Below are 115,343 nucleotides of genomic sequence, written 5' to 3'. Positions count from 1 at the left end.
AACGTAGGTGTCCAGCACGTCGGAGACGTCGCGGACGATGTCGTTCTGCAGCAGCAGAATGTCCTCGAAGCCCGCGCTCAGCAGATCGCCGATCGCGAGGATGAGGAAGATCGAGACGACCGGGAGAATGCACGGAAGCGTGATCGAGAAGATCTTCCGGAGACGGCCCGCGCCGTCGATATCGGCGGCTTCGTAGAGATCGGGATTCACGCCCGAGATCGCGGCGAGATAGACGATCGACCCGAAGCCGATCCCTTTCCACAAGCCGGTCGCGATCAGAATCCCCCAGAAGTAGTTCGGGATCGTCAGCCAGTTGACGGGCTCGTCGATCAGGTGAAGCTTCTCCAGGGCGATGTTCAGGCTGCCATAGTCGGAGGAGAGCATGGTGAGCACGAATCCGGACACGATGACCCACGACAGGAAGTGGGGCAGGTAGCTGATCGTCTGAACGATCCGCTTGAAGATCGGGATCCGGACTTCGTTCAGCATGAGCGCCAGCAGAATCGGGGCGGGGAATCCGATCACGAGTTTCAGGAAGCTGATGGCGAGCGTGTTGCGCATGACCGTCCTGAATTCCTCCGCGTGGAGGAATTCTTTAAAGTTGTCCAGCCCGACCCAAGGGCTCGCGTTCAAGCCTTGGAAGATGTCGTAGTCCTTGAACGCGATTACAATTCCGTACATCGGGACGTAGCAAAAAATGAAGATGAAGATGAGAGCCGGAACGACCATTAATTGCAGGTCCCACTGACGGAGCAGCAGTCTCTTCACGGCGGCGGGGCCTCCTTGAGCGGCGCATCCCGCGCGGCTGAGCGGCCGGCGCAGGAAACGCTGCTTGCGATGATGGGTGTTACCAGTTCTTGCGGTTGTCTATTTTCTTGAGATCGTTGTCCGTCCACTTGCCGTAGAGGAAGAAGGCGAGGTTCTGGACCTCCGGCTGCTGGGACCGGATGCCGGCATAGATCTGGTGGTACTCCGCATTGGTCCACCAGACGTCGAGTCCCGGGATGATCTCTTTGTCGCCGATCTTGGCTCTCGCCTGCGAGAGGATGCCCGTGCCGTCGTACACCCAGGACGGCGTGAAGCCCCAGTCCGCGAAGTAGGCCATCGGGGAGACGAAGTCCACGTAATTTTTGAATTTGGCTGCGTCCTGGCCGACCTCGGTGAATTCGGGCGGCAGAATGTACACGCCCGTGAACAGGTCGGGCACGATGCCGTCGATGTCGGCCGCCACGTCTCTGACGTAGTTGCCGATCTGGGTCGTTCGCCAGTCGTTCCACTGCCGTCTCTTGGCATTGTCGGTCGTGAAGTCGATCGTGGAGGGATCATAGCCGTAGAGGGCGCTGTATTTTTGCCTTGTATACGTGCCCATGTCCATGTTGTAGTCGTCGAAGCGAAGCCAGTCCAGAACCACGCCGTCGACGTCGTAGTTGGTCACGATCTCCCGGATGATCGAGCGCTCGTACGCCTGAACGTCGGGATGGATCGGATTCACGAAGTATTCGTTGCCGTTCGCGCCCGTGAACGGCGCGATCTGTCCGTCTTTAAGCGCCATCATTTTCCACGATGCATCGTGGTCGAACGCGGCCTTGTCGTGAAATTGGGGAATCCAGGCCCGGACCTGAATGCCTCTCGCGTGCGCTTCGGCGATGACGTCCTCCAATGCGTCGAACTGCTCGTAGCCCGGCGCGGTCGGGGCGATCTCGCTGTCGTAGAACACATAGCCGGAAGGGACCGCATCGTCCTCGTCTTCCTTCACGTTCAGGTTGATCACGGAGACATGCCGGTTAGCCGCGCTGTTCATGAACTTCACGACATCCGCATGGTTGTGGAAATTCTCGACGGTCCGCACGATCACTTCCGTCACGAACGCGCCGCTGGCTGCCTGAGCCGATTGCTTCGCCGGAATATTGATGCCGCTGGCCAACAAGACGGCTGCCAAGGCCAAGCCGAGCTTGGCGGAACTTTTGAACATGGCTGGACTCCCTCTCCCCAATTTATTACGACCGGTCGTTGAATTTAATTGTAGGGGGAAGCCGGGGATAAAAACACAATACGGATCAACGAAAATTGCAAGAAATCAATGGAGTGATAGGGTGATGTGTTAAAATGAGAGCGCACGCAAGGTTGAACACGGGAGGCATAACGCATGAAAATCCATCGCATCGACCACATCGGCATCAACGTCAACGATCTTGCCGCGGCGAAAGCTTTTTTCATCGAATTCGGGCTCGAGGTGCATGGGGAATGGGAAGCGGAAGGCGCTTGGCTGGATGAGATCGTCGGGCTTGAAAACGTGAAGACATCCTGTGTCGCATTGCGCTCTCCGGACGGTCAGACGTGGTTAGAGCTGGTCCAGTATATCCATCCTTCGGATAAAAACGGCGTCCAGCAAACGCATTCGAATACATTGGGCATTCGTCATATTTGCTTTGCCGTCGACGATATTGATGCGCTGGTCGATAAGATGAAAAAGAAAGGCATGGAAACCTTTAGTGAAATAAAGAATTATAAAGATATCTATAAGATGTGTTATGTCCGCGGGCCGGAGGGAATTATTCTGGAGCTGGCGGAGCGGATTAACTAATATTGATGCCTGCATCCCTTTATGTTAATATCTCCCTAATAATCACAATAACGCAGAAGAAGGGTAAGTAGGCATACAGGGATGGACTTGCAGAGAGCCGGTGGTTGCTGCGAACCGGTGTCCAGCGTATGTTCGAATGGCCTTCAGAGTTGCTTCCCAGAACCATTGCATATTGAATGAAGTAGGGGAATGCCGGGTGTCCCGCCGTTACCAAGGGGGCGGTATCGAGATCTGACTGTATTGATCTCCGCACCGTACAGAGCCGATCGGATCGTTCGCGCAACACGCGCAACTGTACATTCATTTAAGGTGGTACCACGATAACTTCGTCCTTATTGGATGAAGTTTTTTTGATTTTTAAAGGGGGTGATGGCCATGGAAGATGGTTGGTGGCGACGCTGGATTATCCGAGGGTTTCGAATTGCATTATCCAGATTAAGGAGCGTGTTATTCAATGAAAGAACGGGTACTGACAGGAGATCGTGTTACCGGCAAGCTTCACCTTGGCCATTATGCCGGCAGTCTCAAAAATCGTGTGACTTTACAGGAACCATATGAAACCTTCATTCTTCTGGCGGATGTTCAAGCTTTAACGACCCACTTCGACAAACCGGATCTGATCAGAAGCCATCTGCGCGAGGTGGCTCTTGATTACCTAGCGGTCGGCATTGATCCGAATCGCGCAACGATCTTCGTCCAGTCCATGATTCCGGAGATTGCGGAGCTGACCGTATTGTTCTCTATGTTCGTCACGGTTAATGTGCTGCGGCACAATCCGACGATCAAGTCAGAGTCCAAGAACAGCGGGCTGGACGATATGCATTACGGCTTTCTAGGCTACCCGGTCAGCCAGACGGCCGATATCGCCTTTTGCAAAGCCACGATCGTGCCGGTGGGAGACGACCAGCTGCCTCACCTGGAACTGTCGCGCAAAATCGTGCTCCGGTTCAACGAATTGTATAAACCTGTGCTTGCGGAGCCGAGGGCGCTGATCAGCGAGATGCCAAGACTGGCGGGGACCGACGGTAAAGGGAAGATGAGCAAAAGTCTCGGCAACGCCATTGCACTGGATTCCACGGTCGACGAGATTGCGTTCAAAATCAAACGGGCGACAACGGATCCCGCCCGCATCCATAAAAACGATCCGGGGCACCCGGACGTCTGTCCGATCTACGCCTACCATCAAGCCTTCCATCCCGACGAAGCGCCGGAAATTCGCGAGGGTTGCGAAAAAGGAACGATGGGTTGTTCCGCATGCAAGGGACGGATCGCGGCGGCAATAGAACAGCTTATTGAGCCTACGCGGGAGCGCAGGGCTTATTATGCGGCCAGGCCGGATGTCGTCGACGACATTCTGATTGCCGGAACCCGGCGTGCTCGTGGAATTGCTCGAGAGACGATGAGAGAGGTGCGGGGGGCCATGGGTCTCGACTATTTTGATTGAAAAGGAACAGCCGGCACAAGCAATTCTGCAGTCTCTTTTTATTGGCGTTCAACAGTGGCTGCAAGCGAGAATAGCAACGTTACAGGAGCGACGAAGGCGTTGGAGCGTGCTGTAAGCGAGAAAAGCGCGGTTGCAGGAAAGTGCCGCCGCAGCAAGCGAGAAAAGCAACGCTACAGGAGCCACGATTGCGTTGGGGCGTGCTGTAAGCGAGAAAAGCGCGGTTGCAGGAGAATGCCGCTGTGGTGCTCCGAAACGAAAAAACGTCAGGGAGCTCCTTTCTCCCTGACGTTTTTAACTTTAAGCCAATATCCGATCGATCCGCTCCAGCTCTTCCTGCGTGAACGACGGCTGAGCGAGCGCGCCTACGGCATCCTCGATCTGCCCGACCTTGCTCGCGCCGATCAGCGCGGAAGTGACCCGGCCGCCGCGAAGCACCCAGGCCAGCGCCATCTGCGACAGCTTCTGCCCGCGGCTCTCCGCCAGCTCGTTGAGCTGCCGGACCTTCGCGATGAGCGCCTCGTCGATGCCCTCGGTGCGCAGGAATACGCTTGGCCCCGCCGCGCGCGAGTCGGGGGCGATGCCGTTCAGGTACCGGTCGGTGAGGATGCCCTGGTTCAGCGGCGAAAATACGATCGAGCCGATGCCCTCCTCGTCGAGCACGTCCTGCAGCCCGTCCTCGATCCACCTGGACATCATGGAATAGTTCGGCTGGTGGATGAGGCAAGGCGTCCCCAACCGCTTCAGAATGCGCGAAGCTTCGCGCGTCTGCTCGGGGCGATAATTGGATAAGCCCACGTACAACGCCTTGCCCTGGCGGACGACGAGGTCGAGCGCCGCCATCGTCTCTTCCAGCGGGGTGTCCGGATCGGGCCGGTGATGGTAGTAAATGTCGACGTAGTCGAGGCCCATCCGCTTCAAGCTCTGGTCCAGGCTCGCGACGAGGCTTTTCTTGGAGCCCCATTCGCCGTACGGACCGGGCCACATATAATAGCCGGCCTTCGTAGAGATGATCAGCTCGTCCCGGTAAGGACGCAGGTCGTCCTTCAGCATGCGGCCGAACGACTCCTCCGCCGATCCGGCAGGCGGGCCGTAATTGTTCGCCAGGTCGAAGTGCGTGATGCCGAGGTCGAACGCCCGCCTTACGAGCGCCCGGCCATTCTCGTAAGTATTAATGCCGCCGAAGTTATGCCACAGACCGAGCGAGATGGCCGGAAGCTTCAAGCCGCTCCTGCCGCTTCGGTTGTATGTCATCGCGTCGTATCGATCCTGCCTTGCCGAATAGGTCATTTTGAACGCTCCTTCTCATGAGATTAGGCTCATTATAATTCGCTTCGGGGAATGAGACTATGTCCGCATGGAAGGCAAATATGGCATAATGTCTGATTGTGGCGAGCTAGCGATATTGTTTGGGCGGTACGCCCTTCAGCTTTTTGAACATTTTGGAGAATAGCAGCGCATCCCGGTATCCGACCGAACGCGCAACTTCCCCGACCGTATACTGTCCCTTTCTGAGCAGCTCGCCGGCCCGTTCCATCCGATAATGAAGCAGATATTGCTGCGGGGGAAGACCGGTGGCTTCCTTGAAAATGACCGACAAATACTTGCGGTCCAATCCGAGCGTCGCCGCCAGCTGCTCGACCGTGATCGGCTCGCTGAAGTGGCAGTGGAGGAAGTCCAGGCTGCGGTGAACGTAAGCATCCTGCTTGCGGGCAGGCAGGACGGCGCCGCCCCCCTCGTCCGCGGACGAGGGCATTTGCTCGACCATCGACGTGAGCACGTCGATCAGCAGCGACGTCAGCCGCAGATCGCGGTTGACCGGCCGGCCTTCGGCTTCCCGCAGCAGCTCGTACAAATTCGGCATCAACCGCATATCCATCGGGAATACGGGCGCTTCCGGCGTAAGCCGCGTTCGCGCAAGCACGTCCGCCACCCGATCGCCGCGAAATCCGATCCACGAGTAGGTCCACGGATCGGCCGCGTCCGCCTGGTAAAAGATAACCTTGTCCGGATAGGCGAGAAAGGCTTGTCCCGCCGACAGCTTGTACGTATGGCCGCCGGCCTGTACGATGCCGGTTCCCCGATGCACGAAGTGGATCTTGTAATGATCCCGCACGCCGGGTCCGAAGGCATGGCCGGCGACGCAATCCTCTTTGCCGAAGTGGGATACGTAAAAATCCGGATTGTCCCGGAACGGGCGGTCGGGATTGTCGTGAAGTGCTTTCATCGGCGAACGGTTCCCATTCTTAATACGGATTCGTATTCAACATGCTCGCCGTCTTGATGTACATGCGCTGAGGCAGCTTCAGCTGGGCCACGATGAACTCGGCCATGTCTTCCGGCTGCATGTATTGCTCTTCCTTGCCCTCGGCGATCAGGGACGAGCTCTTGGCCAGGTCGGTCGCGATCGTGCTCGGCGTCAGCGCGGTCACGCGGATATTGTTGCGGCGGACTTCCTGCGCGAGCGATTCGGTCAGCCCGATGACGCCGAACTTCGAAGCGCTGTAGGCGCTGGAGCCGGGCGCTCCGTTCAGTCCGTTCGTCGACGAGATGTTGATGATGTCTCCGGCGTTTTTGGCGATGAGCTGCGGGAGGACGGTACGCGTCACGTAAAAGGTTCCGAGCAGATTTACGTCGATGATTTTTTTCCAATGCTCGGGATCCATCTCGACCAGTTTCTCGAACGTGCCGATGCCCGCGTTATTGATCAAAATGTCGGCGGTGCCGATCTCTCCAACGATCTTGCCGATCGCCTGCTCGACCTGCGCAAGGGAAGACACGTCCGCCGCAGCATAAGCGACCTTGACGCCGAGCGCCTGGATGTCGCGAGCGACTTCCAGCAGATCGTTCTCCGTACGGGAGACCAGGCCGACATGAACGCCTTCCCGAGCGAGCTCGAGCGCCACCGCCTTGCCGATCCCCTTGCCGGCCCCGGTCACGATCGCTACTTTTCCTTTGATGTTCTGCGCCACGATAGACACTCCTTCATTTGCGAATGGATACATGCTACTGCAATTATATCGAATCCGTCCGATCATCCCAAATCCGCATGCATGCCGAGGACCAAGTCGGGAGAAAGGTCGCTCGCTGCATAAAATCGGGGCCTTATTGGAAAACCTTACAAATGCCCGAACTAACTGCACGGAGGTGGCAGCCATCGCTGCGGAACATTTGTCCAAGTCATTGTCCGCGAGTCTCGACCGGCTGCGGGACGTCTACAGGCAGTGCGGCGACCTGGAGATCAAGGACTGGCGATACGGACCGAACCTGAAGCATCGCGCAGCCTCCGTATACTTCAAGACGATATCCGACAGCAGCACGAATCATATGAAAAGCGTCCTTCAGGACCTCTCGAACCATATGATCGGTCCCGGTTTGGACGTCACGCCCGACATGCTCCGCTTGTTTTTCGGCGCGCACGGCGTGTCCGCCGAAAGCGCGAGCATGGAACGAGAATGGTCGGCCGTCGACCGGCTCCTGCTGCAAGGCTATATGGTCCTGCTGATCGACGGCTGGGACCGGGCGCTTTGCTTCGAGCCGAAGAAAATGGAGACTCGCCAGGTGGGGGAGCCGGAGACCGAACCGGTCGTCCAGGGGCCGCGCGAAGGCACGGTAGAAGATCTGAATAAAAATATCGGCATGATTCGCAAGCGGCTGCAGACGCCGGCGCTGAAGTTTCAATTTTTCAGAGCCGGCGGACATTCCAATACGAGGATTGCCTACGGTTATCTGGACGACGTCGTCGATCCTGCGGTGCTGACCGAATTCGAGCGCCGGCTTCAGCGTTGCAAGGGAAAGGGGGACATCATCGATACCTCCTATATCGAAGAGGTGATCGAAGATCGTCCGCTGTCCCCGTTCCCGCAGTTCCGCTACACCGAGCGGACGGATACGGCCGCGGCTGCTATGATCAACGGCAAGATCGTGCTTCTGGTCGAAGGTTCGGGCTCGATCCTGATTTGCCCGGGCTTGTTGTTCGATCTGCTTCAGTCGAGCGAGGACTATTACCAGCGCGTGCTCGTATCGAATTTTATCCGCTGGCTTCGCCTCGTCGCCCTGATGATCGCGATCTCGCTGCCCAGTCTGTATATCGCGATCTCGACGTTCCACACCGAGCTGATCCCGACCGTCCTGCTGCTCGCCATCGTGGACTCGCGGGAGGGCATTCCGTTCGGCGCTTTTGTAGAAGCCGTCATCATGGTGTTTTTCTTCGAGCTGTTGAAGGAGGCGGGCATTCGTCTGCCGAGAAACGTAGGCTCCGCCGTCAGCATCGTAGGCGCGCTGGTCATCGGCGAAGCCGCCATCAATGCGGGGATCGCTTCGCCGATCATGGTCGTCATCGTCTCGCTGACGGGGATCGCCTCGTTCTCGCTGCCGCAGTACAACTTATCCATCGCCCTGCGGCTGATCCAGTTCCCGCTGATGGCGCTCTCCTCGCTGCTCGGCGGCTTCGGCATCCTGCTCGGCTATCTGTTTATTTGGCTTCATCTGGTCACCCTTACTTCGCTCGGCGTGCCTTATTTGACGCCGATCGCGCCATGGAAGGCGGACCAATTCCGCGATACGCTGATCCGGACCAAGCTGCCCGCGCTGATCCGGCGGCCGAGACCGCGCCGCTCTACCTAAACGATAGCTGCAGAGGTGTTGCCATGATGTCCCGATATGCGATCATAGGCCGACTTGTACTCGTGGCGGCGCTGCTCTCTGCGCTGCTGGCGGGCTGCGGAGACCGGGCAGAGATTCCGCAGAAGGGCTTTGTCATGGGGCTCGCCCTGGACGAAGCGCCCGAGGGTCGAATCGGGCTGACCGTTCAAATTTTCAAGCCCTCCCAGAGCATCACCGGTCGCAGCAAGCCGGCCAAATCCTACATCAACATTCATACCGACGACGAATCGGTGATCGAGGCCGTGCGGGACATTACGATCCACCTGGGGCGAAAAGCGCAGTGGAGCCATATGCGGATCATTCTGGTCAGCGAGCAGCTGGCGCGCAAGCATTCGCTCATGAGCTTGCTCGATTTTCTGTACCGGGATCACGAGCCCCGGCTGACCACCCATATGTTCGTCACCAAGGGAGAAGCGGCGCATTACATGGACATCGCGCCCTACATCGAGAATTCGGTCAGTCAGCAATATTTCTTAAGCGAGCAATCCTCGCACGAAATGACGGGCAAGTCGGTCGCCGCCAACCTGCTTCAGCTCGCGCTGCAATCCCGCAGTCCGTCGGCGGTCGCGATGATCCCGTACCTGTACGAGCAAAAGACCCGAGGCGAAACCTTTCCCGCCGCAGCAGGCGCCGCCCTGCTCGTCGACGGCCGGGCGAAGGAGATCATCCCCTCCAAACTGCTCGAAGGCGTCCAGTTGTTAGGCAACGGCTACAAAAACGGCATTGTCGAAGTTCCTTGCTCCGCCGACCCGAACGCCGAGCGCGCGCTGTATGAGGATTCGGTGGAGATGCTGTCGACCAAGACGGCGATGCGGGTGCAACCTGCGGGAGACCATCTCCATCTGACTTTCCGGCTCCAAGCGACGACGGCGCTCTCCGAGTTGGTCTGCGGGCAGTCGCTCAACCAGAAGGGGGAACTGGAGCTCAGGCGGCGGATCGAGAAGAAGCTGGAGCAGATGATGAGCGAGAGCATGGAATGGCTGCTTCAAAAGCAGATCGACGCGATCGGGGTGGGGAATCGCCTGTTCGAGCGTCAAACGAAGCTTTGGCGGCAGTGGAAGCCGGATTGGCCGCAGCAGTTCGCGCGCTCCACGTACGAAGTGCACGCCGACGTCACCATTCTCACATCGGGCACCAACGTAGGCAAGCCGATCGACAAAAGACAGGGTGATTCGTAAATGCTGGCCTTGCTTTTTCTCGCGCTGATCGCCTTTTTGGCGTACGACTGGACCGCGGGCCGGCTGGGCGGCGCCAAGCTGCGGATCAAGATCGTCTACGCGGTGCTGTTGTTGGCTGCCGGCTACCACCTGCTCATCGTCACGAGGACGATCACCGCGGCGTCCTATTACGATCTCTCCATGCGTATCTTCGGCGGGATCGCGGAGCGCATCGTTGCCTATCTGGATCCGAAGGGAGGGACCTGATCCATGAAAAATACGATAACGCCCACGCAGATTGCCGTGCTGCTATTCGTTTTCTTAACAGGTTCGGCCATCATCAACATTCCGGCGCCGCTCATCGCGGTGAGCGACAATGAGGCCTGGATCTGCCTGCTGGCGGCCGCCGCGATCGGGATGCTGCTCCTGGTTCCGCTCGTCAGTCTCGCCCGCAGATTTCCCGATATGGACTTCATCGAGTACGGCGCCCAATTGACGTCCCGGCCTGTCGCCGTCGTGCTCGGCGTTTTACTCCTGACGCTGCATCTACACATAGTAGCCGGCATCATCATGGACATTTCCTTGTTTCTCAAGAGTTCAATGATGCGCAATACATCCTATGCCTATTTTACGATCCTGACCTCGCTCGCCGTGGCGCTTACGGCCCGGGTCGGCATCGGCCGGTTCGCGGGGATGTTCGGCTTGCTGATGCTCTCGGTCATGCTGTTCGTCGTCTTCAATATCTCGCTGGCCTCGCCGGGTTTCCATCTGCCCTATTTGCTCCCGATCCTCGACCAGGGCGTCAAGCCGATCTGGCACGGCATTTATTATATTTATGGCTTTCCTTATGGGGAGTTGGCGGTATTTTGCATGATATTGCCGTATGTCCGAACCAGAGCCAAAGACCGCACCGGGTCGAAAATGGCGTTGGCCGTCGCGCTGAACGCAGCATCGCTGCTCGCCGTCACGCTGGCAACGGTGCTCACCTTCGGTCCGATCGCGGGAGAGCGCAAATATTCGATGTTCGAGGTGGCCCGGACGGTCTATATTACCGAAATTTTCGAACGGCTGGAGGCGCTGATGGGCTATTCCATGATCGTCGCTTCCTTCATGAAGGCGACCATCGCGCTCTTCTCGGCGCATCTGACGCTGAACAGCCTGCTCAGGCTGCCCCGGGACAACCGACAATTGATTTTTCCGCTCGCTTTTTTGACGATGCTGATCTCGTTAATCGTCGGTATTCGCGGTGAAGCGTATTGGAGTTTTATCGTCTCCAGCATTCATCCGCTATGGGTCTTCGCCTGCGGTACGGTGCCGCTGCTAGTCGTGTACGCGGCTTCGCTGGTGCGCAGGCGGGCGGCTTGAAGATCATCCGTTAGGCGTTTATCGGTATCGAGATGGAGAACGTACATCCGCGGTCCTCGTTCATCTCGACCTCGATCGTTCCCCCGTGCATGAGCATGATTTCCTTGGCGATCGCGAGCCCGAGGCCGCTGCCCGGGATCCGGCTGTTGCGGGAGGCGTCGACGCGATAGAACGAGTCGAAGATAAACGGCAGCGATTCCTGCGGAATGCCGATGCCTTCGTCCATGAAGCGCAGCACGGCCTTCTCCCCGTCGGATTCGGAGCTTACCGCGATCAGCGTCGCTTCCGCCGAATACTTGATCGCGTTGCTCATCATGTTGTCGACGACGCTGCCCAGCAGATGCTCGTCCGCCCGGATCGTCGCCTCGGCGGCATTTAAGCGAAGCTGAAGCCGACGCCCCTCGAGCGAGAGGGGATCCGCCCATTTTCTCAGCAGCTGGCCGAACAGCGCGTCGACCTGTACGAGGACTAGATTCGGCTGGACCTGCTTCGTCTCCAGCAAGCTAAGGTCATTGAGGTTTTTGACGAGGCTGGAGATCGTCTCGATCCGCTCGTCGATTTTGAACAGATAGCGTTCGGCCTGCGCTTCGTTCGTCCTCCGGCTTAAGATCGCCTCGATATAGCCCTTGGCGACCGCGGCCGGAGTCTTCAGATCGTGGGAGATATGGGAGATCCATCTGCGCCGCCAGCTCTCCAGGCGCGTCAGCTCGTCGATCCGCAGCTCCAGCTCTTCGTTCGCGATCTTGAGTTCCGCCGTCCGGTCCTGCACCGTCGCCTCAAGCTCCTCGGTCAGCTTCACCTGCTGGTTCAACAGCTCGCGGATTCGGCCGGACATCCGGTTGAACGTGCGCAGCAGCTGGTGGAACTCTTGCGTTCCGTTATCCTTGATCGTGACCGAGAAATCTCCGTTGCCCAGGTCGATAAAGGCGCCGCTAAGCGAACCTATGGGCCTGGCGATTCTCTTCCACAGAAACAGGGCCAGCAGCGTGCAGATGACGGCGGCCAGCAGCGTGATCAGCACGTTCTGCTTCAATAGCTTCCCGTTCGTCCGGTCCGCCAATTCGGCCGACGAGCTCGCGAATTCCCGAAGCAGCTTCTCCTTGGGGATGATATACGCGAGCGTCCAGCCTGTCGAGGGGACCGTCTTCGTGAACAGCATCTGGGTCTCGCCGCCATCCGAATATTCGGCGTAGCGCGTCGATTCGTTCCATTGAACGAGGCCGGTCGCCCGCATTCGTTCGTACTCGGCCTCGCCTTGTCGCTGGGCGGCGATCAGATGTCGCTCCGAATCCAAGAGAACGGCGAATGCTTCCTTATCGTTGAATTGCGCATCCAAAATGTTCTGGACGAAATCTTGGACCGACACGTCGGCGGCGACGACCCCCCGGAGCCGCCCCTCCTTATCGTAGACAGGCGCGGTAGCCGTGAACATGTAAATATTGTTGGAGGTGGCGTCCCGATAAGGCTGCGTCCAAGCGACCCGCCGTTCCCCCGGCCGGATCGAGAGCGCGTCTTGGTAGTAAGGCAAGTCGGAGAGATCCGCCCATCCGGCAGCATAACCGTCGTTCAATACGGCATCGGTCGCGGAATAATAGTTGTACCCGTTCTTCGGATGGATATAGTACATCGCCAGAAGGTTAGAATTGCGTTCCGATTCGGACCGGAATAAAGGATTGAGCAGCGTGGACAGCGTTAGTTCCCGACGGATCGTCTCGTCTATCGAGAGCGTGGACAGATTCTGATAACCGCGCCCTTCGACGGGGGCGGTAGGCGTGTACCAATAGCCGTTCCTATGCTTCAGCAGGTGCGCCTCTTCCGGGCGGTATCGCTCGGGATGCGAGAAGATCGTCTCCGCCATGGATTGCAGCGAGAGCACGGACACTTCGACCTTGCGGATGTCCGAATCGATGGCATTGACCTGCTCGGCCAGATAGGACTCGTAAAGGTCGATGTATTGTTTCTCGGTCAACCGCATCTGGGATTGAGAGAAGGCCGCAAACTGGGAATGCGTCGCTTGTTCGTTGAGCAGGCCGAGAGAAACGAGCGGGAGGAGGGATCCGATCAGAAAAAGCAGCAGAATCTGCGCGACGAGCGTCCGGGGGAATCTTTTAAACCGCTTCAGCTTCATCGCAAAACTTGTAGCCGGCGCCGCGCAGGGTGACGATATGCTTCGGGTGGGCGGGGTCCTTCTCTATTTTTTTGCGCAGGGTGCCGATATGAACGTGCAGCGTCTTGGAGTCGGTCTCCGCCTTGTGTCCCCATACGTTGCGGAGCAGCTGCTCGCTGGTAAGCACCTGGCGCGGATGGTTCATGAAGCACACGAGCAGCCGGAACTCCTTGACGGACAGCTCGACCGGCCGGCCGTCCACGAAGACGTCGTGCGACTTCAGATCGACCTTCAGAGAACGGGAGACCACCATATGAGGAGGCTCGGCCTTATGCGCGTCTTCCCCCTGATACATTCTCGAGCGGCGAAGATGGGCTTTGATCCGGGCGAGCACCTCGTTCGGACTGAACGGCTTGCCGATATAATCGTCGCCGCCGACGCTAAGTCCGATGATGCGGTCCAATTCGTTGTCCTTGCAGCTTAAGAACAGGATCGGCGCTTTGGTGAACATGCGCAATTGCTTGCACAGTTCATAACCGTCCGTGTCCGGAAGAAGCACATCCAGCACGATTAATTGGGGTGACAGCTCCTTGGCCAGCGCGACCGTCTCGGCGCCGCTGAAGGCTTGCTTCATTCGGTACCCTTCCGTTTGGAGGAACAGCCCGAGGATCTCGCCAATGTCCGCTTCATCGTCCGCCAGCAATATCGTTTCTCCCGGCATCTCTTCCACTCCCCGTCCCGATATTCGAATTAAACCTAACTATAAATTCAGATATAGCGATTGGCAATGAGTTTGTGTTAAAAAAAGTAACGCGAAAAAGAGCAATCTAAGCGGGGGAACGCTCTTTTTACTTTGATTTTACGTTGATTTGAGCTCCGGCTTAGGTTGATCCGGTTTATCAGTTTACTTGAGGGGGTTAAGATGAAGCCTATGTTGCCGGATCGAGGATAATGAGTGATGTTATCTGACATTGGCGAACGAACATAGGAGGGGAGTACGTTTATGAAAAGAAAAAATATGCTCGTAATCGGGACTGCCGTCGTCGCGCTTCTAGCGACGGGGCTCATCCCGGGCGGCGTTTGGCAGAAGGCCGAAGCCGTAGTCGTCGCTCCGACGGCGCCCTACGATCCGCTGAATCCGCTTAACGCCCACGAGATTCGGCTGGCGACCAGCATTATCAAGAAAAGTTCCTATTACAAGCCGGACATGAACTTCGACGAGATCGCGCTGGAAGAGCCGGACAAAAACCTCGTATGGAATTGGACGCTGTCCAGCGAGGCCTACAAGAGCAAGAAGGCCAACAAACTGCCTCGCATGGCGTCCTTCGTCATCTCGGAGAAGCGCCAGATCTTCGAGGGCGTCATCGATCTCGACAAGGGAACGATCGTATCCTGGAAGGAAAACAAGGACGGCGGCTTCTACTTCATTAACAACGCGCAATCGAATAAAGCTCTCGGGATCGTACTCAAGGACCCCGAATATCTGGCCGCGTTGAAGAAACGCGGCATCACGGATACGTCGAAGCTTACCGTCTACGGGCTGCCTGTCGAATACAACGACAAGGACGCGAACGCGACGCCGAGACGGCTCTACAAATACGAGACCTTGCTGAACGTAGGCGACGGCAACGACTTGGCGCACTTGGTGAACAACCTGCTCGTGACGGTCGACATCGACGAGGAGAAGGTGATCGCCGTAGAAGACGACGGCATCGTCCCGGTGCCTACGGCGGATCAGGGCTACAACAAATCGGGCAAGACGACGTTCAAAGAAGAAGCCCATCCGATCGTTATTACGCAGCCTAAAGGCGCCGGCTATACGATCAAGGGGCAGGAAGTCACGTGGGGAGATTGGAAGTTCCACGTCCGCATGGACTCCCGCCGGGGCACGCTCGTCTCCGCGGCGAGCTTCAACGACAACGGCACGCCCCGCAAGGTGCTCTACAGCGGCGGCCTCGGCGGCATGACGGTGCCTTACGGCGACGCTTCGCTCAGCTGGTACTTCAAGACCTACATGGACGCGGGAGAATACGGGCTGGGCAAGCTCGCGCGCAAAATGGTCGTCGGCGCGGACGTACCGTCCAACACGACGCTGATCGACGCGACGCTCAACGACGACGCAGGCGCGCCGTACACGCTGCCGAAGGTGATCGGCGTATTCGAGCGTTATGCGGATTCCGACTGGACGCACGCCGAGTATGACGGCACGGCCGGCGCTCGCGCCCGCACCGAACTGGTCGTTCGTTACATCACCGTCATCGGCAATTATGACTATACCTTCGATTATATTTTCCAACAGAACGGCAATATCAAGATCGATGTCGGCGCTTCCGGGGTCGAGGCGGCGAAGTCGGCCTTCACGGCCAAGGTGGACAGCTCGGTAGACGAATACGTCGACGAGAGCAACGACGAGATTCGCAACGGCACGCTGGTCGCGCCGAATACGGTAGCCGTCTATCACCAGCACATCTACAACTTCCGCCTGGACATGGACGTGGACGGACAGACGAACACGGCAATGGAGCTGCAGCCGGTAACGGTCGCGGCCAAGAACGACAAATACCGCAAAAGCGAGATGGTCCTGGAACAGAAGACGTACCATACGGAGCTCGAAGCCGCGCAGAAGTTCGATCCCGACAAGGTCGTGCTGCTCGCCAACTCGGCCTCGAAAAACAAGACGGGCTACGTCTCCGGCTATCAGATCATCGCCAACGCCGGCGGCACGCATCCGTTCGCGGAAGAGCCGCTGTTCACGGCGGACGACGAGCTGATGCAGCGAGCGGGCTATATGAAGAAGCACATCTGGGTGACGCCGTACAAGAAGGACGAGATTTATCCGGAAGGCAAGTACGTCACCAACAACGCCAAGGACACCGGACTCGGCGCTTGGACGCAGCAGGATCGCGATATCTACGAGAAGGACGACGTCGTATGGGTAACGACCGGCACGACGCACATCCCTCGTTCCGAAGAATGGCCGATGATGTCGACGGAATGGGTATCCATGCTGCTCAAGCCGTTCAACTTCCTGGATTCGACGCCGACGTTGGCTCTGCCGAAGCCGAAGAGTTCCGATTATTGACGCAGAATACGTGAGTCGAGACGAAGCCGATCCTCTCTCTTGGGAGCCGATCGGCTTCGTCTCGATAAGAAGGGGGAGTCGGAAGATGAAGATCGGAAAGTCAACGTTGGCGCTCTGCGCGCTGCTGGGGATCGCGCTCTTTTTCCTGCTCACGGCCTTCATGCAAAGCGGACGAGACGCGGATCTGATCGCGACGGATAGCGCCGGCATGGCCGGTATGGCCGATATGGCCGACATGGACGCGATGATGAACATGATGCCGCAAGTCGATGCCGATATGGAGGATCCGCTGATCGATCCGATGAGCTTGTCCACGGGGCACTCGCATGCGGGCGCCGCTGCGGAGAGCCCCCTGGAGAAGGGAATTCAGGCGGTCTGGTCCTGGCCGGAAGGGGAGCCTGAGGCGGGACGTCCCGCAAAGCTGCTCATCAAGATCAGCGGCGCCGACGGGCTGCCGGTCGAGAAGTTCGACGTCAACATGGAGAAGCTGCTGCATCTGGTCGCGATCTCGACGGACTTGCGGGATTTCCAGCACATCCATCCCGAATATCAGGGAGGAGGCGTATTCGCGCTGCCCGTTACCTTCGAGGAGGGAGGAAACTATCGACTGTTCGCCGATTTCATCCCGAGCGGCTTGAACGAATTGACGCGGAGCGCCAAAGTGTCGGTATCGGGCGGTTCGGAGAGACGGTCGGACCCGGACGGCTCCCGCGGTTCCGACTCTCCCGCAGGCCCGGCGCTGCTGGCGCAATTCGCCGGAGGGATGCAGGTAGAGCTGCACTTCGGGCATCTGATGGCGAACATGCAGACAGGACTAAGCGTCACGTTCCGCGATGCGGATACGGGCAAGCCGGTATCCGATCTGCAGCCTTACCTCGGCAGCATCGGCCATATCATAGCGGTGGACGACAAGCTGCAGGACTACCTCCACGTTCATCCGGTCAACGCGGCCTCGACGGGCCCTCAAGCGCTATTCGGCATCGCCTTCCCGCACAGCGGAACTTATAAGCTGTGGGGCCAATTCCAAAGGGACGGCCAATTGCTGACGATCCCGTTCGTGGTGAAGGTGCCGTAAGAGGTCCGGGGTTCGCAAAGGAATTTCGCGGCTTTTGTCGAACCCGTATCCTATGATGAAAAAGAGAAAAATTCTAGCCGTCGTCGGGCTGTTCCTGATCGTACTGACGGGGATTCGCCTGGCGTGGATCGGCATACAGACGAATTATGCAAGAGCGGAGGCCGAGAACGGCCTACTGGACTTAAGCGACTGGGATCCGGACGCCAAACCTTTGTTTTCGCTTTCCGGGCAATGGACGTTCTACCCGTCGCAGTTGATAACGTCAGGTTCGGACGGCGTCGATCTCCTGTTGAAGGTGCCGGGCAACTGGAAGGAAGCGCTCCGGCCTTCAAGCGGCGATGCCGTCGGATACGGGACCTATCGGCTGCGCATCTTGCTTCCGCCCGGCCGCCTGCAGGGGCGGGAGCTGACCGTCCGCGTTCCGGGGATCTCCTCGTCGTCGGCGCTCTACGTCAACGGGCGCTTCATGGGCAGCTCCGGGCATCCGGCGGACCGCGCGTCCGCTTATACCGCGGGAACCAGGCCTTATTCGATCACGTTTGCCGCCGATCGCGATGTGCTGGATCTCGTGCTCCAGGCGGCCAATTACGACGATCGCGTCAGGGGCGGCTTGATGGAGTCCGTCCGATTCGGCACGGCCCAAGCGATGAGCGAGGCGCAGCGAGCGACCGAAATCGCGCAAGGCGCATTGATTCTCTTGACGGGCATGCACGCGTTGTACGCCATCGCGCTCTACTTCATCGGGGTCCGTCAACGACCGCTGCTTCTCTTCTCCCTGCTGAACATCTGCGGCGCGCTCTCCATCCTGTGCAACGAGGACCGGCTGCTGTCGGTCTGGTTCGGGGTCGGCTTCGAGGCCGCCTACAAGGTCTTCTACTTGTCCTACCTGGGCGCAGCCGCGCTTCTGCTACAATACTTGCGAAGCCTGCTGCCCGAATTCCGGATCCTTCGGCATGCGCGCTGGCACTTGGCGGCCTGCGTCCTCTTTGGCCTGTTCGTCCTGGCGTTCCCGGCCCGGGCCTTCACCGCCGCGTACGCCGACGGTCTCCACACGGCGCTGCTTCTGGTTTCGTTCATTACCGCTCCGATCGTCATCTGTCTCGCGGTCCGCAGGGGCGCGCCGGACGCCATCTATTTGCTGCTTAGCGCGGTCGCGATCGCCTGGAATCTCATGTGGGGTATTTTCGGCTATACGTTTTCGCTGGATAGCAGCTATTACCCGTTCGATTTGCTCGCCTTTTTCGTTATGCTCGCGCTCTATTGGTTCAAGAGGTATTTCCGCAATGCCGCCGAGACCGTCCGATTGGCCGAGCGTCTCCAGTCGGCCGACAAGCGCAAGGACGAATTTCTCGTCCACACCTCGCACGAGCTTCGCAATCCGCTTCACGGCATGCTGAACATGGCGCAAGCCGTGCTCGACAGCGGCGAGCGGGCCGGCGAGGCCGCCAATCGGGAACGCCTCGCGCTGCTCGTCGCGATGGGCAAGCGCATGTCCTTCCTGCTGCACGACCTCATCGATCTGAACCGGCTGCGGGAGGATCGCCTGTCGGTGAAGCCCGCGCCTCTACGGTTGCAGACGGAAGCGGCGGGCGTGCTGGACATGGTCCGGTTCATGGCGGACGGCAAGCCGATTCGGCTCGAGAACCGGGTGCCGGATTTGCTGCCCGCGGTGCTGGCGGACGAGAACCGGCTGGTGCAGATCCTGTTCAACTTGCTGCACAACGCGGTCAAGTTCACGAACGAGGGCCGCGTCTGGATCGATGCCGACGTCGAAGGGGATCGGGTCGTCGTTCGCGTCGGGGATACCGGCATCGGGATGGATGCGGACACGGCGAAGCGCATCTTTCAGCCTTACGAGCAAGGCGAGCAACAACCGGATACGAACGCGGCAGGGTTCGGATTGGGGCTTGCGATCAGCAAGCGCCTGGCGGAGCTGCACGGCGGGCGCTTGACGGTCGCCTCCACGCCAGGCGTCGGCTCTGTCTTCCGGTTTACGCTGCCCGCGGCAGAGGCGGTCTCTTCGGACGAGGCCTACTCCGATCCCGCAGCTTTGAGTCCCGTCCTGCTTGATCCCGTCTCCTCGGCCGCGGCGTACACGGGATCGGCGCATGACGAAGTCGCCGCGGCCGGGCAGGCTCCGGAGGCGCCTGCGTCCGCGATCGCCGGGACGGCGGCGGCCCCTCTGTCGGAAGCGCCCGCGCGCGGCGATCGTTCCCGCATCCTTGCCGTCGACGACGATCCGGTTAATCTGCGCGTGCTGGAGCACGTGCTCTCCGCCGATCTTTACGAGATCACGACGACGACGAGCGGCGCTCGGGCGCTGTCCCTTCTGAATTCGGGCCCATGGGATCTCCTGATCGCGGACGTGATGATGCCGGACATCTCCGGCTACGAGGTCGCCCGTACCGCCCGGACGTTCTTCTCCCCCTCCGAGCTGCCGATCCTGCTGCTCACGGCCCGCTACCGGGCGGAAGATATCGAAGCGGGCTTCGCGGCGCAGGCCAACGACTATATCGTGAAGCCCGTCGATGCGCAAGAGCTGCGGATGCGGGTGAAGGCCTTGACGGACGTGGCCTGGGCCGCGCGAGAGCAGATGCGTCTCGAGGCGGCATGGCTGCAGGCGCAGATTCAGCCCCATTTCCTGTTCAATACGCTCAACTCCATCGCCGCGCTGGCGGATGTCGATAACGCCCGCATGCGCGACCTGCTGTCGGCGTTCGGCGACTATCTGCGGGCCAGCTTCGACTCCGCCAATTCGGATCGGCTCGTGCCGCTCGGCAAAGAGTTGGACCTGGTGCGAGCCTATCTTTACATCGAGAAGGAACGGTTCGGCGACCGGATTCGCGTCATCTGGGAAGCGGAGGACCACCTTCATCTGCCCGTCCCGCCGCTGTCCATCCAGCCTTTGGTGGAGAACGCCGTTCGGCACGGCGTGCTCAGGCGCCCCGAGGGCGGTACCGTGCGGATTCGAATCCAGGAGACGGGAGACGGGGTCGAGATATCGGTCGAAGACGACGGCGTAGGCATGGCTGCCGACAAGCTGCCGCAGGCGATGCTGCCGGGCGGACCGTCCGGCCGTCCCTCGGGCATCGGGTTGGCCAATACCGATCGCCGGTTGAAGCAAATCTACGGCAAAGGGCTGTCCGTTCGCAGCCGAGCCGAAGGAGGAACGATCGTATCCTTCGTCGTTTTAAAGCCGGCTGACAAGCGCCGGCTCGCAGCGGAGTAGACGGCGACGTTTTGAATCGTGGAGCCAGCCGGCGCCTTGAGGGTGGATCGCTATTCCGCTGCGCGCCGCCGATCCTGTCCGAATAAGACGATGGCAGATCGCTATTTCGCCGCACATTGCACGAAAAAAGATTGTCGCTGCTCCGTCTATACCATCAACCCCGGGCGAGAAACTCCCTTTCATAAATCGAACGCATTCTTTCCAGCACGCTCTCGGCTTGATCTTGATGCTTTAATTCCGTTATGCGGCCCTTTTCCAGATATACGCCTGTCCCCATTCGATGCTCCCCAAGCGCACCTTCGTACAAACGCTCGGCGCCTTGGGATGGCGGAGAGAAGAACAGCTTCATCAGGGCTTTAACGACGATGGGCAAGCCGGATTCTTTCCCCTTTCGGAGCGTATTGTTGCCGCCGGGATCGACGCTGCGAATCCGGATGCCTTCCTTCAGCAGCTGCGGCGCGGCCGTCTGCGTCCACAGCGAGAGCGCCAGCTTGGAGGCGGCGTACGGGCCGAGCAGCTTGCGGAAGGTTTTGGGGCGCTCCAGAATATCGATGCTAAGCGTCTTCGTGTACTTGAAAGCCGCGGACGAGGTGTTGATCACCGTTTTGAGGCGGCCGTTCTTCAGGCTCTCCATGAGCTCCATCAGGATGATATAGGGTGCAACCGTCATCAGTTCGTAATGCTTCTCGCGTCCCTGCGCCGAATAGCTAAGCTCGGGAAAAGACCCGCCGGCGTTATTGAACAAAATATCGATTCGCCGCTCTTTGGCTTTGATCTCCTCCAGAACCTGTCGCAGCCCGGCAAAGTCGGCGAGGTCCGCCGTTTGATAAATCCGGAGCCAGCCGTGCCGGACGGCCTCCCGGATGTCGGGATCGTCGGCGGGAAAGCCGGAGCGGATGACAGCTGCTACCTGCCACCGTTCCGCCAGCAATTTCTTCGTTAACGCCAGTCCGATCCCTGCATTAGCGCCCGTTACCAGAGCGATATTTTCCCGTTCGTTCGTGTTCATGCCTCATACGCCTCCTTCGAATGCCGGGGCCGTCGTTCACCCCTGTAGCGCACATTCTAAAAGTTGGAGTCGGCTCCAAGTCAAGGGCACGGCAAACAAGTCCCGACCCTTCGTTCGATTCGCTTGACTTGGAGCCAGCTCCAAGATGTACAATGCAAACACAAGCAATCTCCGGGAGGGAACAAGATGAAGATCGCGCCCGCTTATACGATCAAGCAGACCGCGGACCAGACCGGCGTCACCGAAGATACGATTCGTTATTACGAGAAAATCGCGCTGCTGCCCCGGGCGGAGCGGAAGGACAACGGGCATCGCGTCTACAGAGAAGAGGACATCCGTACGATCCGGCTGCTATCCTGCCTGAAAAAGACGGGGATGCCGCTGGAGGAGATGCGGCCGTTCCTGGCGGTATCCGCCGACGCCGATCCTGCGGATTACCCCGAGTTGGTGGCGCAACTGCGGCATCATCGGGAAAATATCGTCAGCCAGATCGCGTCGCTGCAGCAGGTCGTCGATTTTATCGATTTAAAGCTGGACGAAGGGCGATACCGCGGGGAATGCCCGAGCGAGGAGAAAGAGGGGACGAAAAAGAAGCCCATCTCGCCTATGGAGATGAGCCATTTTTCCGTAGCGGGCAGGACGGGCAAGCCGTAACGCAAGCAGGAAAGGCGGATACCGAATGGACGATACAGACTACAAAGCCTTCTACGACCGCGTCGGCCAAGCGAACGGCTGGGACTTCAGCAGGCTGAAGGTGCTGGTAGAGGACGAGCAAGCCGACATCTATGAGGAAGTCAAACGGATGTGCCGGAAATCCGATCTGCTGCTAGACATCGGAACCGGGGGCGGCGAGGCCATTTTAGCCATACGCGACGCGGCGCTGCTGCTGGTGGGAATCGACCGCTCGCAGGGGATGATTCAGACGGCGAGGGCGAATCTGGCGAATGCCGGCGCCACGAACGTGCGCTTTGTTCATATGGAGGCCGAGCAGCTCGATTTTCCCGAGCAGTTCTTCGACATCGTGACATGCAGACATGCCGGATTCAGTGCGCGCGAGGTAGCCAAAGTGCTATCACGCGACGGCTTGTTCATCACTCAGCAGGTTGCGGAGGGAGACAAGCTCAATCTGAAGCAAGCCTTCGGCCGAGGCCAGCGTTATGGGGAACCGGACGGGACATTGCTGCGGAAATACAGGCTGGAGCTGGAGGAAGCGGGCTTCAGGGACATCCGGACGAAAGAATATGACACGGTAGAGTACTATCGGACGCCAGAGGACCTGATTTTTCTTCTCAAGCATACGCCGATCATTCCGGGCTTCGGGCAAGAGAAGGGCGACTTCGAGGTTTTACGAGCATTTATGGAAGAGAATCGGACCGAAAAAGGAATCCGCACGAACGCGAAGCGATTTATGATAAGCGCGCGGAACGCTTGAGCGTCATCGAAAATTAAGCGAGGAACGTGAACGGACATGGTTAAGGCAGTCGATTTGCCCTCCTAAAATTCAAATTTATTTTAGGAGGGCGAAAACAAATGATATTTCAACCGATCGATTTGGAAAAATGGAGCAGAAAGCCTTACTTCGAACATTATCTCCACCGGGTCAGCTGCACGTACAGCATAACCGCGAACATCGACATTACCCTTCTGAAGGAAGAACTAAAGCGCAAGGACGCCAAGCTCTATCCGGCGCTGATCCACATGATCGCGACGGCGGTGAATCGCGACCCTGCGTTCCGGACTTGCTTCGATTCCGAAGGCAGGCTGGGCGTATGGGAGCGGATGTCCCCGAGCTTCACGATTTTTCATCGGGACGACAACACCTTCTCGAGCATTTGGGCGCCGTACAGCGAGGAATTCGCGACGTTTTACGGCCGCTGCCGGCAAGAAATGGAGAAATATAAAGACGCCAAGCCGTTATTCCCGTGTCCGGACGAGCCGCCGAACACCTTTCCGATCTCCAGCATCCCTTGGGTGAATTTTACGGGATTCAATCTGAATATTTACGCCGAGGGGACCTTTTTGCTTCCTATTTTCACGATGGGAAAATACGAAAAGCAGGGCGGCAAGCTGCTGTTGCCGTTGTCCGTTCAGCTTCACCATGCCGTTTGCGACGGGTACCATGCAGGCATGCTGTTGGGCGAACTTCAGCAGCTGGCATCGGACTGCAAGAGCTGGCTGGCAGGTCTATGACGCGACATCTTCCTTGTCCCTTGCGGAGCCGTCTGCTAACATAGGAAAAATACAAGGGAGGTGTTGACATGATCGATATACACTGCCACATCTTGCATGGCGTGGATGACGGCGCGAAGGATCTGGACGAGTCCGTGGCGATGGCGCGGATCGCCTATGAGGATGGCATAAGGGATATCGTCGTGACGCCTCACTTCAACGGCCTGTATCTCACCGTGTCCGACGTCGTGCACCGCAAGCTGGAAGAGCTCGAGCGCGAGCTGGACAGGCAGGGAATCGACATCCGGCTGCATCCGGGCAACGAGGTCCAACTGGTGAGCGCGGCGTTCTTCGACGAGCACACCAGGAATCGCTCCTACTCCCGGCTCGGCCGGACTGGCACGCATCTGCTTTTCGAGCAGCGTTGGAGCGGCTACGACCCGGCGACGCTGGAGATCGTGCAGCGGTTGCTGGACGCGGGCGTGACGCCGGTAATGGCGCATCCGGAGCGGCATCCGTTCTTCAGGGACGATCCGGAGCTGCTGCCGCAGCTGATCGAGCTCGGCTTGTGGACGCAGGTGTCGGCGGACAGCCTGGTCGGCAACTTCGGACCGGAGGCGCAGCGGTACGGGCGCGCGCTCATCGCGTCCGGACATGCGCACACGCTCGCGACCGACGCCCACAACGTGAACCGGAAGCCGAATCTCGGCGCGGGCATGGCCATCTTCGAGGAAGTGGCCGGCGCGCAGGCGAGGGCCGAGCTGGAGGCGCGCATGCGCAGCATCCTGGCCGGCTGACGCGCAGCTTGGCATGCATCGCCGGGGCATACCGCCCCGGCGATTTTTATTGCGCCCGCAGCAAGGTCTCCAGCTCCTCGCGCAGCGACTGCGAGATCGGGCTCATCGGCAGCCGAAGCGCATCGGACGCGATGATGCCCTCGCGTGCCAGCAGCCACTTCACCGGCGCGGGGTTAGGTTCCCTGAACAGCCGCTCGATCCAGGGCAACACAGTCGCGAACGCTTGGACGGCGCCCTCCGCATCTCCCCGCTCGAACCTGCGATACACGTCGACGAAGACCTCCGTCCGAATATTCGCCGAGGCGAGAATTCCGCCCCGGGCGCCTTTGCTCAGCATGTCAAAAAAACATCGATCCTCGCCGCACAGCATCGGCTTCGAGCTCGTTCGCGTCAGTGCCTCGAGCAGCGAGGTGTCTCCAGTACTGTCTTTCATACCAATAACACCGTCCAGATCCATGATGCGACGGGCCGTGTCTACGCTGAGCCTCGTACCGGTTCGGGAAGGAATCTCATACACGATGACGGGCACGCCAACCTGCGATACATGGCGGAAGTGCGCTAATATGCCCTCTTGCGAAGGCCGGCTGTAGTAGGGCACGACGACGAGGACCGCATCCGCGCCAAGCAGGCCCGCGGCCTCCGTCCGCCTGACCGAGGAAGCCGTGTTGTTGGTGCCTGTGCCGACCACGACCGGCATCCGCTTCCCCTTTTCCCGAACCGCCTCTTGCGTCAGACGCACGAGCGAAGCGACTTCATCCCATTCAACCGTTGGAGACTCGCCGGTCGTGCCGCCGACGACCAATCCCTGAATGTCTTGGCCGAGCAACCGATCCACATAGCGCCGGTAGGATGCCGGATCTACCTCTTCGTCCGCGGAAAACGGCGTGACTGTCGGTACGAATATGCCGTTTAGCTGCTTTTTGCTCATCATCGCGTCTATTCATCTCCTCATGCCGACGTTATTCTTTCAACGTAACACGGAACGTGCCGCTGTCGTTATCCCGCATCTTCGATCGAACCATCAAAGTTATCGATAGAACGTCGAGCTCATCGTCATTGCTTCCGGCTCGCGGTTAATTGGTCTTTTTCGGGCGCGAAGGCTGGCAATATATTGAAAATAGCGATGCGGAAATCGTTTCCGCACCGCTCTTTTTGCATGTCCGTACTACTTTCCGCTATCCCCGGCTACTCCTCCCGCGGCATTTGCATTTTTGTCGAAATTGATATAATAAGCCCCAAGACAAAAAGCGACAACATTCAAAAGTCGAAATTGATATAATTAGCCCCAAAGAAAACGCTACCACGTCCAAGATAGGAGAACTATGAGCGCTATAGCCGGGTTGCTAAACGAGCATGAGCCGGTTTCCGTTGAATCGGCCGGCCTGATGATGAAGGCGTTGGAGAAGTATCCGGCCCATCACGTGCGTACCTGGCATGACCGGCAGGTCTTCATGGGCTGCCATGCGCAGTGGTTCACGCCCGAATCGGTGCATGACCGGCAGCCCTGCCGCGAAGAAGGACAAGCGCTCGTCATCGCCGCGGACGCGATCATCGACAACCGGGAGGAGCTCTTCGGCCGGCTGCAGATCGAGCATGCCCGCCGGCAGCGGATGACGGACAGCGACTTGATCCTGGCGGCGTACCGCAAGTGGGGAGAGGATGCGCCCAACTACCTGATCGGCGACTTCGCCTTCGTCCTGTGGGACGAGGAGAAACGCCGCTTGTTCGGGGCCAGGGATCTGGCAGGCAGCCGAACGCTGTATTACGTCCATCGGCGGGAGCAATTCGCGTTCTGCACGGTGATGAACCCGCTGCTCGCGCTGCCCGGCGTCGGCAACGAGCTGGACGAGTCCTGGCTGGCCGAGTTTCTGGCGATCCCGATCATCCTGGACACGATCGACGTTCGCTCCACGGTGTACCGCCAGATCGGCCAGATTCCGCCTGCGCACGCTTTTACCTTCGAACAGGGCAGCTTGAAGGTCCGACGCTACGGCTCCTTGGCGGCAGAGGTGCCGAAGCTGAAGCTGAGGACGAGCGGCGAATACGAGGAAGCGTTCCGCGAGGTGTTCAAGGAAGCCGTCGTCTCGAAGCTTCGGACGTGCCGGAACGTCGGCGCGAGCCTAAGCGGAGGGCTGGACTCGGGTGCCGTCGTCAGCTTCGCGGCAGCGCCGCTGCGCGAGCAAGGCAAGACGCTGCATACATACAGCTATGTCCCGCGCCCGGACTTCAAGGACTGGACCCCGCGGAGCATGGCGGCCGACGAGACCCCGTACATCCGGGACATCGTGAACCACGTAGGCTCCGTATCGCATACCTATATGGACTTCGCGAACCGGAACTCCTTCGAAGAAATCGACGATCTGCTCGATTTGGTGGAGGCGCCTTACAAATTTTTTGAAAATTCTTACTGGTTCAAGGGCATTCTCGCGCAAGCGAGCGAGCAGGACGTCGGCGTCCTGCTGCATGGCGGCAACGGCAACTACTCCATCTCTTGGGGGCCGGCGATGGACTACTATGCCCTGCTCCTGCGTCGGCTGCGTTGGGTGCGGCTGTACCGCGAGCTGGCGCAGTACGGCAAAAACGTCAGCGTCGGCCGGTCGCTACTCCTTCCCTACATCGGCAAAATGGCGTTCGCCAAGCCGACGCCGAAGCCGCTGGCGGGTATCCCGCTGCTGATTCATCCGGAGCTGGCGGCGCGCACCGGCGTATTCGACAAGCTGAAGGGCCACGACGTCGGATTGACGGACGCCTGGATGGACGAATTCGAAGCCCGGACGTATCAGTTCGACAACCTGTCGATCCTGAACCATCAAGGGACGTCGTCGACCAAACTGTCGCTGCGGTACGCCGTCCGGGAGAGAGATCCGACCTGCGATCCGCGGGTCGTCCGGTTCTGCCTGTCCGTGCCGGTCGAACAGTACGTGCAGGACGGCATGGACCGCGCGCTCGTCCGGCGGGCGTCCGCAGGCTATCTCCCCGACTCCGTCCGGTTGAATCAGCGCGTCCGGGGCGTGCAGGGCGCGGACTGGATTCATCGCGTGCTCCCTATGTGGGATGAGATGTCGGGGGAGCTGCGCCGGCTGTGCGACGATCCTCGGGCCTCGCGTCTGCTGAACGTAGAGCAGGTCCGCAGCTCGCTGGCCGAGGTGGGCCATCCGCCCCGTCCCGATCGCGCCTTTGACCGGCACGCCAGATTGCTGATGCAGAGCCTCATCGTATATCGGTTTCTCCGGCAAAGTGCCTGATGATCCCGCTTGAAAGGAGGTGAGACCAGATGAAGCAAGAATGGAACCAGCCAACGCTTGAGGTGCTCGACGTCAACCAAACGTTCGGGGGACCGAACGGCCTGTACCCGGACCGCAACGGCAAAGGCGCGAACAACGGCCATCCTCATGCCCCGGAGGCTTCTTAATTAGATCGAAACGTTCAAGGGCCCTCGTACATCCAGTATGTATAGGGCCCTTGTTCGACGCATGCGAGAGGGAGAGGTAGGTGCATTTTCTATGAAGAATACGATCACGCCGACCATGTATCAGGCATTCGGCCTTCATATATCCAGCGAGATTAGCTTGCCGGAGCTCGTGACGACCGCGCGGATCGGCGGGGCGGACGTCGAGATCAGGCTCGGGGATTTGTCGAAAGACTGGCGAGCAGCCGACGTAGAAGACGACTTTTATGCGTTCGAAGACGACCGGTTTTTGTTTTACGTGCCCGAGGTGGCCGTCTACGCCATTCGCGGCGGGAGGCAGATTGTCGTGTCGCCCCTGGCAGGCGCCGAGGACAAGCGCATTCGCCTTTACTTGCTCGGCACGTGCATGGGCGCGATCCTGATGCAGCGCCGGACGCTTCCGCTTCATGGCAGCGCCGTCGTCGTCGACGGGCGCGCTTATGCATTTATCGGAGAGTCCGGCGCTGGGAAGTCGACGCTGGCGGCCGCGTTCCGAAGCCGCGGCTATCGGCTGCTGACCGACGACGTGATCGCGGTGGCATCCGGCGGCGCGGACGGCGGCACCCCGGTCGTCATGCCCGCCTATCCGCAGCAGAAGCTGTGGCAGGAGAGCATCGAGCAGCTGGGCCTGCAGTCCGATCGTTATCGCCATCTGTATCTGTCCAAGTATGCCATACCCGTTACGTCCGGATTTTCCGTCGATGCCGTGCCGCTGGCGGGCGTGTTCGAGCTGTCGCGGACGGACGAGGACGAGGTGGCGCTCACGCGCTGCCAGGCTCTCGAACGGCTGGCGCTCCTTCGGATACATACGTACCGGCCTTTTTTGATTTCGCGTTTAGCGGGGGATCAATGGCATTTTTCGACAGTGACCGGGATGGCGAGCCGGATCGACCTGTACCGCTTGCAGCGGCCTGCCGGCGGATTTTCTGCGCAAGAAATGGCCGACGCGGTGCTGCGTACCGTACTTGAAGGAGAGAAGGTTATGCAGGGGTGAAGGGCGAAGGGAAGCTGGACGTCGCACCCGTGTTCTTCTATCTCAAGAAGCTCCGCGCGTTTGCGGGGCCAAAGCTGTATGCGAATCTGGCAGGGACGATCGTCGTCAGCATGCTGGAGGGCATCGGCATTTTCCTGTTGGCCCCGATGCTCGGGCTGATCGGGCTGATGGACGCGTCCTCGGGCGGCATCCCGCTGCTATCCGCCGCGGCGGAGCCGCTGCAACGCGTGCCAGGCGATCTGAGGCTGCCCGTCGTGCTCGCCATTTTCCTGACTCTACTACTCGGCCAGGGACTGTTGCAGCGTCTGCTGTCCAACCTGAGCGCCGAACTCGAGCAGGGCTTTATCCGTCATCTTAGGCTTGAACTTTATCAAGGCTTGCTGCAATCGAACTGGGCTTTTTTCCTGAAAAGGAGAAGGTCGGACTTTATCCATCATGCAACGATCGAGCTGCCCCGGGTGAGCTTCGGCGTGTTCATGTGCCTGCGGCTCGCCACGACTTTGCTGTTCACGCTGATCCAGATCGGCTTTGCCTTGTGGCTGTCCGCGCCGCTCACCCTGGCCGTCTTGCTGTGCGGGCTGGCGCTCGCCGCGTACTCCCGGTCCCAGGTGAGGAAGTCGAGGGAGATCGGGAAGGACACGACCGAGCTGATGCAGCGCTACGTGGGGGGGATGACCGACCACTTCAACGGCATCAAGGACATCAAGGGCAACCGGATGGAGCAGCAGCATTTGTCCTGGTTCCGCGCCCTGTGCGACCGGCTTGAGGGCAACCTCGTTCAATTCACCAGACTGCAGTCCGCCTCCCAATTCCATTACAAAGCCGCGGCGAGCGTTCTCATCGCCGTTTTCGTTTATTTCGCCTTCGCGGTGCTCCATGTCCAAGCCGAGACGCTCGTTTTTATCGTTCTCGTTTTTTCGCGGCTGTGGCCTAAGTTTTCGGCGCTGCAGTCCAACCTGGAGCAGATCGGCCAGACGGTTCCGGCCTTCAGGCATTTGCGGGAGCTGCAGCAGGCGTCCGAGGCCGCTCGGGAGCCTGAGCCGCTCCGGCTTGCGGAAGGCGGCGCCGTCCAAGTTGCGCAGGGCTTCGAGCTTCGGGACGTGTACTACCGATATGACCGCGAGCAGGAGACTTATGCGCTTCAAGCCGTGAATCTGCGGATCCCGGCGCATCGGATGACGGCCGTCGTCGGCCGGTCGGGCGCGGGGAAGAGCACCCTGATCGATCTGCTGATCGGACTCGTGCAGCCCGAGCGCGGGCAAGTGCTCGTGGACGGCAAGCCGCTCGGCGCGGGCGAAGCTTATGAATTGAGACGGTCCGTCAGCTACGTCTCGCAGGATCCCTTCCTGTTTCACGAGAGCGTGAGGGACAATCTGGCGATCGCCGCCCCGGACGCCAGCGAGGAGCGGATGTGGGAAGCGCTGCGCTTCGCGGCGGCTGACGCGTTCGTCCAACGGCTCCCTCAGGGTCTCGATACCGTATTGGGGGACCGGGGGGTTCGCCTCTCCGGCGGCGAACGGCAGCGGATCGTCCTGGCGCGGGCGATTCTGCGCAATCCGTCCGTCCTCGTGCTGGACGAAGCGACGAGCGCCCTGGACAGCGAGCGCGAAGCCGGCATTCAGGAGGCGCTGGAGCGGCTGCGGGGCAGGATGACCCTGATCGTCATCGCCCATCGCTTGTCCACGATCCGCGGCGCGGATCAGATCGTCGTGTTGGACAACGGGACCATCGTTCAGAACGGAGGATACACGCAGCTCTCGGAGGAGCAAGACGGCTTGTTCGGGAAGCTGCTGTCCTATCAGGCCAAGGCGAGCGGGTAGCGGGGATGGAAGGGTTGCGATCTGAAGAAAACGAATAGATATGTGCAAAAGTGCAGCTAATCCTGGCCGTGGGCGCAATATGGACCCCGTCTCGGGAAAATAGCTGCGCTTTTGGCATTTATATCTGCTAGGGAGCGTGCGGCGGGTGAAAATAGCTGCATTTAAGCTCTTATTTTTGCCATCGGTGCGCAACGAAGCGGTCGGGTCCCTCCTGCGCCGTAGCATTTTCAGAAAACATTCAGTTAGTTTTAATGTGCGGCTTAACTTCAATGTCCATAGTTAAAGGATGTGATCGTCAAAAAGGAGAGGCCGGCAAATGAAAGCTCCCGCAAAAGCCAAGGTGGATCTTCCTCTGCTGTTTATCGTCTTGTTGTCCGCGTTCTTGAACGGCTACGACATCTGGACGGAGAAATATGCCAATACGTACTATACGACCGCCGTCGCGGCCATGATGGAAAACTTTCATAACTTCTTCTATGCTTCGCTCGACTCCGCGGGCTCGGTCACCGTGGACAAACCGCCCGTCGTATTCTGGATCCAGACGCTCAGCGCCAAATTATTCGGACTCCACGGCTGGAGCGTCATCCTGCCTCAGGCGCTGGCCGGTATCGGCTCGGTGCTCCTCGCGTACAAACTCGTCAAGCCGACCTTCGGCGCTGCGGCGGCGCGGGTCGCCGCGCTCGTCATGGCCTGCACGCCGATCGCGGTGGCCGTCAGCCGCACGAACAACATCGACAGCATGCTTGTATTCGCGCTGCTTCTCGCTGCAGCTCTGCTTTTCCGGGGCGTGCGAAATAGAAGCGCATGGAGCGTGATGGGCGCGTTCGCGATCGTCGGCGTCGGCTTTAATATGAAGATGCTGCAGGCGTACATGGTGCTTCCGGCCTTTTACTTGTTCTATTGGATCGCGTCCGGTCTTTCCTGGAAAAAGAGAGCGGGCATACTCGCAGGCGCTACGGCGCTCATGCTGGCAGTCTCGGTATCGTGGGCGGTCGTCGTGGATTCGGTCCCCGCGGACAAGCGGCCCTATATCGGCAGCAGCGGCACGAATTCGGTGCTCAATCTGGCGTTCGGCTACAACGGCGTGTCCCGGCTGACGGGCGACCGCGGCCAGAGCGGGGGAGGCGCGCCGAACTTTAGGAACGGCGGCGGCTTTCCGGCGGACGGTCAGGGCGAAAGGTTCGGTCAGGCCCAAGGGGCGGGCCAGGACCAGGCGCCCGCCCAAGGTCAAGGGGACGGACAAAGTCAGTCGCCCGGCCAGAACGTGACGCCAGGTCAGGACCAGGCGCCCGGCCAGCAAGACGGCGGCGTCCGGGGAGCCCCGCAGGGCGGCGGCGCAGGCGGGTTTGGCGGCGGATTCCGGCAGGATGGCGGCGGATTTGGCGGCAACGGCGGTCCGAATGGCGGCCGCAGCGGCGGCATGTTCGGGACGGGCCAAGCCGGACCGCTGCGCTTGTTCCAAGCGTCTCTGTCAGACCAGGCTAGCTGGTTCATTCCGTTCGCGGTCATCGGCGCGATCGGCCTGCTCGGGAGCATTCGCAGGCGGAAGTGGACCGACAAGCACAAGGAGACGATTTTCTGGCTTGCCTGGCTGCTTCCCGCAGCGGCCTTCTTCAGCGTCGCGGGCTTCTTCCACCAATACTATCTGATCATGCTCGCGCCTCCGATCGCCGCGTTGGCGGGAGCTGGATTCGTCGAGATGTGGCGGGCATACGGGGATCGGGCGGGATGGATGTCTTGGCTGCTCCCCGCGGCGATTTTGGCCACGACGGTATTCGCCTGGTACATCGTTCATCCGTACGACGCGACGATCGGCGGCGGGTGGGCTGCGGGCATCGGACTCGCCGGCGTGATCGTGACTGCGCTGTTGATCGTCTGGAGAACGAGGGAAAACCTGCGTCCGGCCCGCATATGGGCGATCGCAGGATTGCTGACGCTGCTGGTCGGCCCCGTTTATTGGGCGCTGACGCCGATCACGTACGGCGTGAGCAGCATGACGCCCATCGTCGGCCCAAGCTCGTCCCGCGAGGCAGGCGGACCGCAGGGGATCGGCTTCTCGGGGCGCGGGCAAGGCGGCGGCGAATCGACCGGCAGCGTGGACGAGAGGCTGTACGCCTATTTGAAGGCGCACAATACGGGCCAGAAATATTTGCTCGCGGTATCCGACTACGGTACGGCGGCACCGTACATGGTCGACAAAGGCGAGTCGGTCGTCATTTTGAACGGGTTCAACGGTTCGGATCAGGTCTATACGGCCGAAAAGCTGCAAGCGTTGGCGGCCAAAGGCGAAGTGAAGTACTTCCTGATCGGCGGTGGAGGCATGGGCGGGGGCGGCCGCGGAGGCAACGCCGAGGTCACGCAATGGATTCAGGAGCACGGCAAGGCGATTACCGCTTCCGAATGGCAGTCATCGTCGAGCGGCGGCGCCATGCAGTCCGATGCCGGCGACGGCCGGGCGATCGGCGGGTTCGGCGGCTTCGGAGGCGGCGCGACGTTGTATGTCGTTGACGGCGTAAGCGCCTGACGATCCGGCGTTATGCGGCCCGCGGGCCTTTTCGGCCCGGATCGGCTACAATAAAGCTACCATCCTCCAGCAAAGGAATGAAGCCCATGTCCGCAAGCGAACAAGCCGGCAGCAAGCCGGCCGAGATTACGAAGGACGGTTCGTTCAAACGTCAGACGAACCGCTTCGTCGCGCCGTTCGGCGATCGGGGGGGCGAGCTGCCCGTCGAAGCGGGAAGGTATCGCCTGCTCTGGTCGGCAGCCTGCCCGTGGGCGCACCGGTCCGTCATCGTCCGCCGCGTGCTCGGGCTCGAGGAGGCGATCAGCCTGGGGACCGTGAGCCCGATGCGTCCGAGGCTGCCGCGCGTCGATTGGGAATTTTCGCTCGACCCCGACGGCGTCGATCCCGTGCTCGGCATTCGGTATATCAGCGAGATCTACCTGAAGACCGACCCGGACTATACGGGCAGGCCCACCGTGCCCGTCGTCGTGGACGTGCGCAAGCGCGAGGTTTCGAACAACGACTACTTTAAGCTGACCAACTATTTCGAGACGGTCTGGGCGCCTTTTCACAAGCCGAACGCGCCGGATTTGTATCCCGAGGCTTTGCGCGAGCAGATCGACGCTTTGAACGAGGTCATTTTCCACGAAATCAATAATGGCGTCTACAAATGCGGCTTTGCCCACTCCCAGGAAGCCTACGACGCGGCCTACGACACGTTGTTCGCGCGTTTGGACGAGCTGGAGCAGCGTCTGTCGCGCAGCCGTTTCCTGAACGGAGACTTCATTACGGACTCCGACGTGCGGCTCTATACGACGCTCGCCCGGTTCGACGCGGCGTACTATACGGCGTTCCGGACCAACCGCAATCTGCTTCGCGAGTTCGAGCATTTATGGGGCTACGCCCGCGACCTGTACCAGACCCCGGGGTTCGGGGACACGACCGATTTTGACGCGATCAAGCGCCACTATCATCTGTCGATCACCATCGCGACGGACAAACAAGAAGTGAACATTCTGCCGAAAGGACCGGATCTCGCGGTCTGGGAGACCCCGCACGGTCGGCAGCGGCTGAGCGGCAAGGAAGAGAAGTTCCTCATAAGCGCCTGAATAAGGAGGAGTCGAAAAGATGCATATACGCGATGCCGCGCCGGAGGAGCGAAGCTTCATTCGGGAGCAGCGGTTGGATGCCTATCGAGAACACGCGAAGTCGATCCCGGACGGCCATTGGCAGGCGTTGGCGCGGGCGATCGGCTCGGAAGCGGACGCGCAGCCGGGCGCGGAGCTGATCGTTGCCGAAGCGGACGGTCAAATCGCAGGCAGCGTCGTTCTGTTTCCCGCGAATACGGATGCCTATGACGGCCATGTCGACAAGCAGGACTATCCGGAGATCCGCATGCTGGCGGTATCTCCGGCGCACCGCGGCAAGGGCGCGGCGTCGGCGCTGATCGCCGAATGCATTCGCCGCGCCCGCGCGTCCGGCAGCCGGGCCGTCGGCCTGCATACCGGCGAGTTCATGAAGGATGCGCGCCAGCTGTACGAGAAGCTGGGATTCGAGCGGCTCCCGCAATACGATTTTCAGCCGGCGGACGACGGCATTACGGTCATGGCGTTCCGGCTGAACCTTTAGCGAGGCGGGAAAATGCCCGTAAGGTTAATGACGTAGCTGACGCCCGCCGGCGCGTAATCCTGCAGGTCCGGCAGCGCGAAGGTCGTTCTCCCGTCTCCGCCGTACTGGGTGCCGATTAGCGCAAACAGCGGGGTATTCTGCGCGATCGACAGAAGCGCGCCGTCGCATACGTGGGTGCCGGCGGGGGCGAAGTTGCCCGCGAACAGCCATACTTCTCCGATGTAGCCGGCCGAGCTCCCGCCTTCGCCTGCAGATCCGTCGGCGATGAACGGATCGCCGAACTTCGGGCCGGCCGTGCCGGGGATTCCGGGCGGGCCCTGCGGCCCTTGCGGACCCTGCGGTCCGGTTGCGCCTGTCGCGCCTGTCGCGCCGGCAGGTCCCGTGTCGCCTTGCGGCCCTTGCGGTCCGGTCGCTCCGACGTCCCCGGTATCGCCTTTCACGCCCTGCGGTCCCTGCGGCCCGGCCGCGCCGGTTGCGCCCGTGGCGCCTGTCGCGCCGGCTGGCCCCGTGTCGCCCTTCGCGCCTTGAGGCCCCTGCGGCCCAGTCGCGCCGGCGGCACCCGTGTCGCCTTTCGCCCCTTGAGGCCCTTGCGGTCCAGTTGCACCCGTATCGCCTTTCGCCCCTTGAGGCCCCTGCGGTCCAGTAGCGCCGGTAGCACCAGTGGCGCCGGTATCTCCCTTCGCCCCTTTCAGGCCCGCCGGTCCGGCAGCGCCGCTATCGCCTCTATCCCCTTTAGGGCCGACCACATTCCAGGAGATCGCCTTTTCCGTCTTTTTGCACAACGTATTCTTCGCGACGATTCGAATTTGCCCGTCGTTTTTGGCGCAGGCGTTGATCGTGCTCGTCGCTTTGTTCGAAGTCGCGGCCGCGGCCGCGTAGACGCTCGCGCCCGATAGCAGCAGGACCAGAATGCCTGCCATGATCAAGAGAGCCTTTTTGCTCAAATACACCGCTATACCCCCCCATCAATCCGTGCGTGTCATTTCATTAGAATCTATGGACGGCTTCAAATATCTATGCTTTCGATCCTCTTTGGAAATAAAAGAAGCATCCGCGTCACAGATCCGATTCCTCGATCGTCATGTTGGCATCAGACCGGAGAGGATGGATCAAGCATGTCGGAAATAGGCGATCAGAAGGAATGGGACGTCGTCATTATCGGAGGGGGCATCGCCGGATTGACGGCTTCGATCTACTTGGCGCGGGCGGGCCGGAGCGTATTGGTGCTCGACAAAGGCGCGGGGCCCGGAGGCCGGGCGGCGTCGAACGAGATCGCGGAATCGCGCGTGAATATGGGGCCGCACGCGCTGTATAAAAGCGCTCTTCCGATCTTGCGGGAGGTCGGCGTCGAGCCGGCGGGCGGCACGCCCAAGACGTCGGGCGCGTTCGTGTTCAAGCAAGCGGGCGGGGAGTACAAGGCGCTCCCGCTCGGACAGCTCTTGCTCGGCACTTTCCTGAAGTGGCACGAGAAGACCCAGCTTCTTCGTTTTTACGCGAAGCTCCGCAAGATCGACGCTGCCGCCCTGCAGAAGGTCAGCTTGCAGGCTTACTTGGAATCCGAGCTCGGCAGCCCGCGCGTACGCAGCCTCGTGCTCGCGCTCGTACGCGTGGCGACGTACTGCAATGCCCCTCATCTGCTGAGCGCCGGCGCCGTCGTCGAGCAGCTAAGCCAGGCCCAGGTCATGTACGTGGACGGCGGCTGGCAGTCCATCGTGAACCGGCTGACGGAGCAAGCGCGGCAGGCAGGCGTGTCGCTCCTCACGCGCTCGCCCGTCCGGGAGATCGGCGGCAGCGCCCCGCGCATGACGGTCGCGCTCAAGGACGGGACGCGCCTGTCGGCCCGCCAAGTGATCTCGACAGCCGGGCCGACCGAGACGCTGGGCCTGCTCAACCCCGCGTTGACGCCTGCCGAGGCCGCCCAGTACGAGCGGCTGACCCCGGTTCGGGCCGCTTGCCTGGATCTCGTCGTGTCCGGCATGCCGCAGCCCAAAACCCGGTTCGTGCTGGGCGCCGACGAGCCTTGGTATTACTCCAACCATTCGGCCGCGTCCGCGCTATCCGACCATCCCGCGCGCGAAGTCGTGCACGTCATGAAGTATTTGCCGGTATCGAAGGAGACGGATCCCGTGCAGGACGAACGGGAGCTGGAGGGATTCCTCGACCTCATCCAGCCGGGCTGGCGCGGGCATGTCGTGCAACGCCGCTTTCTGCCGCGAATGCTCGTCTCGCATGCCGTCGTAGAAGCCGAGAGCGGCGGTCTCTCCGGCAGACCGGGGCCAGCCGTCGAAGGAAGGCCGGGACTGTACGTCGCCGGGGATTGGGTCGGACCGTCGGGCATGCTGCTGAACGCATCTTTGGCAAGCGCGAGGGAGGCGGCCCGATGTATAATTGCCGGTAAGGACACAGTTAAGGAAGGGATGCATGGTGGAGCTTGATGCCGCGTACCGGACGTACAGACCGCTGCTTCTGTCCCTCGCGTATCGCATGCTGGGTTCGGTCGCGCAGGCCGAGGATCTCGTCCAGGATGCCTTCGTCACGGTTCAGCAGCAGGATACGGATCAAGGAGGAGGACCGATCCTCAATTTAAAGGCGTATTTGTGCAAAATCGTCACGAATCGCTGTCTCGACACCCTGAAGTCGGCACGCCGGAAAAGGGAAGTCTACGTCGGACCGTGGCTGCCCGAGCCGCTCGTGGAAGACTATGCAGGCGGCCAAGGCTCCGCCGCTGGGCACGACCCGCTCCAGACGATCGTGCTGCAGGATACGATATCCTACGCCTTCCTCGTTCTGCTCGACCGGCTCACCCCGATCGAACGCGCGGTATTCATTCTTCGCGAAGCCTTCGAGTACGACTACCGGGACATCGCGGACTTCGTCGACAAGACGGAGATCGGATGCCGCAAAATTTACAGCCGGCTCAAGCGGAAAATCCAGGAAGAACCGATCTCCGAGCCTGTACCGAGCGATAAGGGCGAGCAGCTCGTGCTCCGTTTTCTCCATGCGACGGCTTCCGGCGATATGAAGGGGCTCCTCGCGATGCTCTCCGACGACATCGTGCTGTACAGCGACGGCGGCGGCAAAGTCATGGCCGCGGTCAGACCGATTACGTCGAGCCAGCGCGTCCTGGCGTTCCTTCAAGGACTCGTATCGAAGGGCCACGGCGAAGGACAGGTGCGGCTCGTCAAGATCAACGGGCAGCTGGGCTTCTGCCTGACCAGTCCGCTCGAGCCGTTCCCTACGCTCGTCAGCCTGGCATTCAAGGGCGACCGCGTCCAGGAGATGTACCTCTTGCGCAACCCGGATAAGCTGCGGCATCTGAACTTGGGATAACAGGTGGCGAGCCGCGTCCAACATTCAGCAAACGATCAGCCGAGGCTCATCTTCTATTAAGTCATCCCGATTATGATCGGGATAACTTCTCAAGAGATGGGACGAGGATGATATGAAAAAGCAATTTTTTAAACTTGCGCTGGATTTGCTCATGGCGGTCACCTTCGTGCTGCTGTTCAACGATAGAGTGCTCGGAGGCTTGTCCTTTCACGAGATGGCCGGTCTCGGCATCGGGGTTGCGTTTATCGTCCACGTTCTGCTGAATGCGGCCTGGGTCAAGCGCGTCACGATGAAGATGCTCGACCGCAAGTTGCCTTGGAAAACGCGGTTCGAGTACGGGCTGAACCTGCTGCTGCTCGTCTCGATGGCTTTCATCGTCTTCAGCGGGATCATCATCTCCCGCATCGTCTTCCCTCAAGTCACGATCGGCAACGAGATGTGGTTCAAGGCGACGCATGTCAGCGTGTCGTTCCTGGTCCTCGCGATCGTCGGCGTACACGTCGGGCTCCATTGGAATTGGGTCATGAACATGGTCAAAAAGATGGCCGGCCGCAATTCGTCGTCCCGCGCGTTCAGTGGCGCGCTGAAGCTGGCGATGGTCGCCGTCCTGGCGTTCGGTATATACGAGATGACGCAGACGAGCTACGTCCAACGCCTGTCCAGCGTCGGCTCGGCGTTCGGCAGCGGCTCCGCGCAGGGCGGTCCGGGCGGGATGGACAAGGGATTCGGCATGGAAGGAAGAGGCGACCGGGGATTTCGGCCGGATGCGGGCGATACGGCGAACAACGGCGTCCAGGACAATAGCAGCATGAATGGGAAAGGCAGCGCCAGCGACAATAGCAGCATCAATGACAGCAGCAGCATCGACGGCAATGGCAGCGTCAATGGCAATAGCAGCGTCAATGGCAATAGCAGCGTCAATGGCAGTAGCAGTGTCAATGGCAGTAGCAGTGTCAATGGCAGTAGCAGCGCCGGAACCGGCAGCGCAAGCGACACGACAGCGACAACGACGCCGCAAGCCTTCCGCGGCGGCCGTCCTGGGGAAGGCGGCCGCGGCGAGAGCGCGAACCCGCTGAACGTACTGGCCACCTACCTGGGCATGATGGGCGTGTTCGTCATCCTCGCCTACTACCTCAACAAGCTGATCACTCGCAAAAAGCCGGCGCGGCCGCGAACGAAGCCGAGCCCGACCGCCGAATCCTGAGCCATAGACGCAAAGAGGGGCTGTCCCAAGTCTGATCGACGACTTGGGCAGCCCCTTTACGTTTGTCGGTGCCCGCAATCGGCTACCTATCGCGCAAAAGTACGCGATAGGCAGCCCAATAAAGCGAATCGGTCGTTCTATCGCGCAAATCTGCACGATGCATCTTTGCATTTGAATGTTTTAGCCCGCAAGAGCGCCGTATCCTGTATTTTTGCGGGATAGCTTGCCGGAACGTCCGGTCCGCGGTTGTATCCTGCACTTTTGCACGATACGGTCGAGCCCCTTCCTGAAACGGATAGGGGCGTGGGTGCTAGAATAGCGCAATTTTGCGCTATTTTTAGGTGTCTCGTGAGCGGCGGTGTAGCGGGCGGAGGGCGTGGGTGCGAGAATAGCGCAATTTTGCGCTATTCTTAGGTGTCTCGTGAGCGGCGGTGTAGCGGCGAGGGGGATGAGTGCGAGAATAGCGCAATTTTGCGCTATTCTTAGGTGTCTCGTGAGCGGCGGTGAAGCGGCGAGGAGCGAGGGTGCGAGAATAGCGCAATTTTGCGCTATTTGAGTATCGGGCGAGCGGCGGTGTAGCGGCTGGGAGGGACCGCCCCTCCTTCTTAGGCAGGCCTAACCGCCGGATAGTGCGGAGACTTGGAGAATCCTTTGGCAATCAGCCATACCGCAAGGATCATCTCGTTCGCCGCCACCGGCAGCGACAGCAGCGCGCCCCAGACGGACAATTGCTCGAAGACGCCGAACATCTCGAACAGGGCGGCCGAGAAGACGAGGACGGCGCCGGTCATGCCCAGGATCGGGATGAACCTCGGAACGAGCCCGGATTTGTAAAAGATATAGCTGTACAGCATCGTATTGATGCCCAGCATGAAGTTGGGACCGAGCAGAAATGTCCAGTCGTGAATCGCCTTCAACAAGACGCCGGAAGCCTGGTAAGCGGCTGCGTCCGGCGCGGACGCGGCAGCGAAGTCCCGGCTTAGGGTCAGCAGCGACAGGACGCCGACGATGCCGATGACGATGACGACGGCTTCCATGAATCGGAAGAACACATGGCCGAGCGCCAACGTCTGATTGTATTTGCGCAAATACGGAAACATCGTGATCGACGTGCCGACGGCGGACACGACGAGGATCAGCTCCATCACCGCCCCCAGAACCACCTGATCGCCGTGCGCGGCGCCTTGAACGAGATAATCGGGGCCGTTCAGGATCGGATCGTACAGCAGAAGACCGACGATCGAAGAGACGGCCGCGAGGATAAACAGGATGCCGGCTATCTTAGAGGCAAGCGTGCTCGAATACTTACTCTGCTGCGTCTTCTCCATAGAAGAACACCTCTTCCAAAGGTAGTTTAAAAGCGCGCGCGATTCGGAATGCCAGTTCCAGCGAAGGGGAGTAGTTGCCCTTTTCCAATGCCACGATCGTCTGTCTGGTCACGCCTGTCAATTCAGCCAACTGCTGCTGCGTCATTTCGTCGCGGTTGAACCGCAGCTTCCGGATGTGATTGCCGATCAGGTTCTTGCCCATCGCTATACGCCTCTCCGGTAGTGATACAGCCGGGTCGCGGAGCCGGTCACGTCCGAGAGGAAGCCGGCGGCGATCAGGATGACGAACATCGACTGCGCAGGCTGGCCGGCGACCAGCGCGCCCATGGACGCCAAGAAGCCGAGGACGAACACCAGGAACGAGTTGCGAAATGCCTTCAAGTCGATCAGCTTGTCGAGCTCGTCGGCGAACGACGGCTCCTTCTCTCCGGTCGTCATCCGGTGGACGATGTTGAAGACGATGCCGATGACGATGTGCGCGAATATCGAGACCAGCATCAAAATGAGGACGAAGGAGCCCCAGTAGCGAAAGATTTCGTCGGCCTCGGTGCCATCGCCGGGATGACGCGGGTACATGACCGACGAGTACGCCGCGAAAATGAGGACTGCGCTGATTAGCGATACGATGCTCTTCTTTTCTTGATAGGTCATGCGGCTGCTCTCCCTTTACCATTCGTTTAAAGTCAAGTTTGATATTCATAATGTAATCTATTTCAATCATTATGTAAAGTGTATTTTACATCATGCATTTACTTGCCCGGGCCGTTGCGCCTTAAGACGCTTTTTTCGTTCGCTTACCTTCTCGTGGATAAAACCGATTCATTAGCGAAGGCAATGCGCCGATATGCTAATAATAAGGTTTATCTGAAAGGGGCCGCGACATTATGCAGCGACTGAAGTTTATGTACCGTTTTTTTCTTGTGCAGCCGCTCTGGTTTCGTATTTTAGCTCCCGCAGCGCTGCTCGTATCGATCCTGTTTAGCAGCTCGCTATTCGGAGAGGACGAAGGTTACGACGGAGGAGCCAAACTGGCGGCAGCGATTTTTTTCGGCTTATGGGGTTTGCAGTTTCGACGCAACCGCCGGCTCGCGATCATCTTCTTCGCGCTAACCGCGTTAAGTTTATATTTGGCGGTAAATGCCTTCCTTCAAGAAGGATAAGGCGAAGACTAAGCGAACTATATTATGTCGAGATTTTAGGAAAAATAGGGAATCTTGTCGCAATCCATATAAGGGAGCATGGGCCCGCATGTTTAGATTTAGGAGCCGCCTCGTATTCAAGCTGTCGGTCATGATTCTGACGATCCTCGTCGTCCTGTCTTCTGCGTTGATCTATTTGCAGGTTCGCAATACGAAGCAGGCCAGCGAGGAGGCGATCGGCAGCATCGGCATGCATATCGCGGAGGCCTACGCGGGGCAGTTCGACATGGCTTCCTACGACAGCTTTACCAAGGACGCGCAGGAAAACGATCTCTATTGGCGTCTGCGCGAAGTGCTGAACCGCTATCGGCTGGAGATCGGCGCGCTTTACGTGTATACGGTGAAGATCGACGACCTCGGTCAGCCGATCATTCTGATCGACGGCCAGCCGAAGAACGAAGAGACGGCGTCTCCGATCGGCGAGGTCACCGACATGCCGAAAGCGGCGATCGCGGACGTATTGGCGGGCAAGACGGCCAAGACCGGCATTATTCACAACCCCGAATACGGCGACTATCTCTCCTCGTTCGCGCCGCTTCGCGATTCGGGCGGGACGGTGATCGGCGCGCTCGGTATCGATACGGACGTCGCCGTGTCGAATACGATTTATAGGGACGTTCTGGAGAAAAGCATGACGGCGTTCGTACTTATGGGCGCGCTTACGCTCCTCGTCTTTTTGCTGATCGCGTGGTTCATGGCCCGCGCGCTTCGGCCGCTCGGCACGATCGTCCGCGGGGCGGAGGCGATGGCCGGCGGCGATCTCGCGGAGGCGCAGCGTCAGCTGGGCGCAAGGCGCGTACGGTCCAAGGACGAGATCGGGCAAGCGTACGCCGCCATGAAGCGGATGACCGAACGGCTTGGCGTCACGCTCGGCAGCGTCGTGCAAGACGTGACGGCGACGACGGCGGATCTCGTGCGCTCGACCGACCAATTCGGCGCCGAAGCGCAGCGGATGGTCGCGCTAAACGTGGATATGGAGCAATCGATCGGACAGCTGGCCGACGGAGCGGCGCATCAACGCACGGGTGCGGAAGATAGCGCGAAGTCGATGGAAGAGATCTCGCTGGCCATCCAGCGGGTCGCCGAAGCGTCGTCAAGCGTGGCCGCGGCTTCCGCGGATGCGCTGGCTGCGGCGGAGCACGGCAGAAGCTCGATCCGCGTGCTCAAGGAGCAGGTCGGATCGATGTCCGCCGTCGCCGAACAGACGACGACCTCGGTGCAGGTGCTGAATGCCTACATGCAAGAGATCAAGCCGGTGCTCCAATCGATCGCGAGCAATGCCGATCAGACCAAGATTCTCGCGCTGAACGCGTCGATCGAGGCGGTGCGGGCCGGAGAGCACGGCGCGGGATTCGGCGTCGTCGCCGGCGAGATTCGCAAGCTCGCGGAGGCGGCGGCCGTATCCGCGACGCAGGTCACTTCGCTCCTGGAGCAGATCCGCGGCGAGTCGGCGCAGATCGGGGAGCGAATGGCGGAGGAAGCGCAGGAGATGGCGAAGGGCGCGGAGCTGTCGGGCGAGGTGGCGTCGCTGTTAGACGATACGGTAGACCGGTTCGTCTTCGTGAACGGCCATATCCAGGAGATCTCGGCGGCTGCGGAGCAGGTGCTTGCCGGCTCCGAGGAAGTCGCGGCTTCGGTCGAGCAGATGTCGCAAATCTCGGCGGTCAGCGCGGACAGCGCGATCTCCATCCAGCGGATGTCGGCCGGCCAGCTTGAAGCCGCGAGGCGGATCGCCGATACGACGGCGCAGCTCAAGAAGAGAGGCGCCGTGCTGGAAGAGGCGGTCGCCAAGTTCAAGCTCTAGCGCTAGTTTTAGCTTTGCCGCAATCCCGGCTCAAAGCTCGTTCCGCGCCTTGATCGTCCTGGCGTATTCGGACGGCGTCATGCCGACGGATTGCTTGAAGTGACGCGAAAAGTAGTGGACGCTGCTGTATCCAAGCAAGTTCGAGATTTCGGTCAAATTATAGATTTCCTCGCGGATATAGGCTTTGGCCCGCTCGATCTTCAGGCGGTTGAGGTAGGCGATGATGCCGGTGCCGACCGTCCGCTTGAACAAAATGTTAAGCTGCGTGCGGCTCATGTTGAACTGCGCGGACAGGCCGTCCAGCGTGATTTTGGCGGACAGGTTTTGCTCGAGATAAGCGATGATCCGCTTGCCCAGGTGCGCGCTCTGATTTTCGGCGGTGGTGGACATGAGCTGTTCGGCTTGCTGCCCGGTAGGCCGCTTATTGCGGATGATGAGGATCAGCAGCTGCTCCAGATAAAGTTTAAATAGCTGTTCCGCAGCGAATGCGGCCTCGGGCCGGGGGACGATCGGGTACTGGTTCAGGCCGAAGGCGTCCAGACCCTCCTTCATCAACCGCGCGAGCGCCGCATGCTCGGCTTGTCCGATGCGGAACAGCTTATTTTCGTCAAAAAAAGCCATGGCCTCGTCGTCGCAGCGAAAGGTAACGATAAACAGGTTGGGCGCCTTGCTGCCGGCGCTCTCGAGTTGATGGAATTCGTTCGGACTATGCACGAGAATGTTGCCTTGATTCAGCCGATAATAACCCGACCCCGTATTCGCGTTCACCTCGCCCTTGTCGACGTAGACGATCTCCCAGAAATCGTGGCTCTCCGCGACGTACTGCTCCCGATTGGACTGCTCGAAGTAGAAGCACGTGTAGATGTCGTTCACGACGAGCTGCTCGCGCAGCCTATGCTTGATAAAATCCATCTGCCGTCCCCTCCGAATTAAAGTATAAACTTTCCGTTCGATTATGCAAAAGGAAGTATAAATTTGCCGACAAATTTTCTAAATCAAGCCACAGGGAAAGGAGCTATGATGAGGCTAGTAAACTTACATGGCCAATGGCGGGCGTCGGCAGCGTCTTGGGGATAGGGGAGGGAATTTGTCTTGGAAATCGGCGTTATTCATACCATCGATACGAGCGCGCAGGACAATATGTTCAAGGTCGTCAGCGATTACGGATTCGGCGTGTGCCAGTTGAATTCGTGGAACATGGATTATTGCACGCCGGAAGTGGCCGAGCGGGTCGTCAGGGAAGCGCGCGAGGCGAATGTGCGCGTCTGCGCGGTATGGGCGGGCGTGCCGGGACCGGCGGAGTGGAACTTCACGCAGGGCCCGCTCACGCTTGGCCTCGTGCCTGAAGCCTACCGCGAGGAGCGGGTGAAGGCGCTGAAAAGCTGGGCGGACTTCGCGTCATGGATCGGCGCTCCCGCGATCATCACCCATGTCGGATTTATCCCGGAAAATATGACGGATCCTGCCTACCCGGCGGTCGTCGAAGCCGTCCGCGAGGTCGCCGCCTACTGCGAGAGCAAGGGGATCGGCTTCTGGTTCGAGACCGGACAGGAGACGCCGGTCGTGCTGCTGCGCACGATCCAGCGGGTCGGCACGTCCAATCTCGGCATCAACCTCGACCCGGCCAACCTTATCCTGTACGGCAAAGGCAATCCGATCGACGCGCTGGACACGATCGGCGCTTACGTGCGCAACGTCCACGTGAAGGACGGGCTCTACCCGACGGACGGCGACAACCTCGGCGAAGAAGTCCGCGCGGGCACGGGAAAGGTGAACTTCCCCGCGTTCGTGAAGAAGCTGAAGGAAATCGGGTTCACGGGCGAGTATATTATCGAGCGCGAGATCTCCGGTGAGGAGCAGCGGCAAGACATCCTGCGCACGACGGGCGATCTGAAGCAGTGGCTGCAGGAAGCTTGAGCGGGGACATGCGGGGCCAGTCACGGCGCAGCTGAGTGCCATGTGTTGACGGATCAACACTTGGCCGTGCACGGAGCGGCAGGGAACGATGTATTGACGTAGATCAACACCTTGACTCGTGCACGGTGCAATGGGGCTTGAGGTGTTGATCCAGGTCAACACATGGCCCCGTGAATGGTGCGGCGGGGATTGATGTATGGACATAGATAAACAATTGGCGCACGGATCGGTATGGCTGGGAAGGGTGGGGTTGTCTAACAGGTGTTAAAAGCCTGAAGATAGCCCCTTCTTTGTCCCGGTGACTGCACGGCTGAACGGCATCTATTCAAGGGTGTCCAAACGACTATCGTAGAGCAGTAGATGAGCGACCCCCGGCGCCAAAATGCCCAAACGACTGTCGTAGAGCAGTAGATGAGCGATCCCCGGCGCCGAAATGCCTAAACGACTGCCGTAGAGCAGTAGATGAGCGATCCCCGGCGCCGAAATGCCTAAACGACTGCCGTAGAGCAGTAGATGAGCGATCCCCGGCCCTGCCCAACCGGGGCGCTCTCATTGCGCCGATGCTCCGCGCACTGGCACAGCAAACACAAACAAGCCGCCCCCGAGTCATATTACTGACTCGGGGACGGCTTTTTGGCGTTGTTGGCTTACTTCTTCAGCATATGGAACACTTGCTCGACGTCCTTGTCGCCGCGGCCGGACAGGTTGACGATGAGGATGTGGTCCCGCGTCAGCGTCGGCGCGAGCTTCTTGGCGTGGGCGACCGCGTGCGCGCTCTCCAGCGCAGGCACGATGCCTTCCGTGCGCGACAGCTCCTGGAACGCCGCCAGCACTTCGTCGTTGGTGACCGTCACGTACTCCGCCCGGCCGGTCACCTTCAGATGGCTATGTTCCGGCCCGATGCCCGGATAGTCGAGCCCGGCGGCGATCGAGTAGGTTTTGCGCGGCTCTCCCGCTTCGTCCAGCAGCACCAGGCATTTGAAGCCGTGAATGATGCCCGGCACGCCTTCGGTCAGCGTCGGCGCCTGGTCGGGCTCGACGCCGATCAGGCGCACGTCCGGCTCTTCTATGTAGTGCGCGAACGCGCCGATCGCGTTGCTGCCGCCGCCCGCGCAGGCGATGACGGCGTCCGGCAGCCGGCCTTCCTTCTCCAGAATCTGCCGCTTGGACTCTTCGCTGATGATCGCCTGGAAGTGCTTGACCATCGTCGGGAACGGATGCGGACCGACGGCCGAGCCCAGCAGGTAGAACGTATTCTTATAGTTCTGCACCAGATCGCCCAGCGCCTCGTCGACCGCGTCCTTCAACCGGCCCTGCCCCTTGTCGACCGGGACGACCTTCGCGCCGAGCAGCTCCATGCGGAACACGTTCAGCGCCTGACGCCGCGTATCCTCGGCGCCCATGTAAATGACGCAGTCCATATTGAACATGGCGCAGGCCGTCGCCGTCGCGACGCCGTGCTGTCCGGCGCCCGTCTCCGCGATGATGCGCTTCGCGCCCATCCGCTTGGCGAGCAGGATCTGGCCGATGGCATTATTGATTTTGTGCGCGCCCGTATGGTTCAGGTCCTCGCGCTTGAGATAGACCTTGGCGCCGCCCCAGGCATCGGTCAGACGCTCCGCATAGGTCAGCGGACTCTCGCGTCCGACATACTCGCGCAGGTAATACTGCAGCTCCTCGTTGAATGCCGGATCGTCCCGGAACTTGTAAAATTGCTCGCTGAGATAGCTCAGCACCTCCTGCAATTCCGGCGGCACGAAGCTGCCTCCGAACTCCCCGAAGTATCCTTCCTGCAGCGTCTCTTGGCTCATGCAAGCGCCTCCAAAGGTAAGATTGCGATTTCTCGCTTTTCGTCTTCCAGCGTATCACATTACCATCGCAGGCAGAAGTCTCGATATGGATATTTTTAGCAGCTTCGAGTTTGCGAGCGCTGGATGGCCGCGGGTTTTCCAAAGCGGTTTTGCGATATAATCTGGACGTATGGGATTTTTCACTACTCGGGTTCGATCAGGAGGCGCGTATGTCCAAGACCATCGTCGAAAAGCTAAACCTGAATAAATACGAAAAAGCTGCCATTCTGCGCGAGCCGGAAGGCGAGTCGCTATTCGAGGGGCTCGCGGCTTACGACACCGAGCTCGCCGAAGGCGCGGGCTACGACCTCATCTTTGCGTTCGCGCTCGATATGGGGGAACTGCAGGCAGTCGTTCGCAAGGTAATCGAAGGCGGCCATTTGAACAAGAACGGGTATCTGTACGCGGCGTACCCCAAAAAAGGGAATAAGGCGTATCCGACCTTTATTCACCGGGACGAGCTGTTCGCCGGACTGGACGCGGGGGAAGACGGCTATATCGGGAAAAGCGACTTCAAGTTCGCCCGCATGGCGGGGCTGAACGAGGTGTTTACCGTCGTCGGATTCAAGGAGGAGGCGCGCAAGGCGCAGGTATCGGCGTCGGCCAAGCCCAGCCAACGCACGAACGACTATGTCGATCGCGTCGCGGACGTCGAGCGCGATCTTCGGGACCGTCCGGCCGCGCTGGACTTTTATCGGTCGCTAACGCCGGGATACCGCAAGGACTGGGCCCGCTTCGTATACGGCGTCGTTCAGGAGAATACGCGGGAGAGGCGCCGCGAGGAAATGATCGCGATGCTGGAGGCCGGCTACAAGAGCGTGGACAGCTATAGGCGGCGGTGAACCGTCCGTCTTCTCGCGCCGGACCACGGCGTCGGGATCAGCTTCGGCGTTCCGTCTCCCCGTACGTGACGCGATTGCGCCCGCCGCTCTTGGAGGCGTAGAGCGCCTGGTCGGCCCGATTCACCAAGGTCTCGTCGGTATCGCCGGGGGAGGCCGTCGCCGCGCCGACGCTGATCGTGATGCGGAGCCCCTCCCAGGAGGCGGCCTCTACGCCGGCCCGATATCGCTCGGCGGCTTCGATGACGCTCGGGCGATCCGCGCCCGGCATGAGCACGACGAATTCCTCCCCGCCGTACCGGGCCGCGATGTCGGCCGAACCCGATGCCGGGCGGAGGAGCGCGGCGAGGCTCGAGAGCACCAGATCGCCGACCGGATGTCCGTAGGTATCGTTGATCTTTTTGAAGTGGTCGATATCCAGGATCAGCATCGAAAAAGGCTGCCCGTTATTCGCGTATGACTTCAGCAGCTCAGCCAGGCTGTCCTTAAAGAACCGGCGGTTGCGCAGGCCGGTGAGCGGGTCCGTCGATGCGAGAGCTTCCAGCTGCGCGTTCAGACGGAGCAACTCCTGCTGCTTGGCTTCGTATTCGGCATGCAAAAGCTCCAGTCGCACGTTCGCTTCCTGCGTGGCCTGATAGAGCGCTTCAAGCTGCGTTTTCGTCCGCAAAATGTCTTTTTCGTGCTCGATGCGCTTGTTCATCTCCAAGGCGACGCAGTCGATGAAGAGCTCGCCTCCGCGCTCCTGACGGATGCCGTTCATCAGCACGGGGAGGTCCCGGCCGTCCTTCGTCCGCAAGGCGAGATACATCTCTTTGACTTGACCGTATAGCTGTATGTAAGGATAAAAATAGGTATGGAAAAAAAGCTTGTTGGCGAGCGACAGAATCGACTCGATGTGCCGATCCGCCAACTCCCCGCTTTCATATCCGAGCATATGGAGCAGCGTCCGATTGGCCGACCGAAGCAGCAAGCCTTCGGCGGAAATCGAAAAGTAGCCGCAAGGGGCGTGATCAAGTTGCGCGTCCAGTTCCATAAACTGCCTTTCCCCGGGGCCTAAGCGTCGGCCAAGTATTGTCGGATGAGGGTTGTCGTTTCTTCCGGATGACTGAGGTGAGGGTAGTGTCCTTTGGCATTCATGATCCGGAAACTGCTGTTCTTGAGGTGCTCATGCAAATAATTCCCGACCTCGATCGGCGCGATGCTGTCCTCGGCGCATTGCAGGATCAAAGCGGGGACGGGCGTGCGTTCGAGCTCGCCTCGGCAGTCGGACAGGAACGTGACCTCCGCGAATTGCCGGGCGATATGCGGGTCCTTGGAGCAGAAGCTGCGCTCGAGCTCTTCGGTCAGCTCGCCGCGATCGGGGTTCTGCATCGCGATCGGCGCCATGTAGCTGGCCCAGCCGATGAAGTTCATCTCCATCATGTTAAGCAGATCCTGAATCTCGCCCGCGTCGAAGCCGCCGAAGTAGTCGGGCGAATCGTTCACGTATCGCGGAGAGGCGCCGATCATCACGATCCGCTTGAACCGGCTCCCGTCGCGGATCGACGCGAGCAGGCCGATCATGCTGCTGACGGAGTGGCCGACGAATATCGCGTCCTCCAGCTGGAGCGCGTCCAGAATCTCGTTCACGTCCTGGGCGTACCCGCGCAAGTCGTTGTATTTGCCCGCATCGTAGTATTGAATCTGCGAACGGCCGGAGCCGACATGATCGAACAGGACGACGCGGTAATCCGCCTCGAAGCCGGGCACGATATAGCGCCACATATCCTGGTCGCAGCCGAAGCCGTGCGCGAACACGATCGGCTGTTCGCCATGGCCGAGCACCTTCACGTTGTTCCTTGCGAGAATATCGATCGTCATCGGCAAACCCTCTCCACGCGATACTAAAATAGACAAATTTCGATTAAATTCGATAGGCTTGATTTTTTTTTTATTATAGCTGATCGAAGACGCGAGCGCGACAATCGTTTACTTATTTAGCGGCGTCCGATGCAAATAGGGCCGGAAGGGCTACCTCTTCGGCAACCCTGCCAGCCTGGGGCATGCGCGGCGTTCGGCGCCGGCGCTAGAACAGCTTTTTGAACGAGCCGAGCAAGTCTCCCGCCTTGTCCGAGGTCAGTTTGGCCTGGACGCCCGCGATCATCGCGTTCACCTGATCGTTCGGCAGGTTGACGCCGATGACTGTCTCGATCGCCGCAGCGGGATCGCGCTTGAACTTCTCCGAAAAGTCCTTGTCGTTCTTGATTCTGGAGACGATGTCCCCGACTTTGTGCTTGATATCCATGCCGTATCCGCCTCCTCGCGCATGTTCGGTTCTGTCGCTCTTCTTTATCTAAACGAAATACCGGCAGACGAAGCATTCGAAACAAATTCGTAGTCAAATTTTCCTATTTTAGTGGCGATATTTTCGACAAAATCCGATACTATGAATATAGAAATCTCGATTCGGATCGCAGTGGCGATAAGGAGTTGCCTTCATGAAATTCAAGCTCGCCCTGAAGCTGGCCGCCGCGCTGTCCCTGGTCTTCGCGCTCGCCGTGCTGTCGGCCTGCGACGGACAGCCGGGCAAGGGGGGCGGAGGCACGGCGCCGGCTTCGCCGGCCGCCGAAGTCTTTCAGGAACCGGACGCCGAGAAGACGGTGAACGTCGGCGTGACTTACGCGCCGAGCGACATCAATCCGCTCTCGCCCGCCGGTCTCGTATCCGCCTATGTCGCGGGACTGCTCTTTCCGCCATTGGTGGAGATCGACGCCGACCTGCGGTACAAGCCGATGCTCGCCGATTCGATCGAGACGGCGGACAACCGGACGTTCAAGGTCAATCTGAACGAAGCGGCGAAATGGACCGACGGGACGTCCGTCACGGCAGACGACGTTATTTTCACGCTAAAGCTGATGGCGAACGCGATGGTCGCCTCCAACTACGCGTACATGTTCGCGATTCTCGAAGGACTCGGCCCGTCGGGCTTCCTGCCGGACGGGGAGTCGGATATCTCGGGCGTGCGCAAGATCGACGATCATACGGTAGAGATGAAGACGAAGACGCCGACGACGCTTACGGTATTCGAGGATACGATCGGCCGCAATCTGCGGACGCTCCCGCGCAGCGCGCTCGAGGGCGTCGCGCCGGAGGACGTGAACGAGTGCGGCTTCATGCGCGAGCCGAGCGTGACGTCGGGGCCGTTCAAGCTCGAGCGGTACGAGCCCGAGCGATTCGCGGGACTGGTCGCGAATAAAGATTATTTCAGAGGAGCGCCCAAGCTGGAGCGGCTCAACTTCAAGGTGCTGCCGGGGGCCGCGCTCGCGGACGCCCTGGAGAGCGGCGAGATCGACATGAATATCCCGTCCGCCGGCGTCATTCCGGCCGAAGACTACGAACGCATCGAAGGAATGCCGGGCGTCACGACGGTGGGCGGTCAGCCGCTGACGACCGTATTCATGTACGTGAACGAAAAATCCGTTCCGGACGCCAGGCAACGAAAGGCGATCTCGTACGCGATCGACCGCGGGAAGCTTGTGTCCAAGCTGCTGGGCGGAGCCGGCGAAGTCGTGGACGGTTATTTCAGCAGCGTGAGTCCTTATCGCAACGAAGCCGTGAAGCCTGCGGCTTACGATCGGGCGCGGGCGAAGCGCCTGCTCAAGGAAGCGGGCTGGGACGGACGGAAGTCGTTGACGCTGTCCGTGCCGTCGGGCGACGGCGCGATCCGGCAAGCGGCGTATATCGTGGCGGACAATCTCGGCAAGGTCGGCATCAAGGTCAACGTAGAAAACGTCTCGTTCGACGAACTGACGGACAAGGTGGTCAAGGAGGACTTCGATCTAGGCCTTCTGCCGGTGACGATGACGCCCGTCAATCCGCTGCCGGACCTCGCGTACTTCCTCGGCGCCGGCAATCCCAACGGCTACAGGAACGAAAAGGTGATCGACCTGCTCGCGGCGGTCGGCGCCGAAGTCGACGAAGAGAAGATCAAGTCGCTGTACGACGAGCTTCAAGACATCCTCGCGGAAGACGTGCCGATGCCGGCGCTCTATGCGGCCAAAGCGCTTGGCGCCGTGAACGGGCGCGTCGTCGGCGCGACGCCGAAGGACTTCGGCATGTTCATCAACGTGCAGGATTGGAGCGTGCGCCGGCGCGAAGCCTGACTTCCTCGGGCGGGAGGCAGTCAGGAATCTCGCATGCTCGATCGGACACAACTCGGATGCGCGTTCCTCCTCGTATTCCTCCTCGGCTCCGCCGCTTAGCTCCTCCGCATCCGCGCGATCTCCGCGAAGAGGGCGGCGACGCCTTCGTCGATCCGGTCGTCCGCGATCTGCGAGATGCTGAGCTGCAGCAGCGGGCGCTTGGGAAACGAAGGCAGGAAGCAGGCGTCGGCGTCCCGAAGCTCGATTTTCTTTTTGGCGAGGCGGTCGATCAGCGTTTTGGACCTTAGCGTAGGCGGAAGCTCGATATGCGTATGCATGCCGGCTTCCAGCCGAAGGTGCCGTACGTCCTGCGTGCCGTTGCACGCGTCGAGCGCCCGGACCAGCCGCAGCATGCGATGGCGGTACGTATCGGAGATTTTGCGTTTGCGCCGCGCGAACATGCCGCTCTGGATATAAATCTCGAGCGCCGCCTGCGACAGCATGGAGCTGTCGATGTCGGTGAAGCGCTTGTACCGGCTGAAGACGTCTTGCAGGCCTGGAGGCAGCACCGCGACGCCGACCCGGAGGCCCGGGAACAAAATTTTCGAATAACTCTTCAAATAGACGACATGCGACGCGCCGTAAGCGTGGATCGGATCCGCCTTCGGATCGGTCTCGAGGTCGGCGAGGAAGTCGTCCTCTACGACGATGACGTCGTATCGCTTGGCCAGGGCGGCGATCGCTTTTTTCGTCTCGGTCCCGTAGGAAGCGCCGAGCGGATTTTGAAACCGCGGGATCGTATAGAAAAACTTGATGTCGCCGTCGCGGAACAGCGTCTCCAGCTCGTCCAGGTCGATGCCCCGCTCCGTTCTCGCGATCCCTTGGACGGGGACGCCGAAAAGCGCGAGCATTTCCAGCAAGATCGTGTACGTCGGCTGCTCCACCAGCACCGTTCGCCTGCCCGAAGGAAACGGCATATGCGTAAGAATCGACAGCGCCTGCTGCACGCCGGAAGTTACGGTGATCCGCTCCGGCGGGGCGAAAACCTGGTAGGCGGCCAGATGCTTGCTCAGCACCTGGAGCAGGGAGGGAAGGCCCTGCGGCGTACCGTAGGTGAACAGGTGATTGCGGTACCGGTCGATCGCCTTGTTGATGCAATGCTGGAAGTCCAGGTAGGGGAACACCTCGGGATCCGGCGCGACGGACGCGAAGTTCCATCCCGCGTTCGCCGAGGCGGAAGTCTCCTCTTGCTTTTGCGCGACTGCGTAGTAGCCGCTTTGGGGGACGGAATACAGCCTGTGCCGTTTTTCCAGCTCGGCATAGGCGCGAAGTACGGTGCTTTTGCTGCAGGCATAGGCGTCGGACGCTTCGCGGACGGACGGCAGCTTTTGTCCGCCGCGAATGCGTCCGTCTTCGATTTTACGCTCGATATCTTGTATCAGCGCTTCATACCGCATCATGCTTGGGTCACTCCTTCGACACCGATCTGTACCGGTACAGATCGGGAATGTATCGATAGCGGCAATGCGGTCGCTGCCTTATGCTGAAAGCATGAAGCCGGCCGGCTCCGCATTCGAGCAAGAGGAGGAAAAGGCATGACCGACCTGCCCGCAACCGCCAAAAGCACCACCGCCATTTATGCGTTGGCTATAGTATACGCGATCGTCATCGGATTTTCCTTTATGTTCACGAAGCTTGCCTTGCGTCACGCCGATCCGTTCGACATGCTCGCCTACCGCTTCGCCCTGTCGTTCGCGGCGCTCGCGATCCCGGTCCGGGCCGGCTGGATTCGCATGCCGCGCAGGCAGAAGGGCCGACCTCGCCTGCCGCTGCTGCTCGTCAGCCTGGTGTATCCGACCGCTTTCTTCGGCTTCCAATCGGTCGGGCTCGACGCCGCGACGACCTCGGGCGCCGGCATCTTCTCGGCCACCTCGCCGATCTTCGCGCTGCTGCTCGGCGCGCTGCTGCTGAAGGAACGGGCGAGCAAGCTGCAGCTGCTGTCCGTCCTCGTGTCCGCCTTTGGCCTCGTCTTCATGACGGGCATCTCGGCGGACGCGCTGCGGGGGACGAGCGCCGTCGGAGGAGGCTTGATCCTGCTGTCGGCGGTCGCGCTCGCGCTGTACGGCGTGCTGGCGCGCGGCCTGCGCACCTCATACTCCGCCGTAGAACTGAGCTACGCCATGATGCGGACCGGGTGCTATTTTTTCGTCGGGCTCGCGCTCGTTCGCCACTTGACGCAAGGCACGATGTCCGCGCTGCTCGCGCCGGCCGCCGAGCCGGGCTTCTGGCTGCCGCTGCTCTACATCGCGATCATGTCCTCGCTCGTCTCGTCGTGGCTGTCCAACTTCGCGCTCTCCCGCATCGAAGCCTTCAAGGTCAGCCTATTCGTCAACCTGGGCAACCTCGTCTCCATCTCGTCCGGCGTCCTGATCATGGGCGACGACTGGAGCGGCGCGCAGACGATCGGCACGATCTGCATGCTGGCCGGCGTGATCGGCGCGAACTATCGCGGGGGGAAACGCAAGACGGCCGAAAGCGTCGAGCCGAGCAGCAGCGGTATTCAGGTTGGCGCGCCGGGCAGAGGTGTCGGGAAGGAAATCTTGGATGGAAATAAGAGCGCCGATTCGAGCGCGGAACCGTCGCCCGAGGTCTCGAGTGGGAACAAACGCGTGGTCTCGGGCGTGTGATCGCCGTCGGAAGTCTCGGATAGAAACAACGCCGTCCTCGCCGGCTCCGAACCGTCGCGGGAAGTCCTGGATAGGAACAAACCCGTCGTCTCGGGCGTTTAATCGCCGTCGAAGTCTCGGATAGAAACAACGCCGTCCTCGCCAGCTCCGAATCGTCGCGGGAAGTCCTGGATAGAAACAAACCCGCCTTCCTGGCGGCCGGCTCGCGAACGGCTTGATCTTGCACGCCGCGGTTGCTATTAACGCGGTTCTATCGCGGCGTACGGTCCCGGCCATTCTAACGATTTAAGATAACCTATTTTCGGAGGTCAATCGCTCATGAAAATCGCAGTTGCAGGCGCCACGGGCGCTATCGGAAAATCGCTAATCCCCTTGCTCCTCGCAGCCGGTCACGAGGTGACGGGTTTCACCCGGCATGCCGCGAGCGCGGCGCGGCTGGAGGCACTGGGCGCGAAGGCGGCCGTGCTCGACATCTTCGATCGCGAGGCCGTATTCGCGGCGATTCGCGAGGCGGAGCCGGAGACGGTCATCCACCAGCTCACCTCGCTCGGCGAGCGCGACTTCGCGTCGAATACGCGGATCCGGACGGTCGGAACCCGACATCTGGTCGACGCCGCGCTGGCCGCGGGCGTGCGACGGATGATCGCGCAGAGCATCTCTTGGGCGTACGCGCCGGGGGAAGGCCCGGCCACCGAGGAGGAGCCGCTTGATCTGGATGCGCCCGCGCCGCGCAGCGGCACGATCCAAGGCGTGCACGCGTTGGAGACGGCGGCCTCGGAGATGCCGGAAGCCGTCATCTTGCGGTACGGGCTTTTCTATGGCTCGGGAACGTGGTACGCCAAGGATGGCTTCATGGCCGTTGCGGTTCGCCGCGGCGAGCAGCCTGCGACGGACGGCGTGTCGTCGTTCATCCACGTCGACGACGCGGCAAGCGCCACGCTGCTCGCGCTGGGCTGGCCGCCCGGGGCCGTGAACGCCGTCGACGATCGCCCGGCGCCCGCCAGCGAATGGCTGCCGCATTATGCCGCGCAGCTGGGCGCGCCTGCCCCGGAGCGGCAGCTCGGCGCCGCCCGCGGCGAACGCGGCGCGGCCAACGCCAAAGCTAGGGGGCTCGGCTGGCAGCCGCGATTCGCGGATTGGCGCGACGGATTTGCCGCGACGCTTGGCTGAATTCCCCATATATTGAATCCCCCCGTTGCTCCGCGCGTATAACCTTAAGATGCAGGGCGCGAAGCGATCACTTAGATAAAGGACGGGATGCGGATCATGTCTTTCTTCGGACGGGTATTGGCGAGCGTGGGGATCGGAGCGGCGACGCTGGATACGGTGCTGGAAAAGTCCGCGTACGCGCAAGGGGAAGAAATACGCGGCGTCGTACGCTTGCAGGGAGGCAACCTGGAGCAGCGAATCGACGGGATCGAGGTATCCGTCATGACGACGTATGCGCGCGAGATCAACGACAAGCCGATACAACAGAAGGCGGTCGTTGCCCGGTACCGCGTGGCCGACGCGCTGACGGTGCAGCCGCAGGAGCGCAGAGAGCTTCCCTTTTCGTTCATCCTCCCCGCGAGCGTGCCGATCTCGATCGGAAGCGGTCAAGCGTGGATCAAGACCGTCGCGGATGTTCAATCCGCCGTCGATCCGACCGACGAAGACAGCATCCACGTCATCCCCGGGGCGGGCCGGAAGGCCGTGCTCGAGGCGATCGAGCAGATCGGGTTCCGCCTTCGCAAGGCGGAGACCGTCTATGCGCCCCGTCTGGGCGGCGCCGTTTCATTCGTTCAAGAGTTCGAGTGGATTCCGTCGAGCGGAAGGTACCGGGGCCTTCTCGACGAGCTGGAGCTGACCTTCGTCGGATCGCCGATCGGCGAGGTCCGCATGCTCCTGCAGATCGACCGGCGTTCGAGCGGCTTGGCGGGCTTCTTCGCCGAAGCGACGGATACGGACGAGAGCTTCGTCCGGGTGACGCTCGCGCAGCGCGACCTGGACGGCGGCGTCTCCCATATTGCCGACGTGCTTCAAGATATCATCGATCGCTACGCGCACTGACGCCAGCGACGCATGCAGCAAAAGGGCCGGGCGGGCGAATCGCCCGGTTTTTTTTGCATAGGCTCGTATGATTAGATGTCAGAAAGCAGCTAAATTTGTTCTAGCGACGGAAAGCGGCGTAATTAGTTGCTGAAAGGCAGCTAATCCGGCCCTATAGTCCCGTTCAAAGCAGATTTTCGGGAATTAGCTGCCTTTTCAACAGCTATCGGAAGGCAGCTCGCAGTTTCGCATGAAATAACGGCCATTTAACAACTATCAGTCGCCTATCGGTCGCCGATTGGAAATCCGTCGCCTCTCTTCGCGCCCAAGCAAGCTAATCGCCCACCGCCATCCGCCCCGCCCGCCGTCAAACCGCCGCTACGCCGACAGCCTTCGCCAATCGCCCGCACCTGCACCACCCCAGACGCAATAACCGCAATCCACGCTGGTCTCCCGCACAAGCCTGGTCCTCCAGACCGCCGCCTGTATAAGCGTCCACGTCGCAGTTGCGCCGGTTCGTTCCTTATAAAATTCCTCTTGCACCTTACGTTGCGTCACGTCTTATAGTAAAGTTACGGGCATAGAGACGGCAGGACGGGGAGGCGGAAAAATGGCCAAGCATCGCAGAGGCTCGGAGGACGACGAAGCGGGTGCGGCGGGCGGCCGCTGGAAAGTGGGAGATATCGCCGCGCTGACGGGACTCACGATTCGGACGCTGCGCTACTACGACCAGATCGGCTTGTTTCCCCCCTCCGGTCAGACCGACTCGGGGCACAGGCTGTACGACGAATCCGACCTGTCCCGCCTGCATCAGATTCTGGCGCTCAAGGAGCTGGGCCTGCCGCTCACGGAGATCCAGTCCGTCCTGGAGCGGGACGCGCCCGACCTGTCCGAGATCATCGCCGCGCAGATCGGCCGCTTGCGGGAGCAGATCCGCGTCCAGCAGAAGCTGCTGAGCGAGCTGGAGCAGGCGTCGGCCGCGGTGCGGGCGCAAGCGCCGCTCGGGGTGGAGGCGTTCACGAAGCTGCTCGGCATGATGAAGCAGAGCCATGAGAAGTATTTTTGGGAGCGGCGGACGCAAGCCGAGCGAGCGCTCGACCGGTTGGGCGATTGGCTGGCGGACGAGCTTGAAAACCATGATTAGGGAGGATGAACGAAATGGAACAACGATCGACGCATCACGCCACTTTTACGGTGGAGAGAACGTACCCCGCGAAGCCGGAGCGCGTCTACAAAGCCTGGTCTGACGCGGAGGCGAAGGCGCGCTGGTTTACCCCCGCGGAGACCTTCGACTTCCGCGTCGGCGGCCGGGAATACAGCCGCGGCGGACCGCCGGACGGTCCCGTCTTCACGTTCGACGCCTGCTACCAGGATATCGTGCCGAACGAGCGAATCGTCTATTCGTACGTCATGGACATGGGCGACAAGCGGATCTCGGCTTCGGTGACGACGGTCGAACTGCACCCGGTCGAGGGCGGTACGAAGTTAGTCTTTACCGAGCAGGGCGTCTTTCTCGACGGCCTCGACACGGCGGCGCAGCGCGAGCACGGCACAAACGAGCTGCTTAAAATGCTTGGCGACGCCCTGCGGAGCGAATCCGAGGCGTCTTGAGCCTCATCCTGAACGACGAGATGCCGGACAGTCGCCTCATTAGGCGGCCGTCCGGCTCTTCGCATCGCGAAAGGCTTGTATTAACGAGCACGCGAATCGCTGCTGACGTCGTTGAAAAATTTGATCGCATACAGCGCGCAGATGCCGACGATCGTATACACGATGCGGGAAGCGACTTCTTCTTGACCGCCGAACAACTCGGCGACGAGATCGTACTTGAACAGACCGACCAACAGCCAGTTGATGCCTCCGATGATCAGAATGGCGAGCGCGATAGCGTTTAGCGTCTTCATTACGGATCCACTCCTTCAGCCGAATTTTGGCGGTTCATCGAGAAAATACCCCAGTGCAGCGAATTCTATTCATAAGTTACGCAATCCCGCCGATTCTTATGTTACTTTCCCACAAGAATTTAAGGAGCGCGGACGAGAATAACGCTGCGACATAGGTGAATCCGCCAAAATACCGCCGTCAAAGGAGCTCGTTCAACGCGTCTCCGGATAAGGGTCGATCGTGCGAATGGAGCCGTCCGCTTCGTAGTGCAGCTCGGTCATTTTCACGCAGCGCTTGTTGTCCGCGCCGCCGGACAGCGAGCTGTCGTGGTAAAACAAATACCATTTGTCCCGGTAGCGGACAATCGAATGGTGCGTGGTCCAGCCGATCACAGGCGTCAGGATCGTGCCTTTGAATGTAAACGGACCGTACGGATCGTCCCCGACCGCGTAGACGATCTTGTGCGTCGTCCCGGTCGAGTAGGAGAGGTAGTACCGGCCTTCGTGCTTGTGAACCCAAGGTCCCTCGAAATACCTGCGGTCCTCGTCCCCGGCGCGGATCGGCTCTCCGTCCTCGCCGACGATGCGGATCTCGCGCGGGGTCTCCTTGAATCCGAGCATGTCGCCGGCCAGTTCCGCCATCCGCGGCCCTAGCGCGGGCTCGTCGCCTGACGGCCCCTCCGCATCCGGCAAGAAAGCGCCCGTCTGCCACTTTTCCAATTGTCCGCCCCACAGCCCGCCGAAGTAGACGTAAGCCTTGCCGTCGTCGTCGACGAAGACGGCCGGATCGATGCTGTAGCTGCCGGGAATGTAGCTCGGCTCCGCGCGGAACGGCCCTTGCGGAGAGATGCCCGTCGCGACGCCGATGCGGAAGACGTCGTTATTGTCCCGTGCCGGGAAGAACAGGTAGTACGTACCGTCCTTATAGGCCGCGTCGGGCGCCCACAGCTGCTTTTTCGCCCATGGAATATCGTTCAGATGCAGCGCCTCTCCGTGGTCGAGCGCCTGCGTCAGATCCTCGTTCAGCGAGAGGACGTGATAGTCCTCCATATCGTACTGGTCGCCGTTGTCGTTCGACGTCATCTCGTGGTCGAGATCGTGCGAGGGATACAGATACAGCTTGCCCTCGAATACGTGAGCGGAAGGATCCGCCGTATAAATATGGGTCACGAGCGGCGCGCCGCCCCGCGATTCTGTCGTCATTCCGGCCCCTCCTTTTGTAAGCGCTATCCAGTTGATTTCCCCTCATCTTAGCAAATAACGATCCGCGCCGATACCTCACGATGATTAGGTTTTATACCTATAATCTTTAGGTTTTGGACGCGCGCGCAGAACGGTTGGCTGATAAATCGGTCTTTGTGATACAGTAGACGGGATTGGATTCATGCGAAAACGGGCGGGCGATTCGATTGGTCAAATTGAGCGAGATGAACACGTTACGGAACCAGATTTTCGCCGCTTTTACGTTGACGATGATCGTCGTGCTGACCTTTGCGGGCATTTATATTTACGGCCAGGTATCGAACCTGCTGCGCAACAGCGCGGAGAAGCATATCCAGCAGACGGCGGTGCAGGCGAACGGGCGGCTCGACGCGCTGCTCGACCAGATCGACTCGCTGACGACCCAAGTGGCGACCAACGATTACGTGCAAAAGCTGCTGCTCCAGGAAGCGGACGGCGTCCGCTCCGCGTTCGCCCAGCGCCAGTCGCTGCTGCAGATCGCGAGCACCTATACGGCCTACTCGACGGGTATCCGCTCGATGGAGCTCTATACCAGGGACTACCGGCGCTTGTTTCCGCTCGACGAGACCAGCCTGAACACGCGGGTCTCGCAGGACATGATCTGGCAGACCGACCGGGTAAAAGGACGGCTCGTCTGGTTCGGGCTCGATCCGGCGCAGCCGGATACGGTGCTCGCGATGCGCCGCATCAGCCTGATCGACCGCGGTTACGCGGCCGGCGGCTATCTGGCGGTCCGGCTTAGCCGCGACTACTTCGAGATGAACGAACAGGCTGCCGGCGAGGGAGAGGCGCGAGGCGACGACGAGTACATGCTGCTCGCCGACGGTCAAGGCGCCCCGATTACCTCGGACCTCACCGCTGACGAGGCCAAGGTAGTGCTCGCGCAGAGCGGGTCAGCCGTCTCCGTCGGGGGCGAGGAGCTGCTGTCCGTGCGGCAGCGGTCCCGCACGACCGGCTGGACGCTCGTGCTGCTCACGCCGGTGCGCGCTTCGACCGAGGGGATCTCGGTGCTTCGCACCGCCATCCTCGTGTCGATCGGCATCGGCGCGGTGGCGTTTTTGCTGCTGACCCTGCTGCTGTCCACGCTCATCACGCGCCCGATCCTGAAGCTGATGCGTACGATGCGAGGCGCGCGCCTCGGCGGGCTCAAGCAGAACCTGTCCCCGTCGCCGCCGATCGCGTCGCTTGAGATCCGGGAGCTGAACAACACTTACAACCAGATGGTGACGCACATGAACGAGCTGATCCAGGTCGTGTACGAGAAGGAGATTACGCAGAGCCTCACCGAGCTCAAGGCGCTGCAGGCGCAGATCAATCCGCACTTCCTGTTCAACACGCTGGAAGCGTTCTATTGGTCGCTCGAGGACAAGGGGGACGAGGAGCTGGCCGGCATCGTCGTCGCTATGTCCGGCTTGTTCCGCTACGTCATCGGCGGCGCAGGCGGAGACGACGAGTGGGTGACCGTCCGCGACGAGCTGGATCACGCGCAGCGGTATTTGCAGATCATGAAGATGCGCCTGATCGACCGGCTGGATTGGCGAATCGCCGCTGACGAGGGGCTTATGCACGTGCCGATCCCCAAGCTGATCATCCAGCCGCTCGTGGAGAACGCGATCCTGCACGGCGTGGAGAGCCGCATCGGCCCCGGATCGGTCACGATTCAAGTGTCGTCGGACAAGCCGGGCATCGCGACGATCGCCGTTATCGACGACGGGCTCGGGATGGACGAGGAGACGCTGGCCAACCTCCTGCAAAAAATCGAAGGCGGGAGCCGGCAGCCCTCGTCCAAAAAGGGAGCGGGGGTGGCCATGTCCAACGTGCAGCGGCGCCTCAAGCTGTATTACCCGGACGCGGCGGGAGACCGCAGCGGCTTGCGCATCGAGAGCAAGCCCGGCGCCGGCACGATCGTCCGCTTTGATATCACTATTCCTCCGGGAGGAGTCGAACCGTTGTGAAAACGTTATTGATCGTCGATGACGAGCCGCGCACGCGGCTTGGCATCCAGAAGACGCTCGTCGCCTGGGCGGCGGGCAAATACCGGATCGAATGCGCCGCGAGCGGCGTCGAAGCGCTCGAGTGGCTGAAGACGAATCCGGTCCATATCCTCATCACGGACGTGCGGATGCCGGAGGTCGACGGCCTGCAGATGCTGGAGGCGCTCGCGAAGCGCGGGCCGCTGCCCGTCGTGATCGTCATCTCCGGCCATGCCGAATTCGAATATGCGAAAAAGTCGCTGCAGCTCGGCGCGTTCGACTATATTCTCAAGCCGCTGGACAAAGCGGTGCTCATCGACACGGTGCAGAGAGCGTTCGAACGCGACAGCGGCAAAGACCGCCTCGACGCGATGGAGAAGCTCGTCGATCCGAAGCTGCTCGAGGTGGGCCGCGAAGAGGCGCGCTACGGCAGCGCCATCAAGGACGCGATCGGCTTTATTTACGGCCATCTGCATGAAGCCATCACGATGAAGCAGGTCGCGGAGCAGCTTCACCTGAACGCGAGCTACTTTAGCGTGCTGTTCAAGGAGCAGACGGGCGTGACGTTCAGCGATTACCTGACTCGGATCCGGCTGCAAAAGGCGAAGGAGCTGCTCGTCGCGACCCGGCTGCCGGTCTGGGAGATCGCGGAGAAGGTCGGCTACCAGACGGTCAAGTATTTCATCAAGGTGTTCAAAGACAACGAAGGGATGAGCCCCAGGCAGTACAGGCAGCAAGCCGCGGACGAAAATCCGTCGATCCAATAAAAGTGGAACTTCTCCCAATCGCAGTTAACTGTTGCGCTTACATTTCCGGTTTTATACTGTGTATGCGATTACAAAGTGACTGTGTCGTAAAAAGGGAGGCTAAAAAATGAAACGCGCATTATCCGCAAGCACCGCCATTGTCCTCTTGTCTTCCGTCCTGGCCGCATGCGGCTCGGACGCCTCCAACAATGCAGGCGCCAGCCAATCGGCCAGTCCGAGCGCAGGCGCTAGCGCTTCGAGCAGCGCCGCGCCTTCGGACAGCACCACGCCGAAGGAAAAGGTGACGATCAACCTCTGGAGCTTCACCGACGAGATTCCGAACATGACGAAAAAGTACATGGAAACCCACCCCGACGCGAACGTCGAGTTCAAGACGACCGTCATCGCGACGACGGACGGCGCTTATCAGCCCGCGCTCGACCAGGCGCTAGCCGGCGGCGGAAAGGACGCCCCGGACCTTTACGCGGCCGAGTCGGCCTTCGTCCTCAAGTATACGCAAGGCGACGCATCGGACTACGCCGCGAACTACGCGGACCTGGGGCTGGGCGACGACTTGGTGAAGGACGCCGGCATCGCCCAATATTCGGTCGACATCGGCAGCAAGGACGGCGCGCTGAAGGGCCTCGCCTATCAAGCGACCGGCGGCGCTTTCATCTATCGCCGTTCGATCGCCAAGGACGTGTTCGGCACGGACGATCCCGCGACGATCAAGACCGCAGTCGGTCCGGGCTGGGACAAGTTCTTCGACGCGGCCGCCAAGCTGAAGGCCAAAGGCTACGGCATCGTTTCCGGCGACGGCGACATCTGGCACCCGATCGAGAACAGCTCCGACAAAGGCTGGATCGTAGACGGCAAGCTTCATATCGATCCGAAGCGCGAGCAGTTCCTGGATTTCTCCAAGCAGCTCAAGGATAACGGTTATTCGAACGACACGAAGGATTGGACGGAAGCTTGGTACGCGGACATGTCCGGCACCGGCAAACAGCCGATCTTCGGCTTCTTCGGTCCCGCGTGGCTCATCAACTACGTCATGAACGGCCAGGTCAAGGACACGAACGGCGACTGGGCCGTGACCGAACCGCCGACCGGCTTCTTCTGGGGCGGCACGTGGCTGCTCGCGAATAAAGACGTCGTCAAGAACGATGCCAAAAAAGCCGCGGTCGCCGACTTCGTGAAGTGGGTGACGCTGGATACGTCCGATACCGGCCTCCAATCCTATTGGGCGAACGGCACGATGAAGACGGGCGAGCAAGGCACGAAGGACAGCGTCGCGTCGAGCGTCGTCATGTCGAAGTCTAACGGCGAAGTCGCATTGCTCGGCGGGCAGAACATGTTCGACGTGTTCGTGCCGGCCAACGCCAACGCGACCGGCAAAAACCTGACCCAGTACGACGAGTCCATCAACCTTATCTGGCGCGACCAGGTGCGCGAATACGCGAACGGCACGAAGAGCCGGGACAAGACGATCGCGGACTTCAAGCAGAAGGTCAAGGACCAGCTCGGCATCGAAAGCGAATAATACGGCTCTATGCGCCGAAGGGGCGGGTCCGATATCCCGCCCCTTTATATGAATAAACGAGGTGGTAGCCATGCGCCGCAAGAGCGTCAGCTATTCGAGATTCGGCTACATGTTCAGCTTGCCTTTCATACTCGCGTTTCTTGTTTTCTCGTTCTATCCGGTCTTGTACACGGCGGTCATCGGCTTTACCGATATGAAGGGCGTCATTCCGAAGCCGGTTCATATCCTGGACAATCCCTTCGGCAACTTTACGGATCTTATCCTGCACAACACGTCGTTTCGCATCTCGCTTACGAATACCGCGTTGATCTGGATCCTCAATTTCATCCCCCAGGTCGGACTCGCGCTGCTGCTCACCGCCTGGTTCACCAATCAGCGCCTCAAGGTGCGGGGCCAAGGCGCGTTCAAAGTGCTGCTCTATATGCCGAATATTATCACGGCGAGCACGATCGCCGTGCTTTTTAACTCTTTGTTTTCCTATCCGATGGGTCCCGTGAACAGTCTGTTCGAGAGCTTGGGCTGGATCGACGCGCCGGTCAATTTCCTGCAGGACAAGACGACCGCGCGGGGCATCGTCGCCTTTATCCAATTCTGGATGTGGTACGGCAATACGATGATTATCCTAATCGCCGGCGTCATGGGTATCAATCCCGCGCTGTTCGAAGCAGCCGCCATCGACGGCGCGAACGGCTGGCAGACTTTCATGCGCATCACGCTGCCGAGCCTCAAGACGATCATGCTCTATACGCTGATCACGTCGATGATCGGGGGACTGCAGCTGTTCGATATCCCGCAGCTGTTCCTGTTCGGCGGCCCCGACGACGCGACGCTCACGACGTCCGTGTTCATCTACGGGCAGGCGTTCAAGGGCAGCTACATGTTCAACAAAGCGGCTGCGGCGAGCATGATCATGTTCGCGATCGCGGCGATCCTGTCGGGTCTCTTGTTCTACCTCATGCGCGACCGCGATGCGTCGCGGCTCAAAAAAGCGCAAAAAAGAATCAAAAAGGCTGCGCAAGCGGCGGCAAGGGGGCTGTGATCCATGGAAAACATCCGGACGGAGTCCAGAGCCGCCCTTCACGTCAACCGCACGATCGTCTACGTCGTCTGCATCGCCCTGGCGCTGCTCAGCATCCTGCCGTTCTGGATCATGTTCGTCAATGCCACGCGCTCGACGGCCGAGATCCAGAGCGGGTTGTCTCTGCTGCCATCCTCGCATATGAAGACGAATCTGGACGTGCTGCTGAGCAAAAGTTTCGATCCGCTGAAGGGATTTTTTAATTCGCTCATCATCTCCGGCTTCTCGACCATTTGCGCGGTCTACTTCTCATCGTTGACCGCGTACGCGCTGGTTGCGTACAACTGGAAGCTTCGCCAGGCGTTTTTTACGTTTATCCTGCTCGTCATGATGATCCCCGCGCAGGCCAGCGCCATCGGCTTCTACAAGTTCATGTACCAGCTGCACTGGACGAACAGCCTGCTGCCGCTCATCCTGCCGGCGATCGCGGCGCCGGCCATCGTATTCTTCATGCGGCAGTACCTGCTCTCCATGCTGTCGATCGAGATGGTGGAAGCGGCGCGCATCGATGGAGCCGGAGAGCTCTACACGTTCAACCGGATCGTGCTGCCGATCATGGTGCCGGCCATCGCCACCCAGGCGATCTTCGCCTTCGTCGCGAGCTGGAACAACCTGTTCATGCCGCTCATCCTGCTCACGCAAAAGGACAAATACACGCTGCCGATTATGGTCAGCCTGCTTAAAGGGGATATTTACAAGACGGAGTTCGGTTCGATCTATATGGGGCTCGCCCTTACGGCTCTGCCGCTCTTCGTGATATACTTCCTGCTGTCCAGATATATCATCGCAGGCGTCGCGCTTGGCGGCGTCAAAGAGTAAGAACCCCGATCCGTCCGGCACGCGCCGGGCGGATCGTCATGCTGCGTGGTGGAGGCATCGAACGTGCGCATAAAAATTCGGGCGGTATCGGCGCTGGCGGCGGCCGGCTTGGCCCTCGCGACAGCCGGATGCGGGCAGGGAACGGGCGATCGGCTCGCCGCGGACCCTGGCTCCGGCGACCAGGTGACGATCAAGATGATGCATCTGTGGCCGGAATCCGGCGCGCTCGGCCAGCATCGGATCGTGAACAAGATCATCGAGGAGTACGAGGCGGAGCATCCGAACGTCGTCGTCAAGCAGGAAGTGCTCGACAACGAGCAGTACAAGGCGAAGCTGCGGGTGCTCTCCGCCGTCAACGATCTGCCGGACGTCGGCTTGACGTGGGCGGCGGGCGCGCTGCAGCCGTTCGTGGAGGGCGGGCTGTTCACGCCGCTCGACGATCTGCTGCAGGGCGAGTTGAAGGATTCGTTCGTGGCGGGCACCACGGAAGCCTACGCCGTGGACGGCAAGACGTACGCGCTGCCGCTCGAATTCAATATTGCGCCGATCTACTATAATAAGGAGCTGTTCCGGGAATTCCATTTGGAGGTCCCCAAGACATATGACGAGCTCCGCAGCATCATCGGGACGCTCGCCGCGGGCGGCGTCGCGCCGATCGCGCTGGGCAACCAGGACCGCTGGACCGGGTCGATGTGGTACATGTACATGGCCGACCGCATCGCGGGTGCCGAGGCGTTGGCCGAGGCTATCGGCGGCGAGCGCTCCTTCGCCGATCCGAGGCTCGTCCGCGCGGCCCGGAGCTTGCAGGATCTGGTGGGCGCGGGCGCGTTCAGTCCGGACTTCAACGGCTTGTCCAACGACGAGGCCAAGGCGATGTTCCTGAGCGGCAAAGCCGCCATGTACATGGTCGGCGCGTGGGAGCTGCCGAACTTCACGACGAACCAGGACATCCCCCAGCGCTTCCGCGACAACGTCGGCTTCTTCAAGTTCCCGACCGTCGAAGGGGGCAAAGGAGATATCGACGGCTGGGTCGGCGGCCCCGGCGTCGGCTTGTTCGTCGCCGAGAACTCGGCGGTGAAGGCGGAGGCGAAGTCGTTCGTCGAGTACTTCGTCAAGCGCTGGGGCGAGCGGTCCGTCACGGATGCGGGCGTCATCCCGGCGACGAAGGTCGATACGGCGGCCGTCAAGCTGCCGCAGCTGTACGTCGACCTGCTCAACGAGATGAACAAAGCGACGAGCATCACGCTGTTCGCGGACGTGCAGCTGAAGCCGGGCGCCGCCGAGACGCACCTGAACCAGATCCAGGCGCTGTTCGGCAAAGCCGTGACGCCGGAAGCGTTCGCGGCCGCGCACGACAAGGTGATTAAGGCGGGGCAGTGAAGGAGTGAGGGCCAGGGTGAGGCGTGTCGGTCTCCGCGCCGGCCCTTGTCCCGCCCCGCCTATTCGTCGCCATGCCTCGCCATCGTCGAAGCACAGCGCTACCGTCACCATGCCTCACCATCGTCGCAACACCATACTACCGTCGCCATGCCTCACCCTCGTCGCAACACCGCACTACCGCCGCCTTGTCTCACCCTCGCCGCAACACCATACTACCGTCGCCATGTCTCACCATCGTCCGTCGCCATGCCTCACTAACTATTCAATGCAACTAGTATCGTCGTCTCGCCCGTTCTACCATTATCTTCAATAAATAGCTGCATTCATGCATCTATTTTCTGCCGATCCGGCCATTTTGCGGACGATACCTGCAAATATGCATCTATTTCGCTCAAATCCGCCTCTTGGCATCGCCAGTAAGGAAAATACCTGTACATTTGCAGTTATCGCGACCGACTTTCTTTACTCCGCAAAATTACCTGCAGAAATGCAGTTATTTTGCAGCAGCGATTCGCAGCAGCACCTCGCTGCTCCACTTTGCGCTGCACCAGACTTGCGGAGGTGGCGAAGCAACCGATGCAGCGAGAGCGACGGTGGGGGAGGGGGAGCGGAGCGCCAACGACAAAATCGCCCTCCCGGCTCACGGCCGCCGGAGGGCGATTCCTTTTTCACACACGCCAATTACTTAATCCCGAACCGCACGAACGAGTCCACGATCTGGCGGCGCAGCAGCAGGTAGATGATCAGGATGGGCAGGCAAGACACCGTCGTGGCCGCCATCAGCGAGCCCCACATGTTGGAGTCGGAGTTGACGAACAGCTTGAGTCCGATCTGCAGCGGCGCGTTTTCCATCTTCTTGGTGATGAGCATCGGCCACAGGTATTCGTTCCACCCGTTGATGAAGAGGATGATGCCGAGCGAGGCGACCGAGGACTTGATGTTCGGCAGGATGAGCCGCGTCAGGATGCCGAAGTCGCTCTGTCCGTCGATGCATGCCGCCTCGATGAGCACCTTGGGGAACGACTGGAAGCTCTGGTAGAGCGACAGGATGGCGAAGGTGGACACGGCGAACGGCAGCACGATGCCCATGAGCGTTTCGTTCATGCCCATGTCGTTCACGAGCACGTAGTTGGGGATCATGATCGATTGGAAAGGGATGAGCCACGTCAGGCTCAGCAGCGTGAAGATGAGCGTCTGCCCGCGGAAACGCCAGCGGACGAGCGCGTACGCCGCGAGCAGGCCGGTGAACAGCTGCAGCGCGGTCATCAGGATCGAGACGCCGAACGAGTTGAACATCATGCGGAGGATCGGCATCTGCTCGAACGCATAGCTATAGTTGCTCAGGATGGGGCTCGGCGGCAGGAAGTCGGACTTGAAGATGTCCGATTCGTTTTTGAACGACGAATTCAGCATCCAGTACAGCGGGAACAGCGCGATCACGCACATGAGCGACAGCAGCCCGTGCTGCAGGACCGAGACCGCCGGCGGTTTTCTTTTCATGGTCGGCTCCTCCCGGCTTAGTTATCGTAAAAGGAAAATCGGCGCGACAGCGAATTGAGCGCGAGCGAGATGACGCCGAAGACGACGAAGAACAGAAGCGACGCCGCCGAGCTGAAGCCCGCGTTGAGGTTGGAGAAGGCGAACTTGTACATCTCGTAGTAGACGTTGGTCGACGTGCCGTACGGACCGCCGGTCGTCAGGATGTCGATGTACGCGAACGTCCATTGGCTGGAAAACAGGATGCTCATCGTCAGCATGAAAATAATCATCGGCGACATGAGCGGGACGGTGATGCGCCAGAACTGGCGCATGCTGCCCGCGCCGTCCTGCGAAGCGGCTTCGTAGTACTCGCTGTTGATCCCGGTCAGCGCGGCGGAGAACATGATCGTGCTGAAGCCGATCATCTTCCACCCGGTGATGAGCAGGATGATCCACTTGGCGAAGGAGGGGTCCGAGAAGTAGGCGATCGGCGCGTCGATGAATCCGAGCTTCATGAGCGCGACGTTCACAAGCCCGCCCGACGGATGGAACAGCCAGCGCCAGATCGCGCTAACCGAGACCGGCGCCAGGATCATCGGGATGAAGAACAGCGCGCGGTACACGTTTTTCATGCGGCCTTCCATGTGATGGGTGACCGCGGCCAGCGCGAGCGGGATGACGATGGAAAAGGGCAGCAGCAGTACCGTATAGAATACGGTGTTGCCGATCGAGTCGGCGAAGCTCTTGTTCTGAAGCAGCCGCGAGAAGTTGTCCAATCCGACGTACAGCGGCTCGGTGCCGGGGACCATGCTCCATTTGTGAAAAGCCAAATAAAACGTGTAAAGCAGCGGTCTGTACATCCAAATGCCGAGCAGGACCAGCGCAGGCAGCAGGTACAGCCAGGGCTTCAGCATGCGAAGCGCCTTGGACCGGGCGCGGGGCCGGTCCAAGGCTACGGGCGGCTTCCCCGCGAGGGGGGGCGCGTAGGCGTTTTCGATCGCTTGGCTCATGACGGCTCCTTTCCTTTCGTTACTGGATCATCTGGTTGATGTCGTCCTGCGCCTTCTGCAGCGTCGCCTTGACGTCGCCGTCCTTGGTCATGACGGACTTGACGATGGCGTCCGTGAACGCGGTGGCCGCTTCAGTGGCGTATTCGCCCGGCCAGATGGCGACCGGCTGGATATGCGACAGCTGCTCGAGGTTGATCCGGTAGAGCGGGTTCTGCTCGACAAAGTCCTTCAGGCCGTTCGGATCGTCGGCGTGCGCGGTGCGCAGCGGAAGGTAGCCGATCTGCGAGGTGATGATCGTATAGCCGCGGTCGCCGGTGACGAAGCGGATGAACTCCCAGATCGCCGCGCTTTTCTCCGGGCTGTCCGAGCGGACGGCGAGCACGCTGCCCGAGTTGACCGGGACGGCCGGCTTGTCGCCGAATTGCGGCATGCCTGCGCCGTACACCTTCCAGCCGCCGGCTTCGGACGCCTTCTTGATGCCGCTGTAGAGCGAAGTCGAGGAGGCGTACATGCCGAGGTTGCCGGCCATGAACTGCTCCGCCAGCTCCGTCTCCGTGCCGGGCGCGGACGCGCCGTTCTGGTACAGATCCTTCCACGTCTCGATCGCCTCGACGCTCTCTGGGCTCGCGAAGCCCGCCGATTTGCGATCCTTCGAGAGCACCTCGCCGCCGTTGCTCAGGATGAGGCCCTCGGTGATCCAGCCGTTGGCCGGCGTGAGGCCGAAGCCGTCCTTGCCCGTGGCGGCTTTGATCTTGAGGGAGGCTTCCTTGATCTCGGCCCAAGTCTTCGGCGGCTTCGCCGGATCGAGTCCGGCCGCTTCGAACAGCTTGCCGTTGATGAAGACGATCGGCGTGCTGAACGTGAAGGCGAGGCCGTACATCTTGCCGTCGATCTTGCCGAGCTCGAGCGCGTTGGGCGAGATGCCCTGCAGATGCGCGTCCAGCTCCGCCTTCGGGAAGACGTCCTCGTACGCTTTGAAGCCGAGGCTCAGGCGGGAGGCGTCGAGCGTGCCGAACGGATGCTGCACGACGTCGACTTCTTTGCCCGCGGAGATATCCGCCTTGTACTGCTGCATCGTCGTGTCCGCGACGCCTTCGACGACGACGCCCTTTTCCTTGCCGACCGTGTCGTTAAATTCCTTGATCAGCTGCTCCATGCCCGGCTTCATCGTCGGGTAGGCCAGGCTGTACGAGTAGAACGTGACCTTGGTCGGATTCGCGGGATCGAGCTTGGCGAGCTCCGTCTGGCTTGGCGCCGCGGTAGCGGCAGCGGCGTCGGCTTCGCCTTCTGCGGCGGAGCCGCAAGCGGACAGGCTGGCTGCGGATGCGATGGCGAGTACCAGGGCGGTGCCTTTCATGAACGGTTTCATAAAATCAGGAGTCCCCCTTTTCAATAATGGATGCCCGTTCGTCTAAGCGACTAAGCTTCCAGGCAGTAAGCTTGTATACGCGCCCGATCTTGGGCGTCGATGCCGAATTCGGCGAGCAAATACTGTTCGAACGTACCGTGCGCGGACAAAATGGCGTTCATCGAGGCGTCGAGATACCGCTCCTGCAGCGCCATCGTGCGGCGCATCGTCTCGAGCGACGCTTCGTCGAGATATTGGGCGGCCATGTCGAACATTTGCGCATGGAACTTTTCGAGCGTCACGTTCGACAGCAGGTAATCCTCCATGATCGTCTCGTACGGCACGCCCAGCGTGAGCAGAATGAGCAGGGCGCCGACGCCCGTGCGATCCCGTCCGCCCGCGCAGTGGTGGACGAGCGGCAGGCTCGTTTCCGGCGTGCGGAGCAGCGACATGAGCTGCTTGTAGGAGCCGTTGTTGATCGGCAGGCTGGCGTACAGCCTGTCCAGCATGTTGTCCGAGAACGCCTTGTGCATGCCGCTCTTGAACAGCTGCTCCATCGTCACGTGCGGCGCGCTCTCTGCGGCTTCGTTGGCGGGTACGCGGATGTAGAGCGCTTCGCCGATGACCGGGTCCGGCTTCTCTTCGGCTTCGGCGCGGTTGCGGTAGTCGAATACATGCCTCAGGCCGATAGCGCGCAGCGCCTCGTGGTCGGCTTCCGTCAGGCCGGTCAGCTCGGCGGCGCGGAACAGCAGTCCCTTTTTGACCGTCCGGCCGTCTTCGGTGCGCAGTCCGCCCATGTCGCGGAAGTTAAAGGCGCCTTCCAGCGGCAGCAGGCAGGCCGGCATTTGAATCGTCGTCATGATGCGTCTCTCCTCGTTATCGATGTCGGTAGAGCCGGCAGCAGGCGCCGGCGTTCGATGCGATCGCGCTTGCGCCGGCGGCCTGGTGCCTACAGGAATCAGTGCTGGGCGACGAGCATGGCGATCGGGAAGCGGAAGTACTCTTCGCCGGAAGTCGGCAGCACGGTCGTCTGAATCGAGATGCCTTCTTCGGTCACGTCGACGATGTTGAAGCCGCAGAAGTCGACCATCTTGTAGTTCTCCGCATCCGCCAGCTCGCCGGTGAACGCCGTGCCTGCGGCTGCGACGTTGACGATGCCGCGGTAGGTGCCGACGTTGTTGGAGTGGACGTGTCCGGCCATGACGCCGATGACGTCGGTGCCTTCGATCGCGTCGCCGAGCTGCGCGCGGTTCGTCAGCAGGTGGTCGCCGGGCATGCCGCGCACGCTCATCATCGGATGGTGGATACCGACGATCGTGCCGAGCTGCGCGGGGGTGGCGAGCTCGTCCTTGAGCCAAGCGAGCTGCGCGGCGTCGAGTTCGCCGTCGTGGCGTCCGGCCACTTGGGAGTTCAGGCCGATCAGGCGCAGTCCGTTAAAGTCGAGCGAGTAGTAGTAGGCTTCTTCGGACGGCGCTTCGCCGAGGTAGCCTTGGCGGAACGCGGAGCGATGGTCGTGATTGCCGAGCACGACGTGCACGGGCGCGCCGATCAGCGCCGCGCATTCGTCCAGAACCGTGCGGATGTAGGCATAGTCGGCTGCGTCGCCTTCATGCGACAGGTCGCCCGTGATGAGCACGAAGTCCGGCGCGACGTTCGCGTCGCGGAGGTGGCGGAACGTCTGCTTGACCTTCTCGGCAAGGTTGAACTTGGCGAATGGACCCTCGGAGCTCGGCGCGTTCATGTGCGTGTCGGTCAGGTGGACGAATTTCATGCTTTTCATCTTCAATCAGCCTCCTTGGTTTTTGAAAAGTTATCTTGTATACAAGAATTATCAATCTTGTATGTAAGGCGGGTATAAACGAGCGATCGGAGTTGTGTAAAAAATGCGGACATGCAAAAAAGCCCCGAAACGGGAGGTTTCGGGGCGGGTTCAACGATGCGGCGGCGCCGGAAAACGGCGGCGCTATACGTTTTTATACTTTGTAGCCGTTTCTAAGCAGCTCTTCGCGCGAGTTGCGTTTGGACGCCTGGATGGCGGCTTTGGCCTCCACGTAGTTGCCTTCGGTTAAATAACGGTAAATTTCGGCATACAGCTTCTTGCCCGTGTAAGGACGGTTGGAGCCTTCGGTCGACCGGTAGGCGACGACGACGTACAGGACCTTGTCTTTGTAGCGGTCGAACGTCTCCATGATGCTGCGGTTGCCGATCGTGGAGAGCAGCGTGCTCATGAACATCAGGCCGGACTCGTAATATTCGCGGTGCATCTTGCGCTCGCTGGCTTCGATCAGCTGGTCCAGGTAATAGCGCAGGCGCTCGAAGTCGGGCTCGTACTGATCCTGCTCCATGCGTTCCAGCACGAACAGATAAAGCGCGTTCAACAGATCGAACATATCGTACAGTTCTTTGACGTCGATTCCTTTGACGAGGATCCCGCGCTTGACCAGCGTTTCCAGGAATCCTTCCTTTTCCAGCTGCATGACGGCGGCTCTGACGGGGGTCCTGCTCATGCCGAGCCCGCTCGCGAGCTCGCTCTCCGAGAGCAGTTGGCCGGGCAGATATTGACCGCCGAGCAGCCGCTGCCGGAGTTCCTGGTAGGCGACTTCCGCGAGAGGCAGGTCGGACATGGGGCAATCTCCTTCGAATCGTTACCGATCGTGATATCCATTTAGTATATCTTGTCGATCGGCGACGGGCAATGCAACGGTTTTCTACTATCCCCGCATTCACTTAAACCTAGACGCCAACGGTCGGTCGCGCAGCTCGTCCGGACGGTTTATCGTAGTTTACAGCTCGTACCATGCAAAAGTACATGATGGGAGTCCGTCAGGACGGCTCTTTTCATGTCTATCGTGCAATTCTGCATGATACATCCCCCCATTTAGCCTGAATCGCAAGAATCGGTGTTGCATGATGCAGTCTTACACGATAGCCCCGCGCGAAGGTTCTGACTGCTGCCGTATCACGCACATTTGCAGGATTCGCGTATAACCGTTCGATTCGGTCTAAAATCGTTCTATGGCGCAGCGCAGATCTCCGTCGTTTACGTTCAGAAAAGGCCGAATCGTTTCTTGCACACGTTTTTGCGGTCTGCGCGGAGCCGCTCGTCGAAGCCGGCCGCTTCAAGCTTTTTGAACAACGCCTCCGGGCCTTGATTCAGCTTGAAGTCCATCTCTTCCTTGTACAACGGCAGCAGGCTGAAGAAATGAACGTCCTTCCCGGGAGCCGCAGTCAACGTAAAAAAGTCATTGGCGGCTTGAACCGTCGACGGAATCGACAAGATCGCGCCGGCAAGCTTCGTATTGTCGGCATAAGGCTCGGCCGGATCCCCGTTCGGGATCGTGTGCGCCAGATAGAGCCAGGTGTTATATTCATGCGGAATGCGGGCGATGGTCTTTAACATGCGGACAGGCCAGTAATGGTCTTCGTCCCTGAAGGCGGCTTCGGACAAAGGCCAATTGGCGGGCAGGCAAAGCATGAGTTCGGCAAAGCGCCAGGCTTCGGCTCCTTCGGGCACGTTCATCGGGCGCATGCCCATGCCGCAGGTGACGAGCGTGTAAAAGTTGCGTTGCGGCGTCGGATCGACGACAAGGATGTCCAGATGAACATGCGTGGAGACGATCTCGTGGAAAACGTTGCGCACCGGGCCGATATGGGCCTCGACATGCCGGGTGACTCGTTCAAGATAGGCGCTGTCTTCTTCGGCGTATGTAGGCGGGCTCTCCGGGGCTTCGTGCCGATAGATGATGCTGCCGCCGGCGGACTTCTCTTCTTTGCTCATAGGAACCTCCAACGTATAATGGATAAATCATGTAAATATATCGGATTTTTGAATCGTATGCATAATAGACAAAAAGAAGGCGGCATGAACGATGCTCGACCGATCCGTCCCCTACTTTAACGTCATTATGAAGAGGCAGCCGGGCAGACCGATTCCGGAATGCCCGCTGCCTGCGGGGTATGCGATCGCCAGGTTTATTCCCGGGAAAGAGGAGAGCTGGGCCGAGATCGAAGCGTCCGTAGGCGAGTTCGACAGCGCGGGAGAGGCGATTCGCTACTTTCGGCAAACCTATCTGCCACTGCCCGACGAGCTTGGAAAACGATTGTTGTTCGTGGAAAACGAGCGGGGCGAAGCGGTCGGTACCATCATGTGCTGGTGGGATCATACGGGCGGCCGGCGCGATCCTTCCGTCCACTGGTTCGCGGTCAAGCGCGGCTTTCAAGGATTAGGGCTGGGGAAGGCGTTGGTTGCGGCTTGCTTGCGGGAAATGATCGGTTTGGAGGGCGACCGCGATATTTACCTGCATACCCAAACTTGGAGCTATAAAGCCGTGCGGCTCTATAGTCAGTTCGGATTCGAGATCGTGCGCGACGAGACGTTCGGTTCGTACGCTAACGATTACGACCGGGCGATGCCGATCTTGGACATGCTGCTGAAGCTGGGGAGGGAATAATTGCGGCTCTAGTAATCTTTTATTTTTTGCGCTTTTTCTTCGTATAGCTGCTCAACTGTCTTCAACACGATATGGGGAACTTCCATGATTTTTAATTGTTCTTCTAGGCTCTCTCCTTCGGATAAAACCGTTAATTCATCTGTTTTTACATTCAGTATGCCTGTCTCTGTTTTCCCGTCTAACCGTTCGCGTTTGTACAAAATATATCGGTCGTCCCAGCCCAGTTCAATGACATCCGCATCAATTTTGACAGGCGCTTCGTCTTGCTTCTTTCTGACGAAAGCCAGTCCGTTCAGGGTTCCGAACAGACGATAGTCATGCGGCAGGACAATGACCGTATCGGATATTGCGTCCCGGTAGTCTTCTATCGCTCTGTCAATGAGGTTTTCACAGCCGGTTAAGAAAGGCACCATCATCAGACACAGCGCGATTGATTGCCGAACTTGAATCATCGTCTAGCCCCCTTTTGTCATGGTTAAGGCGCATGCCTCAACCATAACAAATGATGGGAAAAAATTAAATCAAAGCCGCGATCCCCCGCTGGCATCGATCAACTGGCCCGTCACCCAGCGGCTGTCCGAAGATGCGAGGAAGGCGGCGATGTCGGCGACGTCCTCGGGCTGGCCCCAACGGCCGAAGACGGAGAGCCCTGCGGCAAATGCCCTGCCTCCCGGATCTTGCAGCGTCCCCGCGTTCATGTCGGTGTCGATGATGCCGGGCTGGATCGCGTTGACCCGGATGCCGCGGCTGCCCAGATCTTGCGCCAAGTTCAGCGTGAGCGTATTGATCGCGCCCTTGGACACGCTGTAGCCCAGCAGATTCGGCAGCGGGATCCGCGTCACGGCGGAAGAGAGATTAATGATGCTGCCGCCGTATTTCATGCGCTTCAGCGCCTCCCGAATGACGAGAATCGGCGCTTTGACGTTGATCTCCAGCACCTCGTCAAGCGATGCCGCCGTCGTTTCCTCGATGCCGATCTGCTGGCCGATGCCCGCATTATTAACCAAGATATCAAGCTGCGTGCCGGATGCCGGCCCGTCCAATCGTCCGTCCAGCTCCTCGAACAAAGCCTCGATGCCCCCGGCACAGACGAGATCGGCGCCGATCGCGAAGGCCGACCCGCCGCCGGACCGAATCTCGCGGACGACCTCTTCCGCGCGCTCCCGATTGCTCCCGTAATGCACCGCGACGGTCGCTCCATCCGCGGCAAGGCGCAGCGCGATCCCGCGTCCGATCCCTCTGCTTGCCCCCGTTACCAATGCGACCTTTCCGTTCAGTCTCGCCATATGGATCAGCTCCTTCTCTTTTTTACAAGACCAGTTATAGCACGCGGCCGGCTTTGCGATGTTGCGCTTCTATTCGGATGTCCGGACAAGCCTTTGGTTGATGGCAGTTAAGGCTGATAGAATGGGATTACAGGACAGCAACCTAGAGGAGGAGACACGAATGAGCGAACGAGCGCAAGCGGAAATCGTAACGTGGTCCGGGGGGCATTTCGAGCTGCTGCACCGAATGAACGCGCCGGAGATGACCGAGCATCTGGGCGGACCGGAAACGGAGGCGCAGGTCGCGGAGCGCCACGAACGGTACTTGCGGATTGCGGGGAAAGGAACGGGCCGCATGTTCGCGGTCATCTTGCTTCCCGGGCTTGAGCAAGTCGGGACTGTTGGCTATTGGGACCGGACCTGGCAGGGAGAGCAAATTTGCGAAATGGGATGGGGCATCCTGCCGGCCTATCAAGGCAAAGGCATCGCGACCGCAGCAGTGTCCCAAGCGATTGAGCATGCCCGCAAGGAGGGCGCCCGCCGCACCATCCATGCATTTCCGGGCGCGGACAACCCTGCCTCCAATGCCGTCTGCCGTAAGCTTGGCTTCACGCTGCTCGGCGAATGCGAATTTGAATATCCGCCGGGCAGCTGGATGCGGTGCAACGACTGGCGGCTGGGGCTGTGAAGGATTCAACCCAAAAGGGTCAGTCCCAGATATCCGGCCTGCTGATCTGGAGCATGCGCATGTATTGCAGCAGCTGACCGGTATGAACGGCGTCGTGATAGGATTTGCGTTCAAGCGCGTCTCCGAGGTAGCGTTCGATCGGACGATGCGGCCAGCGAATCAGGCGCGTCTCGAACATGCGGACGTCCAGCGACTCCACGTAGGACAGGAAGCGAATATGGTGAGGTTCGCTTTGTTCGACCTCGTCTTGAATGCTTGTGTAGGGCCGATCCTGCATCGGCGCCGTTTCCTCCTCGGTCGGCAGCCGCTGTTCGGTCAAGATCATATGCCAGTAGTAATCGTGCTCCAGCACATGCCGGATCATTTGGCCCACGGTCAGGGCTGCGGCATCGGGCTGCCAATGAATATATCGATCCGGGATGCTGGATGCGGCTTTGATAAATCTTCTGCGGGTTTCTTTCAGATCGAGCAAGATGAGCGATTTGGCGTCCATGTATATTCCTCCGATAATGGGATCGGCGATAGCCGGCGTTCGGATTATATTGTAGTACGACGACATTTCGGTTAGCATCGAAGTATGAATGCATATCAGAATATCGTATCCGTGGCTTCGCTGATCGGCGATCCGAGCCGCGCCAAGATGCTGGACGCTTTAATGGGAGGGCAGGCGCTGCCTGCCGGAGAACTGGCCTATATCGCGGGCGTATCGCCTCAGACGGCCAGCGCGCATCTGTCGAAGCTGGTAAATGGGAAGCTGCTAATCGTCGAGTCTCAAGGTCGGCATCGCTATTATCGCCTGGCGAACGCTGAGGTAGCGCAGTTCGTGGAGATGCTGGAGGCGCTGTCCCCTGCCCGCCCCGTCAGATCGCTTAGGCAGTCCGAGGAGCTAATCAAAGTGCGCCACGCCCGCACCTGCTATGATCATCTGGCGGGCCGGTTGGGCGTCGCGTTGACGAATGCTTGGCTGGAGCGGTCTTATCTGTCGATCCTCTCCGACCGGGAATTCGGCGTGACGGACGAAGGCGCCGCGCACTTCTTGAGATGGGGGGTCGACCTCCGGGCATCCTCCCCGGGGAGACGCGTATTCGCCAAGCGCTGCCTGGATTGGAGCGAGAGATACCACCACGTCGGGGGTTATCTGGGTGCCAGGATCGCATCGGCGGCGCTTGCGAACGGCTGGGTCGAACGCATGGAAGGGACGAGAGCCTTGCGCGTCACCGAGCGAGGCCGGGACAGCCTTCGGGATCTGTACGGCATGGATTGGCGGCCTTAATGCCGGCGGTGTCATGAAGGTGCGGCCGGCTAAGCTGCGCGTCCCCGGGAGGAGCGTTCTCTTTCCCGTGCCAACATCTGATCCGAATCGGAGGATTCCCATATGAAGCTGAAAATCGCGTGCCTTCACGCGCACGAATCGAATATTGCTTACATCGACGGGCTTCGCGTACCCGACGGGTTGTCGTGGGCCCACTACGTCGATCCGGGGTTGATCGCGCGCATGGGCGCGGATGAATCGTTTACGGAGGATCATGCGCGAGCGCATGTCGTTCGTCAACTGGAATGGATGGCGAAGGCCGGCGCCGACGCGATCCTGATCACATGCACGAACTATATCGCCTTACTCGACGAATCGCAGCTGGCAGTCAAGCTGCCGATTCTCAAGATCGACGAGCCGTTCTTCGAGGAGATCTGCCGGCGCACCGGCCCGCAAGCGCTGCTGTTCACGAACCCGGCGACCGTCGCGGGGACGATGAGCCGGCTTTATGATTATGCGGAGCGCGGGAATCGCGGTCGGCCGCAGATCGAGACCGTCGTGCTGCCCGAGGCGTTCGGCCTCATCATGCGCGGGGAAAAGGGAGCGTATCAGGACGTCGTCCAGGCGGAGCTGGACCGGCTTCTGGACGCCGAACCGGCAAGGCCGGTCTCCGTCGCGCAGCTGTCGATGGTCGATGCAGCGGAGCAGGCAGAAGCCGCGCGCGGCGTGACGATCGGCCATCCGCTTCGTCCGCTTGCTAGCGTCGTAGAGGCGCTGGCGCGGGAGCTCGGCGGCCGCTAAGCGCGGCCCCGGGCGCCAGCGTCTAACGACGCCGACGTTCCAATATAGCTCTAGTGAGCGTCATTTGAGCCGATCCACCCGCCATTATCCCAAGATAGAGCCTCTTGCGCCTCGTTATATTGCTATGACTCGGTACAGAATGAAACGGACTAGCGTAATATTGAACGCTAGTCCGTTTCTGTTTGTTCATTTTTCGCCTTTTTTAGCTGCTTTCGCTCAACATGGGCCAATCCCCATTGATGTAAGGTTTCCAACACCGGAGACAGGCTCATGCCGTATTCCGTGATGGAGTATTCCACTTTCGGCGGGATTTGCGGATAAATGACTCGTTTAACGAGCTCTTCCTCCTCCAAATCGCGCAGATGGAGCGTAAGCATCCTTTGCGTGATATCGGGCAGCAATCTTCTTAGCTCATTGAACCTTAAAGGCTTACCTTGAAGCAAATGATAAAGGATAATCGGCTTCCATTTGCCGACGATCGAATCCAGCGCCGCAACGAATTGACACTGGAAAGGGTTCTTTTGCATACGTTGGCCTCCTTTACAGTACCTTTTTTAATACTATACCACATTTTTTTGCCTACTTACCATTAGTAAGTATATGTTATACGATCAACCTTGAAAGTGTACTTAAATCAATTACAGAAAGGAAGTCTTGATTATCATGGCAACTGTACTGTACATCACCGCGCATCCCCTTGATCCTCAGGAATCTTTTAGTCTCGCGGTAGGCAAAGAATTTATTGAAGCGTACCGTAAGGAAAATCCAAATGATGAAGTTGTTCATTTGGATCTGTACAAAGAGAATATTCCGCAATTCGATGCAGATGTTTTACGTGGTTGGGGAAAACTTCGGTCGGGTTCAGCTTTCGGTCAATTGTCTGATGCTGAAAAGTCAAAAGTAGCTCGTCTTGAGGAGATTGTCGATCAATACGTGGCTGCCGATAAGTACGTGTATGTTTCCCCCATGTGGAATTTCTCGATCCCACCGGTTATGAAAGCATACACGGATGCGACTTCAATTCCGGGCAAGACTTTCAAATATACCGAAAATGGTCCTGTAGGTCTGTTGCCCGGCAAGAAAGCCTTACACATTCAAGCTAGCGGTTCCGTTTATTCGGAAGGTCCTCTTGCTGAAATCGAAATGGGATACAGCTATCTGAAAAAGATTTTGCAGTTCTATGGGATTCATTCTATGGAGGCCATTTTTGCTGAAGGAACAGCATCAAAAGAGCGAGCTCCGGCTATTAAAGAAAAAGCAATTGCATATGCGAAGGAAGTTGCCAAAGGTTTCTAACTAAGGGGGCTTCCTTCTCGAGGACTCGGGCGATCTATGCTGTATATTCCAACCATGTTATCGCATGAAATAACCCGGGGACTTCTGCTCCCGGGTTATTTTCTACGTCGTTCTAGTCGAGGGCTGATCCTGCTGCTTGCTGTAGCCGGCGATACGCTTAACCCCCTCCCCGATCTTAAAAAAAGATAAGCGCGCTTAATTCCCGGTATCCCAGCCTCCCGGCATCCTGCGGTACACTTCAGTCATCACAACCGCGACGGGGGGAATGGACAGTGCACGCGAGCACGAGCGCGGTCAAGCCGCGGACCAAGCCGAGGCCGCTTGCCCGGACGGGCAGCCGGTACGCGCATTACCGCAAATACATGGTGCTGTACCTCATATCGCTGCCGGGCATCTTCTTCTTTCTCGTTTTCAAGTACGTGCCGCTCTTCGGCTCGATCATGGCTTTCAAAGACTACAATGTGTTCGCCGGCATGTGGAAAAGCGAATGGGTCGGGTTCGCCCACTTCAAGCGCATGTTCGAGTACCCTGACTTCGGCCGCATCTTGATGAACACGATCGCGATCGGCGGCTACACGCTGCTGTTTGCATTTCCGATCCCCATCGTCCTGGCGCTGCTCATGAACGAGCTCCGCGGCCGGCTGTTCAAGCGGTTCGTGCAGACCGCGGTCTATCTGCCCCACTTCCTGTCGTGGGTCGTCGTGGCGGGCATCGTCATCGGCATCTTGTCGCCCACCAACGGTCTCATGAACCAATTGCTGAATCATTTCGGCGTCGATTCGATCTACTTCATGGGCGAGGAATCGTACGTGCGGTCGATTATCGTCGGATCGGGCGTCTGGCGGGACGCAGGCTGGAGCACGATCATCTATCTGGCAGCGATGGCGGGCATCAATCCCGACCTTTACGAGGCCGCGCAGCTGGACGGCGCGAACCGCTGGCGGCAAACCCGGTCGATCACGATCCCGGCGCTGCTCCCGACGATCACAGTGCTGTTCCTGCTGCAGATCGGGCAGTTTCTCGACCTCGGCTTCGAGCGCGTGTACGTCTTCCTCAATCCGCTCAACGGCGGACGCGGCGACATCCTCGACACGTACATCTATGACGTCGGCCTCATCCAGGGCCAATACAGCTACACGACGGCGATCGGCCTGTTCAAGTCGCTCATCGGGCTTGCGCTCATCATGGGCGCCAACGCGCTCAGCAAAAAAACGACTGGCGAAGGCCTGTACTAACGAATGGGGGCCACCGATATGAACGCAGCTTCAACTTCGACGCCAACCTCAATCTCATCCACGATCCGACGAAGAAAGGGTACATCCTACGTCATTCCAACCATCCTGGCCGTCATTTGCCTGATCATGCTGCTGCCGATCTTCAACATCCTGGCGCAGTCGTTCAGCAGCGCCGCCGCCATCGGCGATCAGCGCGTATACCTGTGGCCGGTCGAGTTCACGACGAGCAATTATGAGGCGATCCTCGGGCAGACGAGCATCTGGCGCTCCTTCGGCGTGAGCGCGATCGTCACCGTCGCAGGCACGCTCATCGCGCTCGCCATGACGGCTTCGCTCGCCTATCCGCTGTCGCGGGCCGAGTATCGGGAGCGCAAGTGGGTGCTGACGCTGGTGCTCGTCACGATGATCTTCCACGCGCCGCTCATCCCCAACTATCTACTCATCAAGCAGCTGCACATGCTCGATACGCTGTGGGCGCTCATGCTGCCCGGCGCGATCAGCGCATTTAACCTGTTCGTCATGCGGTCTTTCTTCCTCGCGATTCCCGGGGAGCTCATCGAGTCCGCACGGATCGACGGCGCCGGCGAGCTGCAGACGCTATGGAAGATCATCCTGCCCCTGGCCAAGCCGGCGATGGCGACGATGGGCATCATCTACTCGGTCGCGCTCTGGAACAACTACGCCAACGCGTTGTATTTTCTCAGCGACCGCGCCTTGTTCCCGCTGCAGGTCAAGCTGCGCGAGTTCATCATCACCGACTCGTCCGACCTCGCGACGACCGCGGCGGACATCGCCAATCTGTCGCCCGAGGGGCTCAAGATGGCCGTCATCGTCATCGCGACCGTGCCGATCATGATGGTGTATCCGTTTCTGCAGAAGTACTTCATTAAGGGCATGATGCTCGGCTCGATCAAGTCGTGATCGCCCTCATCCCGTATAATAAAAGTCAACACGGCTTAAAAAACACAATGTCTGCGGCGAACGGGCCGCGATAAGATCATAATCGCAAACACAAATAGCGAAGGGGATGGACGTATGGCGGGAGGCGCTTTGAGGGGTTGGAGGAACGCGGGGATATTGGCGGCGCTGGCGGCGGTGACGCTGGCGGGCTGTTCGAACAAAGAGAAGACGGAGGCGGCCGCGCCGGCAAGCGGGGCGTCCGGGACCGCGAAGGCGACCGCGACGGCAACGGCGCCGCAGAAGGCGGTCAAGATCTCGATCGGTATGAGCGACGCATTGAACAAGTACGCGCTGGCCAGCGACGACATCAACAAGGATAAATGGGTGAAAAAGCTGGGCGAGCTGACGAACACCGAGCTCGACATCAAGCTCATTCCCCACGCCGACATCAAGCCGAAGATCGCGCTCATGTTCGCGGGCGGCAACGTGCCGGACGTGCTGCACACGATCCAGGGCATGTACCCGGTCAGCACGGATATGCTGGGCGCGGTCAAGGGCGGCGTGTTCCTCCCGCTGGACGATCTGCTGCAGCAGTACGCGCCGGACTTGTTGAAAGCGATTCCGGAGGAAGCCTGGAACGAGGTTCGCTATGACGGCAAAATCTACGCGATTCCCGAATACCTGTCGATCCAGTCGCGCCGGGCGACGTTCATCCGCAAGGATCTGCTGGACGCGACGGGGCTGCCGGTGCCGAAGACGGTCGACGAATACCTCGACGTGATGCGCGCGATGAAGAAAAACGGCGTCGAGCATCCCTTCGCCTTCCGCGAGAAATTCGCTTACTCGGACTTCATTTTCGGCGCCTACGACGTCATGCCTTACAGCACGATGTTCGAGAAAATCGGCGATGAGGTCGTGCCGAAATTCTTCAAAGTGGAGGCGATGAAGAAGGCGCTGCAAGCTTACAAGACGATGTACGACGAGGGCCTGATCGCCAAGGACTTCGCGAGCGTCGACGGCAACCGCTGGACCAACGAGATCAATGCCGGCAAGTCGGGCATCTGGAATCACAACGCCAACCTGATGACGACGTGGGTCAACACGACCAAGGCGGCGAACCCGAACGCGGTCGTCACGATGATCCCTTCACCGGTCGGCGACGACGGCAAGGGCGGCATGATGAAGTACAGCTACACGGGCAACCTGACCTACATCAACAGCAACGTGGGCGAGGAAAAGGCGGCGGCCATCCTCAAGCTGCTCAACTTCATGATGACCGACGAAGGCGACCGGTTCTTCAACTTCGGCATCGAGGGCGACACGTACACGCTGAAGGACGGCAACGTCGAATACAAGCAGCCGGTGACGGCGGAGGAGACGTACGAAGAGCAGTTCCGCTCGAGCATTCTGCGAATGGTGGAGGACACGGCGCTCAACCGCACGCTGCTCGCCACGACGGAGCCGGGGCGTCAGGTCGTCGAACTGTTCGATTCGGTCGTCACGAAGGAAGGGCGCGAGGGCATCTCCTTCCTGCCGGAGCTTGAAGCGAGCGGCAAGTACAGCGACGCAGGGCTGAAGTTCTCCGACATGCCGCCGATCATCTTGAACCATATGCTCAAGATGATCTACGGCAAGGAGCCGATCTCCGACTGGCCGAAGGTGCTCGAAGAATGGCGGTCGAAGGGCGGCAACGAGATCATCAAGGAAGCGACGGAGCGGTACAACAGCAAGGACGGCGTCAAGCTGGGCGAATGATCGTGCCGGCGGGCGTTTAGGCTGACAAGAGTCGGAAAAACATTTATTCTTTAGGGAATAAATGTTTTTTCGTTCATCCGGGAGGGACGCTTGATGAAGCATATTCTCATCGTGGACGACGAACCGCTGACGGTGAAGGCGCTGGTCACCGTGCTTCGGCAGTACCCGCAGCCGGTCGGCTCGATCCGCACCGCGGCGGACGGCGCGCAGGCGCTGCGGATGATCGAAGAGTCGCCGCCCGACCTGCTGCTCACCGACATCCGGATGCCCAAGATGGACGGCCTTGAGCTGTGCAGGCAGGTTCACGAGCGGTATCCGCGCATTCGCAAGGTCATCATCTCGGGCTACGGCGATTTCGAGTACGCGCAGGCGTGCATTTCTTATGGCGTTAAAGAATATATTTTGAAACCGTTTACACCGGCCAAAATCCATAATCTGCTCGCCGTGCTGCTGCCGAAGAGCGAGTCCACCTTCTCGATCGCCCGCTTCGAGGAGCATATCGAGCGCATCGTCGAGGCCGTCTGGGCGCTGGATACGCCGCAGGCGGAGGCTCAGCTCGAGGCGTGCCGCGCCTACTGCAGGGCCGCGTCCGCCACCGAAGCGGAGTGGGCGAATCTGATGGACGACAGCCTGTCCATGATCCGCAAGCGTCTCGCGCAGCGTGGCTTCGAGCCGCCTGCCGCGGCCGAGCCGGCGCCTGACGCGGCAGGCACCGACGAGCGTTATATCGGGTTATATGTCCAGGTGCTCCGGTGGATCGACGAGCTGGCGCTTCGCCGCGGCGGCCAGGACCTGATGCAGAAAGCCAAGACGTATATCGACGACCACATCACCCGCGAGGTGTCGCTGGAGGACGTCGCCGATTACCTGGGGATCACGCCACCTTATTTAAGCCTGCTGTTCAAAAAGGTGCACAAGATGAGCTTCGTCCAGTACCGGATCGCCAAGCGCATCCAGCTCGCCAAGCAGCTGCTCGAGGTGCCGCATCACCGGACCAACGATATCGCCTTCGAGGTCGGCTACGAGAATTACCCGCATTTTTCGCGGACGTTCAAAAAGGTGACGGGGCTGTCGCCGCAGGAATACCGCAGCAAGATGGGCATCAAATGAGGAAGCCGTCGCTCGCCCGCAGCATCTTCGTCAGCATGGCCTGTCTCGTGATCGCGTCCGTGGCGTCCGTCGCCTTTTTTTCCTACCGCAACTCGTCCGTCGAGCTGCGCAAGCAAAACGAACAGCACCTGATCGAGATCGTGTCCAACGTCGTACACCACACCGATCTCTATTTGAATTCGTACGAACGCGCGCATTTGTCGCTCGTGACCAACGGGGACATCCGCTCGTTCCTGGACGCGCCGCCGGCGGACGATTACGAACGATACGAGGTGACGCACCGGATCAAGGAGCAGGTCATCGAGCCGCTGTTCCTCAAGTCGCCGGAGATCATGACGGTGTTCCTGATCGACTACAACGGGAACTACGCCTATTATCCGAACCCCGAGCTTCGCCTTATAACCGATCCGCTGCCTCGGGTGACGCTCGAAGAGCTGGAGGAGGAGACCGACGACAACGGCCGGCTGACGATCATCAACAACAGTGTGTTCAGCGACAGCGACAACCAGCTCATCACGCTGGCGCGCAAAGTGTACGGCGGCGTCTACGACCGGTTCAAGGGTATCCTCGCGATCGAGATCCGGGCGGACGAGTTCTCCACGCTGTGGAAGGGCATCAATCTCGGCCAGCGGGGCTTCTTCGCCATCGTCGATTCCCAGGGGCGATTCGTCTACAACCCGGACAAGTCGCAGATCGGCCAGCCGCTGGACGAGGGGCTGCGCGCCAAGATGGAGCAGAACCAGCTGCATTCCTTCGTCGACTCGTCGCTGGGCGAGAAGCGCATGTTCGTCAGCCTGAAGTCCGCCTACACCGGCTGGAATCTCATGGTGTCGATCCCGACTGCCGAGATCCGGCGGCCGATCGCGAGCATTCGCTACTCGTCTATCCTGGTCGGCGCGATCACGCTGCTGCTTGCCCTGGCCGTCGCTTACCGGTTCGGCCGCACGCTCACCAAGCCGATCCAGATCATCAAGAACGGCATGCGCCAGACGGAGCGGGGCAACTGGGTCAAGATCCCGAAGGTGCAGGCGAACAACGAGCTGGACGAGCTGATCGACCGCTACAACCTGATGGTGACGAGCTTGTCGGAGCTGATGGAGAAGCTGTACCGCACCGAGCTGAGCAAGAAGGATGCCGAGCTGGAACGACAGCGTGCGGAGCTCCAGTCGCTGCAGCTGCAGATCAATCCGCACTTTTTGTACAACACGCTGGAAAATATCATGAGCTACGCCGTCATCCAGCAGTCGTCCGAGATCACCGAGATCGTCGACGCGATGGCGCTCATGTTCCGCTATTCGATCCAGACGTACCTCGAGGAGACGGCTATCGTCAACGAGCTCAAGCACGTGCTCAACTATATGACGATCATGAAGCACCGCATCGGGCGCGAGTTCGAGCTGGACGTGCGCATCCCGCCGGCGTTCTTCCTGAAAAAGATCGCGCGGCTGACGCTCCAGCCGCTGATCGAGAACGTGTTCCAGCACGCCTTCGCCGACGGGTTCGAGGAGTATCACTACATCAGGCTCGACGCCTGGCTCGAGGATGACAGCCTCGTCATCCTGCTCGAGGACAACGGCGTCGGCATCGCGCCGGCGCGTCTCGCATTGCTGCAGGCGCAGCTGGAGGCGAATCAGCTGGCCGAAGCGGACCAGCAGAGCGGCCGGCACAAGCGCGGCATCGGCATGATGAACGTGCACCGGCGCATCCAGCTCGTGTTCGGCGTGTCCTACGGGCTGCGGATCGAGAGCGTGCAGGGAGAAGGCACGAAGGTGTATATCCGGCTGCCGGACGCGGGGACTTCGGGCGCTGCGGGGCAATCGGGGCCAACGGAGGGGGCGGGAGAGCGGGAGGCGATGTGAGTATGTGAGCGGGCGGTGGCGAGGCGAGGGGGCGGAGCTAACCTATCGGAAGCAGGGTGCGATACCCCGGACATTTCGCAGCGGCCAAGCCGATTGTGCCGCGTATTCAGCGTCGTGCCGCGCCTCGTCGTATCGCACCACGCCGTACCGCCGCGCCATGCCGTGCATAATTCCTGCAGAAATGCAGGCTTTTCCCACGGACGCAACCCCTCATTTAAAAAGGATGCTAACATACAGGCTTTTGCCAGACTTATAAGCCAAAGTAGCGATCGGCAGCGTAAAGGATGCATATTTGCAGGCATTCTCTCGAAAACGCTACATTTGCGTCACAAAGCCTGCACGATTGCAGTTTTTTAAGCAAACTGCCCTTAACCCAATCCACCAGTCGACCTCCTATGCTTGCTTCGAAACAATCTAAGCCATCTATGCAATTAAAAAATCTAAGTAATTTTAGTAATCGTAGTCATAATGCCCCCGCACATCGCCTGTAAAAAACATCAACCGCGCTTAAAAACGATCATCTACTTGCCGGACGCCCCGGCCTATAATCGGAACCATCACGAGGGAAAGCTGGTGATTCGATGATGGGTTGGCGGCGGTTGAGGAGCGGCGGGACGAGAGTGGCGCTCGCGCTCTTGTTGGCGACGGGGACGGCGGCATCGGCGGGACCGGGCGGCGCGCGGGCGGCAGGCACGCAGCTGGAGAGCTTCGAGAGTTACGGCAGCGCGGCGGGCGGATACACTTCGCCGGTCGGCGGCGGGACAAGCGCGGCGCAGCCGTGGAAAAACGCGGTGGGGTCCGGCGCGTGGACGGTCGGCGAGCAGTCGGCGTCCGCGCATTTTCTGCAGCAGACCGATACGGGGACGAGCGGCGTCTACGTGCTGACGAATCCGTACTGGACGGCGCAGGAGCCCGACTTGGCGGACGAGAGCGCGACGCTGTCCGGCAAGCTGAAGGTGACGGGCGCGAACAGCACGTATGCCGGCCTGGTCGCCCGCTTTGCGACGAGCGGCGGCGTGGCGGACTATTACCAGTTCACGATGAAAAAGAACTCGTCCAGCTACCAGTTCTATCTGGAGCGGGTGACGGCAAACGCCAGAGCCGCCGTGCCCCAGACGGCCGGGACGGCCAATGCGAGCGGCGTATCCGTACCGAATACGACGTTGTCCGCGCACTTCGACGGCAACGGCTATCTCCCGCTTCGGCTCGAGATCGCGGAAAACCCGGACGGCAGCCTGACGCTTGAAGGCTACTACGACGGCCAGCTTGTGCTGTCGGGCACCGACACGGCGCCGATCGGCGCCGGCGACGTCGGCTTGCTTAGCCGGGCGGGCGCGACCGCCTTCGACGACATCGAGGCCTCCGTCGACGGCGGGCCGGTCGTACCCGGCACGACCGTCGAAGTCGCGAACGCGACCGAGCTCGGCGCGGCGCTGCAGGCCGCGACGCCGGGCACGACCGTGCTGCTCAAGGACGGGAATTACGCCGGCCTGACGATCACCGGCGTGCACGGCACGGCCGAAGCGCCGATTACGATCCGCGCCAAAAACAAAGGCTTGGCCGTTTTTAATTCGTCCGGCCTGCGCTTCACGGACTGCTCGTACGTCACGCTCGAGGATGCGACGCTATCGATGGCGAGCGCCGGCAACTGGGTGCGCCTCACAGGTTCCCATCATATGCGCGTCACGGACAACCGCTTCTATTCGCCATCCTCGGTCACGCCCGCGACGTCGTCCGTCTGGGTGCTGCTCGACGGCTCGGGCAGCCATGACAACCGCATCGACCATAATCTCATGGAAAATAAGCGCGACACGGGCAAATTCATCGTCTTCGACGGCGTGGCCTCCGGGACCGGTCCTTACGAGATCTCCCAGCACGACGTGGTGGAGTACAACATTTTCCGCCATACGCTCTCCCGCCAGCCCAACAACTCCGAGGGCATTCGCCTCGGCGTCTCCAATCTGGTCGCCCTGAACGCCTACGCGACCATTCAATACAATGTGTTCGATCAGGTCGACAGCGATCCGGAATTCGTGTCGGTCAAGAGCGGCGCCAACACGATCCGCTACAACTACTTCATCGAATGCCTCGGCTCGCTCACGCTGCGGGCGGGCATCGGCTCGAGCGTCTACGGCAATTTGTTCATCGGCAACGGTCGAACCGCGCCCAATCCCGATCCGACCGGCTTGCCGCTCGGCACCGGAGGCGTGCGCGTCTACGGGGAAAATCACAAGATCTACAACAACTACTTCGAAGGCCTGACCGGCTCGGTGTGGGACGCAGCCATCACGGTGACGACGGGCGACGCGGACGATCTGCTCGCGCATCCCGAGGCGCCGGCCCAGCACTATATCGCTAAAAATCTGACGGTCGTCAACAACACGCTGGTGAACAACGTTGCCAACATCGAGCTCGGATTCGAACGGTACGGCATCGCGCCGGAAAATCTGACGTTCGCGAACAACCTGGCCGTCGGCTCGCAGGGCTCGCTGATCAAAGTGATGACGCCGCCCGTCGGCCTGACCTGGAGCGGCAATCAGATGTACCCGCAGCAGGGCGCGACGCTCGCGACGGGCCTCGCCGCGCCGCTGACGGAGGCGCAGGTCAAGATCGCCTTCCCGATGATGGTCGGCGCCTCGGTCGCGCTGAGCCAGAGCGACTACGCCTGGCTGTGGACGTCGTCCGAATACGCATCGCTGCGGACGATCGGCTACAAGAAGCTCGCGGCGAACAGCCCCGCGATCAACGCGGCGGTCGGCGACTATGGGAGCGCAGGCGCCTATGCTTACGCGGCCTCCGATATGGAAGGCCAGGCGAAGGTCGGCATCCGCGACGTCGGCGCCGACGAGTACACGGGCGGCACGCCGGCAGACGCAACGCCGCCGTCGTGGAGCGCGTCGTCGCCGCTGATGCTGGCGAGCGTCGCGCCGCGGGAGGCGCGCATCCAGTGGCCGTCGGCCTCGGACGATTCCGGCGTCGCCGCGTACCGCATCTACCGGAACGGCACGCAGATCGACACCGTGTTCGCCGACGTCGGCGCGTACCGGGATCGCGGGCTCCAGCCGGGCACGTCCTACGCTTACCAAGTGCGGGCGGTCGACCAGGCCGGGCGCACGGCCTCGACCAACACGTTGACGGTCGCGACGCCCGCGCTCGTCTCCGTGCAGCTGTCCGGCATCCGCGATCGCATCGCGCTGGGCGGCGCGGCCAAGCAGCTGACGGCGACGGCGCGCTACGCGGACAATTCGATCGAGGACGTGACGGCTTCGGCGACGTTCGCAAGCGGCAGTCCATCCAAGATCGCCGTATCCTCGACGGGCGTCGCAGAGGCGAAGGCGCTGGGCGTCGCGTCACTTACTGCAACCTACGGCAGCATCGTTTCTACTGCGGTGCAGACGACCGTCGTTAATTCGGCGGATACCGCGCAGACCGCGTCCGCCGACACGTACGTCGACAATGTCACGTCGACGAATGCCGCCACGAACTTCAGCACGGCGACGGAGATGAAGATCAAGACCGAGGGCGCGGACAGGCGGACCGGCTACGTCAAGGCGTCCACGTCCCCGCCGGCGGGCATCGTGGACACGGTGCGGCTGCGCCTTTACGTCGCATCGACGCAGACCGGCGCGGACCTGCGGCTGTACGGCATCGAGGACGACAGATGGGTTCCGGCGCAGATTACGGCCGACAACCAGCCGGCGGCCGTCTCGACGGACACGGATCTCGGCGCCGCATCTCCGCTGACCGGCGGGGCATACGTCACCTTCGACGTCACCCGGTTTTACGAGCGGCAGACCGACGGCACGCTTAGCTTCCGGATCGTGACGGGCGTTCCAGCCGTCTCGATATCGCTTCGGACGATCGAGGCGGGCACCGCCGCGCAAGCGCCGACGCTCATCTACACGGTCATAGACGAATAGGGCGCATCTTGCTTGGAACGAACGCATGAGACAGGCGCCGGGAGGATGGAACGAGTTGGAGCACCAAGGCCTATATTTTCACAACGTCGCGGAGCTCGAAGCGAAGCCCGGCCTGTCCGGGCTTCGGCTCCAGAGATTCCCGCAGGACGTGCGGCGCACCCTGACGGACAAAGGCAGGATCAAGGCGGAGCTGTCTAACGGCTGCGAAATTCGATTCGTCGCTTCGTCGAGAATCGCGCGCGTGATCGTCGGCGCGGCAGAGGAGGATGGGACCGCGCTCGTGTACCGCGGGGATTTCCTTCATGCTTCGCATCGGCTGCGGGCAGGCATGCCGGAGACGATCCTGCTCGAGACGCCGGAGCGGTTCGACGGCGTCGAACCCGCGGCGCTCGGGGGCAGCGGCTTTTCGCCGGACGTATGGCGGATCTGCTTCGATCGGTTCGCCGCCGTGTTTTACGGCGCGGACGCTTATGGCGGCGAGTTGCGCCCGCCGGCGCCGGACGAAATGCCGCGGCTGACGCTGCTCGCGTACGGCTCGTCGATCACGCAGGGCGCGGGCTCGCTGAACCATGCCAACGGCTATGTCCAACAAGCGGCGCAGCGTCTCGGTCTGGACGCGATCAATCTGGGTCTCAGCGGCTCGTGCTTCTGCGAGCGGGGGCTGTCGGACTTCATCGCGTCGCGCCGCGCGGATCTGGTATTCCTGGAACTCGGCGTCAACATGCGCGGCCAGGTGCCGGCAGACGAATTCGAGGCGCGGGCGGCTTATCTGTTGGATCGCCTGGCCGATGCGGCTCCGGGGCGACCGACGCTGCTGACGACGATTTATCCGAACCGGGCGACCCGGTCGCGTTATGAAGCGGACGCGTTCCGCGAAGAGGAACTGAAGTTTAACGAAGCGCTGCGGCGGCTTTGCTCTGAACCGGGACGGGCGGGCGGCGAGATTCGTCTCGTAGAGGGCACGGAGATCCTCGGCGATTTTGCCTGGCTGACCAGCGATCTGATCCACCCGTCCGAGTACGGGCACATCCGGATGGGCGAACGTCTGGCGGACGCGCTGCGCCCTGGCCTGACAGCGCTGCTGGAGAGCCGGACAGCTCCTGTTTAATAACCCGTTCATTAGAAAAAAGGAGGAAAAGAGATGCCGCTGATTACGATCCGCATGTACGAAGGACGCACGCAGGAACAGAAGAACGAGCTGACGGAGGCGTTTACCCGGGAGATGGCGAGGATCATCGACCGCGATCCGGCATTTATCAAGGTGGAATTCAACGAGGTTCCGATCGACGGCAACGCACCGGAACATTTGAAAAAGGCGAAGGAGAGACAGCTATGACACTCCAAGGAAAGCTTGCGCTAGTCACAGGATCAGGGAGCGGAATCGGCAAAGGGATCGCCTGGGCGCTCGCGCGGCAGGGAGCCGACGTCGCCGTGCATTACAACAGCAACGCGGAGGCGGGCGAAGCGACTGCCCGCGAGATCGCCGAATCGGGCGTTCGCGCCGCCGCCTTCGGCGCGGACCTGCGGCAGGTCGAGGAGACGGAGCGGCTGGCTTCCGAGGTCCAAGCTTTTTTCGGGCGACCGATCGACATTCTCGTCAACAATGCCGGGCATCTCGTCGGCCGGGTGGCGAACGCCGAGATGACGGAGCGGCACTATGAGGAAGTTATGAACGTGAACTTCAAGAGCTGCGTCTTCATGAGCAAAGCGGTCATCCCGGCGATGGCGGAACGGCGCGAAGGCGCGATCGTGCACGTCTCCTCGGTCGCCGCCCACAACGGCGGCGGTCCGGGCGCGTCCGTCTACGCGGCGGCCAAGGCCGCGATGCTCGCCTATGCGAAGGGGCTGGCCAAGGAGCTCGCCGGCTCGGGCATCCGGGTCAACGCGGTGTCGCCGGGCGTCATCGGGCAGACAGCGTTTCACGATACGTTCACCCCGGAGGAAGCGCGCGCCGCGACGCTCAAGACGATCCCGCTCGGCCGCGAGGGCGTGCCGGAGGATGTGGGCAATGCCGTGGTCTACCTCGTGTCGGCGCAGTCCGCCTACGTGACGGGCCAGACGATCGAGATTAACGGCGGCATGTTTATGCGATGAATACGATCCGGCGCAACTACGAGTCGCACGCCTGGTGCCGGGAAGCCGTCGACGAGCTGCGAACGAAGCTGAGGCAGGCGGCGGTGGGTTCGGACATCGGGATTCCGGTGTCGCCTGCGGGGTGGTGGCACCAGTACGTTTGCCCCGAGCACCATACGGAGCTCGTATTCGATCCGATGGAGCGGGACGCGCATGTCTTCCGTTGTCCATATGGCTGCGAGCTCGCGGGCGAGCCCTACCGCGGCGCCTGGCTCGTCTATCGCCATCAGGAGAACGCCCGCGAGGCGCTCTCCGCGGCTGCCGTCTATGCGGCAACGGGCGAATCGGCCTGCGCCGACCTGGCTTGCGGAATCGTCGAGGCTTATGCGGCCAGCTATCCGCGGTATCCCGCGAACCCGGATGCGCAAGGTTGGATGCTGCGCGGCACGGTGTTCCACCAGGCGCTGACCGAGTCGATCTGGGCCGTCTCGCTGTTGAGAGCCGTGCTGCTGCTGAGCGACGGCGGCGTCGACGTAGAGGCGCGCTGTCCGGGACTGCCGCTGTTCCTCGCGATGCTGGAGGAGCGAACCGGGGAGGCCCGCCGCATCCTCGTGGAGGAGCGGGGCGACGCGCGCAACAACTATACCGCCTGGCTGAACGCATGCTTATCCGCCGTTTACGCCGTACGCGGGGACGGACGGGCGCTCGCCGCGCTGCTAGAGACGCCAGGTGGACTGCGCGATCATCTCTCGATCGGGGTGCTGGCGGACGGGTTCGAGTTCGAAGGCAGCACGTACTATCATCTTTTCGTGCTGCGCGCCTATCTGATCGCCGCGGAGATGACCGAGCGCCTGGGCACGGATTTGTACGCCATGACCGGCACCGCTGGCCAGAGCTTTTACGGGATGCTGCTCGCGGCCGCGGATCTGACGGCGCCGAACGGCGAGCTGCCCGCGCTGCACGACGGGCCTTACCGGCGCGTTCCGTTCGCCCGCGAGGTCGCAGAAGTGATGGAGATCGGCTGGCGCGTCTACCGGGCGAAGCCGCTGCTGCCCGTGCTTCGGCAAGCATATGCGCAAGCGAACGGGGCGCCGCGGCGCGAGGGGCTTGAAGCCGTGCTGTTCGGCGAGGGCGAGTGGGAGTGCGAGGCACCATTTTCGGAAAATCGGTTGCTTAGCGACGTCCGCGGCTCCAGGCTGTATCCGGACGCGGGCTTCGCCGTCGGGCGCCAAGCAGGCAATCCGCTCTCGTTCGTGCTCGACTACGGCCAGCATGGCGGCAGCCACGGCCATTACGACAAGCTCAATCTCGTGCTGATGCACGAAGACGGCTTCATCGCGCCCGAGCGCGGCATGGTGCCGTATGGTTCCGCGCTTCGCCACGCTTGGTATTCGCAGACCGCGAGCCACAATACGGTGACCGTGGGCGGACGTTCGCAATCGGAGCATGCAGGCGTGTGCTTGAAATTCGAGACGGGTGCAGATCGCACCTACGCGTGGGCGCGCTCCGAGGGCGCTTATGAAGGCGCCGTGCTCGACCGTCACCTTTGGCTCTCTTCAGGATGGCTGCTGGACTGGTTTGTCGTAACGCTTGAGGCCGAGGATACGGTCGATTGGTGGCTTCATTTGTTGAGGGAGGCTCCAGAGGAAACCGGAGCTTCGGAAAAGGCTGACGGCCCGGACGGTGCGGAAAGGGCGCAAGGTTTGGCCGACCGGGACATCGGCGATGCCGTGCAGGTTATGGCGGATTATGCGCAGATAAAGGCGGAGCGGCTCGCAGCTGCCGAAAGCGCGGTCGTGTTCCGCGCGAGGGCGGGCGATGACGTGCATGGTTTGGCGAGAGAGATCGCGATTCATGCGCTAGTCCCGGCTGGCTCGGAGCTATATCGGATTCAATCGCCCGGCACGTCGCTCGATCCCGCGCGTCCGATGGCGGGCCTGCTGCAGCGCCAGCGCGGCCGCGTCGTTCAATTCGCGGCGCTGTACGCGCCGGCGGGCGATTCGGCCGCGCTTTGCCGAATCTCGGATACCGAGATCGAGGTTCGGGGTACGAACGGGACTGTGGCCGTTCGGCTGGCGGAGGATGGACTGCTAGTTCGGCCCGCCATGTCCGAAGCCGGCAATCGGTGAGAAACTGGGACGCGCGAGACGTGTTAAACTAGGGGAGTAAGAGCAGCGGCCGGTTGACGGTGGGAGCGCGAGCCCTATGGGAATGGGAGATGTACGGCGCGGCGGCAAAGGTCGACGTCTTGGCGCTTGAGCCGAACAGTCGGATCCAAATCCGTTGGGGCGACGAGACGAGCGGCTTCACCGAAGTGGAGTGGACCTTCAAGCGCCGCGGGGAAAATGAAACCTTCGTCAGCATCGTCAACTCGGGCTTCCAGGGCGACGGCGACGCGGTCGTGACCCAAGCGCTGGATTCGGCCGGCGGCTTCAACATGATCCTGTGCGCGCTGAAGGCGCTGCTCGAGCACGGCATCGAGCTGAACGTCGTCGCCGACAAAGCGCCGGATGCGCACGTGCGGCCTAGCGAGTAAGCCATACTTGTGCGGGACCGCCAGGACAACCAGTCCTGGCGGTCTTTGTTTACATACTGAACGTATGAACAACCACCTTCTGTAAACAAGGAGCAGAGTTACGAAGCGAGGTGCGGGCAAGTAAAAGTAAAAGTAAATGAAAGAGACGGGACGGTTAATAAAAGCCTGCATCCGTGCAGGCTTTTAAGCCGATACGACGAGCCGAAGCGGAAATTCCTGCAAATCAGCATCCATTTAGCTGCGAAGTCCGAAATCTCAAAGGAAAAGCGATTGAAGCCTGCAGATTCGCCTCTTTTTATCGCCCAAGGTCAGTCATACACGAAAAGGATGTAAATTTGCAAGCATTCGTCTGTTACCCCTCGAGTAGGCGGATCGCGCACAGGGGAGGCGTCGTCCGATCGCACATCGCTTCCGGGCGGCTCCCGAAAAACGCACATCTGCCTCAACTGACGCTCCGGCGAGCAACCTTCCGCAAAACTATATTGACAGTCGATATATCGCATTATATTATATCGGTATACGATATATCGCCAATCGATATAACTGCGATGCGGAGGAACCAACGTGGACAAATCGAAGCAAATGCTGCCGTTGACGGAGGCGTTTTACTACATTCTGGTGACGCTCTGCGCGGAGCCGTCGCACGGTTACGGCATGATGCAGGAGGTCGAGCGGATGAGCGACGGCCGGCTCAAGCTGGGGGCGGGCACGCTCTACACCGCGTTGAACACGCTGCAAGGAAAAGGGCTCATCGAGCCCCATCCAGGCCCGGAGGGCGCGGACGCCCGGCGCAAGATGTACGCGATTACGACGGATGGGCGCGAGGTACTGGCGGCGGAGGTCGGGAGGCTGGAAGAGCTGCTCGTGGTCGGCAGGCAAGCTTTGAACGGGGGGGATTAACGATGGCGCGGATGGAGAAAAGAAGGCACGCCTGGATGAGCTGGGACTACGAGAAGGAAGAGCGGTGGCTGAACGAGCTGTCGGCCCAAGGGCTGCACCTCACGAAGGGAGGCGCGTTCAGCAGCGAGTTCGAGCGGGACGAGACGGTCCGATACACCTACGCTCTCGACTATCAGGGCGGCCTCACGAAGAAAAACGGCAAGCTGGACGAATACACCGAGTTGTACCGGGACGTCGGATGGGAGTACGTGAGCACGGCCAGCGGCATCTGGCATTATTTCCGAAGGCCGTGGGAGCCGGGAGAAACGCCGAAGCTGTATACGGACCGGGAATCTCTCGTCGAGCACTACAAGAAGATCCAGCGCGTGATGGCGGTGGTGCTGCTCGCGAATGTCGCGATTGTGTTCGCCAACTTCACGAATATCTTCTCCAGGCTCGATGGCGCGATGCGATGGGGAGTCGGAGTGCCGGTGATCGTCGTCTATGCAAGCTTATTCGTCCTGCTCGGCTATGGGATCGCCAAGATGAACAAGAAAATCAAGGAGACCGGCGGGGAAAAGATGTAGCTCCGCTTCGTTCTGACGAGTCGCGCGCCGGCCTGCTATACTGGTGTGGAAGAGATCATAGCAGAGGAGCGGAGCGAATATGAAGTTTAAAGCGACGGTCGAGCTTCACGGCAAGACGGCGACCGGTATCGAGGTGCCGGCCGAAGCGGTCGAAGCGCTGGGCGCGGGCAAAAAGCCGGCGGTGTACGCGACGATCGGCGGTTATACGTACCGCAGCACGGTGGCGGTCATGGGCGGACGCTACATGCTTCCGGTCAGCGCGGAGCATCGCGGAGCCGCCGGCGTCGCGGCGGGGGACGAGGTCGAAGTGGAGCTCAAGCTGGATACGGATCCGCGAGAGGTCAAGGTGCCGGACGATCTGGCGTCTGCGCTGGCGGGAGCGCCTGCGGCGCTCGCCTTCTACGACGGACTCTCGAATAGCAACAAGAGCCGCATCGTGCTCTCCGTCGAAGGCGCGAAGACCGAGGAGACGCGTCTGCGTCGCATCGACAAGGCCGTGCAAGCGCTAAGCGAAGGCAAAACCGTTTAAAGGGGCTATGAGATGAGCGGAATCATCGCAATCACGGGCGCTTCGTCGGGAATCGGGCTGGCAACGGCGCTCAAGCTGGCGGAAGAGGGCTGGATCGTATACGCGGGAACCCGCCACGTGGAGCGGGACCGCGAGCGTTTTGCCGATCGGGACAACCTGCATTGGGTGGAAATGGAGGTCACGGAAGTCTCCTCGCTTGAGGCGGCATTCGGCCTGATCGAGAGCGAACAAGGGACGCTCGACGTGCTTTTCTGCAATGCGGGCTTCGGATTCCTCCGTGCATTGGGACAAGCCGACCCGGCGGATATCCAGCGGGTGTTCGATACGAACGTCTACGGCGTGATGCACACGATTCGGGCGGCGCTGCCGCTGCTTCGCAAAGCGACGAACGGAGGCTATATCATCGCGACCTCCAGCGTCGGCGGGTTGGTCGGGCAGCCGCTCAACGAGATCTATTGCGCCAGCAAGTTCGCGGTGGAGGGACTGCTGGAGAGCCTGGCGACGTATTACAAGCCGACGTTCAACATCGACGTCACGCTGCTGGAGCCGGGCGCGATCGCGACCCAATTCGTAGGCACGGTGATGGCGCAGGTGAACGCGACGGGCGGCATCCTCGACGACGAGTACAAGCCTGTCGTCCAGCGGTACCTGGACGGATTCGCCAGCCGCAATTCCGTGCCGCAGACGGCGGAGTCGGTCGCGGACGTCGTGAGCGGGCTGCTGCGCTTGGAGACCAAGCCCCTGCGTATCCGGACCTCCGAGGCCGCCGAGACGTTCGCACGCTTCAAGACCAGTCAGGATCCGACCGGACTGGAAGGCATGCTGAACACGCGGAAAATTCAATTGAATTTATAAGGCGCGCTGCGCCGCAAGCCGGTTCGCGAGAGCCGGCTTCTTTGCGTTGCTGCGGGCCGCGCCGGTCCGCATGCCTGCGATTGCCGGTTGGCGGATGTATCGTTTACGTATAAGATTAGAAAAAAACGAACCAAGCAGGTGAACGGCATGCCGCGGCTCCCCTCTTTGCGCGCACTCGGACGATCGGTCTTCTCGCTCCGGCGGTTGTCCATCAAGCGGCGGCTGCTGGCCGCTTTTCTCATCACTTCTCTGCTCCCCGTCGCCGTCGTGGCGATCTACTCCAATCAGAAGTACGAGGCCTCGATCACGAACAAGCTCAGCGCTTCGTCGACGCAGGTGCTCGACCAGCTCGCCCAGAACACGACGCGCGAGCTCGAGCAGTACGAGACGCTGAGCGAGACGATCATCATTAACAAGCTGATCCAGGGCGGCCTGCCGAAGTTTTCGAAGATGGCCGACATCGAGAAGAGCGAGCTGCGCACGCGAATCAAGGACGAGCTCGGCCAGCAGATCTTCAGCCTCAGCAACCTGTCGAACGTCATCGTAATGACCAACGACGGCCAGTCGATGTTCGATCTCGGCTTCGAGCTGTATCCCGAGGCGCGGATCCGCGAGCTGACGACCCTGGTCGCGGACAGCAAGAGCAATGCGTACTGGACGGGCATCCGGAACAACCGCGGCTCCAGCCGGATCGCGCTCAGCCGCCGGATCTTCGCCGAGAACAACCTGAACCGGCAGATCGGCTACCTGATCATCGTCATCGACGAGAAGGTGTTCTCCCGCAACACCTACGAGTCTGTGGATCTGGGGGAAGGAAGCTCGATCTACCTGTCGGATGCCGCCGGCGTCGTCGTTTCTTCTCTCTCTCCCGCGATCGGACAAGGCTCTCTTTACCGGGAAAAGGTGTTCGAGGGCGTCCAGGCACGAAGGCAGGCGTCCCGCGAGGAACGGGCTTTTTACGCGGATGTCGACGGGGAGCGCACGCTCGTGACCAGCTCGTACATTCGGTCGGCGGACTGGTACCTGGTCGGGATGATCCCCCGCTCGTTCCTCGTCTCGGAACTGTCGGTGCTGCGCCACAACGTCGTCCTCATCTGCCTGTTGATCCTGCTGCTCGCCGGCATGCTCGCGATGTGGATCTATATCAGCATCAGCGGCCCCGTGCGCAAGCTGCTGCAGTACGCGAATCAGGTGCGGATGGGCCAGCTGCAGCAAAAGATCGGACCCTCGTACCCCGACGAGATGGGCATCCTCGCGGAGACGATCGACCGGATGGTCGGCCGGCTCAAGGAGCTGATCTACCAGGTCGAATCGGAGCAGCAGGCCAAGCGGGACGCGGAGCTCGCGATGCTGCAGGCGCAGATCAATCCGCATTTTTTGTTCAACACGCTGAATTCGCTCAAATGGAGCGCCATGCTGGGCGGCAACGACGCCGTCTCGCAAGGCATCGCGTCGCTGTCGGAGCTGCTGCGCAACACGATCCTGGTCAAGGAGGAGCTCATCCCGCTCGACCGCGAGCTGGACAATCTGACGCACTACGCGATGATCCAGCGCATCCGCTACGGGGACTCGTTCGAGCTGGAGCTTGCGATCGAGGACGAGCTCCGCGACTGTCTCGTGCCGAAGTTCATTTTGCAGCCGATCGTGGAAAATTCGATTTTGCACGGGGGCGGCGACGAAGGGCGGAGCGTGCGGATCAAGGTAACCGGCGAGCGGGACGGGGCGCGGGTGCGGATCCGGATTAGGGACGATGGGAAGGGGTTCGATGCCGTCGAGGCGGGCTCGCGCGGCATGTCGCATGCCAAGCTGTCCGGGATCGGCATCGGAAACGTGGACGAGCGGATCCGCCTGCACTTCGGCGCGCCGTACGGGCTGACGACGGCGAGCGTCGTGCAGGAAGGGACGGAGACGACGATCGTGCTGCCGATCGTGCTGCCGATCGTGCTGAAAGGAGAGAAGGGCGATGTACAAAATACTGATCGCGGATGACGAGATGATCGTGAGGCATGCGGTCAAGTCGATGATCCGATGGGACGACGGCCGCTTCGAGTACGTCGGCGCCGCCGCGAACGGCCGCGCCGCGCTGGAGCTGGCCCGGGACGGCAAGGCGGATATCGTCATCACGGATATCAAGATGCCGGAGCTGGATGGCATCGGGTTGATCAAGGCGCTCGCCTCGGGCGGCTTCGACGGAGAAGTGCTCGTGCTGAGCAACTACAACGACTTCGACCTCGTCCGGGAGGCGCTGAAGTGCGGCGCGCACGATTATATGCTCAAGCTGACGCTGAAAAGCGAGAGCTTCATGGAGGCGCTCGGTGAGATCGCGGCCAAGCTGGATGCGCGCAGGGGGGCGGCAGGAGAGGCGGCGGACGGCACGAGCGACGCCGAGGGGGGAGCGCTGGCGGGGACGCAGGCGGGGGCGGACCGGGAGCGGGCGGGCCGGGAGCGCGCGGCTCGGATCAAGGGCTGGCTCGCCGCGATGGATGCGGAGGCGCGGAGAGACGCGGGCGGCGATGCTGGCGGCGAAGGCCTGCCGGGGAGCGCGGACGCGGCCGTGTCGCGCGAGATCTGGCAGGACAAGGGCGAGCGCGTGCTGGCCTTTCTCGTCCGGCTGCGGGATGAGGAGCCCGCAAGGCCGGAGGGCGACAGCTTCGCGGACAAGCTGGGCGACCTCGCGGACAGCTTGTTCCCCGGACGCAGGTGGGCGCATGCCGTCAAGGCGGACGACGGCTGCTTCGTGCTGGCGGCCGGGTACTCGGCCGCGCAGGCCGTGCCGGAGGCAGGCGACGCGGCGCGGCGGATCCAGAGCTTGTGCGCGATGTATTACAATGCGCAGACGCAGGTCGTCTTCGCCGAGCCGGCATCGGATGCCGAGGCGCTGCTGGAGCAGATGCGCGGGAATCGGCGGGCGGCGCAGCTGCTGTTCTACGCGCAGCTCAGCGCGGCGGGGCTGTCGAACCGGACGCTGCCGGCCGAGGAGGACGACGAGTACCGCCGGGCCGAAGCGAGCTTGCGCGAGTCGGTGCGGGGCAAGCCGCAGGCCGGCTCGACCGATCTGTGGGTCGAGGGCGCGCTGCGCCTGATCGAGACCGCGGCCGAGCGGCGCATCGCCGCGCGCGTGCTGAAGCGGTCGCTTGGCGGGAGCGTCCTCGGCCTCGCCAACGCGCAGGGCTTCGGCATCCGCCGCGACTGGGACGAAGCGCCATGGCTAGCGCGCGTGTCGGCGGCCGCGACGGATACGCAGCTCAAGGAGGCGGTGCGCGAGCTGGCCGAGGATGCGGCCGAGCAGGCGGATGCGAAGCGGGACGCTTACCCGGCCGCGCGGGAAGAGGTGCGGCAGGCGCTCCGCTACCTGGAGTACCGGTACGCGGAACGGCTCGCCATCGCGGACGTGGCCGCGCATGTCGGCCTGTCCGAGCCCTACCTGTGCCACGTCTTCAAGGCGGAGACCGGCCGCAGCCTGCTGACGCACCTGAACGAGATTCGGATGCAGAAGGCGTATGCGCTGCTCGAGACCGGCCGCTACCTCGTGAAGCAGGCGGCGGCCGAGGTCGGCATCCACGACCCGTTCTACTTCAACCGGCTGTTCAAGAAGCGCTTCGGCATCGCACCGAAGAACGTGAAGCCGGCGGACTGAGCTTGCTGTCGCATGGGGAAGGCGGGTCATCGCCCCATCATGCACAATAAGTGTGCATGATGGGGCGTGGCGGTTGGCTGAGGATATCGTGTATCGCTGTCATGCACAATCATTGTGCATGACGGAGCGCGAGTCACGGTTGCTTGCAGCATGTAGCGCCAATACGCACAAGATATGTGCATGAGGATGGTGCTCAAACTAACCAATCTCTGTGCCTTGCCCAGAACCGCACAAATTTTGTGCGGTTCCGAGGCACGCCACCTGCGACGGAGGCGAGAAAAGCGAGTTACTGGAGGCCAACCGCGAACAACGCCCGGAACCGCACAATTTTTGTGCGGTTCCGCAGCACTTCACCTGCGGCGGAGGCGGGAAAAGCAAGTTACTGGGGGCCAACAGCGAGCAACGCCCAGAACCGCACAAATTTTGTGCGATTCCGCGCTACGCCACCTGCGACGGAGGCGAGAAAAGCGAGTTACTGGGGGCCAACCGCGAGCAATGCTCAGAACCGCACAATTTTTGTGCGGTTCCGCCTCGCCGAAGCTGCGACGGAGGCGGGAAAAGCGAGCTACTGGAGGCCAACTGTGAACAACGCCCAGAACCGCACAATTATTGTGCGGTACCGCGCGACTCCACGCCGCGCTCCGGCACTTCGACGTCCCCGCACTGCGGAATATCATACCCAGGACAAGACTATGTTAGCTTTAAGCGTTTGCAAACCTGGACGATTTTAAGATTGCGCTTTTACGCAAATCTCCATGTCATGGAACGCTACACGCGAACTCCATAATATTCTCCATGCTTCTCATTCGAATCGTTCATATGGCGCCAGACCCCATGCACGTATAATGAAGCCATCTCATCCGAGGGGGTCCAGAAATGAGTACAAAGAAATGGTTGACCGCCGTAGGCGCGTCGGCGCTGGCGGTATCCATGCTGGCAGGTTGCGGCTCGAACGGCAACGGCGGCGGAAACGCCAACGGAACAGCTTCGCCAAGCGGCAGCGCGTCCGCAAATGCAAGCGCATCCGCAAGCGCTAGCGCGTCAGCGTCGCCGAGCGCGGCAGGCGCCAAAACGTTTGAAAATACGGAGCTGAACATCGCCGTCTTCCAGGGCGGCTATGGCCGCGAGTACTGGGACCGGATCGCGGAAGACTTCATGAAGGACTATCCCGGCACCAAGATCAACATCACCGCGAGCCCGAAGATCGCCGAGCTCGTCCGCCCGAAGGCGGTCGCCGGCAATCCGCCCGATTTCCTGTACATGGCCGGCGGCGACAACGTGCCTTTCCTGAACGGCCTGATCAAGGACAACGCGCTCCTCGATCTGACCGATCTGTTCAACGCGCCGGCCGCGGACGGCGGCGCGCCGCTGAAGGACAAGATCCTCCCGGGCGTGCTTGAATCCCGCGCCATGTCGCCGTACGGCGACGGCAAGGTATACCTCGCGCCGTACAATTTCGGCGTACTCGGCTTCTGGTACAACAAGGACCTCGTCGACAAGAAGGGCATCGAGCTGCCGAAGACGTGGGACGACTTCTTCGCCGCGAACGCCACGGCCAAGGAGAACGGACGCGCGCTGTTCACCTACCAAGGCCTGTATCCGGGATACCTGGAGCAGATTATCGTTCCGTCCATTTACAGCTACGGCGGGCAAGAAGCGCTGGACCAATTTTTCAACTACGACCCGGAGTTCTGGAAGAGCGAGACGTTCAAAAAAGTATGGGGCATCCTCGAGCGCATCGCGACGGACGACAACGCCCTCATGAAGGGCACGGTCGCGCTGAACCATACCCAGGCGCAGACGTCGTTCCTGCAGGGCAAGGCGATGTTCATCCCGAACGGCACGTGGTTCGAGGACGAGATGAAGGACGCGCCGCGCGAGGACGGCTTCCAGTTCGGCTTCCTCGGCGTGCCGTCGGGCCAAGCCGGCCAGCCGCCGCTCGCGATGACGAACGTCGAGCAGATCGCGATCCCGGCCAAGGCGAAGAACCCCGAGCTGGCCAAGGAATTCCTGCGTTACCTGTACTCGGACAAGAGCGTTCAGCTGAACGCGGAGACGTCCAAGGGCGTGCTCGCCGTCAAAGGCGCGCCGGACCTGGGCAAGGCGTTCCTTTCCGAGACGACCTACAATGTCTATAAAGCCGTCGACGGCGGCATGGTAGCCGTGAACGGCACGTTCAAAGCCGTCGCCAAGGGCAGCAAGTACAACCCGTCCGACGAAGTTTACAAGCCGATCTCTTCCATCATGAACAAGCAGATGACCATCGAGCAGTACGGCGACAAGCTGTTCAAGATCTACGAGGACATTCAGAAGGAGCTCAAGGCCAGCGGCGGCGAATAATCGCCCTGTGTTCAACCGACTCCTGAAGAAGCGGAAGGCCTGCCGCGTTCGACCGGCGGGCTTTCCCCGTTCCAGGGGCAGAAAGGAAGGGATTCGGACATGACGATGAAAACAAGACGGGGCTGGTTCATCGCCGCCTGCCTTCTCCCGGGGCTCGCGATGTATCTCCTGTTCAAAGTATATCCGGCCGTGCAGGTGTTCCAGAAGTCGCTGTACCTCTGGACCGGCGTGGCCGACAAACCGAAGTTTATCGGGCTGCAAAACTTCCGGGATATGTTCCATGACGACGCGTTTCTGCTGTCGGTGCGCAATACGGGGCTGCTCATGCTGGTCGTCCCGGTCGTCACGCTGCTTATCGCGCTCGTCAACGCTTCGATCCTCACGCAGAGCAAGCTGCGCGAGCGAGGCTTCTACCGCACGGTGTTTTTCTTTCCCAGCATCCTCTCGTTCGTCGTCATCGCGATTCTGTGGTCGTTCATCTACCACCCGACGATGGGCTTCGTCAATTCGGGCCTCGAGATGCTCGGCCTCGGCGACTGGGCGCTGCCTTGGCTCGGCGATCAGCGCACGGTGCTGTGGGCGCTGGCGGTGACGCTCGTCTGGCAGGCAGCAGGCTACTATATGGTCATGTACATGGCGGGCATCGACAGCATCTCGCCCGATCTGTACGAGGCGGCTTCGATCGACGGCGCGACGGCGTTCCAGAAATTTTTCCACATCACCGTCCCGATGCTCTGGGAGATCATCCGCGTGACGATCATCTTCAGCATCAACGGCGTGCTCACGATCAGCTTCGTGCTCGTCGCCGTCATGACCGCGGGCGGTCCGGACCGGCATTCGGAGGTCGTCATGACCTACCTGTACGGGCAGGCCTTCACTAACTCCAACTTCGGCTACGCGATGGCGATCGGCGTGTTCATCTTCGTCGTCTCGATCCTGCTGGCCTTCATCAGCAATCGCCTGACGCAAAGGGGGTCCCACTAATGGCCGGCTACTCCGTTTCCCCTGCATCGCCTGCATCTCCCGCTGCCTATGCGCAGCCGCGCAAGCCGGGCTTTTCCTTCGGGCGGCTCCTGCTGCGCGTATTCCTGATCGTCCAGGCGCTCGCCGTCGTGTACCCGATCCTGTGGAACGTGCTCGCCTCCTTCAAGACGAACGAGGAAGTCATGGAGAGTCCCTGGAGCCTGCCGACCTCGCTGCAATGGGACAATTATTCCCGTGCCTTCAAGGCCGCGCGAATCGGCGACTACATGTTCAACTCGGCGTTCGTCGTGATCCTGTCGATCGCGATCCTGCTGCTGGCCGCCATGCCGACCGCCTACGTGCTCGGCCGCATGCGGTTCCGGGGACGCGCGTTTCTGACCAACTTCTATATGGCCGGACTGTTCATCGGCAGCGTCTACATCATCGTGCCCCTGTTCATCCTGGTGAACCAGATGCACATGCTCGACAGCCGTTTCTGGCTCAGCGCCGTCTATGCCACGGGCACGCTGCCCTTCGCCGTCTACCTGATGACCGGCTTCATGAAGGCGATCCCGCACGACTTCGAGGAGGCGGCGATGATCGACGGCTGCGGCTATTTCGGCACCCTATTCAAGGTCATCCTGCCGATGACGCGCCCGGCGATCATCACGCTGTTCGTGTTCAGCTTCTTCGATTTCTGGAACGAATACGTGCTCGCCATGACGCTCATCACCGACGACGCCAAGAAGACGGTGCCGATCGGCCTGTCCAACCTGATGCAGATTCAGCAGTTCGCGACGGACTGGGGCTCCTTGTTCGCCGCGCTCGTCATCGTACTGATTCCGACGGTCATCGTCTACGGCCTGCTGCAGAAGAAGCTGACGGAAGGCATGATGATGGGCGGCGTCAAGGGCTGATTGCAAGGCTGCAAGGTGATAAACTGGTGTCGATAATGAAAAGAGGTGTACGATGGCGACATTTACAGTATCGGGCGATCAGTTTGTGTATGAAGGCCGTCCGGTCAGACTGCTGTCCGGCGCGATCCATTACTTCCGGGTCGTGCCCGAATATTGGCGGGACCGGCTCCTGAAGCTTAAGGCGTGCGGGCTCAATACGGTCGAGACGTACGTCGCCTGGAACGTCCACGAGCCCGAAGAAGGACGCTTCGTCTTCGACGGCATCGCGGACCTGGAGGCGTTCGTGCGGCTCGCCGGCGAGCTGGGGCTGCACGTCATCGTGCGGCCTAGTCCTTATATATGCGCCGAGTGGGAGTTCGGCGGGCTGCCTGCCTGGCTGCTCGCGGACGACAACATGCGGCTGCGCTGCTACGACAAGGCGTACCTGGCCAAGGTAGACACCTACTTCGACGAGCTGCTGCCGCGGCTGCGCCCGCTGCTCTGCACGAACGGCGGCCCGATCGTCGCGCTGCAGATCGAGAACGAGTACGGCAGCTACGGCAACGACAAGGCGTACCTCGAATACGTGCGGGACGGCATGATCGCGCGCGGCATGGACGTGCTGCTGTTCACGTCGGACGGCCCGGAGGATCACATGCTGCAGGGCGGCATGATCGACGGCGTGCTCGCGACGGTCAACTTCGGCTCTCGGGCGGCGGAAGCGTTCGCCAAGCTGCGCGAGTATCAGCCGGAAGGGCCGCTCATGTGCATGGAGTTCTGGAACGGCTGGTTCGACCATTGGATGGAGCCGCACCAGTCTCGTCCGGCGTCCGAAGTGGCGGAAACGCTGGAGGAGATGCTCGGGGAAGGCGCTTCGGTCAACTTCTACATGTTCCATGGCGGGACGAACTTCGGCTTTCTGAACGGCGCGAACCACATCGCGCGCTACGAGCCGACCGTGAGCAGCTACGACTATGACACGCTGCTGAGCGAATCCGGCGAGCCGACGGCGAAGTTCTATGCGGTGCGCGAGGTGCTGGAGCGTTATGTTGAGCTGCCTCCGCTTGAGCTGCCTGAGCCGCTGCCGAAGCGGGCGTACGGCGAAGTGGCGATGACGGAGACGGCGCCGCTGTTCGCACAATTGGACGCGCTGTCGACGCCGGTGCGGCGGCCGTGTCCGGAGCCGATGGAGAAGCTTGGGCAAGCGTACGGGCTTATCTTGTATTCGGTGCAGGTGACGGGACCGCGAAGCGGCATGGAGCTCGTCCTGCAGGAGGTGCGCGACCGCGCGCTCGTGTTTGCGGACGGCGCCTATATCGGGACCGTGGAGCGCTGGGCGCCGGCGGGCATTCCGCTGGAAGTGCCGGCCGGTGGCGTGCGGATCGACATCCTCGTCGAGAACATGGGGCGCGTCAACTATGGCCCGCTGCTGCGCGATCCGAAGGGAATCACCTGCGGCGTGCGGCTGGGCAATCAGTTTCTGTACGACTGGGAGATTCGCTGCCTGCCGCTGGCGGAGTTGGGCGGGCTTATGTTTGCGGCGCCGGCGGTGGGAGCGGGCGATGAAGCGTCGCAACGTGAGCAGGCCGACCGGGAGCTGCGGACGCCAGATTCGTCGACGGCTCGTGATGGCGGGGCGCAGCCGACTTTTTACCGCGGCATCTTCCGCGTCGAAGCGCGCGCGGACACGTTCCTGCGGCTCGACGGCTGGACCAAGGGGCAGGCGTTCCTGAACGGCTTCAACCTCGGCCGCTATTGGGAGGCGGGGCCGACTCGCACGCTGTACGTACCCGCGCCGCTCCTGCGCGAAGGGGACAACGAGCTCGTCGTATTCGAGCTGCACGGCACGGCCGCGCCCGTCGCGACGCTAACGGACCGGGCGGACTTGGGTTAGTCTGCACAAACAGTCGGGAGCTGCCCGCTCGAGCAGCCGGAAACCGTATGACCAGCCGGGGACCGTTTAATTAGCAAGCCGGAGGAGCCGCCGAACCAAGTAACCGCCGAACCAAGTAACCGCCGAACCAAGTAACCGCCGAACCAAGTGCCGGCAGTTCCAAGTAACCTGCATCCGCCAACGGACCGTAGCGCCGCTATTTTGCCTAAATGAGGCCGATCGCACGTATTCGCGGACCCAGCAGCCGTTATTTCGACAAACCAGCGGTTTTTGACGTGCTTTTCGGCGAGATAGCGTCTCTTCGGTCCGCATGGACCGCTAACACGCCTCATTATCGCAAAATAGCGGACGCTGAGTCCGCTGGGTGTATGTATGTTGGCCTGACGGGGATGCATGCAGGAGGTTCAAGGGATGCCCATTAAAGCATGGTGGCCTATGGGTGCCAGCACTGCGCCCCTCATCTTGCGCAACGGACCGTAGAGCCGCTATTTTGCTGAATGCGGCTGATCGCACGTATTCGCGGACCCAGCAGCCGTTATTTCGGCTAACCGGTGGTTTTTACCGTGTTTTTCGTCGTAATAGCGTCTCTCCAGTCCGAAAGGTCGGCTGAAACGTCGCATTATCGCAAAATAACGGACGCTGAGTCCGCTGGGCTGCAAGCCGCAGCAAACGCCCGAACGAATCCAACCCGAAAGGGGCAATCTCGGACATGCCCGTATCCGCCATCCAGGCCGCTCAAGTGCGGCCTTCGCCCCGTCAGCTTGCCTGGCAGGAGCTGGAGTTTTATGCTTTCATCCATTTTACGATGAACACGTTCACGGACAGGGAGTGGGGAGATGGTACCGAAGACCCTTCGCTGTTCGATCCTTCAGCGCTCGATGCCAGACAGTGGGCGCGATCCGTCCGCTCGGCCGGCATGAAGGGACTTATCCTGACCTGCAAGCACCACGACGGCTTCTGCCTGTGGCCGAGCGCGTACACCGATCACTCCGTACGGCGCAGCCCTTGGCGCGATGGCGCCGGCGATCTCGTGCGCGAAGTTGCGGACGCCTGCCGCGAGGAGGGGCTGAAGTTCGGCGTCTACCTGTCGCCATGGGACCGGCATGAGCCTTCGTACGGCGATTCGCCCGCCTATAACGCCTATTTCCTGAACCAGCTGCGCGAGCTGCTCACCGGTTACGGCGACGTGTTCTGCGTCTGGTTCGACGGCGCTTGCGGCGAAGGTCCCAACGGCAAGCGCCAGGTCTATGACTGGGACGCCTACTATGCTTTGATCCGCGAGCTGCAGCCCGGCGCGGTCATCTCCGTCTGCGGGCCGGACGTGCGCTGGTGCGGCAACGAAGCCGGCCACACTCGGCCGTCCGAATGGAGCGTCGTCCCCGCTTCGATGCGGGACAACGAGAAGATCCAGGCCAAGTCGCAGCAGGAGGACGACGGCGGAGCCTTCGCGACTCGCGTCAACACCGAGGACGACGACCTCGGCAGCCGCGCCGTGCTCGCCCTGGCGGACGAAGCGGTCTGGTATCCCGCCGAGGTCAACACCTCGATCCGGCCGGGCTGGTTCTACCACGCCGCCGAAGACGACCGCGTGCTGACGCTGGCGCAGCTTGCGGACCTGTACGAGCGGACGGTCGGCGGCAACGCGTCCTTCCTCCTCAACATCCCGCCCGACCGCCGCGGCCTCGTCCACGAGCGCGACGCAGCGCATCTCGCCGAACTCGGCGCATGGCTCGCGGCCGCTTACGGCGACAACCTGGCGGCCGGCGCGATCGCGACGGCATCCGCCGAATCCGATCACGCGCATGGAGCCTCGCGCGCAACCGACGGCCAGTCCGACACGCACTGGTGCCCGCCCGAAGGCACCGAGCAAGCCGCGCTCGAGATCGATCTGGGCGCCGAACGCAGCTTCGACCGCATCGTGCTGCGCGAGCAGGTCCGCGAGGGCCAGCGCGTCGAACGCTTCCGCCTCGAGGTCTGGCGCGAAGGCGGTTGGCAGCCACTCGCCGAAGGCACGGTCATCGGCGCCAAGCGGATCTGCCGCATGCTCGCGACGAGCGCGCGCAAACTGCGGCTGCTCATCGACGAGTCCCGCTATCAACCGACGATCTCGGCGTTCGAAGTTTATAAAGCCGGCGAAGCCGCCCTGTCCTCCGTGTGAGGATAGGGATTTTTCGCATCCATCCATCCGATCGATCCGCTTTCCTAATGAGAGGAGCTTCGTTCATGAACTCGCCCAACCTGCTGCTGATCACCGTGGACCAAATGCGCTTCGACTGTTTGAGCGCGCTCGGACACCCCGTCGTCGAGACGCCGAACCTGGATGCGATGGCCCGCAAAGGCGTTCTTTTCCCGCAAGCTTACTCGGCCGTCCCTTCCTGCATCCCGGCCAGGGCGGCCATCATGACCGGCATGAGCCAGCGATCCCACGGGAGAGTCGGCTACCAGGACCAGGTTCCGTGGCGCTATCCGCACATGCTGGCGGGCGAGCTCGCGCAGGCGGGCTATCATACGCAGTGCGTCGGCAAAATGCACGTCTACCCTGCGCGCAACCTGTGCGGTTTCCACAATATCGTCCTGCACGACGGGTATCTGCATCATAATCGGGACAAGCGCGATACCGCGTTCGCCGAGCATTTCGATCAGGTGGACGATTATATGCGGTGGCTGCGGCGGGAGGCGGGGGCGGATGCGGACCTGACGGACCTGGGCCTGGATTGCAACGCTTCGACCATCGGTCGCCCGTGGCATCTGCCCGAGGCTTTGCATCCGACGAACTGGTGCGTGACGGAGTCGATCGATTTTCTCCGGCGGCGCGACCCGTCGAAGCCCTTTTTCCTGTGGTCGTCGTTCGTACGGCCGCATTCGCCGCTCGATCCGCCGCAGGCCTACTTCGACCTGTACAAAGATCTGGAGCTGCCGGAGCTGCCGGTCGGAGACTGGGTAGACGAGGAAGCTGCCGAGCGAGCGGGTGCCGCCGATCCGACGACGATCTTCGGCCGTCTGCCGAAGCGCAGGCTCGACCGTGCGCGCGCCGCCTATTACGGACTGATCACGCATTTGGACGATCAGATCGGTCGGCTGCTTCAGGCGCTGGGCGAGTACGGCGTACTGAACGAAACGCTCATTCTATTTACGTCCGACCATGGCGAGCTGATGGGAGACCATCATCTTTTCCGCAAGTCGCTTCTATATGAGGGCAGTGCCAAGATTCCGCTCATTCTCTGGGACCCTGGCGGCCGGTTCGATCTCGCAGCGGGCAGCCGTCCCGGGGCGGTCGTGGAGCTGCGCGACCTTATGCCGACGCTGCTCGAAGCTGCGGGAGCGCCGATCCCGGACACCGTCGAGGGCGCGAGCCTGCTCGGTCCGGCCAGAGGGGAAGCGGGAGCCTGGCGCTCCTATCTGCACGGCGAGCACGCGTACGGCGACCGGTCCAACCACTTCGTGACGGACGGCCGGGAGAAATATATTTGGTTTTCGCAGAGTGGCGAAGAGCAGTTCTTCGACCTGACGGTTGATCCCGCGGAGCTCGTCAACACGGCTGGCGATCCGGCGCGGGCAGACCGCGTAGCGCTGTGGCGCGCGCGGCTCGTTCGCGAGCTGGAGGGCAGGGAGGAAGGCTATATCATGGAAGGGCGATTGGTAGCGGGCAGAGAGCCGCGCGCCTGTTTGTCTCATATTTTATAGCTCAGGCTAACTGGGTATGACATAATAAGGTATTGTAACATAGCAGCTGCAGGGCTCCGATCTTGTCTGCGAAAGGGTGAACGTCATGCGCGTCATTCCCGTTTCTCGAAGCAAGCAGTGGCTCTCCTGGGGTGCAACGTCCTGGCTGATCACTACATTGCTGTTTTGGCTCGTGCGATTCGTTATTTTGGGGCAGCCTTGGACAACCGTGCACGCTTTCCGCTTTTTACTGGTCGCCCTAGCCGTAAGCGCGTTCGCTGCTATATGCGGCTGGTTAGGCGCGAGGTGGCTCGGCTTGTCGATCCTGTCAGGAAATTTGCTCGGTCTGCTGTGCATGGCCTTCGTTTCGCGCGGCAACACGGGATGGGAGGAACTGTCGAGCCTGCTCGTTTATCTGGAGTTGCTCGGGTTGGGATTGGCGGTCGGCGTCGTGCTGGAGTTGGTGCTGTTGTTCGCGGGCAGGATGGGAAGCGGGCGCGGCAGATGAAGTCGGCGCACATAACGCTCTCGCAATAGTAATTAATGAACCGTCAGGGGAGCTCCCTGGCGGTTTTTGCTGCGCTTCATTGCGTTAATGGAAAAGGGAAAGCGGAAGGGGATGTCGAATATTAAATTTTAGTTAAAGTTAACGGCTATTTTAATATTTTAAATAGAATGGATTCGCTCGTATTCTACTTATGAGGATGGAAGGGGCATTATTCGTGCATCGCAATCAACTTGGAAAACTAGGCTTCATCCAACTATTGTCGCTCACTCTGATCCTGGCGTTAATCGTTTCGGTCTTGCCACCGTTTAAAGTCTCTTATGCGGCTGGAACGCAGCTTATTCATTTTGAGACAGCCGCAGGAACGAATTTCGGAGCCGATCAAATCGCTTCCGACGGCGAAGGCGGCTCCGCCGATATCGCAGGCTACGATATCGGGGTCTATGGGATTGATAGCGCTGGGGTGAAGCTTACTACTGGCAATATGTATTATGAGGACAGTACGGATCCAAGTTGGCCTGGATATCCGCCGCTCATTGAGTGGGATACTGGTAGCAGTCCAGCTAGCTTTGGGCTAGCTATAAAATCGATGGATGGCAAAAAATTTAAATTAAACGCGTTGAATTTCATGGATTGGGGCAATTATCAAGACGGTCTGAGCGGCGATACTTTTGCGGTCGAAGCTTTTGCCGGAGACGTTTCCTTAGGAAAGGCCACCTTCAACGCCAATACCACGGGAAACTATGTACCTTTGGATCATTCCGCCGTATTGACGTCCATTTTCAATAATGTCGATGAAGTGCGCATCTATCGTTATCCGGGCAGTGATCTCTCTTATGTGGCGCTAAACGATATCGAGATTTCTCCGCCGGTACTATCGAGCAACGCAGACCTAAGCAATCTGATGCTGTCGCAAGGGACGTTAAATACAACGTTCGCGAGTGGCACGACTTCATACACGGCGAGCGTCGGAAACGCAACCACGGGCCTGACAGTGACGCCAACGGTAGCTGACGTGACAGCGACGGTTAAGGTGAACGACACGACCGTGACGAACGGTAACGCGAGCGGCACGATCAGCCTGGGTGTAGGCGCCAATACGATCACGATACTTGTCACCGCAGAAAGCGGTGCTACCAAGACCTACACAATTACGGTCACTCGTGCGGCAAGCAGCAATGCGGATCTAAGTAATTTGATGTTGTCGGAAGGGACGTTGAACCCGGGATTCGGGAGCGGAACGACGGCGTACACGGCAAACGTAGGCAGCGCGATTTCGAGCATGACGGTGACGCCGACGGTGGCTGACAGCACGGCGACGGTAAAGGTCAACACGATAGGCGCCACAAGCGGAAGTGCGAGCGACCCAATTTCCTTAAGCGTTGGAAGCAATACGATCACAGTATTGGTCAAAGCGCAGAACGGTAGCACAAAGGCATATACGATTACGGTCAATCGTGCGATACCGGTTTATACGCTGACATACTCCGCCGACGCGAACGGCACGATCACCGGCAACAAGATGCAGACGGTGAATGAAGGCGATGACGGTACAGCAGTAACGGCAGTTCCCGC

General features: G+C 60.5%; 101 protein-coding genes and 1 pseudogene (1 of these 102 running past the window's edge). 69 read left to right on the top strand and 33 right to left on the bottom strand.

Annotation, left to right across the window (positions count from 1 at the left end):
* On the bottom strand, positions 1 to 729 hold the 5' portion of the coding sequence (locus BM235_RS22250; protein WP_090116612.1) for an ABC transporter permease. The gene continues 132 nt to the left of window position 1, outside the view; only the first 729 of its 861 coding nucleotides appear in the window; the start codon lies at positions 727 to 729; its stop codon lies off the left edge, out of view.
* 118 nt (positions 730 to 847) lie between these two features.
* On the bottom strand, positions 848 to 1,972 hold the full coding sequence (locus BM235_RS22245; RefSeq protein WP_090116444.1) for a family 10 glycosylhydrolase: 1,125 nt from the start codon (positions 1,970 to 1,972) through the stop codon (positions 848 to 850).
* A gap of 174 nt (positions 1,973 to 2,146) precedes the next feature.
* Here BM235_RS22245 and BM235_RS22240 point away from each other — a divergent pair, with 174 nt between their 5' ends.
* The gene (locus BM235_RS22240; RefSeq protein ID WP_090116443.1) at positions 2,147 to 2,584 is read left to right on the top strand and encodes a VOC family protein; all 438 of its coding nucleotides are present in this window, start codon (positions 2,147 to 2,149) and stop codon (positions 2,582 to 2,584) included.
* A gap of 454 nt (positions 2,585 to 3,038) precedes the next feature.
* A complete protein-coding gene (gene trpS / locus BM235_RS22235; RefSeq protein ID WP_090116442.1) occupies positions 3,039 to 4,028 on the top strand; it encodes a tryptophan--tRNA ligase in 990 nt (329 codons plus the stop codon).
* A 297-nt stretch (positions 4,029 to 4,325) separates the two neighbouring features.
* Here trpS and BM235_RS22230 read toward each other — a convergent pair whose 3' ends face one another.
* The 3 genes from BM235_RS22230 to BM235_RS22220 all read right to left on the bottom strand — a co-directional run bounded on the left by BM235_RS22230 (position 4,326) and on the right by BM235_RS22220 (position 6,997).
* A complete protein-coding gene (locus BM235_RS22230) occupies positions 4,326 to 5,315 on the bottom strand; it encodes an aldo/keto reductase (RefSeq protein WP_090116441.1) in 990 nt (329 codons plus the stop codon).
* A gap of 106 nt (positions 5,316 to 5,421) precedes the next feature.
* On the bottom strand, positions 5,422 to 6,252 hold the full coding sequence (locus BM235_RS22225; RefSeq protein ID WP_090116440.1) for an AraC family transcriptional regulator: 831 nt from the start codon (positions 6,250 to 6,252) through the stop codon (positions 5,422 to 5,424).
* A gap of 19 nt (positions 6,253 to 6,271) precedes the next feature.
* On the bottom strand, positions 6,272 to 6,997 hold the full coding sequence (locus tag BM235_RS22220) for a 3-ketoacyl-ACP reductase (protein ID WP_090116439.1): 726 nt from the start codon (positions 6,995 to 6,997) through the stop codon (positions 6,272 to 6,274).
* A gap of 199 nt (positions 6,998 to 7,196) precedes the next feature.
* On the opposite strand from BM235_RS22220, the gene BM235_RS22215 reads away from it, so the two are divergent.
* From BM235_RS22215 to BM235_RS22200, 4 genes are read left to right on the top strand one after another with little or no spacing between them, the layout of a single operon-like run.
* Positions 7,197 to 8,651: a spore germination protein gene (locus tag BM235_RS22215; RefSeq protein WP_255374520.1), complete on the top strand. Its 1,455-nt coding sequence runs from the start codon at positions 7,197 to 7,199 to the stop codon at positions 8,649 to 8,651.
* Between the two features lie 23 nt (positions 8,652 to 8,674).
* On the top strand, positions 8,675 to 9,868 hold the full coding sequence (locus tag BM235_RS22210) for a Ger(x)C family spore germination protein (protein ID WP_158543983.1): 1,194 nt from the start codon (positions 8,675 to 8,677) through the stop codon (positions 9,866 to 9,868).
* Positions 9,869 to 10,114, top strand: coding sequence for a hypothetical protein (locus tag BM235_RS22205; protein WP_090116436.1), 246 nt, complete (start codon positions 9,869 to 9,871; stop codon positions 10,112 to 10,114).
* Between the two features lie 3 nt (positions 10,115 to 10,117).
* Positions 10,118 to 11,212 (top strand): GerAB/ArcD/ProY family transporter, encoded by a 1,095-nt coding sequence (locus tag BM235_RS22200; protein ID WP_090116435.1) that lies wholly within the window; start codon positions 10,118 to 10,120, stop codon positions 11,210 to 11,212.
* A 10-nt stretch (positions 11,213 to 11,222) separates the two neighbouring features.
* On the opposite strand, the gene BM235_RS22195 is transcribed toward BM235_RS22200, so the two are convergent.
* Together BM235_RS22195 and BM235_RS22190 are read right to left on the bottom strand one after the other, a co-directional pair.
* Entirely contained in the window at positions 11,223 to 13,340 is a 2,118-nt protein-coding gene (locus BM235_RS22195) for a sensor histidine kinase (protein ID WP_090116434.1), read from the bottom strand.
* Positions 13,321 to 14,040 (bottom strand): winged helix-turn-helix domain-containing protein, encoded by a 720-nt coding sequence (locus tag BM235_RS22190; protein WP_090116433.1) that lies wholly within the window; start codon positions 14,038 to 14,040, stop codon positions 13,321 to 13,323. The genes BM235_RS22195 and BM235_RS22190 overlap by 20 nt, the downstream gene beginning before the upstream one ends.
* 282 nt (positions 14,041 to 14,322) lie before the next feature.
* Between BM235_RS22190 and tynA the strand changes: the two genes are divergently transcribed.
* The 3 genes from tynA (at position 14,323) to BM235_RS22175 (ending at position 20,705) form a co-directional block, all read left to right on the top strand.
* On the top strand, positions 14,323 to 16,401 hold the full coding sequence (gene tynA / locus BM235_RS22185; RefSeq protein WP_090116432.1) for a copper amine oxidase: 2,079 nt from the start codon (positions 14,323 to 14,325) through the stop codon (positions 16,399 to 16,401).
* 85 nt (positions 16,402 to 16,486) lie between these two features.
* Positions 16,487 to 17,476: a hypothetical protein gene (locus tag BM235_RS22180; protein ID WP_090116431.1), complete on the top strand. Its 990-nt coding sequence runs from the start codon at positions 16,487 to 16,489 to the stop codon at positions 17,474 to 17,476.
* A 52-nt stretch (positions 17,477 to 17,528) separates the two neighbouring features.
* Positions 17,529 to 20,705 carry a hybrid sensor histidine kinase/response regulator gene (locus BM235_RS22175; RefSeq protein WP_143106720.1) on the top strand — a complete coding sequence of 1,059 codons (3,177 nt, stop codon included), beginning with the start codon at positions 17,529 to 17,531 and terminating at the stop codon, positions 20,703 to 20,705.
* Between the two features lie 154 nt (positions 20,706 to 20,859).
* Here BM235_RS22175 and BM235_RS22170 read toward each other — a convergent pair whose 3' ends face one another.
* Positions 20,860 to 21,714 carry an SDR family NAD(P)-dependent oxidoreductase gene (locus BM235_RS22170; protein ID WP_090116429.1) on the bottom strand — a complete coding sequence of 285 codons (855 nt, stop codon included), beginning with the start codon at positions 21,712 to 21,714 and terminating at the stop codon, positions 20,860 to 20,862.
* Positions 21,715 to 21,900: 186 nt separating this feature from the next.
* On the opposite strand from BM235_RS22170, the gene BM235_RS22165 reads away from it, so the two are divergent.
* The 4 genes from BM235_RS22165 to BM235_RS22150 all read left to right on the top strand — a co-directional run bounded on the left by BM235_RS22165 (position 21,901) and on the right by BM235_RS22150 (position 24,680).
* Positions 21,901 to 22,368 (top strand): MerR family transcriptional regulator, encoded by a 468-nt coding sequence (locus BM235_RS22165; protein WP_090116428.1) that lies wholly within the window; start codon positions 21,901 to 21,903, stop codon positions 22,366 to 22,368.
* 25 nt (positions 22,369 to 22,393) lie between these two features.
* Positions 22,394 to 23,146: a class I SAM-dependent methyltransferase gene (locus tag BM235_RS22160; RefSeq protein ID WP_090116427.1), complete on the top strand. Its 753-nt coding sequence runs from the start codon at positions 22,394 to 22,396 to the stop codon at positions 23,144 to 23,146.
* A gap of 98 nt (positions 23,147 to 23,244) precedes the next feature.
* Positions 23,245 to 23,904: a type A chloramphenicol O-acetyltransferase gene (gene catA / locus BM235_RS22155; RefSeq protein WP_090116426.1), complete on the top strand. Its 660-nt coding sequence runs from the start codon at positions 23,245 to 23,247 to the stop codon at positions 23,902 to 23,904.
* Positions 23,905 to 23,972: 68 nt separating this feature from the next.
* Positions 23,973 to 24,680 (top strand): tyrosine-protein phosphatase, encoded by a 708-nt coding sequence (locus BM235_RS22150; protein ID WP_090116425.1) that lies wholly within the window; start codon positions 23,973 to 23,975, stop codon positions 24,678 to 24,680.
* 46 nt (positions 24,681 to 24,726) lie between these two features.
* Here BM235_RS22150 and dapA read toward each other — a convergent pair whose 3' ends face one another.
* Positions 24,727 to 25,611, bottom strand: coding sequence for a 4-hydroxy-tetrahydrodipicolinate synthase (dapA, locus tag BM235_RS22145; protein ID WP_090116424.1), 885 nt, complete (start codon positions 25,609 to 25,611; stop codon positions 24,727 to 24,729).
* Between the two features lie 391 nt (positions 25,612 to 26,002).
* Here dapA and BM235_RS22140 point away from each other — a divergent pair, with 391 nt between their 5' ends.
* The 7 genes from BM235_RS22140 (at position 26,003) to BM235_RS22115 (ending at position 35,074) form a co-directional block, all read left to right on the top strand.
* Positions 26,003 to 27,925 (top strand): asparagine synthase-related protein, encoded by a 1,923-nt coding sequence (locus tag BM235_RS22140; protein WP_090116423.1) that lies wholly within the window; start codon positions 26,003 to 26,005, stop codon positions 27,923 to 27,925.
* A gap of 29 nt (positions 27,926 to 27,954) precedes the next feature.
* Positions 27,955 to 28,092, top strand: coding sequence for a paeninodin family lasso peptide (locus BM235_RS31725; RefSeq protein WP_110468972.1), 138 nt, complete (start codon positions 27,955 to 27,957; stop codon positions 28,090 to 28,092).
* A 91-nt stretch (positions 28,093 to 28,183) separates the two neighbouring features.
* Positions 28,184 to 29,122 carry a hypothetical protein gene (locus BM235_RS22135; protein WP_090116422.1) on the top strand — a complete coding sequence of 313 codons (939 nt, stop codon included), beginning with the start codon at positions 28,184 to 28,186 and terminating at the stop codon, positions 29,120 to 29,122.
* A gap of 110 nt (positions 29,123 to 29,232) precedes the next feature.
* On the top strand, positions 29,233 to 30,942 hold the full coding sequence (locus tag BM235_RS22130) for an ABC transporter ATP-binding protein (protein ID WP_090116611.1): 1,710 nt from the start codon (positions 29,233 to 29,235) through the stop codon (positions 30,940 to 30,942).
* Positions 30,943 to 31,258: 316 nt separating this feature from the next.
* Positions 31,259 to 33,466 carry a glycosyltransferase family 39 protein gene (locus BM235_RS22125; protein ID WP_090116421.1) on the top strand — a complete coding sequence of 736 codons (2,208 nt, stop codon included), beginning with the start codon at positions 31,259 to 31,261 and terminating at the stop codon, positions 33,464 to 33,466.
* Positions 33,467 to 33,552: 86 nt separating this feature from the next.
* The gene (locus tag BM235_RS22120; protein WP_255374519.1) at positions 33,553 to 34,554 is read left to right on the top strand and encodes a glutathione S-transferase family protein; all 1,002 of its coding nucleotides are present in this window, start codon (positions 33,553 to 33,555) and stop codon (positions 34,552 to 34,554) included.
* A gap of 19 nt (positions 34,555 to 34,573) precedes the next feature.
* A complete protein-coding gene (locus BM235_RS22115) occupies positions 34,574 to 35,074 on the top strand; it encodes a GNAT family N-acetyltransferase (RefSeq protein ID WP_090116419.1) in 501 nt (166 codons plus the stop codon).
* On the opposite strand, the gene BM235_RS32685 is transcribed toward BM235_RS22115, so the two are convergent.
* Entirely contained in the window at positions 35,071 to 35,280 is a 210-nt protein-coding gene (locus tag BM235_RS32685; protein ID WP_255374540.1) for a phage tail protein, read from the bottom strand. The two genes, BM235_RS22115 and BM235_RS32685, sit on opposite strands and share 4 nt — an antisense overlap.
* A 30-nt stretch (positions 35,281 to 35,310) precedes the next feature.
* Positions 35,311 to 35,814 (bottom strand): annotated as a pseudogene (locus BM235_RS32680) (collagen-like protein); the annotation flags it as partial.
* Positions 35,815 to 36,189: 375 nt separating this feature from the next.
* Between BM235_RS32680 and BM235_RS22105 the strand changes: the two are divergent.
* The 3 genes from BM235_RS22105 (at position 36,190) to BM235_RS22095 (ending at position 39,608) form a co-directional block, all read left to right on the top strand.
* Positions 36,190 to 37,509: a phytoene desaturase family protein gene (locus BM235_RS22105; RefSeq protein ID WP_158543979.1), complete on the top strand. Its 1,320-nt coding sequence runs from the start codon at positions 36,190 to 36,192 to the stop codon at positions 37,507 to 37,509.
* Complete coding sequence (locus BM235_RS22100; RefSeq protein WP_255374518.1) at positions 37,496 to 38,404, top strand: RNA polymerase sigma-70 factor; 909 nt, start codon at positions 37,496 to 37,498, stop codon at positions 38,402 to 38,404. The genes BM235_RS22105 and BM235_RS22100 overlap by 14 nt, the downstream gene beginning before the upstream one ends.
* A gap of 112 nt (positions 38,405 to 38,516) precedes the next feature.
* Entirely contained in the window at positions 38,517 to 39,608 is a 1,092-nt protein-coding gene (locus tag BM235_RS22095) for a DUF4405 domain-containing protein (protein WP_090116417.1), read from the top strand.
* 605 nt (positions 39,609 to 40,213) lie between these two features.
* On the opposite strand, the gene BM235_RS22090 is transcribed toward BM235_RS22095, so the two are convergent.
* The 3 genes from BM235_RS22090 to BM235_RS22080 are packed head-to-tail and all read right to left on the bottom strand — an operon-like array spanning position 40,214 to position 41,587.
* Positions 40,214 to 40,936 carry a DUF4386 domain-containing protein gene (locus tag BM235_RS22090; protein ID WP_090116416.1) on the bottom strand — a complete coding sequence of 241 codons (723 nt, stop codon included), beginning with the start codon at positions 40,934 to 40,936 and terminating at the stop codon, positions 40,214 to 40,216.
* Positions 40,914 to 41,138, bottom strand: a complete 225-nt coding sequence (locus BM235_RS22085) for a helix-turn-helix transcriptional regulator (protein WP_090116415.1) — start codon at positions 41,136 to 41,138, stop codon at positions 40,914 to 40,916. Before BM235_RS22085 ends, BM235_RS22090 begins: the two co-directional genes overlap by 23 nt.
* Positions 41,139 to 41,140: 2 nt before the next feature.
* On the bottom strand, positions 41,141 to 41,587 hold the full coding sequence (locus BM235_RS22080) for a hypothetical protein (RefSeq protein WP_090116414.1): 447 nt from the start codon (positions 41,585 to 41,587) through the stop codon (positions 41,141 to 41,143).
* A 233-nt stretch (positions 41,588 to 41,820) separates the two neighbouring features.
* On the opposite strand from BM235_RS22080, the gene BM235_RS22075 reads away from it, so the two are divergent.
* Both BM235_RS22075 and BM235_RS22070 read left to right on the top strand, forming a co-directional pair.
* Positions 41,821 to 42,096 carry a hypothetical protein gene (locus BM235_RS22075; protein ID WP_090116413.1) on the top strand — a complete coding sequence of 92 codons (276 nt, stop codon included), beginning with the start codon at positions 41,821 to 41,823 and terminating at the stop codon, positions 42,094 to 42,096.
* An 88-nt stretch (positions 42,097 to 42,184) separates the two neighbouring features.
* The gene (locus BM235_RS22070; protein WP_158543977.1) at positions 42,185 to 43,939 is read left to right on the top strand and encodes a methyl-accepting chemotaxis protein; all 1,755 of its coding nucleotides are present in this window, start codon (positions 42,185 to 42,187) and stop codon (positions 43,937 to 43,939) included.
* Positions 43,940 to 43,969: 30 nt separating this feature from the next.
* On the opposite strand, the gene BM235_RS22065 is transcribed toward BM235_RS22070, so the two are convergent.
* The gene (locus BM235_RS22065; RefSeq protein ID WP_090116411.1) at positions 43,970 to 44,851 is read right to left on the bottom strand and encodes an AraC family transcriptional regulator; all 882 of its coding nucleotides are present in this window, start codon (positions 44,849 to 44,851) and stop codon (positions 43,970 to 43,972) included.
* 180 nt (positions 44,852 to 45,031) lie between these two features.
* On the opposite strand from BM235_RS22065, the gene BM235_RS22060 reads away from it, so the two are divergent.
* Complete coding sequence (locus tag BM235_RS22060; protein ID WP_199408957.1) at positions 45,032 to 45,856, top strand: sugar phosphate isomerase/epimerase family protein; 825 nt, start codon at positions 45,032 to 45,034, stop codon at positions 45,854 to 45,856.
* Positions 45,857 to 46,503: 647 nt separating this feature from the next.
* Here BM235_RS22060 and trpB read toward each other — a convergent pair.
* Positions 46,504 to 47,667, bottom strand: a complete 1,164-nt coding sequence (gene trpB, locus BM235_RS22055) for a tryptophan synthase subunit beta (protein ID WP_090116410.1) — start codon at positions 47,665 to 47,667, stop codon at positions 46,504 to 46,506.
* A gap of 209 nt (positions 47,668 to 47,876) precedes the next feature.
* Here trpB and BM235_RS22050 point away from each other — a divergent pair, with 209 nt between their 5' ends.
* Positions 47,877 to 48,548: a YdeI/OmpD-associated family protein gene (locus BM235_RS22050; protein ID WP_090116409.1), complete on the top strand. Its 672-nt coding sequence runs from the start codon at positions 47,877 to 47,879 to the stop codon at positions 48,546 to 48,548.
* 37 nt (positions 48,549 to 48,585) lie between these two features.
* On the opposite strand, the gene BM235_RS22045 is transcribed toward BM235_RS22050, so the two are convergent.
* From BM235_RS22045 to BM235_RS22035, 3 genes are all read right to left on the bottom strand, one after another.
* The gene (locus BM235_RS22045) at positions 48,586 to 49,572 is read right to left on the bottom strand and encodes a sensor domain-containing diguanylate cyclase (protein WP_090116607.1); all 987 of its coding nucleotides are present in this window, start codon (positions 49,570 to 49,572) and stop codon (positions 48,586 to 48,588) included.
* 26 nt (positions 49,573 to 49,598) lie between these two features.
* Positions 49,599 to 50,405 carry an alpha/beta fold hydrolase gene (locus BM235_RS22040; RefSeq protein ID WP_090116408.1) on the bottom strand — a complete coding sequence of 269 codons (807 nt, stop codon included), beginning with the start codon at positions 50,403 to 50,405 and terminating at the stop codon, positions 49,599 to 49,601.
* Between the two features lie 205 nt (positions 50,406 to 50,610).
* Positions 50,611 to 50,829, bottom strand: coding sequence for a hypothetical protein (locus BM235_RS22035; protein ID WP_090116407.1), 219 nt, complete (start codon positions 50,827 to 50,829; stop codon positions 50,611 to 50,613).
* Between the two features lie 193 nt (positions 50,830 to 51,022).
* On the opposite strand from BM235_RS22035, the gene BM235_RS22030 reads away from it, so the two are divergent.
* Positions 51,023 to 52,687, top strand: coding sequence for an ABC transporter substrate-binding protein (locus BM235_RS22030; protein ID WP_090116406.1), 1,665 nt, complete (start codon positions 51,023 to 51,025; stop codon positions 52,685 to 52,687).
* Positions 52,688 to 52,782: 95 nt separating this feature from the next.
* Here the strand turns inward: BM235_RS22030 and BM235_RS22025 are convergent, their stop codons facing one another.
* Positions 52,783 to 54,126, bottom strand: a complete 1,344-nt coding sequence (locus BM235_RS22025; protein ID WP_090116405.1) for an aminotransferase-like domain-containing protein — start codon at positions 54,124 to 54,126, stop codon at positions 52,783 to 52,785.
* 135 nt (positions 54,127 to 54,261) lie between these two features.
* Here BM235_RS22025 and BM235_RS22020 point away from each other — a divergent pair, with 135 nt between their 5' ends.
* The 5 genes from BM235_RS22020 to BM235_RS22000 all read left to right on the top strand — a co-directional run bounded on the left by BM235_RS22020 (position 54,262) and on the right by BM235_RS22000 (position 58,992).
* Complete coding sequence (locus BM235_RS22020) at positions 54,262 to 55,353, top strand: DMT family transporter (RefSeq protein ID WP_090116404.1); 1,092 nt, start codon at positions 54,262 to 54,264, stop codon at positions 55,351 to 55,353.
* A gap of 318 nt (positions 55,354 to 55,671) precedes the next feature.
* Complete coding sequence (locus tag BM235_RS22015) at positions 55,672 to 56,523, top strand: NAD-dependent epimerase/dehydratase family protein (RefSeq protein WP_090116403.1); 852 nt, start codon at positions 55,672 to 55,674, stop codon at positions 56,521 to 56,523.
* Positions 56,524 to 56,619: 96 nt separating this feature from the next.
* Complete coding sequence (locus BM235_RS22010; RefSeq protein WP_158543975.1) at positions 56,620 to 57,402, top strand: sporulation protein; 783 nt, start codon at positions 56,620 to 56,622, stop codon at positions 57,400 to 57,402.
* Positions 57,403 to 57,991: 589 nt separating this feature from the next.
* Entirely contained in the window at positions 57,992 to 58,525 is a 534-nt protein-coding gene (locus BM235_RS22005) for a MerR family transcriptional regulator (RefSeq protein WP_090116401.1), read from the top strand.
* A gap of 14 nt (positions 58,526 to 58,539) precedes the next feature.
* Positions 58,540 to 58,992: an SRPBCC family protein gene (locus BM235_RS22000; RefSeq protein ID WP_090116400.1), complete on the top strand. Its 453-nt coding sequence runs from the start codon at positions 58,540 to 58,542 to the stop codon at positions 58,990 to 58,992.
* Between the two features lie 80 nt (positions 58,993 to 59,072).
* Here the strand turns inward: BM235_RS22000 and BM235_RS21995 are convergent, their stop codons facing one another.
* Together BM235_RS21995 and BM235_RS21990 are read right to left on the bottom strand one after the other, a co-directional pair.
* A complete protein-coding gene (locus tag BM235_RS21995) occupies positions 59,073 to 59,285 on the bottom strand; it encodes a DUF378 domain-containing protein (protein WP_090116399.1) in 213 nt (70 codons plus the stop codon).
* Between the two features lie 192 nt (positions 59,286 to 59,477).
* The gene (locus tag BM235_RS21990) at positions 59,478 to 60,467 is read right to left on the bottom strand and encodes a glycoside hydrolase family 43 protein (RefSeq protein WP_090116398.1); all 990 of its coding nucleotides are present in this window, start codon (positions 60,465 to 60,467) and stop codon (positions 59,478 to 59,480) included.
* A gap of 206 nt (positions 60,468 to 60,673) precedes the next feature.
* Here BM235_RS21990 and BM235_RS21985 point away from each other — a divergent pair, with 206 nt between their 5' ends.
* The 6 genes from BM235_RS21985 to BM235_RS21960 all read left to right on the top strand — a co-directional run bounded on the left by BM235_RS21985 (position 60,674) and on the right by BM235_RS21960 (position 68,042).
* On the top strand, positions 60,674 to 62,461 hold the full coding sequence (locus BM235_RS21985; protein ID WP_369803537.1) for a cache domain-containing sensor histidine kinase: 1,788 nt from the start codon (positions 60,674 to 60,676) through the stop codon (positions 62,459 to 62,461).
* Positions 62,458 to 63,246 carry a response regulator transcription factor gene (locus BM235_RS21980; protein ID WP_090116397.1) on the top strand — a complete coding sequence of 263 codons (789 nt, stop codon included), beginning with the start codon at positions 62,458 to 62,460 and terminating at the stop codon, positions 63,244 to 63,246. The genes BM235_RS21985 and BM235_RS21980 overlap by 4 nt, the downstream gene beginning before the upstream one ends.
* A 106-nt stretch (positions 63,247 to 63,352) precedes the next feature.
* Positions 63,353 to 64,765, top strand: coding sequence for an ABC transporter substrate-binding protein (locus tag BM235_RS21975; RefSeq protein WP_090116396.1), 1,413 nt, complete (start codon positions 63,353 to 63,355; stop codon positions 64,763 to 64,765).
* Between the two features lie 70 nt (positions 64,766 to 64,835).
* Positions 64,836 to 65,804: a carbohydrate ABC transporter permease gene (locus tag BM235_RS21970; RefSeq protein ID WP_090116395.1), complete on the top strand. Its 969-nt coding sequence runs from the start codon at positions 64,836 to 64,838 to the stop codon at positions 65,802 to 65,804.
* Positions 65,805 to 65,807: 3 nt separating this feature from the next.
* Positions 65,808 to 66,662: a carbohydrate ABC transporter permease gene (locus tag BM235_RS21965; protein WP_177244267.1), complete on the top strand. Its 855-nt coding sequence runs from the start codon at positions 65,808 to 65,810 to the stop codon at positions 66,660 to 66,662.
* A gap of 69 nt (positions 66,663 to 66,731) precedes the next feature.
* Positions 66,732 to 68,042, top strand: coding sequence for an extracellular solute-binding protein (locus BM235_RS21960; protein WP_369803541.1), 1,311 nt, complete (start codon positions 66,732 to 66,734; stop codon positions 68,040 to 68,042).
* 681 nt (positions 68,043 to 68,723) lie between these two features.
* Here BM235_RS21960 and BM235_RS21955 read toward each other — a convergent pair.
* The 7 genes from BM235_RS21955 to BM235_RS21925 form a co-directional block, all read right to left on the bottom strand.
* Positions 68,724 to 69,542: a carbohydrate ABC transporter permease gene (locus BM235_RS21955; RefSeq protein ID WP_090116394.1), complete on the bottom strand. Its 819-nt coding sequence runs from the start codon at positions 69,540 to 69,542 to the stop codon at positions 68,724 to 68,726.
* A gap of 17 nt (positions 69,543 to 69,559) precedes the next feature.
* A complete protein-coding gene (locus BM235_RS21950; RefSeq protein ID WP_090116393.1) occupies positions 69,560 to 70,531 on the bottom strand; it encodes a carbohydrate ABC transporter permease in 972 nt (323 codons plus the stop codon).
* 19 nt (positions 70,532 to 70,550) lie between these two features.
* A complete protein-coding gene (locus BM235_RS21945; protein WP_090116392.1) occupies positions 70,551 to 71,900 on the bottom strand; it encodes an ABC transporter substrate-binding protein in 1,350 nt (449 codons plus the stop codon).
* Between the two features lie 50 nt (positions 71,901 to 71,950).
* Positions 71,951 to 72,739: a tyrosine-protein phosphatase gene (locus BM235_RS21940; protein WP_090116391.1), complete on the bottom strand. Its 789-nt coding sequence runs from the start codon at positions 72,737 to 72,739 to the stop codon at positions 71,951 to 71,953.
* Positions 72,740 to 72,837: 98 nt separating this feature from the next.
* Positions 72,838 to 73,659 (bottom strand): metallophosphoesterase family protein, encoded by an 822-nt coding sequence (locus BM235_RS21935; RefSeq protein WP_090116390.1) that lies wholly within the window; start codon positions 73,657 to 73,659, stop codon positions 72,838 to 72,840.
* Positions 73,660 to 73,852: 193 nt separating this feature from the next.
* Positions 73,853 to 74,503, bottom strand: a complete 651-nt coding sequence (locus BM235_RS21930; RefSeq protein WP_090116389.1) for a GntR family transcriptional regulator — start codon at positions 74,501 to 74,503, stop codon at positions 73,853 to 73,855.
* Between the two features lie 422 nt (positions 74,504 to 74,925).
* Positions 74,926 to 75,657: a suppressor of fused domain protein gene (locus tag BM235_RS21925; protein WP_090116388.1), complete on the bottom strand. Its 732-nt coding sequence runs from the start codon at positions 75,655 to 75,657 to the stop codon at positions 74,926 to 74,928.
* A 91-nt stretch (positions 75,658 to 75,748) separates the two neighbouring features.
* On the opposite strand from BM235_RS21925, the gene BM235_RS21920 reads away from it, so the two are divergent.
* Complete coding sequence (locus BM235_RS21920) at positions 75,749 to 76,330, top strand: GNAT family N-acetyltransferase (RefSeq protein ID WP_090116387.1); 582 nt, start codon at positions 75,749 to 75,751, stop codon at positions 76,328 to 76,330.
* 8 nt (positions 76,331 to 76,338) lie between these two features.
* On the opposite strand, the gene BM235_RS21915 is transcribed toward BM235_RS21920, so the two are convergent.
* Positions 76,339 to 76,782, bottom strand: coding sequence for a hypothetical protein (locus tag BM235_RS21915; RefSeq protein ID WP_090116386.1), 444 nt, complete (start codon positions 76,780 to 76,782; stop codon positions 76,339 to 76,341).
* A 69-nt stretch (positions 76,783 to 76,851) separates the two neighbouring features.
* Positions 76,852 to 77,616: an SDR family oxidoreductase gene (locus BM235_RS21910; RefSeq protein ID WP_090116385.1), complete on the bottom strand. Its 765-nt coding sequence runs from the start codon at positions 77,614 to 77,616 to the stop codon at positions 76,852 to 76,854.
* A gap of 160 nt (positions 77,617 to 77,776) precedes the next feature.
* Between BM235_RS21910 and BM235_RS21905 the strand changes: the two genes are divergently transcribed.
* A complete protein-coding gene (locus tag BM235_RS21905) occupies positions 77,777 to 78,283 on the top strand; it encodes a GNAT family N-acetyltransferase (protein WP_090116384.1) in 507 nt (168 codons plus the stop codon).
* Between the two features lie 19 nt (positions 78,284 to 78,302).
* On the opposite strand, the gene BM235_RS21900 is transcribed toward BM235_RS21905, so the two are convergent.
* The gene (locus BM235_RS21900; RefSeq protein WP_090116383.1) at positions 78,303 to 78,776 is read right to left on the bottom strand and encodes a DinB family protein; all 474 of its coding nucleotides are present in this window, start codon (positions 78,774 to 78,776) and stop codon (positions 78,303 to 78,305) included.
* 84 nt (positions 78,777 to 78,860) lie between these two features.
* Between BM235_RS21900 and BM235_RS21895 the strand changes: the two genes are divergently transcribed.
* Together BM235_RS21895 and BM235_RS21890 are read left to right on the top strand one after the other, a co-directional pair.
* Positions 78,861 to 79,556, top strand: coding sequence for an ArsR/SmtB family transcription factor (locus tag BM235_RS21895; protein WP_090116382.1), 696 nt, complete (start codon positions 78,861 to 78,863; stop codon positions 79,554 to 79,556).
* A 102-nt stretch (positions 79,557 to 79,658) separates the two neighbouring features.
* Complete coding sequence (locus tag BM235_RS21890; protein ID WP_090116381.1) at positions 79,659 to 80,336, top strand: aspartate/glutamate racemase family protein; 678 nt, start codon at positions 79,659 to 79,661, stop codon at positions 80,334 to 80,336.
* Positions 80,337 to 80,503: 167 nt separating this feature from the next.
* Here the strand turns inward: BM235_RS21890 and BM235_RS21885 are convergent, their stop codons facing one another.
* On the bottom strand, positions 80,504 to 80,863 hold the full coding sequence (locus BM235_RS21885) for a winged helix-turn-helix transcriptional regulator (protein WP_090116380.1): 360 nt from the start codon (positions 80,861 to 80,863) through the stop codon (positions 80,504 to 80,506).
* A 136-nt stretch (positions 80,864 to 80,999) separates the two neighbouring features.
* Between BM235_RS21885 and BM235_RS21880 the strand changes: the two genes are divergently transcribed.
* From BM235_RS21880 to BM235_RS21755, 26 genes are all read left to right on the top strand, one after another.
* Positions 81,000 to 81,632: an FMN-dependent NADH-azoreductase gene (locus tag BM235_RS21880; RefSeq protein ID WP_090116379.1), complete on the top strand. Its 633-nt coding sequence runs from the start codon at positions 81,000 to 81,002 to the stop codon at positions 81,630 to 81,632.
* 272 nt (positions 81,633 to 81,904) lie between these two features.
* Positions 81,905 to 82,867, top strand: a complete 963-nt coding sequence (locus BM235_RS21875; protein WP_255374517.1) for an ABC transporter permease — start codon at positions 81,905 to 81,907, stop codon at positions 82,865 to 82,867.
* 18 nt (positions 82,868 to 82,885) lie between these two features.
* Positions 82,886 to 83,788 carry a carbohydrate ABC transporter permease gene (locus tag BM235_RS21870; RefSeq protein ID WP_090116378.1) on the top strand — a complete coding sequence of 301 codons (903 nt, stop codon included), beginning with the start codon at positions 82,886 to 82,888 and terminating at the stop codon, positions 83,786 to 83,788.
* A gap of 129 nt (positions 83,789 to 83,917) precedes the next feature.
* Complete coding sequence (locus BM235_RS21865) at positions 83,918 to 85,522, top strand: extracellular solute-binding protein (protein ID WP_255374516.1); 1,605 nt, start codon at positions 83,918 to 83,920, stop codon at positions 85,520 to 85,522.
* A 93-nt stretch (positions 85,523 to 85,615) separates the two neighbouring features.
* Entirely contained in the window at positions 85,616 to 86,632 is a 1,017-nt protein-coding gene (locus BM235_RS21860; RefSeq protein ID WP_090116376.1) for a response regulator transcription factor, read from the top strand.
* Entirely contained in the window at positions 86,629 to 88,491 is a 1,863-nt protein-coding gene (locus BM235_RS21855; protein ID WP_090116375.1) for a sensor histidine kinase, read from the top strand. Before BM235_RS21860 ends, BM235_RS21855 begins: the two co-directional genes overlap by 4 nt.
* 581 nt (positions 88,492 to 89,072) lie before the next feature.
* Positions 89,073 to 92,411 (top strand): chondroitinase-B domain-containing protein, encoded by a 3,339-nt coding sequence (locus BM235_RS21850; RefSeq protein WP_090116374.1) that lies wholly within the window; start codon positions 89,073 to 89,075, stop codon positions 92,409 to 92,411.
* Positions 92,412 to 92,466: 55 nt separating this feature from the next.
* On the top strand, positions 92,467 to 93,519 hold the full coding sequence (locus tag BM235_RS21845; protein WP_090116373.1) for an SGNH/GDSL hydrolase family protein: 1,053 nt from the start codon (positions 92,467 to 92,469) through the stop codon (positions 93,517 to 93,519).
* Positions 93,520 to 93,552: 33 nt separating this feature from the next.
* Positions 93,553 to 93,747, top strand: coding sequence for a tautomerase family protein (locus BM235_RS21840; protein WP_090116372.1), 195 nt, complete (start codon positions 93,553 to 93,555; stop codon positions 93,745 to 93,747).
* On the top strand, positions 93,744 to 94,505 hold the full coding sequence (locus tag BM235_RS21835; RefSeq protein WP_090116371.1) for an SDR family NAD(P)-dependent oxidoreductase: 762 nt from the start codon (positions 93,744 to 93,746) through the stop codon (positions 94,503 to 94,505). The genes BM235_RS21840 and BM235_RS21835 overlap by 4 nt, the downstream gene beginning before the upstream one ends.
* Positions 94,502 to 96,613 carry a heparinase II/III domain-containing protein gene (locus tag BM235_RS21830; protein WP_090116370.1) on the top strand — a complete coding sequence of 704 codons (2,112 nt, stop codon included), beginning with the start codon at positions 94,502 to 94,504 and terminating at the stop codon, positions 96,611 to 96,613. Before BM235_RS21835 ends, BM235_RS21830 begins: the two co-directional genes overlap by 4 nt.
* Positions 96,614 to 96,672: 59 nt before the next feature.
* On the top strand, positions 96,673 to 97,020 hold the full coding sequence (locus tag BM235_RS21825) for an SRPBCC domain-containing protein (protein ID WP_255374538.1): 348 nt from the start codon (positions 96,673 to 96,675) through the stop codon (positions 97,018 to 97,020).
* Between the two features lie 564 nt (positions 97,021 to 97,584).
* Complete coding sequence (locus BM235_RS21820) at positions 97,585 to 97,920, top strand: PadR family transcriptional regulator (protein WP_255374514.1); 336 nt, start codon at positions 97,585 to 97,587, stop codon at positions 97,918 to 97,920.
* A gap of 2 nt (positions 97,921 to 97,922) precedes the next feature.
* Complete coding sequence (locus BM235_RS21815; protein ID WP_090116368.1) at positions 97,923 to 98,486, top strand: DUF2812 domain-containing protein; 564 nt, start codon at positions 97,923 to 97,925, stop codon at positions 98,484 to 98,486.
* 79 nt (positions 98,487 to 98,565) lie between these two features.
* Positions 98,566 to 99,015, top strand: a complete 450-nt coding sequence (locus tag BM235_RS21810) for a DUF1905 domain-containing protein (RefSeq protein WP_090116367.1) — start codon at positions 98,566 to 98,568, stop codon at positions 99,013 to 99,015.
* 12 nt (positions 99,016 to 99,027) lie between these two features.
* Positions 99,028 to 99,870: an SDR family oxidoreductase gene (locus tag BM235_RS21805; protein ID WP_090116366.1), complete on the top strand. Its 843-nt coding sequence runs from the start codon at positions 99,028 to 99,030 to the stop codon at positions 99,868 to 99,870.
* Between the two features lie 147 nt (positions 99,871 to 100,017).
* Positions 100,018 to 101,859: a sensor histidine kinase gene (locus BM235_RS21800; RefSeq protein ID WP_090116365.1), complete on the top strand. Its 1,842-nt coding sequence runs from the start codon at positions 100,018 to 100,020 to the stop codon at positions 101,857 to 101,859.
* On the top strand, positions 101,834 to 103,507 hold the full coding sequence (locus BM235_RS21795; protein ID WP_090116364.1) for a response regulator transcription factor: 1,674 nt from the start codon (positions 101,834 to 101,836) through the stop codon (positions 103,505 to 103,507). The genes BM235_RS21800 and BM235_RS21795 overlap by 26 nt, the downstream gene beginning before the upstream one ends.
* Positions 103,508 to 104,383: 876 nt before the next feature.
* Entirely contained in the window at positions 104,384 to 105,847 is a 1,464-nt protein-coding gene (locus BM235_RS21790) for a carbohydrate ABC transporter substrate-binding protein (protein ID WP_090116363.1), read from the top strand.
* Between the two features lie 99 nt (positions 105,848 to 105,946).
* Positions 105,947 to 106,831 (top strand): carbohydrate ABC transporter permease, encoded by an 885-nt coding sequence (locus BM235_RS21785; protein WP_090116362.1) that lies wholly within the window; start codon positions 105,947 to 105,949, stop codon positions 106,829 to 106,831.
* Positions 106,831 to 107,727 carry a carbohydrate ABC transporter permease gene (locus BM235_RS21780; RefSeq protein ID WP_090116361.1) on the top strand — a complete coding sequence of 299 codons (897 nt, stop codon included), beginning with the start codon at positions 106,831 to 106,833 and terminating at the stop codon, positions 107,725 to 107,727. Before BM235_RS21785 ends, BM235_RS21780 begins: the two co-directional genes overlap by 1 nt.
* A gap of 52 nt (positions 107,728 to 107,779) precedes the next feature.
* Entirely contained in the window at positions 107,780 to 109,600 is a 1,821-nt protein-coding gene (locus BM235_RS21775) for a glycoside hydrolase family 35 protein (RefSeq protein WP_090116360.1), read from the top strand.
* A gap of 709 nt (positions 109,601 to 110,309) precedes the next feature.
* Positions 110,310 to 111,758, top strand: a complete 1,449-nt coding sequence (locus tag BM235_RS21770) for an alpha-L-fucosidase (protein WP_090116359.1) — start codon at positions 110,310 to 110,312, stop codon at positions 111,756 to 111,758.
* A gap of 65 nt (positions 111,759 to 111,823) precedes the next feature.
* Complete coding sequence (locus tag BM235_RS21765; RefSeq protein WP_090116358.1) at positions 111,824 to 113,284, top strand: arylsulfatase; 1,461 nt, start codon at positions 111,824 to 111,826, stop codon at positions 113,282 to 113,284.
* Between the two features lie 85 nt (positions 113,285 to 113,369).
* Positions 113,370 to 113,771, top strand: a complete 402-nt coding sequence (locus BM235_RS31720; protein ID WP_143106719.1) for a hypothetical protein — start codon at positions 113,370 to 113,372, stop codon at positions 113,769 to 113,771.
* A gap of 214 nt (positions 113,772 to 113,985) precedes the next feature.
* Positions 113,986 to 115,343 (top strand): cadherin-like beta sandwich domain-containing protein (locus BM235_RS21755; RefSeq protein ID WP_177244266.1); only part of this gene is annotated, 1,358 nt, incomplete at its 3' end.

It is taken from the genome of Cohnella sp. OV330 (genome assembly GCF_900112065.1).
Lineage (GTDB): Bacteria > Bacillota > Bacilli > Paenibacillales > Paenibacillaceae > Cohnella.
Note: the sequence above shows the minus strand (reverse complement) of the source record. Positions and strands in the feature narration are given on the sequence as shown.

Bases quoted from the DNA above. Each gene is read 5' to 3' on its own strand.
- BM235_RS22245 (WP_090116444.1), bottom strand. From the start codon at position 1,972: ATGTTCAAAAGTTCCGCCAAGCTCGGCTTGGCCTTGGCAGCCGTCTTG.
- BM235_RS22240 (WP_090116443.1), top strand. From the start codon at position 2,147: ATGAAAATCCATCGCATCGACCACATCGGCATCAACGTCAACGATCTT.
- trpS (WP_090116442.1), top strand. From the start codon at position 3,039: ATGAAAGAACGGGTACTGACAGGAGATCGTGTTACCGGCAAGCTTCAC.
- BM235_RS22230 (WP_090116441.1), bottom strand. From the start codon at position 5,315: ATGACCTATTCGGCAAGGCAGGATCGATACGACGCGATGACATACAAC.
- BM235_RS22225 (WP_090116440.1), bottom strand. From the start codon at position 6,252: ATGAAAGCACTTCACGACAATCCCGACCGCCCGTTCCGGGACAATCCG.
- BM235_RS22210 (WP_158543983.1), top strand. From the start codon at position 8,675: ATGATGTCCCGATATGCGATCATAGGCCGACTTGTACTCGTGGCGGCG.
- BM235_RS22205 (WP_090116436.1), top strand. From the start codon at position 9,869: ATGCTGGCCTTGCTTTTTCTCGCGCTGATCGCCTTTTTGGCGTACGAC.
- BM235_RS22200 (WP_090116435.1), top strand. From the start codon at position 10,118: ATGAAAAATACGATAACGCCCACGCAGATTGCCGTGCTGCTATTCGTT.
- BM235_RS22195 (WP_090116434.1), bottom strand. From the start codon at position 13,340: ATGAAGCTGAAGCGGTTTAAAAGATTCCCCCGGACGCTCGTCGCGCAG.
- BM235_RS22190 (WP_090116433.1), bottom strand. From the start codon at position 14,040: ATGCCGGGAGAAACGATATTGCTGGCGGACGATGAAGCGGACATTGGC.
- tynA (WP_090116432.1), top strand. From the start codon at position 14,323: ATGAAAAGAAAAAATATGCTCGTAATCGGGACTGCCGTCGTCGCGCTT.
- BM235_RS22180 (WP_090116431.1), top strand. From the start codon at position 16,487: ATGAAGATCGGAAAGTCAACGTTGGCGCTCTGCGCGCTGCTGGGGATC.
- BM235_RS22175 (WP_143106720.1), top strand. From the start codon at position 17,529: ATGATGAAAAAGAGAAAAATTCTAGCCGTCGTCGGGCTGTTCCTGATC.
- BM235_RS22170 (WP_090116429.1), bottom strand. From the start codon at position 21,714: ATGAACACGAACGAACGGGAAAATATCGCTCTGGTAACGGGCGCTAAT.
- BM235_RS22165 (WP_090116428.1), top strand. From the start codon at position 21,901: ATGAAGATCGCGCCCGCTTATACGATCAAGCAGACCGCGGACCAGACC.
- BM235_RS22160 (WP_090116427.1), top strand. From the start codon at position 22,394: ATGGACGATACAGACTACAAAGCCTTCTACGACCGCGTCGGCCAAGCG.
- catA (WP_090116426.1), top strand. From the start codon at position 23,245: ATGATATTTCAACCGATCGATTTGGAAAAATGGAGCAGAAAGCCTTAC.
- BM235_RS22150 (WP_090116425.1), top strand. From the start codon at position 23,973: ATGATCGATATACACTGCCACATCTTGCATGGCGTGGATGACGGCGCG.
- dapA (WP_090116424.1), bottom strand. From the start codon at position 25,611: ATGATGAGCAAAAAGCAGCTAAACGGCATATTCGTACCGACAGTCACG.
- BM235_RS22140 (WP_090116423.1), top strand. From the start codon at position 26,003: ATGAGCGCTATAGCCGGGTTGCTAAACGAGCATGAGCCGGTTTCCGTT.
- BM235_RS31725 (WP_110468972.1), top strand. From the start codon at position 27,955: ATGAAGCAAGAATGGAACCAGCCAACGCTTGAGGTGCTCGACGTCAAC.
- BM235_RS22135 (WP_090116422.1), top strand. From the start codon at position 28,184: ATGAAGAATACGATCACGCCGACCATGTATCAGGCATTCGGCCTTCAT.
- BM235_RS22130 (WP_090116611.1), top strand. From the start codon at position 29,233: ATGCTGGAGGGCATCGGCATTTTCCTGTTGGCCCCGATGCTCGGGCTG.
- BM235_RS22125 (WP_090116421.1), top strand. From the start codon at position 31,259: ATGAAAGCTCCCGCAAAAGCCAAGGTGGATCTTCCTCTGCTGTTTATC.
- BM235_RS22120 (WP_255374519.1), top strand. From the start codon at position 33,553: ATGTCCGCAAGCGAACAAGCCGGCAGCAAGCCGGCCGAGATTACGAAG.
- BM235_RS22115 (WP_090116419.1), top strand. From the start codon at position 34,574: ATGCATATACGCGATGCCGCGCCGGAGGAGCGAAGCTTCATTCGGGAG.
- BM235_RS22105 (WP_158543979.1), top strand. From the start codon at position 36,190: ATGTCGGAAATAGGCGATCAGAAGGAATGGGACGTCGTCATTATCGGA.
- BM235_RS22100 (WP_255374518.1), top strand. From the start codon at position 37,496: ATGGTGGAGCTTGATGCCGCGTACCGGACGTACAGACCGCTGCTTCTG.
- BM235_RS22095 (WP_090116417.1), top strand. From the start codon at position 38,517: ATGAAAAAGCAATTTTTTAAACTTGCGCTGGATTTGCTCATGGCGGTC.
- BM235_RS22090 (WP_090116416.1), bottom strand. From the start codon at position 40,936: ATGGAGAAGACGCAGCAGAGTAAGTATTCGAGCACGCTTGCCTCTAAG.
- BM235_RS22085 (WP_090116415.1), bottom strand. From the start codon at position 41,138: ATGGGCAAGAACCTGATCGGCAATCACATCCGGAAGCTGCGGTTCAAC.
- BM235_RS22080 (WP_090116414.1), bottom strand. From the start codon at position 41,587: ATGACCTATCAAGAAAAGAAGAGCATCGTATCGCTAATCAGCGCAGTC.
- BM235_RS22075 (WP_090116413.1), top strand. From the start codon at position 41,821: ATGCAGCGACTGAAGTTTATGTACCGTTTTTTTCTTGTGCAGCCGCTC.
- BM235_RS22070 (WP_158543977.1), top strand. From the start codon at position 42,185: ATGTTTAGATTTAGGAGCCGCCTCGTATTCAAGCTGTCGGTCATGATT.
- BM235_RS22065 (WP_090116411.1), bottom strand. From the start codon at position 44,851: ATGGATTTTATCAAGCATAGGCTGCGCGAGCAGCTCGTCGTGAACGAC.
- trpB (WP_090116410.1), bottom strand. From the start codon at position 47,667: ATGAGCCAAGAGACGCTGCAGGAAGGATACTTCGGGGAGTTCGGAGGC.
- BM235_RS22050 (WP_090116409.1), top strand. From the start codon at position 47,877: ATGTCCAAGACCATCGTCGAAAAGCTAAACCTGAATAAATACGAAAAA.
- BM235_RS22040 (WP_090116408.1), bottom strand. From the start codon at position 50,405: ATGACGATCGATATTCTCGCAAGGAACAACGTGAAGGTGCTCGGCCAT.
- BM235_RS22035 (WP_090116407.1), bottom strand. From the start codon at position 50,829: ATGGATATCAAGCACAAAGTCGGGGACATCGTCTCCAGAATCAAGAAC.
- BM235_RS22030 (WP_090116406.1), top strand. From the start codon at position 51,023: ATGAAATTCAAGCTCGCCCTGAAGCTGGCCGCCGCGCTGTCCCTGGTC.
- BM235_RS22025 (WP_090116405.1), bottom strand. From the start codon at position 54,126: ATGATGCGGTATGAAGCGCTGATACAAGATATCGAGCGTAAAATCGAA.
- BM235_RS22020 (WP_090116404.1), top strand. From the start codon at position 54,262: ATGACCGACCTGCCCGCAACCGCCAAAAGCACCACCGCCATTTATGCG.
- BM235_RS22015 (WP_090116403.1), top strand. From the start codon at position 55,672: ATGAAAATCGCAGTTGCAGGCGCCACGGGCGCTATCGGAAAATCGCTA.
- BM235_RS22010 (WP_158543975.1), top strand. From the start codon at position 56,620: ATGTCTTTCTTCGGACGGGTATTGGCGAGCGTGGGGATCGGAGCGGCG.
- BM235_RS22005 (WP_090116401.1), top strand. From the start codon at position 57,992: ATGGCCAAGCATCGCAGAGGCTCGGAGGACGACGAAGCGGGTGCGGCG.
- BM235_RS22000 (WP_090116400.1), top strand. From the start codon at position 58,540: ATGGAACAACGATCGACGCATCACGCCACTTTTACGGTGGAGAGAACG.
- BM235_RS21995 (WP_090116399.1), bottom strand. From the start codon at position 59,285: ATGAAGACGCTAAACGCTATCGCGCTCGCCATTCTGATCATCGGAGGC.
- BM235_RS21990 (WP_090116398.1), bottom strand. From the start codon at position 60,467: ATGACGACAGAATCGCGGGGCGGCGCGCCGCTCGTGACCCATATTTAT.
- BM235_RS21975 (WP_090116396.1), top strand. From the start codon at position 63,353: ATGAAACGCGCATTATCCGCAAGCACCGCCATTGTCCTCTTGTCTTCC.
- BM235_RS21970 (WP_090116395.1), top strand. From the start codon at position 64,836: ATGCGCCGCAAGAGCGTCAGCTATTCGAGATTCGGCTACATGTTCAGC.
- BM235_RS21965 (WP_177244267.1), top strand. From the start codon at position 65,808: ATGGAAAACATCCGGACGGAGTCCAGAGCCGCCCTTCACGTCAACCGC.
- BM235_RS21955 (WP_090116394.1), bottom strand. From the start codon at position 69,542: ATGAAAAGAAAACCGCCGGCGGTCTCGGTCCTGCAGCACGGGCTGCTG.
- BM235_RS21950 (WP_090116393.1), bottom strand. From the start codon at position 70,531: ATGAGCCAAGCGATCGAAAACGCCTACGCGCCCCCCCTCGCGGGGAAG.
- BM235_RS21945 (WP_090116392.1), bottom strand. From the start codon at position 71,900: ATGAAACCGTTCATGAAAGGCACCGCCCTGGTACTCGCCATCGCATCC.
- BM235_RS21940 (WP_090116391.1), bottom strand. From the start codon at position 72,739: ATGACGACGATTCAAATGCCGGCCTGCCTGCTGCCGCTGGAAGGCGCC.
- BM235_RS21935 (WP_090116390.1), bottom strand. From the start codon at position 73,659: ATGAAAAGCATGAAATTCGTCCACCTGACCGACACGCACATGAACGCG.
- BM235_RS21930 (WP_090116389.1), bottom strand. From the start codon at position 74,503: ATGTCCGACCTGCCTCTCGCGGAAGTCGCCTACCAGGAACTCCGGCAG.
- BM235_RS21925 (WP_090116388.1), bottom strand. From the start codon at position 75,657: ATGAGCAAAGAAGAGAAGTCCGCCGGCGGCAGCATCATCTATCGGCAC.
- BM235_RS21920 (WP_090116387.1), top strand. From the start codon at position 75,749: ATGCTCGACCGATCCGTCCCCTACTTTAACGTCATTATGAAGAGGCAG.
- BM235_RS21915 (WP_090116386.1), bottom strand. From the start codon at position 76,782: ATGATTCAAGTTCGGCAATCAATCGCGCTGTGTCTGATGATGGTGCCT.
- BM235_RS21910 (WP_090116385.1), bottom strand. From the start codon at position 77,616: ATGGCGAGACTGAACGGAAAGGTCGCATTGGTAACGGGGGCAAGCAGA.
- BM235_RS21905 (WP_090116384.1), top strand. From the start codon at position 77,777: ATGAGCGAACGAGCGCAAGCGGAAATCGTAACGTGGTCCGGGGGGCAT.
- BM235_RS21900 (WP_090116383.1), bottom strand. From the start codon at position 78,776: ATGGACGCCAAATCGCTCATCTTGCTCGATCTGAAAGAAACCCGCAGA.
- BM235_RS21895 (WP_090116382.1), top strand. From the start codon at position 78,861: ATGAATGCATATCAGAATATCGTATCCGTGGCTTCGCTGATCGGCGAT.
- BM235_RS21890 (WP_090116381.1), top strand. From the start codon at position 79,659: ATGAAGCTGAAAATCGCGTGCCTTCACGCGCACGAATCGAATATTGCT.
- BM235_RS21885 (WP_090116380.1), bottom strand. From the start codon at position 80,863: ATGCAAAAGAACCCTTTCCAGTGTCAATTCGTTGCGGCGCTGGATTCG.
- BM235_RS21880 (WP_090116379.1), top strand. From the start codon at position 81,000: ATGGCAACTGTACTGTACATCACCGCGCATCCCCTTGATCCTCAGGAA.
- BM235_RS21870 (WP_090116378.1), top strand. From the start codon at position 82,886: ATGAACGCAGCTTCAACTTCGACGCCAACCTCAATCTCATCCACGATC.
- BM235_RS21860 (WP_090116376.1), top strand. From the start codon at position 85,616: ATGAAGCATATTCTCATCGTGGACGACGAACCGCTGACGGTGAAGGCG.
- BM235_RS21855 (WP_090116375.1), top strand. From the start codon at position 86,629: ATGAGGAAGCCGTCGCTCGCCCGCAGCATCTTCGTCAGCATGGCCTGT.
- BM235_RS21850 (WP_090116374.1), top strand. From the start codon at position 89,073: ATGATGGGTTGGCGGCGGTTGAGGAGCGGCGGGACGAGAGTGGCGCTC.
- BM235_RS21840 (WP_090116372.1), top strand. From the start codon at position 93,553: ATGCCGCTGATTACGATCCGCATGTACGAAGGACGCACGCAGGAACAG.
- BM235_RS21835 (WP_090116371.1), top strand. From the start codon at position 93,744: ATGACACTCCAAGGAAAGCTTGCGCTAGTCACAGGATCAGGGAGCGGA.
- BM235_RS21830 (WP_090116370.1), top strand. From the start codon at position 94,502: ATGAATACGATCCGGCGCAACTACGAGTCGCACGCCTGGTGCCGGGAA.
- BM235_RS21815 (WP_090116368.1), top strand. From the start codon at position 97,923: ATGGCGCGGATGGAGAAAAGAAGGCACGCCTGGATGAGCTGGGACTAC.
- BM235_RS21810 (WP_090116367.1), top strand. From the start codon at position 98,566: ATGAAGTTTAAAGCGACGGTCGAGCTTCACGGCAAGACGGCGACCGGT.
- BM235_RS21805 (WP_090116366.1), top strand. From the start codon at position 99,028: ATGAGCGGAATCATCGCAATCACGGGCGCTTCGTCGGGAATCGGGCTG.
- BM235_RS21800 (WP_090116365.1), top strand. From the start codon at position 100,018: ATGCCGCGGCTCCCCTCTTTGCGCGCACTCGGACGATCGGTCTTCTCG.
- BM235_RS21795 (WP_090116364.1), top strand. From the start codon at position 101,834: ATGTACAAAATACTGATCGCGGATGACGAGATGATCGTGAGGCATGCG.
- BM235_RS21790 (WP_090116363.1), top strand. From the start codon at position 104,384: ATGAGTACAAAGAAATGGTTGACCGCCGTAGGCGCGTCGGCGCTGGCG.
- BM235_RS21785 (WP_090116362.1), top strand. From the start codon at position 105,947: ATGACGATGAAAACAAGACGGGGCTGGTTCATCGCCGCCTGCCTTCTC.
- BM235_RS21780 (WP_090116361.1), top strand. From the start codon at position 106,831: ATGGCCGGCTACTCCGTTTCCCCTGCATCGCCTGCATCTCCCGCTGCC.
- BM235_RS21775 (WP_090116360.1), top strand. From the start codon at position 107,780: ATGGCGACATTTACAGTATCGGGCGATCAGTTTGTGTATGAAGGCCGT.
- BM235_RS21770 (WP_090116359.1), top strand. From the start codon at position 110,310: ATGCCCGTATCCGCCATCCAGGCCGCTCAAGTGCGGCCTTCGCCCCGT.
- BM235_RS21765 (WP_090116358.1), top strand. From the start codon at position 111,824: ATGAACTCGCCCAACCTGCTGCTGATCACCGTGGACCAAATGCGCTTC.
- BM235_RS31720 (WP_143106719.1), top strand. From the start codon at position 113,370: ATGCGCGTCATTCCCGTTTCTCGAAGCAAGCAGTGGCTCTCCTGGGGT.